The organism is Microbacterium jejuense (assembly GCF_039544225.1).
GTDB lineage: Bacteria > Actinomycetota > Actinomycetes > Actinomycetales > Microbacteriaceae > Microbacterium > Microbacterium jejuense.
The window spans coordinates 171220-284965 of record NZ_BAABLG010000004.1; the positions used below are offsets into that span (position 1 = coordinate 171220).

101 protein-coding genes and 1 tRNA gene (2 of these 102 running past the window's edge) are annotated in these 113746 nt (G+C 70.7%); 45 read left to right on the top strand and 57 right to left on the bottom strand.

Going from position 1 to position 113746, the window contains the following annotated elements:
- The 4 genes from ABEA46_RS08365 to ABEA46_RS08380 all read left to right on the top strand — a co-directional run.
- On the top strand, positions 1-305 hold the 3' end of the coding sequence (locus tag ABEA46_RS08365) for a glycoside hydrolase family 2 protein (RefSeq protein WP_345543970.1). It extends 2209 nt beyond the left edge of the window; 305 of the gene's 2514 nt are visible here — the last part of the coding sequence; the start codon falls outside the window, past its left edge; the stop codon is at positions 303-305.
- Complete coding sequence (locus tag ABEA46_RS08370) at positions 302-1267, top strand: glycoside hydrolase family 113 (protein WP_425563176.1); 966 nt, start codon at positions 302-304, stop codon at positions 1265-1267. The genes ABEA46_RS08365 and ABEA46_RS08370 overlap by 4 nt, the downstream gene beginning before the upstream one ends.
- A 99-nt stretch (positions 1268-1366) precedes the next feature.
- Positions 1367-4273: a glycosyl hydrolase gene (locus tag ABEA46_RS08375; protein ID WP_345543971.1), complete on the top strand. Its 2907-nt coding sequence runs from the start codon at positions 1367-1369 to the stop codon at positions 4271-4273.
- 45 nt (positions 4274-4318) lie between these two features.
- Positions 4319-5227 carry an N-acetylglucosamine kinase gene (locus ABEA46_RS08380; protein ID WP_345543973.1) on the top strand — a complete coding sequence of 303 codons (909 nt, stop codon included), beginning with the start codon at positions 4319-4321 and terminating at the stop codon, positions 5225-5227.
- A gap of 138 nt (positions 5228-5365) precedes the next feature.
- Here the strand turns inward: ABEA46_RS08380 and ABEA46_RS08385 are convergent, their stop codons facing one another.
- From ABEA46_RS08385 to ABEA46_RS08415, 7 genes are all read right to left on the bottom strand, one after another.
- Positions 5366-7177, bottom strand: coding sequence for an ABC transporter ATP-binding protein (locus tag ABEA46_RS08385; RefSeq protein WP_345543974.1), 1812 nt, complete (start codon positions 7175-7177; stop codon positions 5366-5368).
- Positions 7174-9057, bottom strand: coding sequence for an ABC transporter ATP-binding protein (locus ABEA46_RS08390; RefSeq protein WP_345543975.1), 1884 nt, complete (start codon positions 9055-9057; stop codon positions 7174-7176). The genes ABEA46_RS08385 and ABEA46_RS08390 overlap by 4 nt, the downstream gene beginning before the upstream one ends.
- Before the next feature lie 397 nt (positions 9058-9454).
- Entirely contained in the window at positions 9455-9964 is a 510-nt protein-coding gene (locus ABEA46_RS08395; protein WP_345543976.1) for a methylated-DNA--[protein]-cysteine S-methyltransferase, read from the bottom strand.
- Positions 9961-11514: a DNA-3-methyladenine glycosylase 2 family protein gene (locus ABEA46_RS08400; RefSeq protein WP_345543977.1), complete on the bottom strand. Its 1554-nt coding sequence runs from the start codon at positions 11512-11514 to the stop codon at positions 9961-9963. Before ABEA46_RS08400 ends, ABEA46_RS08395 begins: the two co-directional genes overlap by 4 nt.
- A 132-nt stretch (positions 11515-11646) precedes the next feature.
- Complete coding sequence (gene purH, locus ABEA46_RS08405) at positions 11647-13251, bottom strand: bifunctional phosphoribosylaminoimidazolecarboxamide formyltransferase/IMP cyclohydrolase (protein ID WP_345543978.1); 1605 nt, start codon at positions 13249-13251, stop codon at positions 11647-11649.
- 24 nt (positions 13252-13275) lie between these two features.
- Entirely contained in the window at positions 13276-13878 is a 603-nt protein-coding gene (gene purN / locus ABEA46_RS08410) for a phosphoribosylglycinamide formyltransferase (protein WP_345543979.1), read from the bottom strand.
- Between the two features lie 148 nt (positions 13879-14026).
- Positions 14027-15670, bottom strand: coding sequence for a cell division protein PerM (locus ABEA46_RS08415; RefSeq protein WP_345543980.1), 1644 nt, complete (start codon positions 15668-15670; stop codon positions 14027-14029).
- 128 nt (positions 15671-15798) lie between these two features.
- On the opposite strand from ABEA46_RS08415, the gene ABEA46_RS08420 reads away from it, so the two are divergent.
- Entirely contained in the window at positions 15799-17283 is a 1485-nt protein-coding gene (locus ABEA46_RS08420) for an NCS2 family permease (protein WP_345543981.1), read from the top strand.
- Positions 17284-17369: 86 nt separating this feature from the next.
- Here the strand turns inward: ABEA46_RS08420 and ABEA46_RS08425 are convergent, their stop codons facing one another.
- Genes ABEA46_RS08425 through ABEA46_RS08440 form a run of 4 tightly spaced genes read right to left on the bottom strand, consistent with a single transcriptional unit; the run spans position 17370 to position 19214 of the window.
- Positions 17370-18113 carry a formylglycine-generating enzyme family protein gene (locus ABEA46_RS08425; protein ID WP_345543982.1) on the bottom strand — a complete coding sequence of 248 codons (744 nt, stop codon included), beginning with the start codon at positions 18111-18113 and terminating at the stop codon, positions 17370-17372.
- On the bottom strand, positions 18110-18550 hold the full coding sequence (locus ABEA46_RS08430) for a nitroreductase family deazaflavin-dependent oxidoreductase (RefSeq protein WP_345543983.1): 441 nt from the start codon (positions 18548-18550) through the stop codon (positions 18110-18112). The genes ABEA46_RS08425 and ABEA46_RS08430 overlap by 4 nt, the downstream gene beginning before the upstream one ends.
- Positions 18541-18711 (bottom strand): hypothetical protein, encoded by a 171-nt coding sequence (locus ABEA46_RS08435; protein WP_345543984.1) that lies wholly within the window; start codon positions 18709-18711, stop codon positions 18541-18543. The genes ABEA46_RS08430 and ABEA46_RS08435 overlap by 10 nt, the downstream gene beginning before the upstream one ends.
- A gap of 5 nt (positions 18712-18716) precedes the next feature.
- Positions 18717-19214 (bottom strand): hypothetical protein, encoded by a 498-nt coding sequence (locus ABEA46_RS08440; RefSeq protein WP_345543985.1) that lies wholly within the window; start codon positions 19212-19214, stop codon positions 18717-18719.
- A gap of 268 nt (positions 19215-19482) precedes the next feature.
- On the opposite strand from ABEA46_RS08440, the gene ABEA46_RS08445 reads away from it, so the two are divergent.
- Positions 19483-19704 carry a tautomerase family protein gene (locus tag ABEA46_RS08445; RefSeq protein ID WP_345543986.1) on the top strand — a complete coding sequence of 74 codons (222 nt, stop codon included), beginning with the start codon at positions 19483-19485 and terminating at the stop codon, positions 19702-19704.
- A gap of 61 nt (positions 19705-19765) precedes the next feature.
- On the opposite strand, the gene sucD is transcribed toward ABEA46_RS08445, so the two are convergent.
- The 3 genes from sucD to ABEA46_RS08460 form a co-directional block, all read right to left on the bottom strand.
- On the bottom strand, positions 19766-20668 hold the full coding sequence (gene sucD / locus ABEA46_RS08450) for a succinate--CoA ligase subunit alpha (RefSeq protein WP_345543987.1): 903 nt from the start codon (positions 20666-20668) through the stop codon (positions 19766-19768).
- Between the two features lie 33 nt (positions 20669-20701).
- Entirely contained in the window at positions 20702-21865 is a 1164-nt protein-coding gene (gene sucC, locus ABEA46_RS08455) for an ADP-forming succinate--CoA ligase subunit beta (protein ID WP_345543988.1), read from the bottom strand.
- A gap of 87 nt (positions 21866-21952) precedes the next feature.
- On the bottom strand, positions 21953-22783 hold the full coding sequence (locus tag ABEA46_RS08460; RefSeq protein ID WP_345543989.1) for a helix-turn-helix domain-containing protein: 831 nt from the start codon (positions 22781-22783) through the stop codon (positions 21953-21955).
- Between the two features lie 87 nt (positions 22784-22870).
- Between ABEA46_RS08460 and ABEA46_RS08465 the strand changes: the two genes are divergently transcribed.
- Together ABEA46_RS08465 and ABEA46_RS08470 are read left to right on the top strand one after the other, a co-directional pair.
- A complete protein-coding gene (locus ABEA46_RS08465; RefSeq protein WP_345543990.1) occupies positions 22871-23560 on the top strand; it encodes an alpha/beta fold hydrolase in 690 nt (229 codons plus the stop codon).
- A gap of 72 nt (positions 23561-23632) precedes the next feature.
- Positions 23633-24331 carry a TetR family transcriptional regulator gene (locus tag ABEA46_RS08470; RefSeq protein ID WP_345543992.1) on the top strand — a complete coding sequence of 233 codons (699 nt, stop codon included), beginning with the start codon at positions 23633-23635 and terminating at the stop codon, positions 24329-24331.
- Positions 24332-24338: 7 nt separating this feature from the next.
- Here ABEA46_RS08470 and ABEA46_RS08475 read toward each other — a convergent pair whose 3' ends face one another.
- Positions 24339-25496 (bottom strand): serine hydrolase domain-containing protein, encoded by a 1158-nt coding sequence (locus tag ABEA46_RS08475; protein WP_345543993.1) that lies wholly within the window; start codon positions 25494-25496, stop codon positions 24339-24341.
- 182 nt (positions 25497-25678) lie between these two features.
- On the opposite strand from ABEA46_RS08475, the gene ABEA46_RS08480 reads away from it, so the two are divergent.
- Genes ABEA46_RS08480 through ABEA46_RS08490 form a run of 3 tightly spaced genes read left to right on the top strand, consistent with a single transcriptional unit; the run spans position 25679 to position 28033 of the window.
- Positions 25679-26800 (top strand): alcohol dehydrogenase catalytic domain-containing protein, encoded by a 1122-nt coding sequence (locus ABEA46_RS08480; protein WP_345543994.1) that lies wholly within the window; start codon positions 25679-25681, stop codon positions 26798-26800.
- A 28-nt stretch (positions 26801-26828) separates the two neighbouring features.
- On the top strand, positions 26829-27578 hold the full coding sequence (locus ABEA46_RS08485; RefSeq protein ID WP_345543995.1) for an SDR family oxidoreductase: 750 nt from the start codon (positions 26829-26831) through the stop codon (positions 27576-27578).
- Positions 27575-28033 carry a MaoC family dehydratase gene (locus tag ABEA46_RS08490; RefSeq protein ID WP_345543996.1) on the top strand — a complete coding sequence of 153 codons (459 nt, stop codon included), beginning with the start codon at positions 27575-27577 and terminating at the stop codon, positions 28031-28033. Before ABEA46_RS08485 ends, ABEA46_RS08490 begins: the two co-directional genes overlap by 4 nt.
- A 49-nt stretch (positions 28034-28082) precedes the next feature.
- Here ABEA46_RS08490 and ABEA46_RS08495 read toward each other — a convergent pair whose 3' ends face one another.
- Together ABEA46_RS08495 and ABEA46_RS08500 are read right to left on the bottom strand one after the other, a co-directional pair.
- Positions 28083-29297 carry an acetyl-CoA C-acetyltransferase gene (locus ABEA46_RS08495; protein ID WP_345543997.1) on the bottom strand — a complete coding sequence of 405 codons (1215 nt, stop codon included), beginning with the start codon at positions 29295-29297 and terminating at the stop codon, positions 28083-28085.
- A 185-nt stretch (positions 29298-29482) separates the two neighbouring features.
- Positions 29483-30769, bottom strand: a complete 1287-nt coding sequence (locus tag ABEA46_RS08500; RefSeq protein WP_345543998.1) for an acyl-CoA dehydrogenase family protein — start codon at positions 30767-30769, stop codon at positions 29483-29485.
- A gap of 100 nt (positions 30770-30869) precedes the next feature.
- Between ABEA46_RS08500 and ABEA46_RS08505 the strand changes: the two genes are divergently transcribed.
- The 5 genes from ABEA46_RS08505 (at position 30870) to ABEA46_RS08525 (ending at position 35935) form a co-directional block, all read left to right on the top strand.
- Positions 30870-31523 carry a QsdR family transcriptional regulator gene (locus ABEA46_RS08505; protein ID WP_345544000.1) on the top strand — a complete coding sequence of 218 codons (654 nt, stop codon included), beginning with the start codon at positions 30870-30872 and terminating at the stop codon, positions 31521-31523.
- On the top strand, positions 31523-31939 hold the full coding sequence (locus tag ABEA46_RS08510; protein WP_345544001.1) for an acyl-CoA thioesterase: 417 nt from the start codon (positions 31523-31525) through the stop codon (positions 31937-31939). Before ABEA46_RS08505 ends, ABEA46_RS08510 begins: the two co-directional genes overlap by 1 nt.
- 88 nt (positions 31940-32027) lie before the next feature.
- Complete coding sequence (locus ABEA46_RS08515; RefSeq protein WP_345544003.1) at positions 32028-33083, top strand: phosphotransferase family protein; 1056 nt, start codon at positions 32028-32030, stop codon at positions 33081-33083.
- Positions 33083-34288, top strand: a complete 1206-nt coding sequence (locus ABEA46_RS08520) for an acyl-CoA dehydrogenase family protein (protein WP_345544004.1) — start codon at positions 33083-33085, stop codon at positions 34286-34288. Before ABEA46_RS08515 ends, ABEA46_RS08520 begins: the two co-directional genes overlap by 1 nt.
- Before the next feature lie 60 nt (positions 34289-34348).
- Positions 34349-35935, top strand: a complete 1587-nt coding sequence (locus ABEA46_RS08525; protein WP_345544005.1) for an AMP-binding protein — start codon at positions 34349-34351, stop codon at positions 35933-35935.
- A gap of 118 nt (positions 35936-36053) precedes the next feature.
- Here ABEA46_RS08525 and ABEA46_RS08530 read toward each other — a convergent pair whose 3' ends face one another.
- From ABEA46_RS08530 to ABEA46_RS08570, 9 genes are all read right to left on the bottom strand, one after another.
- Positions 36054-37340 carry an ABC transporter substrate-binding protein gene (locus ABEA46_RS08530; RefSeq protein WP_345544006.1) on the bottom strand — a complete coding sequence of 429 codons (1287 nt, stop codon included), beginning with the start codon at positions 37338-37340 and terminating at the stop codon, positions 36054-36056.
- A 2-nt stretch (positions 37341-37342) separates the two neighbouring features.
- Positions 37343-38473, bottom strand: coding sequence for a branched-chain amino acid ABC transporter permease (locus ABEA46_RS08535; RefSeq protein ID WP_345544007.1), 1131 nt, complete (start codon positions 38471-38473; stop codon positions 37343-37345).
- A complete protein-coding gene (locus ABEA46_RS08540; RefSeq protein ID WP_345544008.1) occupies positions 38470-39348 on the bottom strand; it encodes a branched-chain amino acid ABC transporter permease in 879 nt (292 codons plus the stop codon). The genes ABEA46_RS08535 and ABEA46_RS08540 overlap by 4 nt, the downstream gene beginning before the upstream one ends.
- A complete protein-coding gene (locus ABEA46_RS08545) occupies positions 39348-40091 on the bottom strand; it encodes an ABC transporter ATP-binding protein (RefSeq protein ID WP_345544009.1) in 744 nt (247 codons plus the stop codon). Before ABEA46_RS08545 ends, ABEA46_RS08540 begins: the two co-directional genes overlap by 1 nt.
- On the bottom strand, positions 40088-40825 hold the full coding sequence (locus ABEA46_RS08550) for an ABC transporter ATP-binding protein (protein WP_345544010.1): 738 nt from the start codon (positions 40823-40825) through the stop codon (positions 40088-40090). The genes ABEA46_RS08545 and ABEA46_RS08550 overlap by 4 nt, the downstream gene beginning before the upstream one ends.
- Before the next feature lie 175 nt (positions 40826-41000).
- Complete coding sequence (locus ABEA46_RS08555; protein ID WP_345544011.1) at positions 41001-41741, bottom strand: glucose 1-dehydrogenase; 741 nt, start codon at positions 41739-41741, stop codon at positions 41001-41003.
- Entirely contained in the window at positions 41738-42802 is a 1065-nt protein-coding gene (locus ABEA46_RS08560; protein WP_345544012.1) for an NADPH:quinone oxidoreductase family protein, read from the bottom strand. Before ABEA46_RS08560 ends, ABEA46_RS08555 begins: the two co-directional genes overlap by 4 nt.
- Positions 42789-43379, bottom strand: a complete 591-nt coding sequence (locus ABEA46_RS08565) for a TetR/AcrR family transcriptional regulator (protein ID WP_345544013.1) — start codon at positions 43377-43379, stop codon at positions 42789-42791. Before ABEA46_RS08565 ends, ABEA46_RS08560 begins: the two co-directional genes overlap by 14 nt.
- A 41-nt stretch (positions 43380-43420) precedes the next feature.
- The gene (locus ABEA46_RS08570; protein WP_345544014.1) at positions 43421-44173 is read right to left on the bottom strand and encodes an SDR family oxidoreductase; all 753 of its coding nucleotides are present in this window, start codon (positions 44171-44173) and stop codon (positions 43421-43423) included.
- Between the two features lie 203 nt (positions 44174-44376).
- Here ABEA46_RS08570 and ABEA46_RS08575 point away from each other — a divergent pair, with 203 nt between their 5' ends.
- The 4 genes from ABEA46_RS08575 (at position 44377) to ABEA46_RS08590 (ending at position 49025) form a co-directional block, all read left to right on the top strand.
- Positions 44377-44574: a hypothetical protein gene (locus ABEA46_RS08575; RefSeq protein ID WP_345544015.1), complete on the top strand. Its 198-nt coding sequence runs from the start codon at positions 44377-44379 to the stop codon at positions 44572-44574.
- 67 nt (positions 44575-44641) lie between these two features.
- The gene (locus ABEA46_RS08580; RefSeq protein ID WP_345544016.1) at positions 44642-47566 is read left to right on the top strand and encodes a helix-turn-helix transcriptional regulator; all 2925 of its coding nucleotides are present in this window, start codon (positions 44642-44644) and stop codon (positions 47564-47566) included.
- Between the two features lie 64 nt (positions 47567-47630).
- Positions 47631-48677: an ATP-dependent DNA ligase gene (locus ABEA46_RS08585; protein ID WP_345544017.1), complete on the top strand. Its 1047-nt coding sequence runs from the start codon at positions 47631-47633 to the stop codon at positions 48675-48677.
- Positions 48678-48797: 120 nt separating this feature from the next.
- Positions 48798-49025, top strand: coding sequence for a hypothetical protein (locus tag ABEA46_RS08590; protein ID WP_345544018.1), 228 nt, complete (start codon positions 48798-48800; stop codon positions 49023-49025).
- Between the two features lie 20 nt (positions 49026-49045).
- Here the strand turns inward: ABEA46_RS08590 and ABEA46_RS08595 are convergent, their stop codons facing one another.
- The 4 genes from ABEA46_RS08595 to ABEA46_RS08610 form a co-directional block, all read right to left on the bottom strand.
- Complete coding sequence (locus ABEA46_RS08595) at positions 49046-49555, bottom strand: nitroreductase family deazaflavin-dependent oxidoreductase (protein WP_345544019.1); 510 nt, start codon at positions 49553-49555, stop codon at positions 49046-49048.
- Positions 49556-49562: 7 nt separating this feature from the next.
- A complete protein-coding gene (ligD, locus tag ABEA46_RS08600) occupies positions 49563-50606 on the bottom strand; it encodes a non-homologous end-joining DNA ligase (RefSeq protein ID WP_345544020.1) in 1044 nt (347 codons plus the stop codon).
- A 56-nt stretch (positions 50607-50662) separates the two neighbouring features.
- Positions 50663-51739, bottom strand: coding sequence for an SseB family protein (locus tag ABEA46_RS08605; protein WP_345544022.1), 1077 nt, complete (start codon positions 51737-51739; stop codon positions 50663-50665).
- Positions 51740-51864: 125 nt separating this feature from the next.
- Positions 51865-52278, bottom strand: a complete 414-nt coding sequence (locus tag ABEA46_RS08610) for a hypothetical protein (protein WP_345544023.1) — start codon at positions 52276-52278, stop codon at positions 51865-51867.
- A gap of 89 nt (positions 52279-52367) precedes the next feature.
- On the opposite strand from ABEA46_RS08610, the gene ABEA46_RS08615 reads away from it, so the two are divergent.
- The 4 genes from ABEA46_RS08615 to ABEA46_RS08630 all read left to right on the top strand — a co-directional run bounded on the left by ABEA46_RS08615 (position 52368) and on the right by ABEA46_RS08630 (position 55227).
- The gene (locus tag ABEA46_RS08615; RefSeq protein ID WP_345544024.1) at positions 52368-52973 is read left to right on the top strand and encodes a MerR family transcriptional regulator; all 606 of its coding nucleotides are present in this window, start codon (positions 52368-52370) and stop codon (positions 52971-52973) included.
- Between the two features lie 162 nt (positions 52974-53135).
- Complete coding sequence (locus tag ABEA46_RS08620) at positions 53136-53759, top strand: RNA polymerase sigma factor (RefSeq protein WP_345544025.1); 624 nt, start codon at positions 53136-53138, stop codon at positions 53757-53759.
- Positions 53756-54727, top strand: a complete 972-nt coding sequence (locus ABEA46_RS08625; protein ID WP_345544026.1) for a hypothetical protein — start codon at positions 53756-53758, stop codon at positions 54725-54727. The genes ABEA46_RS08620 and ABEA46_RS08625 overlap by 4 nt, the downstream gene beginning before the upstream one ends.
- Positions 54724-55227 (top strand): peptidase inhibitor family I36 protein, encoded by a 504-nt coding sequence (locus tag ABEA46_RS08630; RefSeq protein ID WP_345544027.1) that lies wholly within the window; start codon positions 54724-54726, stop codon positions 55225-55227. Before ABEA46_RS08625 ends, ABEA46_RS08630 begins: the two co-directional genes overlap by 4 nt.
- Before the next feature lie 100 nt (positions 55228-55327).
- On the opposite strand, the gene ABEA46_RS08635 is transcribed toward ABEA46_RS08630, so the two are convergent.
- The 3 genes from ABEA46_RS08635 to ABEA46_RS08645 all read right to left on the bottom strand — a co-directional run bounded on the left by ABEA46_RS08635 (position 55328) and on the right by ABEA46_RS08645 (position 59976).
- Positions 55328-57802, bottom strand: coding sequence for an ATP-dependent helicase (locus ABEA46_RS08635; RefSeq protein ID WP_345544028.1), 2475 nt, complete (start codon positions 57800-57802; stop codon positions 55328-55330).
- A gap of 157 nt (positions 57803-57959) precedes the next feature.
- The gene (locus ABEA46_RS08640) at positions 57960-58652 is read right to left on the bottom strand and encodes a LuxR C-terminal-related transcriptional regulator (RefSeq protein WP_345544029.1); all 693 of its coding nucleotides are present in this window, start codon (positions 58650-58652) and stop codon (positions 57960-57962) included.
- Positions 58645-59976, bottom strand: coding sequence for an ATP-binding protein (locus ABEA46_RS08645; RefSeq protein ID WP_345544030.1), 1332 nt, complete (start codon positions 59974-59976; stop codon positions 58645-58647). Before ABEA46_RS08645 ends, ABEA46_RS08640 begins: the two co-directional genes overlap by 8 nt.
- A 115-nt stretch (positions 59977-60091) precedes the next feature.
- Here ABEA46_RS08645 and ABEA46_RS08650 point away from each other — a divergent pair, with 115 nt between their 5' ends.
- From ABEA46_RS08650 to ABEA46_RS08660, 3 genes are read left to right on the top strand one after another with little or no spacing between them, the layout of a single operon-like run.
- A complete protein-coding gene (locus ABEA46_RS08650) occupies positions 60092-61699 on the top strand; it encodes a PspC domain-containing protein (RefSeq protein ID WP_345544031.1) in 1608 nt (535 codons plus the stop codon).
- Positions 61700-61707: 8 nt separating this feature from the next.
- Positions 61708-62310 carry a hypothetical protein gene (locus tag ABEA46_RS08655; RefSeq protein WP_345544032.1) on the top strand — a complete coding sequence of 201 codons (603 nt, stop codon included), beginning with the start codon at positions 61708-61710 and terminating at the stop codon, positions 62308-62310.
- Between the two features lie 57 nt (positions 62311-62367).
- The gene (locus ABEA46_RS08660) at positions 62368-62760 is read left to right on the top strand and encodes a YccF domain-containing protein (protein WP_345544033.1); all 393 of its coding nucleotides are present in this window, start codon (positions 62368-62370) and stop codon (positions 62758-62760) included.
- Positions 62761-62829: 69 nt separating this feature from the next.
- Here ABEA46_RS08660 and ABEA46_RS08665 read toward each other — a convergent pair whose 3' ends face one another.
- The 12 genes from ABEA46_RS08665 to ABEA46_RS08720 all read right to left on the bottom strand — a co-directional run bounded on the left by ABEA46_RS08665 (position 62830) and on the right by ABEA46_RS08720 (position 77145).
- Positions 62830-63348, bottom strand: a complete 519-nt coding sequence (locus ABEA46_RS08665; protein ID WP_345544034.1) for a hypothetical protein — start codon at positions 63346-63348, stop codon at positions 62830-62832.
- A 166-nt stretch (positions 63349-63514) separates the two neighbouring features.
- Positions 63515-64396, bottom strand: a complete 882-nt coding sequence (locus ABEA46_RS08670; protein ID WP_345544035.1) for a MurR/RpiR family transcriptional regulator — start codon at positions 64394-64396, stop codon at positions 63515-63517.
- A complete protein-coding gene (murQ, locus tag ABEA46_RS08675) occupies positions 64396-65328 on the bottom strand; it encodes an N-acetylmuramic acid 6-phosphate etherase (protein WP_345544036.1) in 933 nt (310 codons plus the stop codon). The genes ABEA46_RS08670 and murQ overlap by 1 nt, the downstream gene beginning before the upstream one ends.
- Positions 65321-66211 (bottom strand): N-acetylglucosamine kinase, encoded by an 891-nt coding sequence (locus ABEA46_RS08680; RefSeq protein WP_345544037.1) that lies wholly within the window; start codon positions 66209-66211, stop codon positions 65321-65323. The genes murQ and ABEA46_RS08680 overlap by 8 nt, the downstream gene beginning before the upstream one ends.
- The gene (locus tag ABEA46_RS08685) at positions 66208-67428 is read right to left on the bottom strand and encodes an anhydro-N-acetylmuramic acid kinase (RefSeq protein ID WP_345544038.1); all 1221 of its coding nucleotides are present in this window, start codon (positions 67426-67428) and stop codon (positions 66208-66210) included. Before ABEA46_RS08685 ends, ABEA46_RS08680 begins: the two co-directional genes overlap by 4 nt.
- Complete coding sequence (locus ABEA46_RS08690; RefSeq protein ID WP_345544039.1) at positions 67425-68846, bottom strand: glycoside hydrolase family 3 N-terminal domain-containing protein; 1422 nt, start codon at positions 68844-68846, stop codon at positions 67425-67427. Before ABEA46_RS08690 ends, ABEA46_RS08685 begins: the two co-directional genes overlap by 4 nt.
- A 1-nt stretch (position 68847) precedes the next feature.
- Complete coding sequence (locus tag ABEA46_RS08695) at positions 68848-69675, bottom strand: carbohydrate ABC transporter permease (protein WP_345544040.1); 828 nt, start codon at positions 69673-69675, stop codon at positions 68848-68850.
- Entirely contained in the window at positions 69672-70646 is a 975-nt protein-coding gene (locus ABEA46_RS08700; RefSeq protein WP_345544041.1) for a carbohydrate ABC transporter permease, read from the bottom strand. Before ABEA46_RS08700 ends, ABEA46_RS08695 begins: the two co-directional genes overlap by 4 nt.
- Positions 70647-70657: 11 nt before the next feature.
- A complete protein-coding gene (locus ABEA46_RS08705) occupies positions 70658-71950 on the bottom strand; it encodes a sugar ABC transporter substrate-binding protein (RefSeq protein ID WP_345544042.1) in 1293 nt (430 codons plus the stop codon).
- 147 nt (positions 71951-72097) lie between these two features.
- Positions 72098-75136, bottom strand: coding sequence for a hypothetical protein (locus ABEA46_RS08710; RefSeq protein WP_345544043.1), 3039 nt, complete (start codon positions 75134-75136; stop codon positions 72098-72100).
- 165 nt (positions 75137-75301) lie between these two features.
- Positions 75302-76096 carry an ABC transporter permease gene (locus ABEA46_RS08715; protein WP_345544044.1) on the bottom strand — a complete coding sequence of 265 codons (795 nt, stop codon included), beginning with the start codon at positions 76094-76096 and terminating at the stop codon, positions 75302-75304.
- Positions 76093-77145 carry an ABC transporter ATP-binding protein gene (locus ABEA46_RS08720; RefSeq protein ID WP_345544045.1) on the bottom strand — a complete coding sequence of 351 codons (1053 nt, stop codon included), beginning with the start codon at positions 77143-77145 and terminating at the stop codon, positions 76093-76095. The genes ABEA46_RS08715 and ABEA46_RS08720 overlap by 4 nt, the downstream gene beginning before the upstream one ends.
- A 61-nt stretch (positions 77146-77206) precedes the next feature.
- On the opposite strand from ABEA46_RS08720, the gene ABEA46_RS08725 reads away from it, so the two are divergent.
- The 5 genes from ABEA46_RS08725 to ABEA46_RS08745 all read left to right on the top strand — a co-directional run bounded on the left by ABEA46_RS08725 (position 77207) and on the right by ABEA46_RS08745 (position 81506).
- The gene (locus ABEA46_RS08725) at positions 77207-78169 is read left to right on the top strand and encodes a helix-turn-helix transcriptional regulator (RefSeq protein WP_345544046.1); all 963 of its coding nucleotides are present in this window, start codon (positions 77207-77209) and stop codon (positions 78167-78169) included.
- A gap of 97 nt (positions 78170-78266) precedes the next feature.
- A complete protein-coding gene (locus ABEA46_RS08730) occupies positions 78267-78674 on the top strand; it encodes a DUF4383 domain-containing protein (RefSeq protein WP_345544047.1) in 408 nt (135 codons plus the stop codon).
- A complete protein-coding gene (locus tag ABEA46_RS08735) occupies positions 78671-79207 on the top strand; it encodes a hypothetical protein (protein WP_345544048.1) in 537 nt (178 codons plus the stop codon). The genes ABEA46_RS08730 and ABEA46_RS08735 overlap by 4 nt, the downstream gene beginning before the upstream one ends.
- A gap of 123 nt (positions 79208-79330) precedes the next feature.
- Positions 79331-81055 (top strand): MDR family MFS transporter, encoded by a 1725-nt coding sequence (locus tag ABEA46_RS08740; RefSeq protein ID WP_345544049.1) that lies wholly within the window; start codon positions 79331-79333, stop codon positions 81053-81055.
- A 10-nt stretch (positions 81056-81065) separates the two neighbouring features.
- On the top strand, positions 81066-81506 hold the full coding sequence (locus tag ABEA46_RS08745; RefSeq protein WP_345544050.1) for a MarR family winged helix-turn-helix transcriptional regulator: 441 nt from the start codon (positions 81066-81068) through the stop codon (positions 81504-81506).
- Positions 81507-81591: 85 nt separating this feature from the next.
- Here ABEA46_RS08745 and ABEA46_RS08750 read toward each other — a convergent pair whose 3' ends face one another.
- The 3 genes from ABEA46_RS08750 to ABEA46_RS08760 all read right to left on the bottom strand — a co-directional run bounded on the left by ABEA46_RS08750 (position 81592) and on the right by ABEA46_RS08760 (position 84402).
- Positions 81592-82533 carry a DUF6807 domain-containing protein gene (locus ABEA46_RS08750; RefSeq protein ID WP_345544051.1) on the bottom strand — a complete coding sequence of 314 codons (942 nt, stop codon included), beginning with the start codon at positions 82531-82533 and terminating at the stop codon, positions 81592-81594.
- The gene (locus tag ABEA46_RS08755; protein ID WP_345544240.1) at positions 82533-83303 is read right to left on the bottom strand and encodes a carbohydrate ABC transporter permease; all 771 of its coding nucleotides are present in this window, start codon (positions 83301-83303) and stop codon (positions 82533-82535) included. The genes ABEA46_RS08750 and ABEA46_RS08755 overlap by 1 nt, the downstream gene beginning before the upstream one ends.
- A 157-nt stretch (positions 83304-83460) precedes the next feature.
- Positions 83461-84402, bottom strand: coding sequence for a carbohydrate ABC transporter permease (locus ABEA46_RS08760; RefSeq protein WP_345544052.1), 942 nt, complete (start codon positions 84400-84402; stop codon positions 83461-83463).
- A 250-nt stretch (positions 84403-84652) separates the two neighbouring features.
- On the opposite strand from ABEA46_RS08760, the gene ABEA46_RS08765 reads away from it, so the two are divergent.
- From ABEA46_RS08765 to ABEA46_RS08775, 3 genes are read left to right on the top strand one after another with little or no spacing between them, the layout of a single operon-like run.
- On the top strand, positions 84653-85936 hold the full coding sequence (locus tag ABEA46_RS08765) for an ABC transporter substrate-binding protein (RefSeq protein ID WP_345544054.1): 1284 nt from the start codon (positions 84653-84655) through the stop codon (positions 85934-85936).
- Entirely contained in the window at positions 85933-87069 is a 1137-nt protein-coding gene (locus ABEA46_RS08770) for a Gfo/Idh/MocA family protein (protein ID WP_345544055.1), read from the top strand. Before ABEA46_RS08765 ends, ABEA46_RS08770 begins: the two co-directional genes overlap by 4 nt.
- A gap of 26 nt (positions 87070-87095) precedes the next feature.
- Complete coding sequence (locus ABEA46_RS08775) at positions 87096-89192, top strand: hypothetical protein (protein WP_345544056.1); 2097 nt, start codon at positions 87096-87098, stop codon at positions 89190-89192.
- Positions 89193-89297: 105 nt separating this feature from the next.
- Here ABEA46_RS08775 and ABEA46_RS08780 read toward each other — a convergent pair whose 3' ends face one another.
- Positions 89298-92633, bottom strand: coding sequence for a carbohydrate-binding protein (locus ABEA46_RS08780; RefSeq protein ID WP_345544057.1), 3336 nt, complete (start codon positions 92631-92633; stop codon positions 89298-89300).
- Between the two features lie 121 nt (positions 92634-92754).
- Entirely contained in the window at positions 92755-93723 is a 969-nt protein-coding gene (locus ABEA46_RS08785) for a LacI family DNA-binding transcriptional regulator (RefSeq protein ID WP_345544058.1), read from the bottom strand.
- A gap of 209 nt (positions 93724-93932) precedes the next feature.
- On the opposite strand from ABEA46_RS08785, the gene ABEA46_RS08790 reads away from it, so the two are divergent.
- Positions 93933-94679: a patatin-like phospholipase family protein gene (locus ABEA46_RS08790; protein ID WP_345544059.1), complete on the top strand. Its 747-nt coding sequence runs from the start codon at positions 93933-93935 to the stop codon at positions 94677-94679.
- 40 nt (positions 94680-94719) lie between these two features.
- Here ABEA46_RS08790 and ABEA46_RS08795 read toward each other — a convergent pair whose 3' ends face one another.
- Positions 94720-95130: a hypothetical protein gene (locus ABEA46_RS08795; protein WP_345544060.1), complete on the bottom strand. Its 411-nt coding sequence runs from the start codon at positions 95128-95130 to the stop codon at positions 94720-94722.
- 313 nt (positions 95131-95443) lie between these two features.
- Here ABEA46_RS08795 and ABEA46_RS08800 point away from each other — a divergent pair.
- From ABEA46_RS08800 to ABEA46_RS08820, 5 genes are all read left to right on the top strand, one after another.
- Positions 95444-95519, top strand: a tRNA-Met gene (locus ABEA46_RS08800).
- Between the two features lie 114 nt (positions 95520-95633).
- Complete coding sequence (locus ABEA46_RS08805; protein WP_345544061.1) at positions 95634-95993, top strand: hypothetical protein; 360 nt, start codon at positions 95634-95636, stop codon at positions 95991-95993.
- 431 nt (positions 95994-96424) lie between these two features.
- Positions 96425-96925, top strand: coding sequence for a GNAT family N-acetyltransferase (locus ABEA46_RS08810; RefSeq protein WP_345544241.1), 501 nt, complete (start codon positions 96425-96427; stop codon positions 96923-96925).
- A gap of 266 nt (positions 96926-97191) precedes the next feature.
- A complete protein-coding gene (locus tag ABEA46_RS08815) occupies positions 97192-97626 on the top strand; it encodes an SRPBCC family protein (RefSeq protein ID WP_345544062.1) in 435 nt (144 codons plus the stop codon).
- 215 nt (positions 97627-97841) lie between these two features.
- The gene (locus ABEA46_RS08820; protein ID WP_345544063.1) at positions 97842-98486 is read left to right on the top strand and encodes an alpha/beta hydrolase; all 645 of its coding nucleotides are present in this window, start codon (positions 97842-97844) and stop codon (positions 98484-98486) included.
- Here ABEA46_RS08820 and ABEA46_RS08825 read toward each other — a convergent pair.
- The 6 genes from ABEA46_RS08825 to ABEA46_RS08850 all read right to left on the bottom strand — a co-directional run bounded on the left by ABEA46_RS08825 (position 98463) and on the right by ABEA46_RS08850 (position 108773).
- Positions 98463-99422: a glycoside hydrolase family protein gene (locus ABEA46_RS08825; protein WP_345544064.1), complete on the bottom strand. Its 960-nt coding sequence runs from the start codon at positions 99420-99422 to the stop codon at positions 98463-98465. The genes ABEA46_RS08820 and ABEA46_RS08825 overlap by 24 nt on opposite strands.
- A gap of 20 nt (positions 99423-99442) precedes the next feature.
- Positions 99443-102031 carry an alpha-L-rhamnosidase gene (locus ABEA46_RS08830; protein ID WP_486346776.1) on the bottom strand — a complete coding sequence of 863 codons (2589 nt, stop codon included), beginning with the start codon at positions 102029-102031 and terminating at the stop codon, positions 99443-99445.
- Between the two features lie 44 nt (positions 102032-102075).
- Positions 102076-105324, bottom strand: coding sequence for a sugar-binding protein (locus ABEA46_RS08835; protein WP_345544066.1), 3249 nt, complete (start codon positions 105322-105324; stop codon positions 102076-102078).
- Positions 105325-105432: 108 nt separating this feature from the next.
- Positions 105433-106368, bottom strand: coding sequence for a carbohydrate ABC transporter permease (locus ABEA46_RS08840; protein WP_345544067.1), 936 nt, complete (start codon positions 106366-106368; stop codon positions 105433-105435).
- Entirely contained in the window at positions 106365-107261 is an 897-nt protein-coding gene (locus tag ABEA46_RS08845; RefSeq protein ID WP_345544068.1) for a carbohydrate ABC transporter permease, read from the bottom strand. The genes ABEA46_RS08840 and ABEA46_RS08845 overlap by 4 nt, the downstream gene beginning before the upstream one ends.
- Positions 107262-107375: 114 nt before the next feature.
- Entirely contained in the window at positions 107376-108773 is a 1398-nt protein-coding gene (locus ABEA46_RS08850; RefSeq protein ID WP_345544069.1) for an extracellular solute-binding protein, read from the bottom strand.
- Positions 108774-109023: 250 nt separating this feature from the next.
- Here ABEA46_RS08850 and ABEA46_RS08855 point away from each other — a divergent pair, with 250 nt between their 5' ends.
- The 4 genes in view from ABEA46_RS08855 to ABEA46_RS08870 are tightly spaced (at most 33 nt apart) and all read left to right on the top strand, a layout consistent with a single transcriptional unit that may run on beyond the window.
- Entirely contained in the window at positions 109024-110088 is a 1065-nt protein-coding gene (locus tag ABEA46_RS08855; RefSeq protein ID WP_345544071.1) for a LacI family DNA-binding transcriptional regulator, read from the top strand.
- Positions 110089-110113: 25 nt separating this feature from the next.
- Entirely contained in the window at positions 110114-111469 is a 1356-nt protein-coding gene (locus tag ABEA46_RS08860; protein ID WP_425563177.1) for a Gfo/Idh/MocA family protein, read from the top strand.
- A complete protein-coding gene (locus ABEA46_RS08865) occupies positions 111466-113520 on the top strand; it encodes a glycoside hydrolase family 36 protein (protein WP_345544073.1) in 2055 nt (684 codons plus the stop codon). The genes ABEA46_RS08860 and ABEA46_RS08865 overlap by 4 nt, the downstream gene beginning before the upstream one ends.
- A gap of 33 nt (positions 113521-113553) precedes the next feature.
- Positions 113554-113746: the start of an acetylxylan esterase gene (locus ABEA46_RS08870; RefSeq protein ID WP_345544074.1), read on the top strand. 791 nt of this gene lie beyond the right edge of the window; only the first 193 of its 984 coding nucleotides appear in the window; it begins with the start codon at positions 113554-113556; its stop codon lies beyond the right edge, outside the window.

A 113746-nucleotide genomic window follows, 5' to 3' on the forward strand; every position in this document is an offset into this window, starting at 1 on the left:
TGCGCGGGTTCTGGTTCTTCGCCGAGCCCCGGGACTCCTCGCTCGGCGCCGCACAGGTCGAGGTGACCACGACCGCTGCCGAGGGCGGCACCCTCGTCACGGTCGCTGCCCGGAGCCTGGTGCGCGAGCTGACGCTGCTCGTCGACAAGGTCGACCCCGACGCCGTCGCCGCGGACGCCCTGCTGACGCTGCTGCCCGGCGAGAGCACGACAGTGCTGGTGCGGCACGACGGACCTGTGCTGGCGGCATCCGCTCTGTCGGATCCGCGTGTGCTGCGGACGGCGAACGAACTGGTCGCCTCGTGACCGCCCCGCTCCCCCAGGCACTCGACCCGTACGTGGCCGGAATGACCTGGGGGTGGACCGGCGTGCGCGGAACGTGGGCCACCGACGGCGCGGCCGAGTCGATGCGCCTCATGGCCGGGCACGGCGTGAACTGGACCGCTCTGGCGTACTCGGCGCTGCAGGACAGCGCCCAGTCGACCGACGTGCGGTTCCGCGACGCGCCGACCGTCACCGACGACGAGATCGTCTGGGCGATCCGCGAGGCGAAGTCGCTCGGGCTCAAGGTGTGCCTCAAGCCCGTCGTCAACGTCGCGGACGGCACGTGGCGCGCCCACATCGGCTTCTTCGACCAGGACGTGCCCGGCGAGCCGACGTGGGGCGAATGGTTCGCGTCGTATCGCGAGTTCCTCCTCCACGCGGCGCGCATCGCCGAGGCCGAGGGATGCGAGATGCTCTGCATCGGGTGCGAGATGGTGCGCGCCGACGCGCGCGAGGCGCAGTGGCGCGCGCTGATCGCCGACATCCGCGCCGTGTACACGGGCATCGTCACGTACAACTGCGACAAGTACCAGGAGGACCGGCTCACGTGGTGGGACGCGGTCGATGTCATCGCCTCGAGCGGGTACTACCCGATCGACTCGTGGACCGAGCAGCTCGACCGCATCGAACGGGTCGTGGTCGGGTCGGGTAAGCCGTTCTTCTTCATGGAGGCGGGATGCCCGTCCCGCGAGGGGTCCCCCGCCCGGCCCAACGACTGGGCGCTGCCCGGCGGCCCCTCCGGCGCTGAGCAGCTGCGGTACTACGAGGCCATGTTCGCCGCGTGCGACGAACGACAGTGGATGCGCGGCTTCATGCTGTGGGACTGGCCGGCCGGGCTGTACTCCTCCTCCGACGCCGCGACCAACGACGACTACTGCCCCTACGGCAAGCCCGCCGGTGCGTTCCTCCGGAACGCGTACCGGCGCCGGGCGGGCGGCGCCTGAGCCTCCCGCCTGCCCGGGGCCCGGCATCCACCGGCGCCCTTCCCTGTCCACCTCCCCGACCTCCCCACCCATGCACTGCCGACCGAGAGGGATTCGACGATGAACCGCCCCCTGTTGTCTGTACGCACTGCCATCACCACCGCCGCCGCAGCCACCGCCGCCACGGCGCTCGTGCTCGGCGGGCTCGCTCCTGCCGCGAGCGCCGCCGCGCCCGCGCCGGCGAGCCCCGCCGCCACGGCCTCGGTAGACCTCGTCGACGACGCCGCGACCCCCGAGACCCGCAGCCTGTTCGCCTACCTGCGCGATGTGCGCGGCACGAGCATGCTGTTCGGCCACCAGCACACCACCGACTACGGCGAGAGCTTCGCGGTGCGCGACGGCGTCTCCAGCGACGTCAAGGCCGCGACCGGCGACTACCCCGCCGTGTTCGGGTTCGACGGGCTCATCATCGAGGGCCGGGAACGCCCCGGCATCGCCGACGCTCCGCGCGAGCAGAACGCCCTCACCCTCGCGCAGTCCATCCGCGAGGCGCACGACCTCGGCGGCATCTCGACGCTGAGCGCCCACATCGAGAACTTCGTCACCGGGGGCGACTTCTACGACACGTCCGGCGACACCCTGCGCGCGGTGCTGCCGGGCGGCGCGAAGAACGCCGACCTCACCGCCTACCTCGACCTCGTCGCACTGGCGGCGACGAACGCGGTCGACGCCGACGGCACCCCGATCCCGATCGTCTTCCGGCCCTGGCACGAGAACGCCGGCTCCTGGTTCTGGTGGGGCGCCGCATTCGGCACCCCCGGCGAGTACGCCGAGCTGTACCGCTACACCGTCGAGTACCTGCGCGACGTCAAGGGCGTGCACAACCTGCTCTACGCGTTCTCGCCCGGCGGCGGGTTCGGCGGCGACGCCGAGCTCTACCTGCGGACCTACCCCGGCGACGACTTCGTCGACCTGCTCGGCTACGACACCTACGACGCCGCCGCGTCGCCCGCGTTCCTCACCGGGCTCGTCACCGACCTCGGCATGATCGCCGAGCTCGCCGACGAGCGCGGCAAGATCAGCGCGTTCACCGAGTTCGGCATCTCGGGCGGCGTGCAGCCCGACGGCCAGAACCAGAACACGTCGTGGTACACCGATGTGCTGAACGCGATCATGGCCGACCCCGAGGCATCCCGCTCCGCCTACATGCTGACGTGGGCCAACTTCGGCGAGTCGACGACCCCGTACACGCCGACCAGCGGCGAGATGCTGCCCGACTTCCTGCAGTACTACGACGATGCCCGCACGCTGTTCGCGTCGGATCTGCCCGATGTGTACGACGTATCGACGGATGCCGCCGCGGCGGCCCCGACCGCCCACCTGGCGAGCCCCGCCGACGGCGCCCGCGTCGCGACCAGCCCGACCACGCTGCGCGCCTCGGTGCGCGGCTACGACGCCGACCGCGTGTACGTCACGGTCGACGACGCCGTGGCAGAGGTCGAGCTGACCGCGCCCGCGGCGGGCGGCCTGTGGTGGACGGGAACCTGGTCGGTGCCCGCCGAGCTGCTCGACAACTCGACGCACACGCTGACCCTGCACGTCGTCGCAGGCGGAACCGAGGTCGCCACCCGCACCTCGACGGTCGTGACCGGCGAGCGCCCGCAGCTGGCGCCCGGCACCGTCGACGACTTCGAGGGCTACGGCGACGACACGGCGCTGCGCACCGAGTACACGCAGATCGGCGCCAATGCGATCGGCCTCGCCCGCGCCGCGGACGGCGCGGCGGTCGGCGGCGGCACCCAGGCGCTGCGGTTCGACTACTCGTTCGCGACGCAGAGCTACACCGGCGTGGGCAAGCAGGTCGCGGCGGACTGGTCGGACTTCTGGGACTTCCAGCTGTGGGTCGACCCCGACGCGTCGAACAACAAGCTCGTGCTGCAGCTCGTGGCCGACGGCGTCTCGTTCGAGGCCTATCCGTCGCTCGCGGGCGACGACCCGTACCTCGCGACGATCCCGTTCGCGGACTGGCGTCCGGCCCCGTGGGACACCGCGCACGCCGATCGGCGCCTGACACCGGAGACGCTGGCCGAGGTCACCGCGTTCAACATCTACGTCAACGCCGTCGACGGGGGTGCGGCATCCGGTTCCGTCTCGCTCGACGAGCTGCGCGCCGTCCCCGGCACCCCGCCGCCGACGACGTACGCCGACGTGCCGCGTGAGGCCGCCGACTACGCCGCGATCGAGTGGCTGCACGGCGTGTACGACCTGGGCGACAAGAACGGGCGGTTCCACCCCACCCGCGCGGTGTCGGCCGACGAGCTGCGTGCGGTGTTCGCCGCGTACGACGCCGCGGCCGCCGCGCCCGCCGGCACGTCGCGGCTCGACCTGGCCGTCGCCCTGTGGCAGCTGGCGGGTTCGCCGGAGCCCGGTGCGGCCCACGCGTTCCGGGATGTTCCGGATGCCGCCACCGCCGCCGTCTCGTGGGCCGTCGACGCGGGCGTCATGGCCGCCGCATCCGCCACACGCTTCGGTGCGGCGCCGCGGGTCGACCGTGCGGAGCTCGCCCGGTCGCTCTTCGCGACGGACGCCGTGCGCGTCGACACGGCGCCCGTCGTGATCTCGGACTTCACGTCGGGCGCCGACGGGTGGAACATCGCCTCATGGGAGACCAATGGGGGCACGGCCTCCGCGACCGGCGGCAGACTGGTGGTGGACCCGGGAGCCGGGGGCGACTGGGTCAGCCGCTCGGGTGGGCTCGACCTGTCGGGGCGCACCCAGCTGCTGCTGGATGTGTCGTCGACCACCGGCTTCGACACGAAGGCCGCGCTGCAGCTCGGGCCGGACTGGACCTGGTGCGAGACCGCGCAGGCCGGCTGGGTCTCGGGGGCGCACACGGGCGCCGATGCGGTGGTGATCGACCTCACGACGCTGAGTGCCGACTGCCAGGCGCTGCTCGGCGACGTGCGCGGGATCAACGTCTATCTCAACGAAGGACACCACGAGCTCGACGCCGTCTCGGTGCGCTAGCACCGGCACGGCACGAGGCTCCGGGGAAGAAAGGGCGACAGCCGAATGAGCACAGTTCTGGCGATCGATGCCGGGCAGACCGGGATCAAGGTGCGCGCGGGCGGGCAGGACCTCGTGTTCCCCGGCATCGACACGCACGAGGAGCTGCTGCCGCAGTTGGCCGCCGTCACTCGCGCCGCGATCGAACGCTCCGGCGCCGAGACGTCGGTGGTGACCGCCGGCGTCTCGGGCCTCACGACGAGAGAAGCGGATGCCGCCGGCCTCCTCTCCCGGATCGACGAGCCGCGCGTGCGCGAGGTCATCCTCGCGCACGATTCGACGACTTCGTTCCTCGGGGCTCTCGGTGACGTGCACGGCGCGGTGGTCGCAGCCGGGACGGGAGTGGTCACCCTGGCCGTCGGTGCGACGCAGGTCGCGCGCATCGACGGCTGGGGGTACCTCATGGGCGACGCGGGCAGCGGCTACTGGATCGGCCGGGAGGCCCTCGACGCCGTCATGCGCGAGTTCGACGGACGCGGCCCGGCCACCGCGCTGCGCCAGGTCGCCGAGGAGCGCTGGCCCGACCTCACCCAGGCGTACATCGACCTGCAGGCCGACCACGACCGCGTGCGTGTCGTGGCGTCGTTCGCCGAGCACGTCGCGCGGCTGGCCGCGGAGGGCGACGCCGTGTCGCAGCACATCACGGTGCTGGCCGGTGGCGAACTCGCCCACAGCGTCGAGACGGCGCTGCGGCGCGTGCGCTCCGACGCGTCGGAGCACTTCTCGGTGTGCGCGATCGGCGGTGTCTTCCGCTCCCCGCAGCTGCACGAGGCCTTCGCGTCGCACATCGCCGCGAGCGACTTCGACGTCGCGCTCGTCGAGCCCCGCGGCCACGGCATCGACGGCGCCGTCGCCCTCGCCGACCTCGGCCCCCGGCATCCTCTCGCCCCTGCCGTCTGGCGCGCCAGCGCCTGACCCGCGCGACTGGGCCCCCGGCCGAAGGCTCGACCGACCCGGTCCCCTCCTCGCCCGGGCGCCCATCCTGCGCGATCCGAAGAGGATGCCCCGGCCCTGTGTGGACAGGTGGGCCGGGGCATCCGCGGTCGGAGTGGGTTACACGAGCGACTCGCGCCATGCGGCGTGCAGCTGCGCGAACTTGCCCGTGCCGCCGATCAGGGCGGCAGGAGCGTCGTCCTCGATGATGCGGCCGTGCTCCATCACCAGCACGCGGTCGGCGATCGCCACCGTCGACAGGCGGTGGGCGATGATGATCGCGGTGCGGTCGGCGAGCAGCGTCTGCAGGGCGTCCTGGATCTGCCGCTCGGACGGCATGTCGAGCGAAGCGGTGGCCTCGTCGAGGATCAGCACCGCCGGGTTCGCCAGGAACGCGCGTGCGAACGAGATCAGCTGGCGCTGACCCGCCGACACGCGGCCGCCGCGCTTGTTCACGTCGGTGTCGTAGCCGTCCGGGAGCTCCTCGATGAAGGCGTCCGCCCCCACCGCGCGCGCCGCGGCCTGGATCTCTTCCATCGTCGCGTCGGGCTTGCCCAGCGCGATGTTGTCGGCGACCGTGCCGCTGAACAGGTAGGCCTCCTGCGTGACCATGACGATCGCGCGGCGCAGGTCCTTCGGATGCAGCGAACGCAGGTCGACGCCGTCGAGGGTCACCCCGCCCTTGGTGGGGTCGTAGAACCGCGACACCAGCTTGGCGAGGGTCGACTTGCCGGCACCCGTCGTGCCGACCAGCGCGATCGTCTGCCCTGCCGGGATGTCGAGCGAGAAGTCCGGCAGGATCACCTTGCCGTTGCCGTACCCGAACTCGACGCCGTCGAAGTTCAGGTGCCCCTTCGCCTCCCACAGGTCGACCGGCTGCTGCGGATCGGGAACCGTGGGCTCCTCTTCCAGCACGCCCGACACCTTCTCGAGCGCGGCCGTGGCCGACTGGTACGAGTTGAGGAACATCGCGACCTCCTCCAGCGGGCTGAAGAAGTTGCGCACGTACAGCACCGCCGACAGCAGCGTCCCGACCAGCAGCGTGCCGTCGACCACCCGGAACGCGCCCCACAGCAGCACGATCGACATCGTGATGTTGGCGAGGAGGATCAGGCCCGGGTCGAAGATGCCGTACAGCTTGACCAGCCGCAGGTTGACCCGGCGGTAGTCCGCCGACACCTCGCCGAACTCGACGTCGTTGCGCTTCTCTTTGCGGAACGCCTTGACCGCGCGGATGCCCGTCATGGTCTCGACGAACTGGACGATCAGGCGCGCGCTGACCACGCGCGACTCGCGGAAGCCCTTCTGCGACTGGATGTAGAACCAGCGCATCAGGAACGACAGCGGGATGACCATCAGCAGGATGACCAGCGCGCTCTGCGGGTCGGTGAGCAGCAGCATCACCAGCGTGAAGACGCCGAACAGCGCACCCTGCACGAGCTGGTTGAGGCCGCCGTCCATCAGTTCGCGGATCGACTCCAGGTCACTCGTCTGGCGCGAGATGATGCGGCCCGAGGTGTACGTCTCGTGGAACTCGAGGCTGAGGCGCTGCGTGTGGCGGAAGATCCGCAGCCGCAGGTCCATCAGCACCGCCTGGGTGAGCTTCGCCGACAGCACGACGAACCAGCCGATGAGGGCCGCGCCCAGGACGCCCGACACGATGTAGACGGCGGTGACGCCGATCGCCGGCATCCAATCCGCCTCGTTCACCGCGTACGGCAGTGCGACGTTGATGCCGTACCCGATCAGGGCAGGGCCGAGGACCCGCAGGGCCGTCGACGCGATGATCACCACGGCGGTGAGCACCACGAGCGGGCGCTTCGGCTTCAGCAGCGAGAGCAGCAGGCGCAGCGAGCGCTGGCGGATCGCCCGGCTCTCGGCCTTGGTGTAGTCGTGGCGATCCTCGCCCTGGGTTCCGGTGACCGTGCTCACAGGTTCACCTCCACTTCTTCGGTCGTGATGCGTTCTCGCGCATCGGTCTGCTTGTCGTACTCTGCCTCGGCCTCGGCGCGCTCGGCGTCCTCCTCGGCGGCGGCCGCCTCGAGGCTCGAGATCACGTGACGGTAGTGCTCGCTCTCGCGCAGCAGGTCGGAGTGCGTGCCCACCGCGGTGATGCGACCGGACTCCAGCACCGCCACGCGGTCGGCCAGAGCCACCGTCGACGGGCGGTGCGCGACGATGAGCGCGGTCGTGGTGGCCAGCACCCGGCGCAGCGCCGCCTCGACGAGCGCCTCGGTGTCGACGTCGAGCGCCGACAGCGGGTCGTCGAGCACGAGCACGGCGGGCTTGGCAGCCACCGCCCGGGCGAGCGCCAGACGCTGACGCTGACCGCCCGAGAGCGACAGCCCCTCTTCGCCGACCGTGGTGTCGACGCCGTCGGGCAGCTCGTACGCGAACTGCGCCTGGGCGATCTGCAGCGCCTCGTCGAGCACGGCCTGCGCCGCGGGGCTCTTCGGATCGAGGTCGTCACGGCCGAGCAGCACGTTCTCGCGCACCGAGGCAGAGAACAGCGTCGCGTCCTCGAACGCCATGGAGATGTGGGTCCGCAGCTCTTCGAGCCCGAGGTCGCGCACGTCGACGCCGTCGAGCTCGACCGCACCGCCGGTGACGTCGTACAGACGCCCCGGCAGGGTGGTGAGCGTCGTCTTGCCCGAGCCGGTCAGGCCAACGAGGGCCATCGTCTCGCCGGGGCGCAGCACGAGGTCCACGCCGTCGAGCAGGTCGCGCTCGGTGGCGGCGGCATCCTGGTACCGGAAGTGCACGCCCCGGAACGCGAGCTCGCCCGCGGGGTCCGCGATCGTCTTCGGCTCGGCCGGGTCGACGATCGTGTTCTCCTCGTCGAGCACCTCGAACACGCGGTCGGTCGCGGTGCGGGCGTCGACGAGGAACGAGAACAGGAACCCGAGCGACTCCAGCGGCCAGCGCATCGCCGTGGCCATCGCGAAGAACGCGAACAGCTCGCCGACGGTCAGCTGGTTGTCGCTGGTGAGCCAGATGCCCAGCAGCAGGCACAGCGCGAAGGCGATCATCGGGATCACTTCGAGCCAGAACCACAGCACGCCGACCTCGCGGGCCTTGCGCAGCTCGGTGCCGCGCAGCGTCTCGACCTGTCGCTGGAACTTCTGCAGCGCGTGCTTGCCGCGGCCGAAGGCCTTGAGCACGCGGATGCCGTGCACGCTCTCTTCGACCGAGGTCGCGAGGTCGCCGGCCTGGTCCTGGCTCTGCCGCGCGAGCACGCCGTAGTTGCGCTCGAACCGGTAGCCGAAGAACCACAGCGGGATCGACACGACGAGGAACGTGGTGCCCAGCGCCCAGTGCCAGCGGAACAGCAGGGCCGAGCCGACGATGATCGTCAGCACGTTGACGACGAGCAGGATCAGGCCGAAGATCAGCCAGCGGCGGATCAGGTTGATGTCCTGCATCATGCGGCTGAGCAGCTGCCCCGACTGCCACTTGTCGTGGAAAGCGACGGGCAGTCGCTGCAGGCGCCGGTAGAACTGCTGGCGGATCTCGTACTCGACAGCGGTGCCGGGGGTGAGCACGAACGCGCGGCGCAGGAAGATGAACAGCGCTTCGAGCACGCCCAGCACGAGCACGCCGAGCGAGGCCCACACGATCAGCGTGAGGTCGCCGGACTGGATCGGGCCGTCGACGACGGCCTGCAGCACGAGCGGGATGATGAGGGTCATCACCGCGGCGCCGAGCGCGGTGAAGAACCCGCCGACCATCCGCGGCAGTGCGGGTTTGACGAACGGGTAGAGGCGGGCGAGCGCCCGCGGGGTGGACAGTCTCTCAGCGGAAGACGGGGTCATGATCCTTGTGGGGTGGGTGGAGCGGAGTTGCGAACGGATGCCGCGGGATGGGCGCGCCGAGAACACGTCGGTGGGGGCGCTGATGCGTCGTCCTGGAGGGCCAGAACGCGAGGACGGGCGATCCTATGCCGCGGAGGCGGCGGATCTGCGGAGGTCGGCTCGGGGTTCTACCCGGCGTAGTCGACGCGCGTCGTCCCGGCGATGGCAGGGAGGAAGACAATCGGCTTCGTGGTGACGATGGCCTGAGACATGGCTTCCTCCTCGGATCGTGGGATAAGGGCTGGGTGCCGCCGAAACGACACGCCAGCCCTCCAGGGTATACCTGAGAAAAGGCTGAGCGCAACAAGCGCTTTCCGCACCCCCGGAAAGTCTCTGCGCCCCAGCCTCTCTCGTCGCTTCACACGAGCGCCGGCACCCCCGCCTCGCGGTCGAGCAGCCGCTGCTTGACGGGCAGTCCCCACGCGAAGCCGCCGAGCGAGCCGTCGGTGCGCAGCACGCGGTGGCACGGGACGAACAGCGCGGGCGCATTGCGGGCGCAGATGGATGCCGCGGCCCGGACGGCGCTGGGCGACCCGAGCAGAGTCGCGAACTCGCTGTAGGTCAGCGGGCGACCGGGCTCGATCGTGCGCAGCGCCGCCCAGCCGGCCAGCTGCATGACCGTGCCGTGCTGCGCGACAGGCACTGCGTCGATGGCGGCGAGGTCGCCTTCGTAGTACGCGGCGACGGCGGATGCGGCATCCGTCTCTCCCTCGCGCACCTCGGTCGGACGCGCGCCGGCCGCGAGGCGCACCAGGATCGCGTCGCGGTCGGCGGTCCAGCCCGACGCGAGCACGTGCCCGCGCTCGTCGGACAGGATCGTGAAGGCCCCGTCGGGCGTGTCGATGGTCTGAATGGTCGCGGTGCTCATGAGAGGCCTCCGGTGGTGTCGAGAAGGGGGATCCGGGATGCCGCCGCCCGGCGCACCGGCGCCGGCTTCGGCGGGACCGCACGCCACAGGTGTGCGGTCAGGTAGCTGCGCCAGGGGGCGGTGCGCGCGGCCCAGTCGGTGAGCGCGCGCGGCTCGGGCGGGAGTCCGGCCGCGGCAGCGCCCGCCCGGACGGCGACGTCGCCGGGAAGGAACACGTCGGGGTCGGCGAGCACGCGCATGCGCACGTAGTCCGCCGTCCACGGGCCGATGCCGGGCATGGCCAGCAGCGCCGCCCGCTGGTCGGCCGCGTCGTCGCCCGCGGTGAGGGTCAGTGCGCCGTCGGCGAGCGCGGCGGCCGCGCCGGTGATCGCCCGGATGCGAGCGGCGGGACCGCGCAGCACCTCGTGACCGTGCTCGGCGATGGCCGCCATGCTCGGGAACAGCAGCGGGGCCTCGCCGCCGTCGAGGGCCATGCCCGCGAACGCCGGCACCTTCTCGCCGAGCGCGGCCGTCAGCGCCGTCAGCGCGGTGCGCGCGGCGACGACGGTGATCTGCTGTCCCACCATCGCGCGGATGAGCATCTCGTGCGGATCGGCCGCCCCCGGCACGCGGATGCCGGGCAGCGCCGCGACGAGCGGTGCGAGCTCGGCGTGCCGCGAGAGCGACTCGTCCACGGCGACAGGGTCGGCGTCGAGGTCGAACAGCCGCCGCGCGCGCGTGACGAGGCTCGACAGGTCGGCGAGGTTGGACAGCGCGGCGCGCAGCCGCACACGCCCGAGCTCGTCGACCCGCAACTCGAACCACACCGGGCCGTGGGCCAGGCGCAGCGTGCGGGCGAACGTCGCCGCCGTGGCGACCTCGGCCCCGGCGACCGCGCGGGCGGCCATCCAGGCGAACAGCCCGTCGGCGTCGAGCGGACCGCGGTGCGGCAACGCGAGATCGATCGTCACGCCCGGGGCCAGGGCGTCGAGGTGGCGCGAGACCGGGCGCCGCGCACGCAGCTCGGTGGGCGGCATCCCGAACACTTCACGGATCGTGTCGTTGAACTGGCGGACGCTCGCGAAGCCGGACGAGAAGGCGACATCGGCGGCGGAGAGATCGGTGCCGACGAGCAGCATGCGGGCGGTCTGCGCGCGGTGTGCACGGCTGAGGGCCAGCGGCCCGGCGCCGAGCTCGGCGGTGAGCAGGCGCGTCAGATGACGCGGCGAGTAGCCGAGGCGGCCGGCGAGGCCGGGTACGCCCTCGCGCTCGACGACGCCGTCGGCGATGAGCCGCATCGCGCGGCCGGCGGTGTCGCCGCGGAGGTTCCACTGCGGCGATCCGGGCGCGGCTTCGGGCAGGCACCTCTTGCAGGCGCGGTAGCCGGCCTCGTGGGCCGCCGCGCTCGTCGGATAGAACGTCACGTTCGACGGCTTGGGCGTGCGGGCGGGGCAGCTCGGGCGGCAGTAGATGCCCGTCGAACGCACCGCCGTGACGAACTGCCCGTCGAAGCGGGCGTCGCGCGAATCGATCGCGCGGTACCTCTCGTCGAACGTCATGGCCAGGCTCATGCCCCTAGCCTGACACGCTCCACCGACATCGGCTCGCGGAAATCGGACACGACTGTGGATGCCGGCGGCCGGAGCACATAGAGCGCACGACGGCCCCGGGCGGGGATCCGCGCCGGGGCCGTCGAGACACGCTCAGTGGAAGAAGTGACGCTCGCCCGTGAAGAACATCGTGACGTTCGCAGCCTTCGCGGCGGCGATGACTTCGTCGTCGCGGACGGATCCGCCGGGCTGGATGATCGCCGTGATGCCGGCGTCGATGAGCACCTGCGGGCCGTCGGCGAACGGGAAGAACGCATCGGATGCCGCGACCGATCCCGCGGCGCGGTCACCGGCCCGCTCGACCGCGAGGCGGCACGAGTCGACGCGGTTGACCTGACCCATGCCGATGCCGACGGTCGCCGAGCCCTTGGCCAGCACGATCGCGTTGGACTTCACGGCGCGGCACGACTTCCACGCGAAGATGAAGTTCTCCATCTGCTCGGGCGCCGGCTGTTCGCCTGAGACCAGCTGCCAGTCCTTCGCGACGGACTCGATGTCGTCGGGGAAGCGGTCGGCGTCCTGCAGCAGCAGGCCGCCCGACACCAGGCGCACGTCCATGCGCTCCTGCTGCCAGTCCTCGGGCAGCTGCAGCAGACGCAGGTTCTTCTTGGCCTTGAAGACCTCCAGCGCGGCCGGTTCGAACGACGGCGCGACGATGACCTCGGTGAAGATGTCCTTCAGGTTCTCGGCCATCTTGAGGGTGACCGTGCCGTTCGCGGCGATGACGCCGCCGTACGCCGACACCGGGTCGCATTCGTGGGCGCGCAGGTGCGCACTGGCGATCGGGTCGAGCGCGTTGGGGGCGGTCACCGCGATGCCGCACGGGTTCGCGTGCTTGATGATCGCGACGGCCGGCTTGACCATGTCGAACGCGGCCCGCAGCGCGGCGTCGGCGTCGACGTAGTTGTTGTACGACATCTCCTTGCCCTGCAGCTGCGTGGCCTGGGCGATGCCGTGGCCGCCGTTGCGGGTGTAGATCGCGGCGCGCTGGTGCGAGTTCTCGCCGTAGCGGAGCGTGGCCAGGCGCTCGGCGCGGATCGTGAGGTGCGCGGGCAGAGCCTCCTCGGTGAGGGTGCCCTCCGAGAACCAGGTCGCCACGGCGCGGTCGTAGTCGGCCGTGTGCGCGAAGGCCCGTGCCGCGAGCTCGCGACGCTGCACGAGGCTCGTGCCGCCGTTCTTGACCGCCTCGATGACCGCGGGGTACGACGACGGCGAGACGACGATCGCGACGTTGGCGAAGTTCTTGGCCGACGCGCGCACCATGGCGGGGCCGCCGATGTCGATCTGCTCGACGACGTCGTCGCCCTGCGCGCCCGAGGCGACGGTCTCGACGAAGGGGTACAGGTTCACCACGACCAGCTCGAACGGCGAGATGCCGAGCTCGGCGAGCTGACGCTCGTGGTCTTCGAGACGCAGGTCTGCCAGCAGACCCGCGTGCACGCCGGGGTGCAGCGTCTTGACGCGCCCGTCGAGCGACTCGGGGAACCCGGTGACCGCCGACACGTCCGTGACCTCGTAGCCCGCGTCGCGCAGGAGCGAGGCCGACCCGCCCGTCGACACGATCTCGACGCCGGCGCCGGCGAGCGCCTCGCCGAGCGCGAGCAGGTCGGTCTTGTCGCTCACCGACACGAGCGCCCGGCGGACCGGGACGACATCACGGGGACGATACAGGGCGGGGTCGTGGCTCGGTCCGGCCATGTCGGTTCTCCTCCGGGGTGGGGTTCAGAGCTGGGCGTTCGCGGACGTCGCCGCGAGGTCGAGGTCGCCCGTCGCGACGCGGCGGACCACGTCGATCAGCAGGCGGCGTTCGACGGGCTTGATGCGCTCGTGCAGGGCGTGCTCGTCGTCGCCCGGGAGCACGGGCACGCGCTCCTGGGCGAGGATCGGCCCCGAGTCGACCCCGTTGTCGACGATGATGACGCTGGCGCCGGTCTGCACGACTCCGGCGGCGAGCGCGTCGCGCACGCCGTGGGCGCCGGGGAACTCGGGCAGATACGCCGGGTGGGTGTTGACGATGCGCGGCGACCACGCGTCGACGAGGTCTGCCGGCAGCAGGCGCATGAGGCCGCTCAGCACGACGAGGTCGGGCTGCCACACCGCGAGCTGCGCACCGAGTTCGGCGCCCCACTCGTCGCGGGTGTCGAAGCGCGCGAACGGGACCATGAAGGTCGGGATGCCGTACTCCTCGGCGTGTGCGAAGCCTTCGGCCTCGCGGTCGGCGCCGACGACGACGATGCGGGCGGGGAACTCGGGGTCGGCCGCCGCGTCGAGCAGAGCGCGCAGATTCGACCCTGTGCCCGAGATGAGGACGGCGACCGTGAGCACCTGGTCAGTCTACTGGGAACCGCCCGGTGCGCCTGCGGAGTGTGTCGGCCCGACCCCGCCCGCCGTCCGCCCGTTCCTTCACACCCCGGTGTTCGTTCGTCGTACATGTACGCGATCCCCGCCGATCCGCGTACATATACGGGTCGCGTCAGGGGGCAGGCGGCAGATCGATCGGCTCGGTCGTGGCCTCGCCCGGCGGCTCGCGCCGTGCCGCGTCGCCGCCACGGGTCGGCGCCGGGGGGCCGGGAACGGCGCGCAGGCTGCTCCACGCCGCGGCGATCGCCGCGAGGTCGGCCGTGTCGTCGAGGTCGGGGATCCGCTGCGGCTCGTCGGCGCCGGCGTCGGCCTCGATGTCCGCGTCGTCGCGCTCCGCCGGCTGCGGAGAGGTGGATGCCGCCAGCCCGCCACTCCCCTGCGCCCCGGTGCGACCGACCGGTGCGAGCAGCAGGATCGCGGCGCCGATCAGCACCTCGATGCCGACGGCGAGGGCGACGGGTCCGGGCTGGGGGCCGAACTCCGACAGGCGTCCGGGGCCGAGCGAGCCCGACGCGGCGAACGAGAGGAGCGCTGCCGCGGCCGCGCTCACGACGGCGATGCCGAGGGCGATCACGAGTCGGGCGGCGATCGGCTCGTCACCGTCGTGACCGTGACGCCCCGCATCCGGTTCGACGTCCTCCGGACCGGCGTCGGGGTCCTCGTCGCCGGAGGCCGAGAGCAGGCCCGACAGCGCGGCGGTGCGGCCGTCGTCGAACCGCGACGACGCGGGTTGCGGGCGGGGTGCGACCGAGGCCCCCGCACGTGGCGCCGCCGGGCCCACCAGGCGCGAGCGGGCGATCCACCCGGCCAGCGCGCCGATGCCGACCGGGATCAGGGCGAGCAGCAGCAGCCACGTCGTCGTGCTCTCGGGCACGACGCCGAGCGCCGGGATGCCCGGCAGCACGCCCACCTGCGTGCCCGCGGGCGACACGGCCGTGCCGGTGCCGACAGCGAATCCGGGCCCCGCCACGAAGGCGAGCGCCCACACCACGAGCGTGGGGAGGTAGGCCAGCTGACCGAGCGTGATGACCACCGATCCGGCGGGGTCGACGCTGGACGCCTGGAAGAGCGCGACGATCTGCCCGGCCCGGGCGAACAGCGAGACCCCGAGCACGAGTGCGCCGGCGCCGACGAGTCCGGTCACCGTCACGGCCCCGCCGCGGGCGATCAGCGCGGGGGCCTCGCTCCAGCCGTGAGGCTGCGCCTCGACGCGGTCGCGCACGCGGGCGACCGCGCCCGAGCCCGCCTCGCGCCATTCCGTCACGAGCGCCGCGAGGACCGCGGGGAGGGCGAACACGAGCGTGGGGAACAGGATCGCCTGCCAGCGGGCCACGCCGGCGACCTCGTTCGCACCGGTGAACGCGGCGACCGTGGTGAGCGCGCCGAACACGGCGGTCGAGGTCACCACCCCGACGATCCACGCGTCGGCGTGCGATGCGCGGGCGCCCGAGCGCGCGGCGAAGATCGCGGTGAAGGTCGCGAACGCGAGCGGCGCGAGCGAGAGGACGAAGGATGCCGCAGATGCGTCGATGCCCGTCGCGGCCAGATACTCGGGCGGCAGCGTGATGTGCAGCGGCACGAGGTTGCCCAGCTGCCAGACCGACACCCCGGCGTGCCACAGCACGCCCCAATCCGCTCCCCCGCCGAATCCGAACACCCACAGCAGCGTGAGCGGCGCCAGGGTCGCCGCAAGGCCGACGGCCGCCGCGATGGCGGCGTCGACAGCGGAGAGGAGGGCGACGATGAGGCGATGCATGCGCAGTCGACCCTACTTCGAGCGGCCATCGGCCCGGGGTCGCCCGCGCGGAGGGCCGAGGCATCCGTTCAGCGAATCCCCAGGTTGGGCTGTGAGCGACTAACGTTTCTGGTCGGAGGTCCCCACACATGAGCACAGACTCGCCCGCGCCCGACGGCGTCATCGCCACCGATCCCACCCCCGCACCGGATTCCGCGACGCCGGAGCCGAAGAACGGCTTCGACCGCTTCTTCGAGATCACCAAGCGCGGCTCGACCATCGGCACCGAGGTGCGCGGAGGTGTCGTCACCTTCATCACGATGGCCTACATCGTGGTGCTCAACCCGATCATCCTCTCGGCCGGCACCGACGTCGCGGGCAACAACCTCGCGTTCCCCGCCGTCGCCGCCGTCACCGCCCTGACCGCAGGCGTCATGACGATCCTGTTCGGACTCGTCGCGCGCCTGCCCTTCGCGTTCGCTGCGGGCCTGGGCATCAACTCGTTCCTCGCGTTCAGCGTCGTCGGACAGGTCACGTGGCCCGAGGCGATGGGCATGGTGGTCATCAACGGTGTCATCATCGTGCTGCTGGCGGCGACCGGCCTGCGACGGCTGATCTTCGACGCCGTCCCCTATGAGCTGAAGATCGCGATCACGGTCGGCATCGGCCTGTTCATCGCCTTCATCGGATTCGTGGATGCCGGCTTCGTCACCGCGACGGGCCAGAACTCGCCGCCCGTCGGCCTCGGCATCGCCGGGTCCATCGCCACCATCCCCACCCTCGTCTTCGTCGTGACGCTGCTGCTGACGGCGATCCTCGTCGCGCGCAAGGTCAAGGGCGCGCTGCTCATCGGCCTCGTGTCGGGCACGGTCCTCGCGGTCGTCATCGAGGCGATCTGGCACCTGGGCTCGGCCGTCGACAACCCCGGCGGCTGGGGCCTGTCGGTGCCCACGCTGGGCGGCAGCCTGTTCGCACTCCCCGACCTGAGCCTCGTGGGCGACGTCAGCTTCGACTTCAGCAAGGTCGGCTTCCTCACGGTCATCATGCTCGTCTTCACGCTCGTGTTCACGAACTTCTTCGACGCCATGGGCACCATGACGGGCCTCTCCAAGGAGGCCGGCCTCGCCGACGCGAAGGGCAACTTCCCGCGTCTGAAGAGCGCGCTCGTGGTCGAGGGCGTCGGCGCGATCGCCGGTGGCCTCACGTCGGGCTCGTCGAACACCGTGTTCATCGAATCGGGCTCGGGCATCGGCGAGGGCGCGCGCACCGGATTCGCGAACATCGTCACCGGTCTGCTGTTCCTGCTCGCGATGTTCCTCACGCCCCTCGCGCAGATCGTGCCGAGCGAGGTGGCGGCCGCCGCGCTGGTGATCGTCGGCGCCATGATGATGGCGCAGATCCGCGATCTCGACCTGGGCGACTTCTCCATCCTGCTGCCGGTGTTCCTGACGGTCGTCGTGATGCCGCTGACGTACTCGATCGCGAACGGCATCGGCGCAGGCTTCGTGGCCTGGGTCGTCATCCGATCGCTGTCGGGCAAGGCGCGCGGCATCAGCCCGCTGCTGTGGGTCGTGGCCGCAGGCTTCGCGATCTACTTCGCCCGCGGACCGATCGAGCAGCTCCTGGCCGGCTGAGCGGAGCGAGAAGGACCGAGTGGATGCCGGCGGCCGAGGCCGCCGGCATCCACTTCTCTTTCTGCAGGGTCCGGAGCAGGCGGCGGTCAGCGCAGCGGCGTCCAGCCGAGCGGCAGCGGGCCGTCGGGGTCGGCGCGCTCGGCATCGACCCGGGCGGACCAGCCCTGTGCGGCGCCCTCGCCCTCGAAGCCGCCTCGGGCGACCCGGAAGCCGACGTCGTCGTGGTGCATGCGCGGAGCGCCGCCACGGCGCGTCGAGGCGCGGACGCTCCAGGCGTCGTCGGCGAAGCCGCCGCCGCGGAACACGCGGTAGTCGGCGTAGCGGGCGGGGTCCAGCAGGTCCCAGCACCACTCCCACACGTTGCCGAGGGTGTCGAACAGGCCGTTGAGGTTGGGGAGCCTGCCGCCGACCTCGGCGGGTGCGGTGAGGCCGTCGGCGCTCGTCCACGCGACCTCGGCCAGCGGACCGTAGTGCGGGCCGGTCGAGCCGGCGCGGCACGCGTGCTCCCACTCCGCCTCGGTGGGCAGCCGGTAGCCGTCGGCGTCGACGTGCCAGGTGACGTCCTCGCCGTCGAACGTGTAGGCAGGGTCCAGGCCCTCCCACTCGGAGGCCGCATTGCAGAAGCGCACCGCCCGCAGCCAGCTCACGTCGACGGCAGGGCGCCGCGGATGCCGGGCGGTCTCGCCCAGCAGCTCGGCCAGCTGCTCCTGAGTGACGGCGTACACCCCGAGCTGGAACGGCTCGAGGTCGACGTCCCAGCGCACCTTGCGCCGCGCGTCGTGCAGCGTCACCGTCCCGCCCGCGATGCGGGCGAGCTCGAGATCGGTCACGTGTCGCGCGGCTCGAGCACGAACACCGCGATCAGGCGGTCGGTCTTGGTCTGGTAGTTCGCGTAGTCCGGCCACACGGCCGTCGCACGCTCCCACCACGCTGCCCTCTCGTCGCCCGACAACTCGCGGGCGTCGTAGTCGCGCTTGAGGTCGCCGTCCTGAAGTTCGACGTGCGACCGGCGACGCATGTTCTCCGCCCACTTGGGCTCGTCGTGCGAGCCGCCCTTCGAGGCGACGACGGCGTACCGTCCGTCATGCTCGACGCGCATGAGCGCGGTCTTGCGCAGCGCGCCGCTCTTGGCTCCGACGGTGGTGAGCACGATGATCGGCACGCCTCGGAGGGTGTTGGCAGTCGCTCCGCCGGTCGCTTCGAACTCCTCGGCCTGCTTGCGGGCCCATTCGGACGTGGACGGCTTGTATTCTCCGGTCAGCGGCATTGATCCAGCGTAGGGCTGCGCCGACCGGTCGCGGGCCGGCAGGAGCCGAAGTCCGATGCCAGCTGCACGTCGAGTTCGCCGACGATCCGGTTCAGCTCTGCGTGCAGCGCATCGTCGTCGGCGATCCGCCCGGCGACGACCGGGTCCGAGTGCCCGCCCACAGCCGTCAGGCCAGGGCCGGCTCGGACTTCTCGATGACGGCGAGGTCCTGTGCAGACGGTTCCCACACCACGAACACGTAGTAGGCGACGTAGAAGTTGGTCTGGGTGTCCCAGTCCTTGGCCGAGCATTCCTCGACCTGCGTGAACGCCGCGCTGATGACCGCGCCGTGGGACTGACTCGGTCGGATCCTGATCGACTGGCTGTTCCCACCGGTCTGGATCGATGCGGAGCCGATGACATTGCTCAGCAAGGTCTGCACGGTGTCCAGAGCCGCGTCAGCGACATCCGGCGCGCTCGACCCGAAGACCCCGTCGAGGAGGGTCTTCGCGCCTGACATGTAGTCCGCGATGATCGGATCGGTCGAGTAGACCATCGAGTACTCGATCTGTCGCACGTCGGCATCCACGGCGTTCGGCACGGGAACGCCCATAGTCCGCTCAAAGCTGGCCTCGACAGCCGCCTGCAGCTGTGCGGTCAGCGCCTCCATCTTGGCGAGGAGCACAGAACTGTTCTGGATGTGTTTGGTCAGATTCGAATTCGAGTGCGCAGGCATGGTCGTCCCTTTCTTCGTGGTTGCTTTGTGACACTTCCCGCAGGTCTGACGAGCCGGGACTCCGGCTCGCGATCCCCACTCCTTGGAGTGAACCGCGTCTGTCGATGACCCCGCATCGGGCAAATGCCCCATCTCGGCGGCGCGACGTCAGCGCGATCCGCATCGTCCGAATGCCCGGCTCGTCCTCCCGGCTCGATCGCTCCCCTATCGTCGAGGTATGCCGAACATGAGAGTCGAACTCCTGCCCGGGCGGACCGTCGATCAGCGCCGCCGCTTCGCCGAACTTGTCACGGATGCCGCCGTCGAGGCGCTCGGCGCCCGCCGGCAGGACGTCCGGATCATGTTCGAAGAGGTCGCCGCCGACTTCGTCGCGAACGGCGGCGTGCTGGCCAGCGAGGACGCCGACCGCGCCGGTCAGGTCTCGCGCTTCCACGCCTGAATGAGAAGAGGGGCGGATGCCGCGGCTCCGAGCCGCGGCATCCGCCCCTCTTGTTCGGTCCTTACAGGCCCGCGATGATCTCGCGCATGAGCGCAGCGGTCTCGGACGGCGTCTTGCCGACCCTGACGCCGGCGGCCTCGAGGGCCTCCTTCTTCGCCTGCGCGGTGCCCGCGGAGCCCGAGACGATGGCGCCGGCGTGGCCCATGGTCTTGCCCTCGGGAGCGGTGAAGCCCGCGACGTAGCCGACGACCGGCTTGGTCACGTTCGCCTTGATGAAGTCGGCCGCGCGCTCCTCGGCGTCGCCGCCGATCTCGCCGATCATGACGATCGCCTTGGTCTCGGGGTCGGCCTCGAACGCGGCGAGCGCGTCGATGTGCGTGGTGCCGATGATCGGGTCGCCGCCGATGCCGATGGCCGTCGAGAAGCCGATCTCGCGCAGCTCGTACATCATCTGGTAGGTCAGGGTGCCCGACTTCGACACGAGGCCGATCGGGCCCTTGCCGGTGATGTTGGCGGGCGTGATGCCGACCAGCGACTCGCCGGGCGTGATGATGCCGGGGCAGTTCGGGCCGATGATGCGGGTCTTGTTCCCCTTCGACTGCGCGTAGGCCCAGGCCTCGGCAGTGTCGCCGACGGGCACGCCCTCGGTGATCACGACGAGGAGCGGGATCTCGGCGTCGATGGCCTCGACCATGGCGTCCTTCGTGAACGCCGGGGGTACGAACGCGATCGAGACGTCGGCGCCGGTGGCGGCGATGGCCTCTTCGACCGACGCGAAGACGGGCAGCTCGACGGGGTTGCCGTCGGCGTCGTGGTGCAGCACCGTGGTGCCGGCCTTGCGGGCGTTCACGCCGCCGACGACCTGCGTGCCGGCCTTGAGCATGAGCGCGGTGTGCTTGGTGCCCTCGCCGCCGGTGATGCCCTGGACGATGACCTTGGAGTCCTTGTTGAGGAAGATCGACATGTCTGTTCTTTCCTAGTTCCGGATGCTGAGGGGTCAGGCGTTGGCGAGCTCGGCGGCCTTGTCGGCGCCCTCGTCCATCGTCTCGGCCAGGGTCACGAGCGGGTGGTTCGCGTCGCGGAGGATCGCACGGCCCTCTTCGACCTTGTTGCCGTCGAGGCGCACGACGAGCGGCTTGGTGGCCGTCGAGCCGAGCTCGGCCAGCGCGCCGACGATGCCCTTGGCGACCGCGTCGCACGCGGTGATGCCGCCGAACACGTTGACGAACACGCTCTTGACCTGCGGGTCGCCCAGGATGACGTCCAGGCCGGCGGCCATGACCTCGGCCGAGGCGCCGCCGCCGATGTCGAGGAAGTTGGCGGGCTTCACGCCGCCGTGGTTCTCACCCGCGTACGCGACGACGTCGAGCGTCGACATGACCAGGCCCGCACCGTTGCCGATGACACCGACCTCGCCGTCGAGCTTGACGTAGTTGAGGTCGTTCGCCTTGGCCTTGGCCTCGAGCGGGTCGGCAGCGGCCTTGTCTTCGAGCAGCTCGTGGCCCGGGTGGCGGAAGTCGGCGTTCTCGTCGAGCGAGACCTTGCCGTCGAGGGCGATGATGTCGCCTTCCTCGGTCAGCACGAGCGGGTTCACCTCGACGAGCGTGGCGTCCTCGCCCTTGTAGACGTTGAAGAGCTTGACGAAGACGTCGCTCACCTTGTCGACCAGGTCCTCGCCGAAGCCGGCTGCCTGCGCGATCTCGACGGCCTTCTGCTTGTCGATGCCCTGCAGCGGGTCGACGGCGATGCGCGCGAGCGCCTCGGGACGCTCGACGGCGAGCTCCTCGATCTCCATGCCGCCCTCGACCGACGCGAGCGAGAGGTAGGAGCGGTTGGCCCGGTCCAGCAGCACCGAGAAGTAGTACTCCTTGTCGATGCGGGCGCCCTGGGCGACCATCACGCGCTTGACGACGTGACCCTTGATGTCGAGGCCGAGGATCGCCTTCGCGGCCTCGTAGGCCTCATCGGGCGTCTTGGCGACCTTCACGCCGCCGGCCTTGCCGCGGCCGCCGGTCTTGACCTGCGCCTTGACGACGACGACACCGCCGATCTTCTCGGCTGCGGCCCGCACCTCCTCCGGCGTGTCCGCGACGATGCCGGCGAGCACCGGCACCTCGTACTTCTCGAAAAGGTCTCGTGCCTGGTACTCGTACAGATCCACAGTTGTTTCCTTCGCAGGTGGCGAATGGGGTGGGGATGACGCGGAAAAGCGTCTCGACGTCGAGATATCGACCAGTCCCCCAGCCTACTACCGCTTGCTGTCCGGTTCTGACGGCAGCGACGCGCCGCCCAGGGCCCGGTAGCGCCCCGGGGTGCTCCCGATCACGGTCGCGAAGGCCGTGATGAAGCCGCTGGGGTTGGTCCACCCGCACGCGTGGGCGGTCTGGGTGACGTCGTTGCCGTCGGCGAGGAGCAGCAGCGCACGATAGACCCGCAGCTGGGTGCGCCACTCGTAGAAGGACATCCCGAGCTCGCTGCGCAGCAGTCGGCTGAGCGTTCGGGAGCTGGCGCCGATCCTGACTCCGAGCTCTGCCATCGACGCGTTGCTCCCCGGCTCCTCGGCCAGCAGCCGCGCCAGGGCCTGCAGACGATCATCTCGGGGATCGGGCAGATACAGGGGCTGTTCCTGCGCCTCGCTGAGCTCATCCACGAGGATCCGGGCGAGGCGGCGGCGAGCAGCCGGCCGATACCCGTTCGCCGCGCCATCGTGATGCTGCGGATCCGTCAGCGCGAGGACGACCTCGCGGGCAAGACCGGTGGTGAGGAAGACCGCCGGTCGATCGGGCAGGCGGACCGCCACGGACGGCGGAAGGAAGACGATCCGCATGTCGGTGTCGCCGTGCGCGTGGTGCTGGTGCGTGCTGCCCGCGGGCGTCCACGCGACCCGGCTCGCCGGGACGACCGACGTGCCGGCCGCCGTGCGGACAGTCAGGACGCCGGTGGCGGCGTACACGAGGTGTCCGCGGTCGTGAGACTGCACCGAGCTGGAGCCGCCCGACGACCACAGGTGGCGTCCCCCAGAGGGCCACACCGTCGAGGCGACGAGGTGTGAGGAGCGGGCTTGGCGGCGAACAGGCATCGAATGTCATTTTATCGGTGGCACGCCAGCCCGGGCCGGTGGTGATCTGGAGCGGCAGACCATCCCGGATCAAGAAGGAGACCCGCTATGACGACATTCGTCCTCGTGCCCGGAGCGTGGCATGGCTCTTGGGCCTTCGAACACGTCGTCCCGCTGCTCGAAGCGGCGGGTCACACCGCGCACGCCGTGACGCTGACGGGACTGGGGCCCGATGATGACGAGGCGACAGTCGCGCGTGCGAACCTCGACACCCATGCGGACGACGTCCTGCGGCTGCTCGACCGCGCCCAGGCCGGCGACGTGACACTGGTCGGCCACAGCTACGGCGGCATGGTGATCGCCGCCGCAGCCGACCGCGCGGGCGGCCGCATCTCGCGGCTCGTCCATCTGGACGCCTACGTACCGCGTGACGGCGAATCGTGCTGGTCGCTGACCACCGAGGCCTATCGGCAGTCGTTCGTGCACGGTGCCGCCCCGACCGGCTACAGCGTCCGACCGCCGTTCCGCGCGCCGCACGGGGGCGACCCGCGCCGCCGGCCGCACCCTCTCGCCTCGCTCGTGCAGTCGATCAGGCTCACGGGCGCGGTCGACCGGGTCTCGCGCCGCGACTTCGTCTACTGCTCGGGATGGGAGGACGAGACCCCCTTCACCAGCCTCCGCGCGAGGCTCCGGGCAGATCCGGGCTGGAATGTCCACGAGCTCCCGACCGCGCACAACGCGATGCGCGACGACCCGAGGGGCGTCGCGGAGCTCCTGGAGCGGGGCGCCCGCCGGTGACCGGCCGGACCGCCTCCGCGGGGGCGATCGCACACTGCATCGGCGCTACCCCGGCACTAGGCTCTCTTCAAGATGTCCGACACCGCCGCCGCCCAGGGCCTTTCCGCCGCCCAGGCCGCTTCGCGCGCCGCCGTGGTGGCCGCGGCCCTCGAGCTGTTCGCCGAGCAGGGCTTCGATCAGACCTCTGTCGAGCAGATCGCGCAGGCCGCGGGAGTGTCGCGCTCCACGTTCTTCCGGCAGTTCGGCGGCAAGGACGACGTGGTGTTCACCGACCACGAAGAGCTGCTCGACATGCTGCGCGACTTCCTGGCTCAGCAGCACCGCGACCCGTGGGCGGCCGTGTGCGAGGCATCCGTCCTCGTCTACGCGCACTTCGCGGCCGATCCCGAGCTCGCCCGCCGCCGGTACCGGGTGGTGCGCCAGGTGCCGGCGCTGCGCGACCGCGAGATCGTCACGGTGTTCCGGTACGAGCGCCTGTTCGACGAGTACCTGCGGGCGTCCCTTCCCGGGCTCGACCCGCTCGACGCTGTGGGGTTCGCGGCGCTCGTGACCGCCGTCCACAACCACGTGCTGCGCCGCCTCATCCGCAGCGCCAAGAAGGTGCCGGTCTCGGTGCTGCGTGCGGCGCTCGACGACGCCCGCCGCCGGTTCGGCGTACTGCCGGGCGACGACTCCGCACCGAGCGGCGACGACGTCGTGATCGCGGTGTTCCCGCGCTCGACCCCCACCGCCGAGCTCACGCGCCTGCTGCGCGAGCAGCTCGACTCCTGAGACCCGCTCAGAGCGCCTCGTACACGGCCCGCAGGTAGGTGCGCCCTCGCTCCGAGGCCAGGATGCCGTCCGACATGCGGTTCATGACGTAGGCGAACGTGACTCCGCGATCGAGGTCGGCGGTGACCAGCGATCCGCCCCAGCCGCCCCAGAAGGCGATGCGGCCCTCGGGGATGTACGACGTCGAGAGCTCGTGTCGCAGCCCCCACCCCAGGCCCCAGCGCAGCGGCAGCCCGAGCACGAGATCGGTGCCCTCGACCGGCGTGGTGAAGACGCGCTCGACGGTCTCGGGCGACAGCATCCGATGCCCGTCCACGGCGCCACGGCCTGCCAGCAGCGCGTTCAGTCGCGCTACCGAGCGGGCGTTTCCCTGGCCGCCCGCGCCGCCTACGCCGGCGGCGCGCCAGGCGCGCGTCCAGGTGATCTCGGCGCCGAGCACAGGTCCCGTGAACGTGCGCACCGCAGGCGAGTCCGGCGGGAGTGCCGACAGGTCCAGCTGTGCCGGGGGCGGCGGGACGACCGGTGACACGCGCCCGTCTTCGGAGGCCGGAAGCCCCAGCCAGAAGTCGGCGCCGAGCGGGCCGGCGAGCTCGTCGGCGACGAAGGCGCCGAGACTGCGCCCGGTCACCGCGCGGACGATGCCGTGCACCAGATGCCCGTAGTCGAGCAGGTGATAGCCCGAGGCGGCGCCCGCCGGCCACCACGGCGCCTGTGCAGCGAGCCGGTCGGTCGCGGCATCCACCTCGAGGATGTCGTCGGCGGTGACGGGCTGATCCCATCCCGATACGCCGGACGAGTGGGTCATCACGTGCCGCACCAGCACGTCCTGCTTGCCCGCGGCCGCGAACTCGGGCCAGTACGCCGCGACCGGTTCGTCGGGGTCGACCTCGCCCCGCTCGATGAGCAGCAGCAGTGCGAGCGACGACACCGTCTTGGACAGCGACCACACGTTCGTGAGCGTGTCGCGCTGCCACCGCACGCTGCGCTCGGCGTCGCTCCAGCCGCCCCACACGTCTGCCACGGGCCGCCCGTCGACGAGCACGCACAGCGAGCCGCCCAGCTCCTCCCCGCTCGCGAGGTTGGCGCGGAACGCCTCCGTGAGCCCGGCGAAGCGGCCGTCCGCCTCGCCCTGCACCATCGTCGTGTCTGCGACCTCGATCGACATCCCGTCTCCTTCGACGCTCGGGCGAGGCACAGTGCCGCCGTCCGCGGTGATCATGACTCGCTGCGCTGAACATACCGCGTGGTCGGTATGCTTGTCATCATCTCGCGCCATCGACCCGATCGCGGAAGGCGCGAAAGGATGGATCTCCGCCCAGGGCGGGCGCATCACGACGAGGAGGTCGGATGAGGATCACCGGAGCCGTGCTCGAAGTCTCGGGCGCGCAGCCGCCGTTCGCGGCGTCGCACCCCTTCACCGTCGGTGAGCTCGTGCTGGACCCGCCCGGGCGCGATGAGCTGCTCGTGCGCATCGAGGCGGCCGGCGTGTGCCACTCCGACCTCAGCGTCGTGGACGGCAACCGCGTGCGCCCTGTGCCGATGCTGCTCGGCCACGAAGCTGCCGGCATCGTGGAGCAGGCCGGCGACGGCGTCGACGGCCTCGCACCGGGCGACCGCGTCGTCATGACGTTCCTCCCGCGCTGCGGGCACTGCGATGGATGCCGCACCGCAGGCCGGCTGCCCTGCGCACCCGGCTCGGCCGCGAACAACGCGGGCACGCTGCTGGGCGGAGGCATCCGCCTGCATCGGAGCGCGCCGGATGCCGGCGGCATGACGCACGACGTGCACCATCACCTCGGCGTCTCGGCGTTCGCGACGCACGCGGTCGTGAACCAGGCGTCGGTCGTGCGCGTCGATGCGGACGTCCCGCCCGAGATCGCTGCACTGCTCGGTTGCGCCGTGCTGACCGGCGGGGGCGCCGTGATCAACGCCGGTCGCCCGGCGCCGGGCGACCGGGTCGTCGTCGTGGGGCTGGGCGGGGTGGGCATGGCGGCCCTTCTCGTCGCCCTCGCGCTCGGGCACGAGGTCGTCGGCGTCGACCCGGTGCCGGCCAAGCTCGCCTTCGCCCGCACGTGCGGCGCGGCCGAGGCGCTCACCCCCGCCGACGCCGTGGACCGCGGCATCCGCGCACCCCTCGTCGTCGAGGCGGCCGGAACGGTGCGCGCGTTCGAGACCGCACTGGAGCTCACCGCCCCGGGCGGCACGACCGTGACGGTCGGCCTGCCTGCGCCCGACGCGCGCGCCGCCGTGTCGCCTCTCGTGCTGACCGCACAGGCGCGCACGATCGTCGGGAGCTACCTCGGCTCGGCCGTGCCGGACCGCGACATCCCGCGTTACGTCGACCTGTGGCGCGCCGGACGCCTGCCGCTGGAGCGGCTGGTGTCCTCGCACATCGGCCTCGACGACATCGACGTCGCCATGGACCGGCTCGCCGCGGGCGGCGAGCTGCGCCAGCTCATCACGTTCTGACCCACCGCCCACCGAGAGGAATCCCCCCATGACCAGAACCGCCATCGTCACCGGCGCGGCCCGCGGCATCGGCGCCGCCACCGCCCGCCGCCTCGCCGCCGACGGTCACGCCGTCGCCGTGCTCGATCTGGACGACGCCGCCTGCGCAGACACTGTCACCGCGATCGTGGATGCCGGCGGCCAGGCCATCGCCGTCGGCGCTGACGTCGCTGACGCGGCGTCGGTCGAGCGCGCCGTGGCCCGGGTCGCCGACGAGCTCGGCGCGCCGACGATCCTCGTCAACAACGCGGGCATCCTGCGCGACAACCTGCTGTTCAAGATGACCGAGGACGACTGGGACGCCGTGCTGGGCGTCCACCTGCGCGGCGCATTCCTGATGTCGCGCGCCGTGCAGGAGCACCAGGTCGCCGCGGGGTGGGGCAGGATCGTCAATCTGTCCAGCACGTCGGCGCTCGGCAACCGTGGGCAGGCGAACTACGCCGCCGCCAAGGCCGGCATGCAGGGCTTCACCAAGACGCTCGCGATCGAACTCGGCCGGTTCGGCGTCACCGCCAACGCGATCGCGCCGGGGTTCATCGTGACCGACATGACCCGGGCGACGGCCGCGCGCGTCGGCGTCCCGTTCGACGACTTCATCGCGCACGCGGCCGCCGAGATCCCGGTGCAGCGCGCCGGGCAGCCCGAAGACATCGCCGCGGCAGCCTCGTTCTTCTGCTCCGACGAGGCCGGCTTCGTGTCGGGCCAGGTGCTGTACGTCGCGGGCGGGCCGCGCGCATGAGCATCGCGGTCACCTCCCCCGCCGCGCTGCCCGACGCCGTCGGCGCTGTCGCGACCGGCGAGTGGTTCACGATCGACCAGGAGCGCATCGCAGCGTTCGCTGACGCGACCGAGGACTGGCAGTGGATCCACCTCGACGCCGAGCGCGCCGCCGCCGGTCCGTTCGGCGCCACGATCGCCCATGGCTATCTCACGCTCTCGCTGCTGCCGCGGCTGACCGAGGGACTGCTCGCCGTCGACGGCACGGCGATGGTCGTCAACTACGGCCTGGACCGTGTGCGCTTCCTGCAGCCGGTGACCGTGGATTCCCGGGTGCGCGCCGTGACCGAGGTGTCGTCGGCCGAGTCGACGCCGCAGGGCTGGCGTGCGGGTCTGCGCACGACGGTCGAGCTCGAGGGCTCGCCCCGCCCCGCGCTGGTGGCCGACGCGGTGGCGCTCTTCGTCCCCGAAGGCTGAACAGTGGATGCCGGCGGCCTCGGCCGCCGGCATCCACTCGCAGGCTCGGTCAGACGCGCTCGAGCACCATCGCCATGCCCTGCCCGCCGCCGACGCACATCGTCTCCAGCCCGTACCGGCCGCCGGTCACCGCGAGGCCGTTGAGGAGGGTCGACGTGATGCGGGCGCCGGTCATGCCGAACGGGTGCCCCACCGCGATCGCCCCGCCGTGCACGTTGAGTCGCTCGGGGTCGATGCCGAGCTCGCGCGCCGACGGGATCACCTGCGCGGCGAACGCCTCGTTGATCTCGACGAGGTCCATGTCCTCGATCGACAGGCCGGCGCGCGCGAGCGCACGACGCGACGCCTCGACGGGCCCGAGGCCCATGATCTCGGGAGACAGCGCCGAGACGCCGGTCGACACGATGCGCGCCAGCGGCTGCAGGCCGAGCTCGTCCACGACGCGGTCCGACACCACCACCACCGCGGCGGCGCCGTCGTTGAGCGGACAGCAGTTGCCGGCGGTGACCGTGCCGTCGGGCCGGAACACCGGGTCCAGCGCGGCGAGCGCGTCGATGGTCACCCCCGGGCGCGGGCCCTCATCAGCGGCGACCACCGTGCCGTCGCCGAGGGTCACCGGGGTGATGTCGCGCGCCCAGAACCCCGACGCGATCGCCGCCTCGGCCCGCTGCTGCGAGCGCGCGGCGAAGGCGTCCTGCTCGTCGCGCGTGATGCCGCGCAGCTGCGCCACGTTCTCGGCGGTCTGCCCCATCGCGATGTAGGGGTCGGGGAGCGCCCCGGCCATGCGCGGGTCGCTCCACGCCTCCGTGCCGGCGCCGGTCCGTGCCGCGGTGCGCTGAAGAGCACCGGCGAAGGCCGGGTTGACGGCATCCGGCAGATCCGAGACGCCCGCGCCGTACCGCGACACGGACTCGACGCCGGCCGAGACGAACACGTCGCCCTCGCCTGCCTTGATGGCATGGAACGCCATGCGGGTCGTCTGCAGCGACGACGAGCAGTACCGGTTGACTGTCGCGCCGGGCACGGTGTCGAGTCCCGACAGCACCGCGACGATGCGCGCCAGGTTGAAGCCCTGCTCGCCGGCGGGCTGGCCGCAGCCGACGAGCAGGTCGTCGATCCGCGCGGGGTCGAGTCCCGGCAGCGCGTCGAGCGCCGCACGCACCATGCGCGCGGCGAGGTCTTCCGGTCGCACGCCGGCGAGCGATCCCTTGCGCGCGCGCCCGATCGGCGAGCGCGCGGTGGCCACGATGTAGGCCTCGGTCATGGGTTCGTCCTTCTCTCTGGTGCTCTTCTGGTGTCGAGTAACCGCGTCGTCGTCGAACGACCCCGTTCTCGACGCGGAGAACGTGGCTGCTCGGCGAGTGACCGCGTTCTCGACGAGGTGGGTGGGTGGGGTGGGTGGGGTGGGTGGCGTGGGTGGGGTGGTGGGGTGGGGGTGGATGCCACGGGTCACACGAATGCGGCGATGCCGGTGATGGCGCGACCGACGATGAGCGAGGTCATGTCGTACGTGCCCTCGAAGGTGTAGACCGCCTCGGCGTCTGCGAAGTAGCGGGCGACGCCGTAGCCGGCGGGGATCCCCAGCTGCTCCTGTCCGCCCAGCTGCACGCCGTTGCCGCCGCTGATCTCGCGGCACAGCGCCACGGTCTCGCGCACCCGGGCGCTCACGAACGCCTTGGCCATGGCGGAGTGGTGGTCGTGCTGCTCGCCGGCGTCCTGCAGCTGCGACACGCGCACGCACATGCCGATGCACGCCGTGATGTTCGCGAGGGCGTCGGCGAGCTTCTGCTGCACGAGCTGGAACGACGCGATCGGCTTTCCGAACTGCACGCGCGCCTTTGCGTAGGCGAGAGCGCACTCGTACGCGCCGACGGCCACGCCGAGCGCCTGCCAGGCCACCTGGGCGCGAGTGAGGCGCAGCACGACCGCGAGGTCGCGGAACCCGTCGATGCGCTGCAGCCGGTCGGCCTCGGCCACGACCACGTCGCGCAGCACGATGTCGGCGTTCTCGACGGTGCGCAGCGACTGCTTGCGCTCGATCTTGGTCGCGGTGAATCCCGGCGTCGGCGTGCGGACGAGGAACCCCTTGACCTGCTGGTCGGACACGTCGCGCGCCCAGATGACGACGAGGTCGGCGAACGCGCCGTTGCCGATCCAGCGCTTGGCGCCGTTGAGCACCCACTCGTCGGTGCCGTCGGCGCGCGCACGGCGCTCGGCGGTGGTCTCGAGCCCCTTGGCGGTGTCGGAGCCGTGGCTGGGCTCGGTGAGGCCGAAGCACGCGATCTGCTCGCCACGGGCGAGCACCGGCAGCCACTCGGCGCGCTGCTCGTCGGAGCCGCCGACGGCGATCGAGGTCATGGCGAGCCCGCTGTGCACGCCGATGAAGGTCGCCGTGGACGGATCGGCGCGCGCGATCTCCATCGCCACCCAGCCGCGGAACACGTTGCTGTTCTCGAACGAGCGCGTCTCGGGGAACGCATTGCCGTAGAGCCCGAGCTGCGCGAAGCGAGGGACGAGATGCCGCGGGCTCTCGGCGCGGTCCCAGTGGTCGTCGGCGAAGGGCCGCACCTCGGTGTCGAGGAAGTCGCGGATCTCGCGCAGCGCCCGCTGCTCGTCCTGCGTCAGCAGGGTCTGGAAGCCGTAGAAGTCGGCATCGAGCACATCGGCGGGCGCCGCGTCGGTCTCGGGGGCCTCGGTGGCCGGGGCGCCGGCGCTCGGGGTCAAGGTGAACGTCATCGTGTCTCCTCGGTGGGTCGGACTCTGGGTCGTGCGAACGAGTATGCAACACTTTCGAATCTGTTGCATCGCGCCGGGCGATCGCCGGTAGAGTTCCGGCATGACCCGGACGGCGACCGACACCGCCCGCGCGACGATCGCCACAGTGGGGACGGATGCCGCCCCCTCGTGGCTCTCGGAGCGCCTGGCCGACGGCATCCACTCCGACGCGCAGCGCGCGTTCGACACGGCACGCGAGGCGTTCATCGCCGGGCGGCGGATCGACATGACCGCGCTCGCGGCGACGCTCGGCGTGGACCGCACGTCGCTGTTCCGCTGGGTCGGCAATCGCGATGCACTGCTGGGCGAGGTGCTGTGGTCGCTCGCGATCCCGACGCTCGTGCAGGCAGAGCGCGCTGCCTCCGACTCGGCCGGCGCCGAGCGGATCGCCGCGATCCTCACGCACTTCGTGGACGACCTCATCACGGCCGAGTACTTCCGGTCGTTCCTGCGCAGGGAGCCCGCTCGCGCCCTTCGGCTGCTCACCACGAAAGAGAGCCCGATCCAGCGACGCTACGTCGCGACCGCGGAATGGCTGGTGCGCCGGGACCTCGGCACCGCGCCGCTGGGCGGCGCCATCACGCCGGCCGATCTCGCGTACATCCTGGTGCGCCTGTCGGAGTCGTTCACGTATGCCGACCTGATCTCGGGCGACGCGCCCAGCGCAGACCGCGCGCGCGTCGCGTTCCGCCTCCTGCTGCGGGCGGACGCCTGATGCCGGTCTTCGCCGTACGCGAGCCCTTCGCCACCCGCTGGAACGACAACGACCAGTACGGCCACCTCAACAACACCGTCTACTACGCCGCGATGGACACGGCCGTGAACGCGTTCATGATCCGCGAGGGCGCTCTGGCGCCCGTCGGCGGCGATGCGATCGCACTGTGCGCGGCTTCGTCGTGCGAGTTCCGGGCATCGGCCGGCTTTCCGGAGCCGCTCGAGGTCGGCATCGGCGTCGAGCGGCTGGGCACCACGAGCGTCACGTGGGCGCTCGCGATCCTGCGCGCGGGGACGGATGACGAGATCGCGACGGGACGCTTCGTGCACGTGTTCGTGGATGCCGTGACCCGGCGTCCGACGCCGGTGCCGGCATCCATCCGCGCCGCGCTGGACGCGCACGGCCTCGCCGACTGACACCGCCGCCTGCGACCGAGACGAACAAACCGACCATCCGGTATGCTCGTGTCCACGGCCCGCCGACGGGACGTGGAGAGAGTCGACGATGACCGCAGTTCCGGGACTGGATGCCGGTGCCCTGACCGACTGGCTGGCCGAGGCCCACCCCGACCTCGCCCAGGGCGAGCTGACCGCCACCGTCATCGCGGGCGGACGCAGCAACCTCACCTACGCGGTGGACGGCGCAACGATCCCGCTCATCGTGCGACGCCCGCCACTGGGCCACGTGCTCTCGAGCGCGCACGACATGCGGCGCGAGCACCGGGTCGTCTCCGCCCTCGCCGGGACCGCGGTCCCTGTCCCCCGCGCGATCGACATCGTCGACGACACCTCCAGCGCCCGCGTCACCGGCACCGTGTTCTTCGTGATGGAGCGGGCGCCCGGGCGCGTGCTGGCCCACCGCTCGCAGAACGCCGCCTACGCGCCCGATGCCCTGCGGCGGCTGAGTCTCGACCTGGCACGCCATCTCGCCGACCTGCACGCGGTGGACCCTGCCGGGGTGGGCCTCGGGGACTTCGGCCGTCCCGACGGATATCTGGACCGCCAGCTGTCCACGTGGCGCCGGCAGCTCGATGCCTCCCGCTCGCGCGAGACGCCGGCGCTGGATGCTCTGCAGGGCAGCCTGGCGAGCGGCATCCCCCGCTCTGCGCGGACCGGGATCGTGCACGGCGACTACCGCCTCGACAACGCGCTCGTCGTCGACCGCCCCGAGGGTCCGCGCATCTCGGCGATCCTCGACTGGGAGATGGCGACGCTCGGCGACCCGCTCGTGGACCTCGGCATCCTCGCGCTGTACTGGGACATCGCCGACCTGCCGGGCGGAGCCGGCGCCGTGCCGAGCGCCGTCGACCCCGAGGCGGGCTATGCGACCTTCGACGAACTCGTCGACGCCTACGCAGAGCACGCCGGGATCGCGGTGCCCGATCTGCGGTGGTACCGCGCCTTCGCCGCGTACAAGCTCGCCGTCATCCTCGAGGGCATCCACTTCCGCTACCAGGCCGGCGCGACCGTCGGCGAGGGGTTCGAGCGCATGGGCGCGCTCGTCGAACCGCTCGCCGGACTCGGCCGGCGCACACTCGATCCCCGCACGGAGGTGCATTGATGGACTTCGCTCCCGACGCCACGGCACAGGACGTCACCGACCGCGCCCGCGCATTCGTCGACGAGTTCGCGCTGCCGGCGGAGCCGCTGCTCGATGAGCAGCTGGCCGCGACCCCCGGCGAGTGGGGCGTGCGCCCGATCGTGCGGGACCTGCAGCGCGAGGCACGTGCGCGCGGGCTGTGGAACCTCTTCCTCCCCGGCCGGCGCGGTGCGGGGCTGGGCAACCTGCAGTACGCACCGGTCGCCGAGGTCACCGGATGGAGCCCGCGCCTCGCGCCGGCCGCGTTCAATTGCGCCGCGCCCGACACCGGCAACATGGAGGTGCTGAACGAGTTCGGCAGCCCCGCACAGCAGGAGCAGTGGCTCGAGCCGCTGCTGGATGCCCGCATCCGCTCCGCGTTCTGCATGACCGAGCCCGATGTCGCCTCGTCGGACGCCACGAACATCGGCACCCGCATCCGGCGCGACGGCGACCACTACGTGATCACGGGTCGCAAGTGGTGGTCGACAGGCGCGATGAACCCTGACGCCGCGATCTTCATCGTGATGGGCAAGACCGACCCGGAGGCGGCCCGCCATCGTCAGCAGTCGATGATCCTGGTTCCTCGGGACACCCCCGGCGTGCGGATCGTCCGCCCGCTCACGGTGTTCGGCTACGACGATCGCGACCACGGCGGGCACGCCGAGGTCGCGTTCGAGGACGTCCGCGTGCCGGCCGGCAACCTCATCGCGGGCGAGGGCGAGGGCTTCGCGATCGCGCAGGCCCGCCTCGGGCCCGGCCGCATCCACCACTGCATGCGGGCGCTCGGCATGGGCGAGCGTGCCCTCGCCCTCATGACCTCACGTGCGGCGGGGCGGCACGCGTTCGGTCGCACCCTCGCCGAGCAGGGTGTCGTGCGCGAGTGGATCGCCGAAGCGCGCATCCAGCTCGAGGCGCTGCGCCTGCTCGTCCTCAAGACCGCCTGGCTCATGGACACCGTCGGCAACCGGCACGCGATGACCGAGATCCAGGCGATCAAGATCGCCGTGCCGCGGGCGGTGCAGCAGATCATCGACCGGGCGATCCAGCTGCACGGCGGCGCGGGCGTGTCATCCGACACGCCGCTCGCCGAGCTCTACGCCGGCATCCGGTCGCTGCGCATCGCCGACGGTCCCGACGAGGTGCACCTGGCGAGCCTCGGTCGCGCGCAGCTGCGCGACCGCTGAGCAGGTGCCGCCGGCATCCACTCATCCGAGGATCCACAATCCGACGTCGAAGGAGACGACATGACCCACCCCCACGACCCCGCCGTCGACGGGCCGGGATTCGCGACGATGTCGGTCGCGAGCATCCTCGCCGAGTCCGCGGCGCGGCACGCCGACCGCGTCGCGTTCCACTTCGCAGGCGGCACGACGAGCTACCGCGAGCTGTGGGACCAGACCCGTGCCTATGCCGGAGCACTGCGCGAGCGCGGCATCGGCCGGGGCGATCGCGTCGCGATGCTCATGCCGAACGTGCCGGACTTCGCCCGCGTCTACTACGCGGCGCTGTCGCTGGGCGCGATCGTGGTGCCGGTGCACCTGCTCTTCAAGGCCGACGAGATCGCCTACGTGCTGCGCGACGCCGACGCCGACCTGCTGGTCGTCGCGGCACCGCTGCTCGGCGAGGCCGTGCCCGCCGCGACGGCGGCCGGAGTGCCGCTGGTCACGGTGCTGCTGCCTCCGCAAGCCCCGACCGGTGGCGACCTGCCGCGCCTGGAGGCCGAGGCGGCCGCCGCGACGCCGATCGCCCGGCACGAGCCCGTGCGCCCGCTGGATGCGGCCACGATCCTGTACACCAGCGGCACCACCGGAACGCCCAAGGGCGCCGTCGGCTCGCACCTGTCGATCATCGAGCAGGTGCACACGACACTCATCGACGCGTTCGATCTGCGCGCCGACGACGTCGTGTTCGGCGGGCTGCCGCTGTTCCACACCTTCGGCCAGACGGCGGTGATGAACATCGCGCTGCGGGTCGGGGCATCCGTCGTGCTGCTCCCCCGCTTCGACGCCGACGAGGCGCTCGCGCTCATGACCGGCCTCGGGGCGACGGTGTTCACCGCCGTGCCGACGATGTACGTCGGCATGCTCGAGGCGGCCCGCCGCACCGCCGGGCGTCCGCCGCTGCGCTACGCCGTCTCGGGCGGCGCCGCCCTGCCCGTCGCCGTGCTCGAGGCGTTCCGCGAGGCCTTCGGCGCCGACGTGCACGAGGGCTACGGACTCACCGAGACCGCGCCCACGGTGTCGTCGAATCCGCTGCGGCAGCCGATCCGGCCGGGAACGGTCGGGCGCCCGCTGTGGGGCGTCGACGTCGCGATCGCCGATCCCGACGTCGAGGGCACGGTGGCGCTGATCGACGCGCCGGGCGCGCTCGGCGAGATCGTGGTGCGCGGCCACAACCTGTTCAAGGGGTACCTCGGCCGACAGGACGCCTCCGCCGACGCCGTCGTCGACGGCTGGTTCCGCACCGGAGACCTGGGAACCTACGTCGACGGCGTGCTCACGATCGTCGACCGCAAGAAGGACATGATCGTCCGCTCCGGCTACAACGTGTACCCCACCGAGGTCGAGGCGGTCCTCGCCCGCCACCCCGGCGTCGCCGTCGCCGCGGTGTTCGGCGTGTCCGATGACGTGCGCGGACAGGAGGTGCACGCCGCCGTCGTCCCGCACGACGGCGTGACGCTCGACGCCGACGACGTGGTGGCGTTCACGCGCGAGCGCATCGCCGCCTACAAGTACCCGCGCGTCGTCCACGTCGTGCCCTCACTGCCCCTCGGCGCCAGCGGCAAGGTGCTCAAGCGCGACCTCGTGGCGCAGTTCACCCCGGTCGCCTGACGCGCCCGTCCCGGCCGACGCCGGGCGGCCGGGATGCCGGGCACCCGGCATCCCTTCGCGCAACCCCGCACGACACGGCCCGGACCCCGCGGGGGCCCGGGCCGTGTCGCCGGGGGGATCAGCTGCCGGGCACACCCTCGCCCGACAGGTCGACCGGCGCCGGCTCGACAGCCTTCACACTGCCGCCGTCGACGGCGTAGGTCGCGCCGACGTAGTCCTGCACCCCCTGGTCGACAGCGGTGATGCCGACGCCGAGGTACGCGGCGTGGCTGTCGTCGCCGAACGAGAGGGGAAGGATGCCGTTGCCCACGAGGTCGCCCGAGGTCACCGCCGCGATCAGCGACTCGCGGGTGGGGTTCTCACCGGCGGCCTCGAGCGCCTCGGCGAACAGGTACGCGACGCTCATGCCGTAGATCGTGTTGCCGTCGAAGGCGGCACCGTCGTTGTAGTCGTCGTTGATCTGGCGGAACAGCGACACCCAGTCCGAGTCGCCGCCCAGCGACGGCAGGTAGTTGGTGCCGACGAGCCCCTGCAGCAGCTTGGGCCCCACGTCCTCGCCGAGGTACCCGACGAGGGTGGGATAGTCCGCGCCCGACGACGATGAGAACCACAGCGGGAACCAGCCCAGCTGCGCCGCGGTGCCCAGTGCGAGCGCCGTGAAGCCGTTGATGGTGCCGAGGATGTTGATCTCGCATCCCGCCGCCTTGAGCGCACCGATCTGCGCCGACACGTCCTGGTTCGACACCGAGTACCGCTCGACGTGACTCAGGCCGTCCTCGCCCAGCGCGAGCTGCGCGCCCTCGATCATCTCGTCGCCGAAGTCGTCGTCCTGTCCGAGCAGGCACACGACCTTCTCGGGGTATTCGTCGGCCGCGTACTGCGCGAGCGCGGCCCCCTCGACGACGTAGTCGGCGTTGAACCCGAACGTGTACGGGTAGGTCGAGGGCTGGTTCCAGCTGGTCGAGCCCGACGCCACGAACAGGTCGGGCACCTTGTTCTGGTTGAGGTAGTCGAGCACGGCGGTGTGGGTCGGCGTGCCCAGCCCGTTGACGATCGCGAACACGTCGTCCTCCTGCACGAGCTCGCGCACCACCGTCTGCGTGGTCGCCGGGTTGTAGCCGTCGTCCTTGACGATGTAGTCGATCGAGCGGCCGTGGATGCCGCCCTGGTCGTTGAGGTACGCGAAGTACGCGGTCGCCGCCGCCGAGATCGACGAGTACCCGGCTGCGGCGGGGCCGGTCAGCGGGGTGTGCGTGCCGATCGTCACGGTGTCGTCGCTGACGCCTGGGACGGCCTCGTCTTCCGTGCTCGTGGCCGCGGGGGTGCTGCATCCGGCGAGCGCGACGACGACGGCGGCGGCGCCGAACGTCGCCGCGATGCGGCGGGTGAGGGTGTGCTGTGACATGGTCACCTCTTTCTCTGTGTTGGGGGTGGTGCGGTTTCACGCTCGGGTGCGGGTTCGGGCGACGCCGGTTCGCGCGGGGGTTCGGGATGCCGCACCCCGGCGTCGCTCCGGCGCCACCGCAGCTGCCGGCCGAGGCTCGCCAGACCGCCGGGGCGCAGGAGCGTCACGACGATGAGCAGCAGGCCGAAGACGAGGATCGAGAGGTTGCCCGAAAGGCGCTGCGCCACCTCGGCGGGAAGCGGCAGGGCGTCGGCGGCGACGCCCAGCACCCAGGGCAGCAGGACGATGAGAGCCGAGCCGATCGCGGCCCCGCCGATGCTGCCCAGCCCGCCGAGCACGACGGCCACGACCAGCAGCAGCGAGAAGGCCAGCGTGTACGCCCCCGGACTGACCGACTGCGTCACGAAGCACAGCACGGCGCCGCCGGCGCCGGCGGCGAGCGAGCTCGCGGTGAACCCGCCCACCTTGACCCGCCCGGGGCGCACGCCGTTCAGGCGCGCCGCGGTCTCGTCGTCGCGCACGGCCCGCATTCGCAGCCCGGCAGGACCCGTCGTGAGGACCACCAGTGCGGTCACGACGAACCCTGCCACGAGGATCGCGACCCACGCCTGCCACTGCTCGAGCGCGATGAGCCGTTCGAGCATCGGCGGCACGCCGTCGTAGGCGATCTGCACGCCCTGATCGCCGCGCAGCACGCCCGAGAACACCGAGGCCACTGCCGGCACCGCGATGACGAGTGCGAGCGTGACCCCGGCGAGGTACGGTCCGCGCAGCCGCGCGCCGGCCAGGCCCAGCATCCAGCCGACCACCCCGGCGACCGCGATGGCCGCGAGCAGCGACACCGCGAATCTCGGGATGCCGGCGGCACCGGCCGATGTCATCGCGTTGGCCGTCAGCGCGTAGCCGTAGCCGCCGGCGGCCATGAGCGCTGCGTGGCCCAGCGAGAGCTGGCCGGATCGGCCGATGAGGACGGTCAGCCCCGCCGTCGCGCAGAAGTACGCGGCGATGGTCGCGAGCTGGAAGTTGCGGTACGGATCGAGCAGGAACGTGCCGCCGACGGCGAGCAGGGTCAGCGCCGCTCCCCCGACGAGGACGCGAGGGATGCCGCGCAGCGACGTGACGCGCCCGCTCATGCGCGGCGCGCCTCTCGCAGCGAGAACAGCCCGCCGGGGCGCAGCAGCAGCACCGCCACCAGCAGCACCAGCACTCCGATGGGCGCGACCGTCGCGCCGAGATACCCGGTGACGAGGGTCATCGCGACTCCGACGACCAGGCCGCCCAGCAGCGCACCGACCGGCGAGTCCAGTCCGCCCACCACGGCCACCGCGAACGCGTAGACGAAGAGCATGTCGGTCGCGTGGGGGTTGAGCCCGAGCTCGGTGGGGACCAGCAGCAGCGCGGCCAGGGCGGCGACCGCGGCCGACAGCATCCATCCGATCGTCACCATCCGATCGACCTGCACGCCCAGCAGACGCGACACCTCGGGGGCGAAGGCCGCCCCGCGCAGTTGCAGACCGAGCGACGTGCGCGTGAACAGCAGTGCGAGAGCGGCCATCACGACCAGAGCGACGACGAGCACGAACACGTCGTACGGCGACAGCAGCGGCACGCCGCCGACCATGATCGGGCTGTCGTCGAACGGCGCGCGCATCGGCCGGTACTGCGCGCCGAACAGGATGCCCAGCAGCGACTGCAGCACCATCACGAGGCCGATCGCCACGATCACGCCCGAGAGCGGGCTGCCGTGAGTGGCGAAGCGCATGAGTCCGCGCTCGACGCCGAGACCGATCGCGGCGCCGGCGAGGATTCCGGCAGCCAGGCCCGCCCAGTACGAGCCGGTGACTCCCGTGACCGCGAAGGCGACGTAGGCGGCGACGAGGGCCATCGCGCCCTGCGCGAAGTTGACGATGCGCGCTGCCCGCCAGATGAGCACGAGAGACAGCGCGAACAAGGCGAAGATCGCGCCGCGGGCCAGGCCGGTCGCAAGCAGGAAGAGCAGTCGGTCCATCAGAATCCCAGGTAGGCGTGGCGGAGGGTGTCGTCGGCGGCCAGGTCGGCCGCGGGCGCATCGGCGACGACGCGGCCGAGGTCGAGCACGACCCCGCGGTCGGCGATCGACAGTGCGCTGGTGACGTTCTGCTCGGCGAGCAGCACCGTCAGCCCGCGACGGGCTGACGCATCGCGCAGAGTCGACATGAGGTGTGCGACGACCAACGGCGCGAGCCCGAGTGACGGCTCGTCCAGCGCCAGCAGCACGGGGTCGGCGACGAGCGCACGCCCGAGAGCCAGCATCTGCCGCTCGCCGCCCGACAGCTGGTGACCGGCGCTGGTGCGGCGCCGGGCGAGCGGCTCGAACATCTCGTACATGCCGGCGACGGCACGCTCGCGCGCGGCGCCGCGGTGCCGCCACAGCGCGCCCAGGCGCAGATTCTCGTCCACGGTGAGCTCGGCGACGACGCTCTGCCCCTCCGGCACGAGCGCGACGCCGCGCCGGGCGCGCGCCTCGGTGCGCAGCCCCCTGAGGTCGCGGCCGTCGAGGTCGATGCCTCCGGCCGCGGCGGGCACGAGCCCGGCAAGAGCCCGCAACAGGGTCGTCTTTCCGGCGCCGTTGGCACCGAGCAGCGCCACGACCTCGCCGGGCGCGAGGGCGAAGCAGACGTCGTGGAGCACCGGTGCACCGCCGTAGCCGACGGTGAGCCCGTCGACCGTGAGCGCGCCACCGCGCGTGCGCACGGCCACCCGCGCGCTCATGCCGTCGCCTTCAGGCCGAGGTACGCCTCTTCGACGCGCGGGTCGTCGCGGACGTCGTCGGGAGCTCCGTGAGCGATCATGCGGCCGAAGTCGAGCACGACGACGCGGTCGGACAGATCCATGACGAAGTCGACGTGATGCTCGACGAGCAGCACCGCGCAACCGGCCTGGGCCACGGTGCGCACGACGACGCCGAGCTCGGCGATGTCGTCGGCCCCCAGCCCGCCCGCCGGCTCGTCGAGCAGCAGCAGCCGCGGATCCGTGACGAGCGCGCGAGCCAGGGCGACGCGCTTGCGATCCGGATACGGCAGAGCGGCGACCGGGCGTCCGGCGAGCGGCTCCAGCTCGAGCGCCCGCAGCTGTGCACCGACGCGGTCGTCGGCGTCGTGGCGGGCGGCCACCGGCAGCAGCACGTTCTCGCGCACCGTGAGGCCGGCGAACAGCCCCAGTCCCTGCAGCGTGCGCGAGAGCCCGCGCGCCGTCAGGTCGGCGGTGCGCCGCGGCGCAGGCGCGCCGTCGATGCGCACCTCGCCACGATGACGGACGAGGCCGCACACCGCGTTGAAGACCGTCGTCTTGCCGGCGCCGTTCGGCCCGATGAGCGCGACGATCTCGCCGGGCCTGACGTCGAACGACACGTCGTCGAGCGCGGTCAGGCCGCCGAAGGCGACGCTCACGGCACGCAGGTCGAGCCGGGGGATGGCGCTCTGGGGGGATGGGGACGGGACGTTCATCGGCACCTCTTCGTGTCGGGTGCCCTCACCCTAGCGCAGAAACCGACCGGGCGGTATGTACCTGTTGCAGGATCGTGACCGACCCCGCTCGGCGCGCGGCCAGGCATGCGCACGGGTGCGGGCGCGCCGAACTCCCGGCCCCGCGGGGCGGCCGGGATGAGCGATCGGCGCAGGGTCAGCGGTGCGGGATGCCGGCGATCATGCCGCCGTCCACGACGAACTCGGATCCGCTGGTGAACGACGAGGCATCCGACGCGAGGAAGACGATCGTGCCGGCGAGGTCGGCGGGCTCCCCCGCACGACCGAGCGGGATGTCGAGGTGTGCGGGGTCGATCCGCGTCGTCATCGACGTGCGGATGAATCCGGGGTGCACCGAGTTCACCCGGATGCCCGCGGGGCCGAGCTCGACGGCGAGCGACTGCGACAGGCCGCGCACGCCGAACTTCGCGGCCGTGTAGCCGTGCAGTCCGGGGCTTCCGCGCATGCCCTCGACCGACGAGATGTTGATGATCGAGCCGCGACCCTGCGCCTTCATGACGGGCACCACCGCACGGCAGCCGAAGAAGACGCCGGTGAGGTTCACGGCGATGACCGCGTTCCACTTCTCGGTCGTGAAGTGCTCGATCGGTGCGGCGTTGGCGATTCCGGCGTTGTTCACCAGCACGTCCAGCGCACCGAACGCGTCGAGGGATGCCTGCACCGCCGCCTCCCAGTCGCCCTCGTCCGTCACGTCGAGGTGGGCGAATCGCGCCCGGACGCCCAGGTCCGCCGCCAGCCGCGTACCGTCCTCGTCGAGGATGTCGGCGATCACCACCTGGGCTCCCGCCGCATGCAGCGCCCGGGCGTACGCCTCGCCGATGCCGCGGGCGCCACCGGTGACGAGCGCGACCTTTCCGTCGAGGTCGAACGGGTTCACGAGGCCACCGCGATGACGACGCGACCCACGGTCGCGCCCGCGGCCAGGGCGGTGAGCGCTTCGGGTGCGCGCTCGAACGGCACGACGTGGTCGACGACGGGGTGGATGCCGCCGGCCCCGGCGAGCCGGTGCAGTCCGGCCCGCGCGTCGTCGATGAGGTCGGGCCGGACCCGTGGGTACAGCCCCCAGTGCAGGCCCAGCACCGAGTAGTTCTTGACGAGCACGTGTCCTGCAGGAAGGGCTTGGATCGCGCCGCCCGCGAAGCCGACCACGACGATGCGCCCCTCGAACGCGATGCACTTGGTCGACGCCTCGAAGGCCGCGCCGCCGACCGGGTCGAAGACGACGTCGGCGCCGTGACCGCCGGTGGCCGTCTTCACCCCGGCGACGAGGTCGTCGACGCCGCGGATCAGGACGACCTCCGCCCCGGCTTCGCGTGCCACTGCAGCCTTGGCCTCGGAGCCGACGACGCCGATCACGCGGGCACCGGCGGCGACCCCGAGCTGCACCGCCGCGAGCCCCACGCCGCCCGCCGCGGCGTGCACGAGCAGCCACTCCCCCGTCCGCAGCGACGCCCGGCGGTGCAGACCGAACCAGGCCGTCTGGTACGCGACGGTCAGGCCGGCGGCCTCGGGATCGGTGAGCGCCTCCGGCGCCGTCCAGACGTCGGATGCCGGCAGCACCGCATACTCCGAGAGCACCCCGATCTTGGACCCGACGACGCGATCGCCCATCCGCGGGGCTGTGGCCGGGACGCCGGCGCCCAGCGCCGCGACCGTGCCGGCGAGCTCGATGCCGGGCGAGAACGGCAGCTCCGGCCTGACCTGGTACTCGCCGCGGCACAGCAGCACGTCGGGGAAGTTGGCGGCCACCGCGTGCACGCGCACCAGCACCTCCCCCTCGCCGGGCTCGGGCGTGGGCACCGTGTCGAGCGACAGCGCGTCAGCCGGCTCGCCGAGGGCCGTCACGCGCCAGGCGCGCATCGAGGCCGGGACGAGCTCGGGCTTCGCGACCGCGGGCGCATCGGCCTCGGCGGTCGCGCGGGCGTCAGGATGCGGCATCCACTCTCCTCAGACTGGTCAGGAACAGGTCGGTGAGCTGTTCGGCGACGAGCGTCTTGCCTTCGGGACCCTCGGGCGAGTACCAGTGCGACAGGTAGTGCACGTCGCTGAAGAAGTGCGCGACAAGCATCGCGACCGGGATGTCGGTGCGGAAGCGCCCCTCCGACTGCCCCCGCGAGATGAGCTCGGCGAATTCGTCGTGGTAGGCGCGACGGCGGCGGGTGACCTCCTGCGCGCGCGGCGCCGACAGCATGTTCAGGCTGCGGAAGAAGACAGCGCCCTCTTCCATGTAGTCGATGGACGTCTCGAGCACGTCGACGCAGACGGCGCGAAGAACGTCCTCGGTCGCGCCGCCACGGGCGATGATCTCGTCCAGGTGCGTCTTCTGAAGCGTGAGCAGGCGCTCGTAGATGCCGAAGAGCAGGTCGTCCTTCGACTCGAAGTAGTGGTACATCGCGCCCTTGGTGACACCGGCGGCATCGACGATCTGCTGCACGCTGGTGTTCGCGTAACCCTGTCGGGCGAACAGCTCGACGGCGGCGCGGGTGACGTCGTCTGCGACGTGGGAATCCTTCATACCCTCATCCTGTCGTGACCAGGCATGATCTCGTCACGGGTTCAGACGAGCGGACGGATGCCGGCACCGCCGTCGATCGGCAGCGTCTGACCGGTGATCCACGCGGCGTCGTCCGAGAGCAGGAATGCGACGGGTCCGGCGACGTCGGCCACCTCGCCGAGGCGGCGCAGCGGATACGCCGCGGAGGCCTCGGCCTCATGCCCCTCGTACAGGGCACGAGCGAACGCGGTCTTCACGACGGCGGGGGCGACGGCGTTGACGCGGATGCCGGGCGCGAGTTCGAAGGCGAGCTGTGCGGTGAGGTTGATGAGCGCCGCCTTCGAGATGCCGTAGAACGCGATGCCGGGGCTCGCGCCGAGCCCGGCGACCGACGCGATGTTGACGACGGAGCGCGACAGGCCCGCAGCGACCGCGGCGCGTGTCCAGTCGAGCGTCGCGACGACGTTGACCTCGAGGATCTTGCGGGCCGCCTCGGCCTCGATGTCGACGATCGGACCGTACACGGGGTTGATGCCGGCGTTGTTGACCAGGTGGTCCAGCCGCCCGTGGCGCTCAGCGATGTGCGCGAAGACGGCGGCACGGTGCGCGGCGTCATCGGCGCGTCCGGCGACGGATGTGGCGGCGGGCCCGAGTCCGGCGACAGCCGCGTCGAGCGCGTCCTGCTTGCGGCCGGTGATGACGACCGACCCGCCCTCGTCGACGATGCGCTGCGCGATCGCGAAGCCGATGCCGCGGCTGGCGCCCGTGACCAGGGCGACGGCGCCCTCGAACCGGCGGACGGGGTCGTTGCTCATGGCGCCTCCTTGCGCGATCCGCCAGCAACATACCGGCTGGTCGGTTTTGCCACCGTAGCACGTCTGGAGCGGGCGTCCGGATCTGAGGTGCCGCCGAGTCGGATCTAAGGCATCCGCCCGATGAGGAGCAGCCCCCTTAGAGACGAGAGTCGTCCTTGTAAGACGGACCGGCCGCACGGCGGGTCATCCGACAGGAGACGAACATGAACGACCTCACCTACTTCGCATCGACGCTCCACACCCAGCGCACCGCGCAGCTTCGCCACGAGGCAGAGATCCGCGAACTGCGCGACGCGCGCGACGCCGAGGCCGGCGACCCGGCCTCGGCGAGGGTCTCCGTCGCCCACGGCTTCTCTCCTCGGCGCCGCACCCGTCGCTCGTCCGTCGCCGCGGCGCGATGACGCCGGTGCACGGGCCGGTGCCCCTCCGACCGTGCCGGGCGTCGGCGGGGAGTGCCACGATATGAGCATGCCCGCACCGTCTTCGAGCCCCCGCATGGTCGGGCGGCACTCCGAGCTCGCGGCGCTGCTCGAGGCGTTCGACCAGGGCGCCGGCGGCACGCCGCGGACCGTCGTCGTCCGTGGCGAAGCCGGGGTGGGCAAGACCCGCCTGGTGCAGGAGTTCCTCTCGCTGATCACGTCCGACGCACTCGGCGCATCGGCGGCACCGGCCCGAGGCCCCGTCGTCGCGTTCGGGCAGTGCGTCGACCTCGGACCCATCGGCGCCCCCTTCGGCCCCATCCGCCGCGTGCTGCGCGACCTGCACGCCGCGGTCGGCACCGATGCGCTGCGCGAAGCGGCGGGGTCGGCCGCGGCGATCGCGAGCCTGGCCGCGCTCGTGCCCGGCATCTCGGCCGAGCAGGCCGAGGGCGAAGAGCCGGCAGGCGAGTTCGCCGAGGCGATCGAGGTGCTCCTGGAGCAGCTCTCGCAGCGTCGGCACCTGGTCGTCGTGCTCGAAGATCTGCAGTGGGCGGATGCCGCCAGCATGGCTCTCTTGAAGACCCTGGCGAGCACCCTCCGGGGCCGCCGCCTGACCATCGTCGCCACGTACCGCTCCGACGACATCGACCGCTTCCATCCGCTGCGTCCCGTGCTCGCCGAGCTGGACCGCACCCGCTCCGTCGTGCGAGTGGAGGTCCGGCCGCTGAGCGCCGACGAGGTCGCCGAGCAGGTGTCGCTGCTCGCCGTCGGCCTGGACCCGCGGATCGTCGAGTCGCTCATCGAGCGCAGTGGCGGCATCCCGTTCCTCGTCGAAGAGCTCGTCGATCTCGGCGACCGCGCGCTCCCCGACACGCTGCGCGACCTGGTGCTGGCCCGCTACGCCCGTCTGGGCGACGACGCCCAGCACACCGTGCGCACCATGGCGGCAGGCGGCATGCATGTCGAGCACGACACGCTGGCCGCGGTGACGGCACTCGGCGACGACGCCCTCGACGGTGCGGTGCGCGAGGCGATCGACTCCCGCATCATCCTTGCCGACGGCGCCGGGTACACCTTCCGCCACGCGCTCACGCGCGAGGCCGTCGAGGTCGAGATGCTGCCGAGCGAGCGGGTGCGGGTGCACCGCCGCTACGCCGAGCATCTGCGCGACGACCGCGGCGACTCCCCCGACGCCGCGTCGACGGTCGCCGAGCACTGGCTCGCCGCCCGCGACCTGCCCGCCGCCTTCGACGCGACAGTGGTCGCGCTGCGCCAGCTGCACACGCGGTTCTCTCCCGCGACCTCCGCGAAACTCGCCGAGCGGCTCACCGAGCTGTGGGATCAGGTTCCGGATGCTGCCGATCGGGCCGGGACGACGCTCCCCGCCGTGCACCTCGATGCCGCGCAGGCGTGGCATGATCTCGGCGACGCCGAGCGATCGCTGCGCGCGGCGAACGAGGGTCTCGCCGTGTGCCCTGATGACGCCCTCACCCGGGCGGCGTTGCTGCGGCAGCGATTCGTGCAGACCTTCAACCTCGAGCACCGGCAACGCGACGAGGATCTCGCCGAATCGGTGGCGCTCCTGGAGCAGCTGGATGACCCGCGCGCGCGGATCCTGCTGTCGCGTGCGTTGACGAACATGGCGCTCAACGAGCACGGCGACGTCGCCAGAGAGCACACGTTGCGGGCCATCGAACTGGCCGAAGACGGCGGCGACGACGCTGCCCTGGCAGTCGCACTGACGGTCGAGGCGTGGCGGATAGCCTCGGACGAGGACGACGAGCCGCGGGCGCTCGAACCGTTGCAGCGCGCCGTCACGCTGCGGCTGGATCCCGGGATGCGCGCCTATGCGGGTTCGGCCCTGACGGACATGCTGGTGCGGGTCGGCAGATTCGCCGAAGCCGCGGTCGTCGGCACGCAGCACTACGCCGACGTGGTGCGGGCGGGCATCGAGCGCGGCTCGGGCCCCGGTCTCGCGTACACGCTGGCCCTCGCGCTGTTCTCGGCCGGTCACCCGGAGGAAGGCCTCCGGTACGCGCAACGCGCGCGCAGGCTGACGGATGCGCACTATGCCGCCACCATGGTCAGGCTGATGGTCGGGCACCTGACGTGGGACGACCGCACCGACGCCCGCGACGAGCTGCTGGTGGCTGAGCGCGCGACGATCGAGGCAGCGGCGCGCGACCGCGCCGAGAAGACCCGATCGTGGAGGATCCAGCGGGCCGAGGAGCACCTCGCTCTGCGCGCACCCGGCGCCGATCCCCCGCCGGAGGTGTTCGAGGACGTGCTCGCGCTCGCGTCCGGCCAGGCCGGCAGCTCCTCGCTCCGGCGCTATGCCCTTGTGACCGCCGCCCTGCTCGCGCTGCCGGCCGGCCGACCCGTCGCACCGGCGGTACGTGACCGGCTCGTCACCGGGATGGCGGGGTGGCCGGACCACGCCTCCGCACTCGTGCACGCGGACCTCATGCGCGCGCTGCTCGGCGACGACAGCGCCGTCGCCGAGCAGCGCGTGGACGCGTGGCGGGCGCTCGTCGATGCGACGGCCGACGGTCTGCTGCCGGTCTGGCACCGGCAGATCGCGCGCTGCCGACTGGCGCTCGCGCTCCTGGATGCGGGCGAACGGGACGAGGCCGCGGCGGTGCTCGCCGATGTCGTCGAGCGAGCCCAGGTCGAAGGGGTGGCGCGCGTCGGGCGCTGGGCTGCGGAGGTCGCCGCGGATGCCGGCCTCGCCGGGGCGGCCGGGGCTGGAGGCGCTGACGGCCGCAGGCTCATGGCGACCCTGACACCGCGCGAGCTGCAGGTGCTCGAGCTCATCGCGGAAGGGCTCACCAACCCGCAGATCGGGCAACGGCTGTTCATCAGCCCCAAGACCGCGTCGGTGCACGTATCGGCCATCCTCGCGAAGATCGGCGCGGCCAACCGCGCCGAGGCGGCTGCCTGGTATGCGGCCGCGGTCTCGGCGCCGCAGCGCTGACGTCCGACGCAGCGGAGGCGCCACGACCCTCGCGGGTGTCGGCGCCGCACGGCAGGATGGGCGCATGCCGTACGAGATCCCCGCACCGATGCTGGCCAAATCCGTCCCCGACGTGCCCGATCCCGCCAAGGTGCCCGGCGGGCTCAGCTTCGAGCCCAAGTGGGACGGCTTCCGCGCCCTGGTGTCGTGGGACGGCACCGAGGTGGTCATCGGTTCGCGCGGCGCGAAGCCGCTGACCCGGTACTTTCCCGAGCTCGTCGATGCGTTCGCCCGGCTCCTGCCCGAGCCGTGCCTGCTCGACGGCGAGATCGTCGTGCCGATCGAGCGCGACGGTCGTCGCCGGCTCGACTGGGAGTCGCTGTCGCAGCGCATCCACCCCGCGGCCTCCCGCGTGAACATGCTGTCGGAGCAGACCCCCGCGATGTTCATCGCCTTCGATGTGCTGGCGATCGGCGACCGCGATCTGCAGGGCGAGCCGTTCGCGACCCGTCGCGCGGCGCTCGTCGACCTGCTGCACGACGTGCCCGACCCGGTGCACGTCACCCGTGCGACCGACGATCCCGAGCTGGGGCGCCGGTGGCTGGCCGAGTTCGAGGGCGCCGGGCTCGACGGCGTCGTCGCCAAGCCGCTCGCACAGCCGTACGCGCCGGGCAAGCGCACCATGTTCAAGATCAAGCACGCCCGCACCGCCGACGTCGTGGCCATGGGCTACCGCATCCACAAGTCCGGCGAAGGGGTCGGCTCGCTTCTCGTCGGCCTGTACGGCGACGACGGCACGCTGTACCCCGTGGGCGGCGTCGCGGCATGGAGCAACGAGCGCCGCCTCCAGCTCATCGACGAGCTCGCGCCGCTCGTGGTGCGAGACGCCGACGGCGAGGCCGTCCGCGGCGAGGGCGAGAAGTCGCGGTTCCAGTCCGGCCGTGCCGACTCCTCGTTCGTGAAGCTCCGCCCCGAGCGCGTGCTCGAGGTGCGGTACGACCAGCTCGAAGGATGGCGCTTCCGCCACACTGTGCAGTTCGAGCGGTGGCGCCCCGACCGCGACCCCGCCTCGTGCACGTACGAGCAGCTCGAGGTCGTCGTCGCTTACGACCTCGCCGACGTCCTGGTCTGAAGACGACACCGCCCGCCTGCGATGTCGGAGGCCCGGACTAGCGTGTCGTACCCGCCCCAGAAACGGTCCCGTCAGAGCCAGCGGAGCTCCGGGTGGACGCATCTTCCGACAGGAGTGATCATGTCCTTCTACACAGCTCAGGTCATCGCCGATGAGCGTGCCGCCACGGTCGCCCGCGAGAACGCACTGATCCTCGCCCAACGCGAACGGCGCGCGGCCGACGCGCCGCGAGTGCGCGGGCGCTTCTCGTTCGCACGACTGTTCCGTGGCCTGCCCGCGCCCCGCGCGGTCCCCTCGGCACCTGTGCCCTGCCCGAGCTCCCCGGCCGTCGCGCCGTCGGGCTGCTGACCGACCGCCGGCCGGGCTCGTCAGCGCGGCGGCGGAGTGAACTCGACGATCGGGATGTACGCGTCGCCACCGGCGGCATCGTCCATCGCTGCCTTGAGGTGCCGCCACGCCTTCGGGTGTTTCGCGGCGTACACCGCCAGGCGCGCCTCCGATTCGGCGCGATCGAGCAGCCGCACCGCGGCGCGCACGTGCCGTGCTCCACCGGTGCTGAGATAGGCGACGCCGTTCGCCTTCAGGTTGCGGTACCACTGGGCGCTCGTGCCGAAGCCCGAGGCGACCCGGATGACATCGGGCTGCCGGTCGACGACCTCGACGACCACGAACCGCCGGTCGTGCGAGACCCGGCCCAGATGCTCGATCATCACGAGGCGATCACCGAGAATCCACCCGAGTCCGGCCCGGTACAGCGCGATCGGCGCCCGGACGATCCACCGGGTGCGCAGCGTCGCTTCGATCAGGCGGTCGACGAGTGCGCCGCGCCGGGCACCGGGCACGACGCGATGCGGATCGGTCGCCGCCTCCGTCATCATCGCCGCGTCACTCCTCGTCCTTGGGCCAGTTCTCGGGATTGATGCGGCTGGGCTGCACGCGCGGCGGCTCCCCGGGCATCTTGGGGAAGTCGGGCGGGAAGTTCAGCTCACCCAGCCCCGCGTCGAGGTCGCGCTGCCACCACTCCAGCAGCGTGTCGATGCGTCCCGGCTTGTCGAGCAGCGTCGCCCACGGGTCGCCCACGTCGGCGAGGCGCCCGGGCACCGTGCGCACCGTGAACACCGTGGGGTCGACACCCGCGGCGAGCTCGTCCCAGGCGAGCGGCGTCGACACCGTCGCGGTGGGCAGCGCACGCGGGCTGTACGCGCCCGCCATCGTGCGGTCGCGGTTGGCCTGGTTGAAGTCGATGAAGATGCGCTCGCCCCGCTCCTCCTTCCACCAGTTCATGGTGACCTTGTCGGGCAGGCGGCGCTCGAGCTCGCGCCCCGCGGCAATGACCGCGTGGCGCACGTCGAGGAACTCCCACTCCGGCTCGATCGGGCAGAACACATGGATGCCGCGGTTGCCGCTCGTCTTGAGGAACGCGGTCAGCCCCGCCTCGGCCAGCACCTCGCGCAGTGCGGGCGCGACGGCTGCCGCATCCCCGAAATCAGTGCCCGGCTGCGGATCGAGGTCGATGCGCAGCTCGACGGGATTGTCGGTGTTCGCGGTCAGCGACGCCCACGGGTGGAACACGATCGTGTTCATCTGCACGGCCCAGACCGCTGCCGCGATCTCGGTGAGGACGAGCTGTGGATGCCGCCGCCCGCTGTTGTAGGTCACGGTGCGCGACTCGACGAAGCCCGGGGCGCCCTTGGGCGGGTTCTTCGAGTAGAACCGCTCGCCGTCGACGCCCTCGGGGAAGCGCTCGAGCGACACCGGCCGGTCGCCGTTGGCGGCGAGGAACGGCTCATGCACCGCGATGAGGTACTCGGCGAGCTCGTGCTTTGTGATGCCGAGCTCCGGCCAGATCACGCGGTTGGGGCTCGACAGACCGACCTCGCGGTCGCCGTCCGGACCGGGAACGGTGAGGGTGATGCGCTCCGACGCCATGGTCCGACGCTAGCGGGGAGCCGCGACATCCGTCACCCCGCCGACGCGCGCGGGGCTCACTCCGGAAGGGTCAGCACCGGCGCGAGCTCATCGCGCGTCAGGCGGATCCACGGCCCGGCGGGGTCGATGACCACACCGGTGATGCCGTCGTCCGACCGCAGCGCCTTCGCGAGCTGCGCGGCAGTGATCGGCACCGCGTTGTCGCCGCGGCCCATGACCGCGACCTCGAGCGGGTGCGAGTACACCTCGAGGAACCGTTCGCCGTCCGGCGTGCGGCCCTCGGCGAGCCCCGGCCCGCCCCCTTCGGCGACACCCGCCGCCACCCACAGCGGCACCCGCGTGAGCGCGTCGGCGACCTGCGTCGAGACCTCGGGCGTGCGCTCGGCGGCGAGGAGCGTCTTGACGGTCAGCTCGGGATCGGCCTGCTCGACGGCCCGCTTGAGCAGCTCGGTCGGAAGCACCGCGCGCGAGGGCGTCGATGCGGGGTCGAGCACGATGCCGTCGTAGTTGCTCGCGAACACGTGCTGCAGCACGGTGAGCACCGGCTGGCCCATCGCCGACGTGTCGGCGTCGCCGTCGGCCTTCAGGCTCGCCTGCAGTGCGGCGCCGCTGGAGTACGCGAGGGCGAAGACGCGGTCGCCGAGGTTGGCGACGCCGAGCGGCAGAGGCTTGCCCTCCGCGAGGAGCGTGCGAGCGTCGCCCTTCACCCGCAGGAAGACGTGACCCTGCATGAGCTGACGGGCGACGTCCAGCAGCGCCTGCGACGCGGGCGCATCGCCCACGCGGCCGAGCGCGTCGCGCAGCAGCACGTTGTCGCGCAGGCCCGGGATCGTCTCGGCCTGCTCGGGCGCCGTGCGCATCCACTCGCGGCCGCCCATGCGCGGCAGCTGGGCCGGTGGCTCCGCCTCGGCGGCCTGCGCGGTCTCGGCCTCCGGACGCGAGGGAGCGGGTGTCGCGCCGAGGCCGCCGTACGACGACACCGAGATCGAGACGGCAGGGGCGGCAGCGGCATCCGCATCTTCGGCGACGGGCTCCGCGACCGGATTGTCGACCGCGGCGTCGTCGACCGGGGCGTCTGCGGTCTCACCCGCAGACTCTGCGGGCTTCTTCGGACGGCGCGAGAACAATGCCATTGCTCGAGCCTAACCCCGTTCAGAACTCAGTCCGCGTACAGCATGCGCGCACGCGAGCCACGGCAAGACCGGCATCGCCCCGGTCCCGCACGCGAACAGACTGAATTCTGAACGGGTCGAGTGCGTCACAGCGCGGCGACGCCCGCGAGGATCACGCCCACTCCGACGGCGAGGAGGGATGCCGCCAGCACGACGGCTCCGGCCCACAGCAGGGCGATCGCCCGCCCCGGGCGCTGGGGGTCCTGACCGAGCACCGACAGGAAGAAGCCGCCGGGGATCAGCAGTGCACTGGCCAGCACACCGACCGCCGCCCACTGCCACGGCGTCGGCACGCCGACGGCCGACACGAGCAGCAGGCTCACGAGTCCGAGCAGCACCAGCACGCCGGCGTGCGCGTGACCGGCGCGGAAGAACGTCTTCTGCAGTCCGTTGAACGGCAGTCCGCGCGAGGCGATCCGCAGCAGGAACGTGCCGCCCGACATGATGCCGATGACGGTGAGGATCGTCGCGCCCGCGACGATCGTGAGGATCGGGTCCATCGTTGCCTCCCGGCTGCCGAGCATTGGATAGTTACGCTCTCCAACATTAGATAGCTATACTATCCAACGCAAGGGCGAGGAGGGCCGCGATGAAGATCTCGGAACTGTCGGAGCGCAGCGGCGTTCCCGTGGCGACCGTGAAGTTCTACATCCGCGAGGGCATGCTCCCCCGCGGCGAGGCGGTGTCGGCCACCCGCGCCGAGTACGACGACGACCACCTCGCCCGCCTGCGCGTGATCGCGGCACTGACCGATGTGCGCGGCCTGCCGCTCGCGCGGGTGCGCGACATCCTCGCGCTCATCGATGCGCCCGCGGGCGACCCCGTCGAGATCCTCGGGCGCGCCGTCGGCGCCCTGCCGCCGTACGTCGGCGGCACGCGCGACAACTACCCCCTCGCGCGTGCCGCGATCGCCCACCTCGGCCTCACCTACGACCCCGGCTTCACCGCGGTGGCGCAGCTCGACGAGGCGCTGCGCGCCCTCGAGGCGGCCGGATTGGATGCCTCACCCGCCGTGCTCCGTCGCTACGGGGAGGCGATGCGCCAGGTCGCGGCCGAGGAGCTCGCACCGATGGCCGGCATGCGCCTCGACGAGGCGGTGACGTATGCCGTGCTGGGCACGGCCCTGTACGAGCCCGTCATGCTCGCACTGCGGCGCCTCGCGCACCACCACCTGCTGGTCGACCCGGCCGTCTGAGGCGCGGCATCCACGGGTCTGTCCCCAAGAAAAACGCCCGGACCTGTCCCAAAACCGCAGGTGCCGGACATATCTCTGTATGAGCATGACTCTGCGCGCTCCCGGCCGTCGCCCCGCAGGCGCCGTTCGGGCACCGCGCGCCGAGGTGCTTATGATTCCTTGGTGCCCGCCCCACCGGACGGCGACACCCCCATCGCCGAGACATCTGCGTCGAACGTCTCTGACGAGACGCTCCTTCGGCGCGCTCGCGGGGGCGACGAATCCGCGATGCGCACGCTCCTGCGCCGACACGAGAAGAAGATGTACGCGCTCGCGCTGTCGATGACGCGCAACGCCGCAGATGCCGAGGACGCGGTCGGCATCGCCCAGCTGGCGCTGTGGCGCAGACGCGATGCCGTGCAGGCTGTCGAAGGATCGCTGCTGCCCTGGCTGCTGCAGACGATCACGCTCGCAGCCAAGAACCAGCTGCGGGGGCAGCGCCGGTACGAGCGGCTCATCGCGAGCGTCCCGGCGGCCGACGACGTCCCCGATCACGCCGACGAGGTAGCCCGCCACATCGATCGCACATCGCTCTCGCATGACGTCGAAGCGGCGCTGCGTGCGGCGAGCGCGGCCGACGCCCAGGTCATCGTGCTGTGCCTTCTCGAAGGGATGCCGCCCCGCGATGCCGCGCAGGTGATCGGCGCGACCGAGTCCACCGTCCGCAAGCGCCTCACGCGGGCGAAGGAGAGACTGCGCAAGACACTCGCCCATCGCGCCCCTCACACCGCGGAGGAGCAGCTATGAGCGATCAGCGTCCGATGCCCCGCGGCGACGCGATGGAGAACCTGGTCATCGCCCAGATGCGGGACGACCTCCGCGCCGAGCGCAAGCGCCGTCGGTTCGGCGTGCCGACGTGGTCGATCCTCGCGACTGCGACGGCGGCGGTCGTCGCCGTCATCGCGATCATGGTGTCGATGGTCGCCGCGCCCGCGCCGTCGTACGCGGCGACGCCGCCCATGCTGCAGATCGCCTCCGCCGACCAGAGCGAGCTCGGCGATGCCGCGCAGCTGCTGACCGATCTCGCCCGACAGCTGCGCACATCCGACGAACCCGACCCGGCGCCGCCGGGCACGACGCAGCAGATCGACGTGCAGACCTGGGGCCTGGTCACGACGGTGGGCGCGGAGGGCGAGTCGGTGCCGTCGCCCTACGTCGCCCCCGAGAACATGACGATCACGCGGGCGCCGGACGGTGCGTTCTCTCAAGTAGCCGTCGCCGGCACGCCGTACGACACCCAGGGCGAGCCCGTCGACGACCCGGCCGGGACGCCACCGGGCACCGAGCTCTGGCGCATCGATGAGCCTGCGGGCGAGCACGCCTACATGTTCCCCGATCCCCTTCCCGAGGACCCGGACGAACTGCGCGAGCTGATGCTCGACATCGGCTTCGCCGACGAATCGTCGCCGAACGAGTGGCTGTCGCTGGTGAACGCCCTGCTGCTGGAGCGCGTGCTCCGGCCGGGTGAAGAGGCGGCGGTGCTCGAGGTGCTGTCGGATCTGGATCTCGAGCTCGCGGGGACGACGACCGATCGGCTCGGGCGCGAGGCGTACGTCTTCGAGACGCCGCCGGGCGACGCCGACCTCGTCGACCGCATCCTGGTGAGCCCGAGCGGTCACATCGTCGCGATGGAGACCGTGTGGGTCGGCCACGACCGCACCGACATCCCCTCGCCATCGGTGGTGTCGTACTACGCGTGGGAAGGTAGAGCATGATCTCCCGAAAGTTCATGCCCTTCGCCGCGCTCTCGCTGCTCATCGGCACCGTCGCCTTCAGCGCCTCTCCGGCCGCGGCCGTCACCGACACGACGCAGGATCAGGTGGATGCCGTCATCTCCGAGTACGGCGGCGTCCAGACCGCCCCGAACGAGGTCTCGTGGGACGACGGGGCCGTCGTCCTGACCGTCGCTCCCGAGGACTCCGCCCGGTTCGGCGACGCCCGGTCGAGCGGCGTCACCGCGTTCTCGGTCGGAAGCTGCCCGAGCGGGTACTTCTGCGCCTATTCGGGCGTCTCGTACACCGGCAGCAGGCTGACGTTCTCGGCCTGCACGACGGGCAACTCTGTGGCCGCGCTCGGCACCGTGCGCTCGCTCGCGAACTCTCGCGGCACCGGGACCGTCCGCGCGTACGACGGCTGGGCGACCGTCGCGACCCTCGGGCCGAACACGGGGATCACCTCCGTGGCCGCCGGCATCGACAAGATCAACTGCTCGTAGGACCGGCTCGGAGGCGGCGGGCCGGCGACAGCCGCGGGCCCGCCCTCCGATCTGAGAGTTGCGCGATCAGAAAACGGGTGAGGCGACGTCCCCCACCGCGTCAGAGCTTCTCGATCGGGGCGATCTTGATCAGGAGCTTCTTCGGGCCGGCAGAGTCGAAGCGCACGTGCGCCACGCGCTTCGCGCCCTCGCCGGTGACGGCATCCACTCGTCCTTCGCCGAAGTCGTCGTGACGGATGCGGTCGCCCGGCGCCAGTTCGAGGTCGCCGTTGTCGCGCACCTTCGCCGGGATCTTGTTCGCGAAGCGCTCGAGGTTGCCCGACGGCTCGCGGCGGGCCAGCGGCACGAGGTCGTCGCCGTAGCGCTTGCTCTGGCCGCCGAATCCAGAGCCCGAGCCGCGACGCGCGTTGAGCGCACGCGACTGCGTGCCCCCGCGCGAGTTGACGTCGCCCGGCGACTGACGCCAGTGCAGCAGCTCGACGGGGATCTCCTGCAGGAAGCGGCTGGGCATAGCGACCGTCACCTCGCCGAACTGGGCGCGGGTCATCGCGAGCGAGAGGTACAGGCGCTGGCGGGCACGTGTGATACCGACGTAGAACAGGCGCCGTTCCTCTTGCGGACCGCCGGGTTCCCCCGCCGAGATGCGGTGCGGGATGAGGTCCTCCTCGACACCGGTGAGGAACACCGCGTCGTACTCCAGGCCCTTCGCGGTGTGGAGCGTCATGAGCGACACCGAGCCTGACGCGTCTTCGAGGTCGTCGGCGTCGGAGACCAGCGCGACCTCGGTGAGGAAGTCGAGGATCGTGCCCTCGGGGTTGTTGCGCGCGAACTCGCGGGCCACCGCGACCATCTCGTCGAGGTTCTCGATGCGGGCCTCGTCCTGCGCGTCCTTGCTGGCGCGCAGCGCGTCGTAGTAGCCGGACTTGTTCAGCAGCAGCTGCAGGCCGTCGGCGACAGCGGTGGGAGGAGCGAGCTCGCCCGACGCGGGCAGCATGAGCTCGGATGCCTCGGCGAGCACCGCGTCGAGGTGCGCGATGGCCGCCTGGATCTTCGGCCCGACGCCGAGCGCCGACGAATTGGCCAGTGCGTCGCGGAATGTGATCTGCTGGTCGGCCGCGTAACGCGAGATCGTCTCGATCGTGACGTCGCCGATGCCGCGGCGCGGCCGGTTGATGATGCGGCGCATCGCCATCTCGTCGGCCGGGTTCGCGACCGCCACGAGGTACGCGAGGGCATCCTTGATCTCGGCGCGCTCGTAGAACTTGGTGCCGCCCATGATCTTGTACGGCAGCGCGGCGCGGATGAAGATCTCTTCCAGCGCACGGGACTGCGAGTTCGTGCGGTAGAACACCGCCATCTGCGAGTACGCGATGCCGCCGCGGCGCAGCGCCTCGATCTCATCCGCGACGAACTGGGCCTCGTCGTGCTGCGAGTACCCCGTGAAGCCGATGATCTTCTCGCCGTCGCCGACGTCGGTCCACAGCTTCTTGTCTTTGCGGTCGAAGTTGTGGCCGATGACGGCGTTGGCCGCCGACAGGATGTTCTGCGTGGAGCGGTAGTTCTGTTCGAGCAGCACGACCTTCGCGCCCGGGAAGTCCTTCTCGAACTCGCTGATGTTGCGGATGTCGGCCCCGCGGAACGCGTAGATCGACTGGTCGGAGTCACCGACCACCGTGAGCGACGCCCCCTCTTCGGCGGCCGGCTCAGGCTCGAAGATCATCATGCCGCCGGAGCCCGCGAGGGGTGCGGCATCCGATCCCGGCGGACGGGTCAGCTCATGGATCAGCGCGTACTGCGCGTGGTTGGTGTCCTGGTACTCGTCGACGAGGATGTGCCGGAACCGTCTGCGGTACACGTCGGCGACCTGCGGGAACGCGCGGAACAGGAACACGGTCTGCGCGATCAGGTCGTCGAAGTCGAACGCGTTCGCCTTCTGCAGCTCGCGCTGGTAGGCGCCGAACACCTCGACGAACACGCGCTCGGCCGGGTCGCTCATATTGGCCGAGCGTGCGTAGGACTCGGCATCGGCCAGCTCGTTCTTGAGCTTGGAGATCTTCGACTGCGTGGCCGCCGGGGTGAGCCCGAACGCGTCGGCCTCGTGCTCTTTGACCAGCCGCTTGATGAGCGCCCGCGAGTCGCCCGAGTCGTAGATCGTGAACGACTTCGTGAACCCGAACTGCTCGGCCTCGCGCCGCAGGATCCGCACGCACGCCGAGTGGAAGGTCGAGATCCACATACCGCGCGCGGTGTCGCCGACCAGCTGCTCGACGCGCTCGCGCATCTCGCCGGCCGCCTTGTTGGTGAACGTGATCGCGAGGATCTGGCTCGGCCACGCCTCGCGTCCGCGCAGCAGCGACGCGATGCGACGCGTCAGCACGCTGGTCTTGCCCGAGCCGGCGCCTGCGACGATCAGCAGCGCCTGCCCGCGGTAGACGACGGCCTCACGCTGCTGCGGGTTGAGCCCCTGCAGCAGGTCCTCGTCGGGCCGCGGTGCGCCACTGGGCGCAGAGAAGCCGTCGAGCACGACAGGACGAAGGGATGCCGCGCCCGGCGCGGCCGCATGGGCATCGGTCATAACCCACCCAGTTTAGGTCGCCCCGCCGACACCCGCCGGGCCCGCCGCCCGCGAGGCTCGGAGATCTCGCGAAACTCGGACGGATGCGGCGCAGACGTCCGGATCTGGCGAGATCTCCGAGGCGAGCGCGCACCGGCCACGCGCGCACGACTGGGGCTCAGAGCAGGCGACGCTCCGTCGCCCACGCTGTCAGCTCGTACCGCGACGACAGCTGCAGCTTGCGGAGCACGGCTGACACGTGGGACTCGACGGTCTTCATCGAGATGAACAGCTCGGCGGCGACCTCTTTGTACGCGTAGCCGCGGGCGATGAGCCGCATCACCTCCTGCTCGCGGGCCGACAGCCGGTCGAGTTCGTCGCTGGTCGCGGCGGTCTCGCCGACGGCCGCGCCGAAGGCGTCCAGGACGAATCCGGCCAGGCGGGGCGAGAACACCGCGTCGCCCCCGGCGACCGCGTGCACGGCCCGGCTGACCTCGGCGCCCGACGAGCCCTTCGTGATGTAGCCGCGGGCGCCGGCACGGATGACCCGCACGACGTCCTCGGCGGCATCCGACACGCTCAGCGCCAGGAACCGCGTCGTCGGCACCGCGGGCGAGGCGCCGCGGATCACGGCCTCTCCCCCGCCCGCGTCGGGAGCGGTCCCCACGGCCCCAGCCGCGCCGCGACCCGCAGGCAGGTGCACATCCAGCAGCACGACGTCAGGGCGCGTGGCCTCGATGACCTCGATCGCCGCGGCCGCGTCGGCCGCCTCGCCCACCACCTCGATCGAGGCGTCGAGGTCGGCGCGCAGGCCGGAGCGGAAGATGGAGTGGTCGTCGACGATCACGACGCGCACGGGGGTGTCAGCCACGGCGGACCTCCGTCGACGGGGATGCCGGGCCGCCGGCATCCACGAATCTCAGATGGACCTCGGTGCCGCCGCCGGCACCGCGACGCACGGTCGCGGACCCACCGGCGCGGCGCATGCGGCCGAGGATGGACTGGCGGATGCCGAGACGGTCGTCCGGCACGTCGGCGAGGTCGAAGCCGGGACCGCGGTCGCGCACGTACACGTCGACGGCGTTCGCGTTGCCTTCGATGTACACCGAGACGTCGCCGCCGGCGTGGCGTGCGGCGTTCAGCATCGCCTCGCGCGAGGCCGCGGCGACCTCGCCGCTGGCCCGCTCGGCCGGAAGCCCCGCCGAGACGACGTCGATGCGCACCGGGTAGTCGAGCTCGAGTGCGGCGGCATAGTCCCGCAGGTCGGTGGGCAGGTCGCTGTCGGCGGGCGCGTCGCCGTCGTACAGCCACGCCCGCAGCTCGCGCTCCTGTGCACGGGCGAGGCGGGCGACCTCGCTCGAGGCGCCGGCGCGGTTCTGGATCAGCGCGAGCGTCTGCAGCACGGAGTCGTGCAGATGCGCGGCCATCTCGGCGCGCTGCTCCTCGCGGATGCGGCGCACCCGCTCCCCCGTCAGCTCGCGCCACCTGCCCACGAGGATCGACGAGTACACGAGTGCGACGCCGACGAGCGGCACGAGCGCGAACACGAACCCCGCGACGCCGGTCTGGCGCAGCATCGACAGCTGCGCCAGCAGCAGCACGACGAGCGTCACCGTCACGACGATGCGCACGATGTTCTCGTGGCGCGGACCGCGCGCCGGATCGCTGCGATCGACGAGCGTCGCCCACATCCCGGCCGACACCGCGAGCATCGTCGCGAGGAGCACGCCGCCGCCCCACCCTGCGGCGCTGGAGCCGATCTGGCCGTCGCCCGCATCGAGCGCGATCGCCGTGACCGTCATGAGCACCACGACGATGGCCGTCCCGGTGAGGATCCACGCAACCGGCACGCGCCGCGTCGGCACGTCGCGCACCCGTGCGGCCTCGACGGCATCCACCGTGTCGGCGTCCACGGCCTCGGCAAGCACCGCGCCTGCAGGCCGCGGATCCTCCCACGGCACGAACACCCACAGCCACCCGTACAGCAGCGCACCCGCGCCCCACAGCGGCGTCAGCACGATGAACAGCGCCCGCACGAGCCAGAGCGGCCAGCCGAGGTGGCGGGCGAGTCCCGCCGACACCCCCGACACGGCGCAGTCGCGCGGTCGCCGCAGCGGCGGCCGCGCCTGGCGAGCGGATGCCGCGACCGACGCCGCGGCAGGGCCGCCGGCATCCCGGATCGCGGTTCGAGGCATACCGGCATCCAATCACTCCCGTCGTCCCCCGACCCACCCCTGGCGCCGAGGATCAGGGACGGCTCAGGGGTTCACCCCATAGCGGGGGTCTCGCCGCGGACGCCAGGGTGGAACCATGACCGACACGACCTCCGCTCCCCCCACCGATCCGGGACCGCCGCCGACCGCTCCTCCGGGGCTGCCGACGGGGTCCGACCGGTTCTTCTCGTGGGTGCAGGGTCTCGGCATCGTCCGCGGCGACGGCTGGCTGGGCGGCGTCTGCGGCGGCATCGCCGCACGGTTGCGGATCGACCCGCTCATCGTGCGCGGCATCTTCGTCGTGGTGGCGCTGCTGGGCTTCCCGGCGGTGCTCGTCTACGCGATCGCGTGGGCGCTGCTGCCCGACACCGACGGGCGCATCCACCTGCGCGAGCTGTTCCAGGGGCGGTACGACCCCGCCATGACGGGCGTGTTCATCCTGGCGATCGTCGGGATCGTGCCGGTCGTCCCGTGGCTGCGCAATGTGCTGCTGTGGCCGCTGTGGGCCCTCACCGGCTTCGCCCCGTGGGCCTGGGACGACGGCGACGGCGTCTCGGTGCTCGGCGTGCTCGGCTTCCTCCTCGCCCTCGCCGTCATCGGCGGGCTGGTGTACCTCATCGTCCGGTCGGCACGTTCCGACCGGCCCTCGCGGGCGGATGCGCAGACGGCTTCCGCGCAGCCCGCCCCCACGGTCGCGTCCGAGTCGGGTGACGACGCGACCTCCCCCCTCGCCGCAGAAGCTGCGAGCATCGCGGATCCGGCCGGTCGGGCTCCGGCCGGATCCGCGACAGGACCCGGATACGGGGATGCCGTCCCCCTCGCCGCCGCGGCGGCCGGGGGCGCCCCCTACGGCGACGACGCCTCCGTCGCCGACTGGCGTGCGCGCCAGGAGGCATGGCGGGCGGAGAACGACGCGTGGCGCCGCAGCCGGCAGGATGCCGATCGCGCTGCGCGCGATCAGGCCCGGCGCGAACGCCACGCGCACGGCGCCGCCTTCGCCCTCGAGGCCGAGGACCGTCGTCGCATCCGCCGCGCCACCCGCCCCCGCACGAGCTTCGTGTTCGTGCTCACCGCGCTGGGAGCCGCGATCGTCGTCGGTGCCGTCGCCGTGCTGATCTCGCTGGGGGATGCCGGGACCGCCCCGTTCGCGGGCGCCATCGGCATCTTCACCGCCGCTCTCGTGACGGCGCTCGCCATGGTCGTCGCGGGTGCGATCCGGCGGCGCAGCGGTTTCCTCACCGCGGTCACGATCGTGTTGCTGGTGATCGGCGGCTCTGCCGTTGCGGCATCCGGGAGGGACCAGTTCGTCGTCGGAGGGATCAGCCTCGGCACCGCCTCCTACGAGCAGCGCGTCACGCAGCCGGCCGGCGACATGCTCATCACCGTCGGGTCGCTGTCGGACACCGAGGACTTCGAGGCCGGCGGGGTCGTCGTGCGCAAGGGCTTCGGCGCGACCACCGTCGAGCTCTACCCGGGAACTGCTCTCGAGCTCGAGGCGCAGCTCGGCGACGGTGGCGTGCGCTACGACCGCATCGACGGCAGCACCGGCCAGCTGCTGAAGTCCGGCACCCTCAAGCCCGGCGACGACGGCGTCTGGCGTGTGCAGGCCAGCAGCAAGAACGCCGACACCGGAGTGACCACGACGCAGCACGTCGTCCTCGACCAGAGCGCCGGCTCGGTCCAGATCACGATCTACGAGAAATGAGCGCCGACATGAGCACGTTCGAGAATCCGGATGCCGCGCCCGGCGCCGACGCCACGCCCGACGAGCCCGCAGTGACCGACACGCAGGCTACCGCGACCCCGCCCCTTCCCGAGACCCCGACCGCCGAAGGGGCCTGGGCCGCGGAGACGGCGCGGCTGGACGATCTCACCCCGCCCGACGCGGCGACAGTCGGCGAGACCGCGGTTCTCGCCGCCCCTGAGCCGCCGGCACCAGCCGCGCTCCCGCCCGCGTTCACGGGCTTCGGTCCGGCGATCGACGCCCCCTTGGCCCCGAGCGCACCGAAAACGACCGCCGGGGCGCCTGCGGAGGCGGCATCCACGGTTCTCTCCGGCCCGCGCACCCGCTGGGCCGGGGTCGTGTGGGGCGTCGTGCTCGCGGCGATCGCAGCGCTCGCGCTGTGGCTCCTCGCCGATGCCGGTCGCCAGGCCGCCGTGACGGACTGGATGCTGACGCTCAGCCCGGCCGCCGCCATCGCGTACTCCGTGCTCGTGGTGGGCGCGTTCGCGCTGATCGCCGGCATCGTCGGCCTCGTGCGCCGGGCGCAGCGCGCCGGGGAGCGCCGCCGCGCGGCATCCGTCTCCGCGGTCTGACGTCCTGTGGTTCGCGGTCACAGCGCTCTCGCGGCATCCCGTTGAAAGAATCGAGACATGCGCACCATCCTCAACATCATCTGGCTCGTGCTGTCGGGCTTCTGGATGTTCCTCGGGTATCTCCTCGCGGGCGTGCTGCTGTGCATCCCGATCATCACGATCCCCTGGGCGATCGCGTCGTTCCGCGTCGGCGGCTACGCGCTGTGGCCGTTCGGCCGCACCATCGTCGACAAGCCGACGTCGGGCGTCGGCTCGTTCCTGGGCAACGTCATCTGGGTGGTGCTCGCCGGCTGGTGGCTCGCCATCGGCCACATCGTCACCGGTGTCGCGATGTGCGTGACGATCATCGGCATCCCGCTCGGAATCGCGAGCTTCAAGCTCGTGCCGATCTCGCTCATGCCGCTCGGCAAAGACATCGTCCCGATCGACCAGGTCCGCGTCGCGGCCTGATCATCGCTCCCTCAACAGGATCGCGCCGTGCACCTCGGGTGCACGGCGCGATCGATGTGAAGACGGGTCCTACTTGGTGAGGACGCTGCAGCCCTCGTCGCCGGCGCCGACGCACAGCACGAGCGAACCGGCATCCACGAGCGCCTCGGGGACGGCGTAGCTCCAGACGTAGGTGTACGACGTGTCGGGCTTCATCGCGACGTCGACGGACTGCTGGGGCACGGCGACGCCCTCGAAGGTGTCGTCGGCGGTCGAGCGCAGCACGGGGGCGACGTCGGCGCCGGTGAGGCCCTCGTCGGAGACCCACTGCGCGACGTTCGCGGTGACCCACTGGGTGCCGGCCTCGGGGTCGCCGAGCGCTCCGGCCGCAGCCTCGTCGGGGACGATCCCGCTCCACACCTCGAGCGAGTTGCCGTCGGCGCTCACGCGCTCGCCCACGGCCGCGGGATCGGTCAGCGACGACTCGACGGCGATGGTCTTGGGCGCCGCCTCGGGCGACGTGCCCGATGCGTCGGAAGTGGCGCAGCCGGCCAGGAGAAGACCGGAGACAGCGAGGAGGGACAGGACTGCGGTACTGCGGGCACGCATGACGAACACCTTTTCGAATCGATTCGGGGGATCCTTCTACGTTACGCCTTCGATCTTGATCATCTGACCAATTCCGGCGGTGGATCCCCCTCTTCCGGAGGGAGTGCGCCGGACCGGGCCGCCCGCACGCTCGGTCGAGGATCGAGGACCGCGTGGATGCGGGGGCTCAGCCGGTCTCGACGGCGCCGGTATCGGGGCGCCGGGACTGCACGGCGTCGTAGGTGCGCCGCAGGCTGTCGGTCATCTGCGGGAAGTCCTGACGCAGCGTGAGCACGAAGAGCATGTCGATCAGCGCGAGCTGCGCGATGCGGCTGGCCATGGCACCGCTGCGGAAGCGGCTCTCGCGCACACTCGTGCGCAGCACGATGTCGCACACGTCGTCGAGCGAGGACTCCGCGGCGTTCGTGATGCCGATGGTGGTCGCCCCGGCGCGACCGGCGACAGTGAGGAAGTCGAGGGTCTCGCGGGTCTCACCGCGGAACGAGACGCCGATCGCGACCGACGCGTCATCGAGCAGCGCCGCCTGCACGAGAGCCAGGTGGATGTCGACCGAGACGCCGGCCGGTCGTCCGATGCGGCTGAGCTTCTGGAAGAGGTCCTGCGCGCTCAGCGAGGACGCCCCCGCGCCGTACAGCTCGAGTCGGCGCGCGGCCCGGATCGCGGTGACGGCCCGCGCGACAGCTTCGGTGTCGAGCGACTGCGCCGTGTCCTGGATCGCCTGCATCTCCTGGAAGGCGATCTTGGCGACGGTGTCGGCGATCGAGTCGTCGGGGCCGATCTCGCCCTCGCCGATGTCGAAGCTGATGCGCTGGGCCTGGTCGCGGCTGAGGGCCGCGATGACGTCGAGGCGGAACTCGCGATACCCGGGGTACCCGAGGCTCTGGCAGAACCGGGCGACCGTGGACTGCGAGGCCCCGCTGACCTCGGCGAGGCGCATGATCGTCGAGGTGCGGACGAGCTCCGGATCCGCGATCACGGTGTCGGCGACCCGGCGCTCGGAGGCGCTCAGGCGCTCGAGCGACTGGCGCGCACGGATCAGGACATCCATCACACCGCCTCGCGGGTGCGGTCCAGTGCTTCACGCAGCCGCCCCCCGGCGTCGGCGAGCGCGCGAGCCGCGGCATCCGCGGTCAGTCCCCTCATGCACATCAGTATCGCGGGCTTCACCTCCCAACCGGTGTCGGCGAGCGCGCGACGCGCCACGGCGGGGTCGACGTCAGCGATCCCCATGACCATGCGGACCCCACGCGCCCGCAGCTTCTCGTTCGTGGCGCGCACGTCGACCATGCGGTTGCCGTAGGTCTTGCCGATGCGCACCATCGACAGCGTCGAGATGGTGTTGAGCACGATCTTCTGCGCCGTTCCCGCCTTCAGTCGCGTCGAGCCGGCGACGAGCTCGGGTCCGACGATGACCTCGACACCCACGTCGGCGGCGGCGGTGAGCTCGGAGCGCGGGTTGCAGCTGACGCCGATCGTGGCCGCTCCCCGTTCGCGCGCCTCGGCGATCGCGCCCAGCACGTACGGCGTTCGGCCGGAGGCGGTGAGGCCCACGACGCAGTCGTCGGGGCCGACGCCGGCCCGCGCGATGTCGGCGCGACCGGCGGCCACGTCGTCCTCGGCGTTCTCGACGGCCGAACGGATCGCCGTCTCGCCGCCCGCGATGATGCCGACGACCCGCTCGGGCGGCTCGCCGAACGTCGGCGGGATCTCGCTGGCGTCGAGGATGCCGAGGCGCCCGGGCGTCCCGGCGCCGACGTAGAGCAGGCGTCCGCCCCGCTGCATGCGCTCGGCGGCGGCGTCGACGGCGCGGGCGAGATGCGCGGATGCCGCCACCAGCGCGTCGGTCACCTGACGGTTGCTGTCGATCATGGCCGCGACGAGCCCGGGCGTCGTCATCAGGTCGAGCTCGCCGAACTCGGGATCGACGGCCTCGGTGGTGAGCTCCGCCAGCTGGCGTCGCAGATCGTCGAGGTCAACCACGGCGGACCACGCTCCCCTCGTATCGGCTCGCGGGTGTGCGGGCGATGTACTCCGCCCCGTCGAGCGCGTCCCCCCGAGGCTCGACGACCGCGAGCCCCCGTTCCTGCAGCCGCGCACGCAGCGCATCGCCGAACACCTCCGAGCCGGCGATGCCGCCGAGCAGGCAGTACGGTCCGGCCGTCGCGACGCACGCCTGCACGACGGCATCGACCGCGCGGGCGATGATGTCGCGCGCGACGGCATCGCCCGCGGCGGCGGCCTCGAGCACCCGCGGCGCGAATCGCGCGAGCTGGCGTGCGGGCGCCGCAGTGTCGGCGACCCAGCGCGGCAGCGTCGCCAGCGGGGTGTGCAGCTCGAGCGCGGCCGCGGTGAGCGTCGTCGCGCGCCCCCGGCCGTCGTGGGCGGCGAGCACCGCGCGCAGCCCCTCCTGGCCGATCGCGCGGCCGCTGCCCTCGTCACCGAGCCACGGCCCCCAGCCATCGACCTGGCTCAGGGTGCCCGCGTCGTCGAGCGTCAGCAGGACCGTGCCGGTGCCCACGATGACGATGGTGCCGGGCATCCCGGCGAAGGCGCCCGCATGGGCGGTGACAGCGTCGGTCGTCACTGCGGTCGGCGCGTCGAGATGGGTGGCGACCCGCTCGGCGAGGGCCTGTGCGGCGGCCGGCGCCGCTTCCGCTCCCGCCGCCCCGACGCCGATCGACGCCACCGGCGAGGGCAGGTCGAGCTCGCCGAGCGTCGCGATGATCGCCTCGAACGCCCGCGCGTCGCCGGCACTGTCGGCGAGCCCCGGCACCCCGGCACCGTGCGCCGAGACGGTCATGGCGCCGGAGGTGGCGCGGATGCGGCATCCGGTCTTTCCCAGATCGACGGCGACGATGCTCACGGCCGCTCCTCTCGTGTGCGAACGCGGAGGCGCTGCAGGGCGACCCCGGTGACGGTGCTGTCGGGCAGGGCGGGCAGTGGCGCCACCGAGAGGTCCCACTGCCCGGCGACGGCGGCCCGACCGGGCGGCGTGCCCGGCAACTCCAGCGGCACTCGCAGCGCCGACAGGTACGCCAGCGCCGCGAACATGACGGCCTCGCGCGCGTCGGCGGGGATGCCCCACGCGTCGCTCGGCTCGACCGGCACCCCGGCCAGCACCGCGATCCGGTCGAGCAGCACGGGGTTGCGCACTCCCCCGCCCGACACGACGATGCGGGCGGCGTCCGGGGCGGTGCGGTGCAGCGCCTCCGCCACGGACGCCGCGGTCAGTTCGGCGAGCGTCGCACACACGTCGTCGAGCGAGAGGGATGCCGGCGGCCGGAGTTGCTCGTGCGCCTCCGCCAGAGCCTCATCCACCGTCGCAAGAGTGAACGTCTCGCGGCCCGTGGTCTTGGGCGCGTCGAGAGCGAAGTAGCGGTGCGCGAGCAGGCGCCCCAGCAGCACCGGGTCCACGCGGCCGGCGGCGGCGTGGCGGCCATCGCAGTCGAAGGCCTCGGCACCGTCCGTCTCGCGTGTCAGGTACGCGTCGAGCAGGGCGTTGGCAGGCCCCGTGTCGAAGCCCGTGACGGCGCCGTCAGGCGCGACCACCTGCAGGTTCGCGATGCCACCGAGGTTGAGCGAGGCGATCGGTGCCCCCGCCTGCTCGGCCGCCGCGCGCAGCCAGCGGGCGTCGAAGGCCGAGATGAGCGGCGCGCCCTGGCCGCCCGCGGCGACATCGGCGACCCGCACGTTGAAGAGCACGGGGCTTGCGGTGGCGCGGGCGATCCATGCCGGCTCGCCGACCTGCAGTGTGCCCCACACGGTGCCGCCGTCGACGCCGTGGAACACTGTCTGCCCGTGCGAGCACACCAGGTCGGGCCGGAGTCCCCTCGCGATGAACGACGCCGCGGCCCGCGCGAACGCCTGGCCGACCACTGTCTCGAGCCGGCACCACTCCCCGGGGTTCAGGGGCGAGCCGTCGACCGCCCGCATCACGAGCGCGCGCTCGTCGGGCAGCCAGGGCTCGGCACCCCACCGCTCGACCACGAGCTCGAGCGCGTCGGGGCCGGCCTCCACCGAGACGAGCGCGACGTCGATGGCGTCCGCGCTCGTGCCCGACTGCAGTGCCAGGATCCTCATCGGCCGCCCTTCGCCACCCACGCCCGCACGATGCCGGCCGAGAACACCGAGTCGGCGCCCAGCTGCACGACGGCCGCGTCGAATCCGCCCGGGATCGCCCCGACGTTCACGACGACGCACTCGCCCGACGCCTGCGCGTCGGCGAGCACGCCGAGCTGCACGGCGCTGGGCCGGTCGGCCACGACCGCCGTGAGGCCATGGGCCCCGGCATCCCCTTCGCCAGGAGCCAGGGCGCGCAGCGCATCGGCCACCGGCACGGCCCGGGTCGCGGCGGCCTGGGTCGCGCCGCCGCGGGCGTCGACCACGCGCGCGACGCGGGCGAGTCCGGCAAGAGCGGAGGGATCGGATGCCGCAGCCAGCGCCGCCTCGAGGGCCTGGGCGTCCGCCGCCGCGACCTCGACGGGCGCATCCTCGGCCGAGGAGGCGCGTGCGGCCGCGGTCTCGGCGGCCAGGCGTGCGACGCGACCGTGCGCCTCGCGCAGGCGCTCCGGCGCGAGGCGACCGTCGTGCAGTGCGGCGACGACGGCGTCGACGACCTCGCGGTACTGCGCCGCGGCGTCGAGGCCGCTGAGCTCGGGGTTGCCGAGGCACACCAGGTCGGCGCCCGCGGCGAGCGCTCGGGCGGCGCCGCCGCCGATGCCGTAGGTCGCGGCGATGGCGGCCATGTCGACGGCGTCCGTCACCACCACGCCGTCGAAGCCCGCGGCACGCAGCCGCGCGATCGCGTCAGGATTGACGGTCACCGGTTCGGCGCCCCATTCGGACACGACGATGTGCGCCGTCATGACGGCGGGCACGCCGGCTGCGATCGCAGCCTCGAAGGGCTCGGCGTGGCGCGCGGCGGTCGTCGCGGGGATCGTCGGCAGTCCGCGGTGCGAATCGACGTCGGTGTCGCCGTGCCCGGGCCAGTGCTTGACGCACGCCGCGACGCCGCGACGGGAGCGGATGCCGCGCACGGTGGCAGCGACGCGCGTCGCGACCTCGTGAGGGTCCCCGCCGAACGAGCGCGCGCCGATCACGGGGTTGCCGGGGTTGTCGTTCACGTCGGCGCTCGGGGCGAGCACGAGGTCGATCCCGGCCCGGCGGACCCGCTCTGCCAGGATCGCTCCGACGCGCTCGGCGACGTCGGGGGCGACGAGGCCGAGCTGCGCGGGCGACGGCAGCGTCGAACCCCCGCGGCCCTCGAGTCGCGTCACGACGCCGCCCTCCTCGTCGGCCGCGACCAGTGTGTCGGGGCGCACGGCCCGGATCGCCTCGGCCAGCACCGCCGTACCGCTCGGGTCGGCGGCATCCACGTTCCCCATGAACAGGCACACGCCGCCGAGGCCGCGCTGCAGCTCGGTGCGCAGCCACTCCGGCACGACAGTGCCCGCGAACCCGGGCAGCAGCACGCCGGGAACGAGTTCTTCGAGGTCCATGTCAGCCCTTCACGGCTCCCGCGACGATGCCGCTCGACAGGCGTCGCTGCACGATGATGAAGAAGATCATGACCGGGATCGTGATGATGGTCGACGCCGCCATCACCGAGCCCCAGTCGTTCGAGTGCACGCCGAAGAACTGGCGCAGGCCGATCGACACCGTGTAGTTCTCGGTCGCGCCACCGAGGAGCGTCATCGCGAAGATGAACTCGTTCCACGCGGTGATGAACGCGAACACGCTCGTCGCGACGAGCCCGGGCGCCACCAGCGGCAGCAGCACCGAGCGGAACATGCGCCACCACGAGGCGCCGTCGATGTACGCGGCCTCTTCGAGCTCGACGGGGACGGCCGCGACGAAGCCGCGCAGCATCCAGATCCCGAACGGCAGCGCGAGCGCCGTGTAGACGATCATGAGGCCGAGCAGGGTCCCCAGCAGCTGCAGATCGCGCACCTGCACGAACAGCGGGATGACGAGGGCCTCCAGCGGCACCATCTGCACCACGAGGATCATCATGACGATCTGGGTGCGCAGCGCGAAGCGGAACCGGGCCACCGCGACCGAGGCCAGCAGGCCCAGCAGCCCCGAGACGAGCACCACCACCAGCGCCACGACGAGCGAGTTGCGCAGGTAGGTCGCAAAGCCGCCGTCGGTCAGCACGAACACGAAGTGGTCGAACGTGAACTGCCGGGGCACGAGCTCGGCGCCGCCGGACGGGTTCTCGTCGAACGCGCTCACGAGCATCCAGTACGTGGGGAAGAGCGTGAAGACGAGCAGCAGGAAGACGAGGATGCCCTTGAGGATCCGTCGTCCGATCGAGGGCCGGGTCACAGCTGGTCCTCCTTGAGAAGCCGGCGCACATAGACGACGGTGATGATGAGCAGCAGCACGGTCAGCAGCACGGCGATCGCTGAGCCGAAGCCGTACCGGTTCTGCCCGAACGACTCGACGTACGACCAGACCCCGAGGTTCAGCACCTCGCGGTTGGAGCCCGCGCCGCCGGGCATGAGGTAGACCTGCGCGAAGACCTTGAAGTCCCAGATGGTCGACAGGATGATGACCACCGCGAACACCTGGTTCAGCTGCGGGAACGTGATGCTCCAGAACCGCCGCCACGCTCCTGCGCCGTCGAGGGCGGCCGCTTCGAGCGTCTCTTTCGGAACGCCGAGCAGGCCCGCCAGGATCGTGACAGCGACGAACGGGAAGCCGTGGTGGATCACGTTCAGCAGCACGATCGCGTAGAACGACCAGCGGTTGGTGAACCAGTTGTAGGGCTGGTCCATGAGCCCGAACTGCATCAGCAGCTGGTTGAAGATGCCGCGGTCGGCGTCGAAGATCCACACCCACACATACGTGCCGGTGACGGCGGGCATCGCCCAGGCCGCCATGATGGCGCTGGCCACGACGGTGCGCCAGAAGGTGCCGAGCGACTGCAGCAGCAGCGCGACGAGCGTGCCGAACGCGACGGTGCCGACAACCGACAGGATCGCGAAGCCGACCGTGTTGGGCAGCACGACAGCCCACAGCGTCGGGCTCGTCAGGATCTCGACGAAGTTGTCGAGGCCGATGAAGTTCGGCTCGCCGGACACGATCTCGCGCAGGCCGTAGTCCTGGAACGAGAACAGCACCACCCGGATCAGCGGCCACAGCAGGAGTCCTGCCAGGACGACGAGCGCGGGTGTGATGAGCATCCACGGCCGCAGCCGGTCCATCGGGCGGCGGCGGGATCCCGGGGCGACCGCCGCGCCGGCGGTGGAGGAGGCGTGGTCCTCCACCGTCGGCGCCTGGGGCATGAATGCCATACGAATACTGCTTACTTGTCGTTGAGGGTCGCGGTCATCTCGGCCGCCGCATCCTTCGCAGCCGTCTCGACGTCCTTCTGGCCCGAAAGGATCGCCTGCATCATGGCGCTCGTCGTCTTCTTGGCCTGGACGGCGCCGAAGGTCGGCGTCACCGGCACGGACGCGCCGCCGTCGACCATCTGCGTCGCGAACGGCTGCACCATCGGGTCGGCGTTCTCGATCGACTTCTCCAGCAGCGACTTCTGGCCCGGGAAGTACCCGCTCTGCTCGCCCCACTTCTCGGCGAACTCGCCCGTGGTCATCATCTTGATGAACGCGAACGCGAGGTCCTTGTCCTTGGCCGTCTCGAACATGCTCAGGTGCGAGCCGCCGAGCACCGACGGCGAGATGCCGTCCTCTTCGCCGGGGATCGGCACGGCGGCGAACTTGCCCTCCATGTCGGGTCCCTTCTCGACGATCGCCGACGGGGTCCACGAGCCCATGACGGCCATGCCGACAGTGCCCGCGGCGAACGCGTCGAGCACGTCCGTCTCCTTCCAGGTGGTCGCGCCGGCCGACGACAGGTTGTCCTGCGTGGCCAGGCCCGTCCAGAACTCCAGACCCTTCACCGACTCGGGCGAGTCGAGCTCGCTCGTCCAGGTGCCGTCCTTCTCGGTGGCGACCTCGCCGCCGGCGCCCCACACCCACGGGTAGACCGTGAACTCGGCGTCACCGGGGACGGCGACCGCCGTCATGTCGGGGTGAGCGGCCTTGATCGCCAGCGCGGCGTCGCGCAGCTCCTCCCAGTTGGTGGGGGCGTCCAGGCCCAGCTCCTCGAAGATGTCGGAGCGGTAGACGAGCGAGCGTACGCCGGCGTACCAGGGCATGCCGTACTGCTCGCCGTCGTAGGTGCCCGACTTCACGAGGCCCTCGACCAGGTCGTCTTCGAGCCCGTCCTTCTTGATGTAGTCCGTGATGGGCGCGAGCGCGCCGGCGTCGGCGAACTCGGGCGTCCAGGTGGTGCCCGTCTCGGCGACGTCGGGGGTCGTGCCGCCGGCGATCGACGTGACGAACCGGTCGTGGGCGTCGGCCCACTGCACGAACTCGACGTTCAGCGTGGCGCCGGTCTCGTCCTTGAACGCGTCGGCGACCTCGTCGAAGAACGGCTCGGCGTCGGGGTTCGTGCCCTGCATGATCCAGACGTCGAGGGTCTTGCCCTCGCCCGATGCCGAATCGTCTCCGTTGTCGCCACCGCCGCCACTGCAGGCGGTGATGCCGAGTACTGCCACACCCAACACGGGGATGGGCAGGATGCGCTTCCTCATGTGAACTCCTCTTCTGCGACCACACTCTGGTGTCGGCCTTCCGGCCGCGACTCACACTATGGAAGAAACCACCAGATGTCACCACTGTCTTGGAATTTTCTCCCAACCGTTATCGACCGGAAACACGCGTCCCGCCGTCTGCAGGGCTCAGGAGCGGGGGGATGCCTCGGCCCGCCGCCATCCCCAGGGCAGGGCCAGCAGCACGCCGGCCACCAGCAGCACGAGCGCGAACGCGGCGGCGGCCCAAGGGGTGGCATCCGGGATGTCGAGGTAGGTCGTGATGCCCAGGATGCGGGCGAGGCCCCAGGGCAGCAGCCCCATCTCGTCGTTCCAGACGGTGAGCGCGGCCTCCAGACCGATGACGCCGATCATGACCGACGGCACGAGCAGCCCCGCCCCGACGGCGGCCAGCACGTAGCCGGTTCCGCGGCGTGCGCCGACCTGCGCCGACAGGGCCCACCCTGCGGCGACGAACACCCACAGGAACAGGGCGAAGGCGACGGCGATGTACGCGGTGCGCAGCACCGGCTCCGTCCAGAAGGCGTACCAGTAGCCGCCCGGCCCGGTGAACGACAGGGCGAAGAGCGTGACGATGCAGCGCAGCATCACGACCCCGCCGACGGCGGCGATCACGGGCCACGGCGAGCGCCGGCGCACGAACAGCCGCATCACGACGGCGAACACGACCCAGGCGCCGATGACGATCGCGACGTGCGTCCACGACAGGAACGAGGTCTGCACGGCGCGCGTCGCGACCAGCAGCGCCGCGGGGATGATGAGCAGCAGCCACCGGTCGAGCTCGAGCATGCCGAGGGTGGACTCGCGCGCCCGCCACGGCCGGGTCGACGCGATCCAGGTCGCGCGAGCGGCGGCCGCGCCCGGGCGCCGCACCAGGCTCGTGCGCGCGGCGATCATGCCGATCACGACCCACGCGACAGCCAGCAGCAGCAGGCCACGGGCGAGCCACGCCATCGTGTCGTCGCGCTCCGAGCGCTCGATGCCGAGCCGTGCCGCCGTGAGGTTGAGGGCGGGGTGGTCGATGTCGCCGTCGTAGGCCTCGAGGTGTGCGGCCGCGAGCTTCTCGAAGGTCGCACGGTCGGCCTCCCACGCGGCGCGGGCGTCGGGCGACAGGGTGTCGTGCCACTCCCCCTGGTGCAGGATCAGCGACCGGTACGACGACAGCAGGCGCAGCGTGTCGGCCTCGTAGTCCAGGGCGCCCACGAACGCGTCGCGGATGTCGGGCGAACGCCAGGTGGCGGCATCCGTCGCTGCCACCTCATCGCGCATCTGCTCGACGGTCTCGACGGCCTGCTGACCGTCGGCGATCGCGGCGTCGATGCCGCCGTCGGCGTCGCGCACGATCGAGTACATGACGTCGAGCACGGCGGAGTCGCCGGTCAGGATGTCCCACTCGAAGATCCACATCATCGGCGGCGGTTCGAGCCCGATCGCGAACACGCGCTGCTGCGCGAACGGCGCGATGTACAGGCCGTGCGCGATGGCGTCACGCGACTGCCCCATCGCCGACACGATCGCGTCGACGGTCGCGGGGTCGTCCGAGAACCACTCGCGCGCCCAGTCCTCCGTCACCTGCGTCACGTCGGCGGAAGGGTCGCGGGCGAGGGATGCCGCCACCTGCGTGTTCAGCTCGTACAGCTGCCAGAACCCGGCCTTGAGGTAGAGCGTCATGGGTCCGGCGCGCCACGGCCCGCCGTCCTGCGTCCACACCCACACGCCTTCGATGCCGTCGTTCGCCGCGAGCAGCTGCTGCAGCGCCCACTGGTACTCGGCGCCGAGGTCGTTGGCGAAGGCTCCGAAGTTCTCGAACTCGCGGCGACTCTGGAACTCCACGATGCGCCGCTGCGAGCCCTGCTCGAGCGTGTCGTTGAGCGGCAGCCACGTGTAGAAGTCGCCGAGCGTGTACTTCGTCGACACGATGAGCGCGGGCGAGTCGATGCCGCCGAGCACCGCCTCGTACGAGTCGCTGTCGGTGTGCATGTCGCCGACGGCGCCCACCCCCACCGACCAGGTGCGGAAGATGACTTCGCGATCGGATGCCTCGGTCTGCCCTGTGAAGGCCTCGAGCATCGCGCGCACGGCGTCGACGGTCGTGACCTTGAGGGCGGAGTAGTAGTCCCAGCCGCCCACGTCGTAGACCGGCCCGGCCTCGCCGATGCGGATGAGCACGCCGTCGAGCGCGGGCACGGCCTTGTAGAGCTCGTCGAGGCCCGCGGTGTAGACGTCCCACAGCTCGGGGTTCTCGGTGTCGAGCGACCCGAACCGGTCAGTGAGGTACTGCTCGAGCGGGCCGGTCAGGGCGAGCATGTCGGTGCGCAGGAAGACCTTGACGCCGAGCTCGTCGGCGCGCTCCCAGAACGGCGCGAACGCCTCGCGCAGCGCGAGCGCCTTGGCGCGGTGCTCGTCGCCCTCGGCGTAGACCGGACCGCCCGGGGCGTCGTCGAACGTCACGAACTCCACGAACCCGGGGAACGCCACCGCGTTGAACCCGTTCGCGAGCGAGTGCCGCAAGAAGACGTCGAAGTCGTCGTAGGCCGCGGCGAGCGCGGTCTGGTCGATGTACGGGGCGTCGGACTCGAACACGTCCGCGAAAGCCTTGGACGCGTGCGAGTAGTCGTCGCCCGACTCCCATTCGGAGGGATCGGGCGTGACCCCGACGGCGCCGAGGTCGGTCATCCGCAGCGGAAGACGGGATGCCTCGTGCGCGCCGATCAGGTCGACCAGCGGCTTCGCAGCCCGCACCTGTGCGGCCAGGTCGTAGATCGCCCGCGTGGTTCCGGCTTCGGCGGTGGCAGTGACGGTGAGGGCGCCCGCGTCACCCGCGAGGGCGTACGAGTCATCGTCAGGCGCAGCACGCGCGTCGTACCACTTCGGGACGGTGAGGGATGCCGCTCCCTCGGTCTGCGGAGCATCCGCGATCGCGTCCCGCAGTTCGTCCATGGCGACGCCGATGCGCTCGCTGTCGGGCACGTCGACGGCGGTGAGTTCGGGCGGAGCCACGGCCTCGGTGGCTGCGGCGGCGGCAGCAGCTGCGGGCTGCATCTGCTCTGCCGGTTCGGTGCGGATGCCCAGCGCATCGCCGACGGCCAGCGCGACTCCGGCGCCGAGGGCGACCAGCACGATGGCGGTGATGACGGCGAGGATGCCTCGCCGTCGCGCCGTCGTCATCCTCTGATCCTAGGTCCGGCGTTCCCGCGCTTCCGCCAGTTCGCCGAACCCGTTGCACACCTGTTGTGTCCGGTTGTCGGGCCGGCGCCGAAGCCGGTCATTCCCGGTCGTTGAGCGCGCGAGGGACCAGAGCGCGCTCCGCTCAACGACCGGGAGGACCGGCCCTCAGCCGCTCTTGCGCATCGCGCGGATCCCGACGGCCAGCCCGAGCACCGCCAGCACCACCGCGGCGATCCAGCCCCACAGCACCGTGATGTCGCCGAGGTCGCCGGCGAACAGCGCGCGCTCGGCCTGAACCACCCAGTTGACAGGGTTCACTGTCGACACCGCACGCATCCAGGCGGGACCTTCGTCCAGCGGCAGCAGCATGCCCGACAGGATCAGCAGCGGAAAGATCAGCGTCTGCTGCACGCCCCAGAACAGCCATTCGCGGTCCTTGGTCTTGAGCGCGAGGGTGTACGAGAGCGCCCCGAGCCCGATGCCGAACACGGCCAGCAGCGCCAGCCCGACGACGAGCCCCGGCACGTTGATCGTGAACCCGAACGGCCACGCGATCAACACGATGACGAGCGCCTGCACCACGATCGGCGCGATCTCCTTCAGCGCTCGTCCGACGAGCAGCGACGAGCGCCCGAGCGGCGCGACGAGCGTGCGCTCGTGCGAGCCCGTCATCATCTCGTACTGCAGGTTCGAGCCGGTCGCCCCGGTGCCGAACAGCACGATCATCACGAGCACGCCGGGCACGAACCACTGCAGGGTCTCGCCCACGGGCGCCCCCGACGAACCCACCAGCAGCGGCGCGAACAGCCCCAGGAAGACGAGCGGCTGCACCAGGCTGAAGATCAGCGTGAACGGGTCGCGCACCACGGGCTTGAGCTCACGCGTGAGCACGTTCCAGGTGTCGCGCGCCGCGTTTGGCCGGACGGCGGTATCGGGTCGGGTCTCGGTCTGCGCGCTCATCGCTCGGCTCCTGTCGTCACAACTGCTGTCTCTTCTTCGGCGGATGCCGCATCCCCGGCGCCCTCGTCTCCCTCGGCCTGCCCCTCGCCGGCCTCGCGCAGCGTGCGCCCGGTGAGTGCGAGGAACACGTCGTCGAGCGTCGGCGGCACGCCGGTCGCGGTGCGCACGGTGAGCCCGGCGGCGTCGAGCGCGCGCACCGCAGCGGGGAGCAGCGTCTCCCCTTCGGACGCGGTGACCGTGAGGGATGCCGCCTCCCGGCCCACCTCGCGGGCCGCGAGCCGCTGCACCACCGGAACGGCGGCGGCGGCATCCGCTTCGCTCTCGAAGCCGAAGGTGAGGACGTCGCCGGCGAGGTCGGCCTTGAGCCGCGCGGCGGTGTCGTCGGCGATCACGCGGCCGCGGTCCATGACCATGACGCGTTCGGCGTAGCGGTCGGCCTCCTCGAGGTAGTGCGTGGTGAGGAACACCGTGGTGCCGTGGCTGCGCCGCAGCTCCAGGATGTGCTGCCACAGGTTGGCGCGGCTCTGGGGGTCCAGGCCCGTCGACGGCTCGTCGAGGAACAGCAGCGGCGGCGCGTGCATCAGGCCGAGCGCGATGTCGAGACGGCGCTTCTGCCCGCCCGACAGCTGCTGCACGGTGCGGGTCGCGAAGCCCGAGAGGTCGAGCGAGTCGATGAGCTCGTCGGCCCGCTGCTTCGCGGCGGACTTCGACATGCCGTAGAACGCCCCTTGGCTCAGCAGCTCGTCGTGCGCGCGCTGCGAGAAGCTGCCGCTCGTGAGCTGCCCGACGTACCCGATGCGGGCGCGCACGTCGGCGGGACGGTTCAGGATGTCGAAGCCGACGACCTTCGCGGTGCCCGAGGTCGGTGGGATGAGCGTGGTGAGCATGCGCAGGCTGGTGGACTTGCCCGCGCCATTGGGTCCCAGGAACGCGACGAGCTCGCCGCGCGCCACCTGGAACGAGAGGTCGGTGACCGCCTCGACGGTCTTGCCCTTGACGGTGAAGCGCTTGGCGAGGCCCTGCGCTTCGATGATCGGTTCGTTCGCCATGCCGCCAAGCTACGAACCAATGCGGACGGATCCTGTCCTGGATGCATGAGATTCTTTTCGCATGTCCGACACGACCACCCGCGCCCTCTCGCTGCTGAATCTGCTGCAGACCCATCGGCATTGGCCGGGCACCGAGCTCGCCGGGCGCCTCGGCGTCACCGAGCGCACGGTGCGACGCGACGTCGAGCGCCTGCGCGAGCTCGGCTACCGCATCGAGTCCACCCCTGGTGCAGCCGGCGGGTATCGGCTCGAAGCCGGCAGCGCCGTGCCTCCCCTGCTGCTCACCGACGACGAGGCCGTCGCGATGGCGATCGGACTGCGGGTGGCGGCATCCAATCGCCTGTTGAGCGGTGCCGAGACGACAGTGACCGCGCTCGCGAAGCTCGAGCAGGTGCTGCCCGCGCCGCTGCGGCGCCGGGTCAACGCGCTGGCCGAGACCGTGCAGCCGACCGGCATCCGCTCGGGCGCCGCGGTGTCGAGCGAGATGCTCGGCGAGCTGGCCCTGGCCACCCGCGACCACGAGCGCGTGCGCTTCACCTATACGACGGCGTCGGGCGAGATCATGAAGCGCCGCGTCGAGCCGCACGCCCTCGCCCCCGCCGAACGACACTGGTACCTGCTGTGCTGGGACCTCGAGCGCGACGACTGGCGCACCTTCCGGGTCGACCGCCTGTCGGACGTCGAGCACACGCGCGTGCTGTTCATGCCCCGCGAGGTCACGCCCGAGCAGGTGGACGAGTTCATCGCCGTGGCACGGTCGTGGAGTCCGCAGGCGATCGCCGGGGCCGCCGTCATGGACCTGGGCCTCGACGACATGCGCGCCTACTTCGGCCAGTGGGGCCAAGGCGCGACGGACGCGGGCGACGGCCGCACGAACTGGCCGGTCGGCGGCAGCGACTTCCGCGAGGTCATGTACGCCCTCGCCTGGATCCCCGAGGGCGTGCCGTACACGGTGGAGCTGCCGGATGCCGCTCGGACGACGATGCGCGAGGCGTTGGAGAGGATGCTCGCGGCCCTGGACTAGCGGTCGGCAGCCGCCCGACGGATCCCATCCGATCCGGCGAGGGCGCCGAACCACTCTCACAGCCGCAGATCGCGGGCTGTCGAAAGAGAGGTCCCTCATGCGCACGTCACCGAACCGCCTCGTCGCCACGATCTTCGGCGCGGTGTATCTGCTCGTCGGCCTGCTCGGCTTCGCCGTGACCGGCGGCGTCGGCTTCCTGGCCACCGAAGGCGGTCTGCTGCTCGGGGTGTTCGCGGTGAACCCGCTCCACAACATCGCGCATCTGCTCATCGGCGGGGCTCTGCTGGCGGCAGGACTGGTCAGCTCGCGTGCTGCGAAGACGGTGAACATCGTCGTCGGGGCGGCATACCTGCTGCTCGGCATCGCCGGTTTCTTCCTGGTGGGCACGGCCGCCAACATCCTCGCCCTGAACGTTCCGGACCACTTCCTGCACCTGGCCAGCGCGATCGTGCTGCTCGGTGTCGGACTGGCCGCCGAGCGGTCGCCGCAGCCGGCGACCGCGTGACGACGGCCATGGGGGCATCCGAGCCGGGGCGCGCGGTTCACCGCGCCCCGGTCTGGGTGGCGGTCGGCGCATGGGGAGCCGGCCTCGTGGGCGCGGCGGTCGGCGCCGCGGCGATCGTGGGGGTGCAGGCCGACCCGGTCTCGCGTCCGCTCGGCGCCGCCGCCGTGGCCCACGCCCTGCTCGCCCTCGCGTGGGGCGCCGTGTGCCTCGCGCGGGGGCGCACCGTCGCTCCGCGCTCCGCGCTCGTGGGGGTGTTCGCAGGGACCACCCTGATCGTGGCGCTGCTCGCGACCGGGCCCGGCGCCACGAGCATCGTCGCGGTCGGGGTGTTCGTGGCCCTGAGCGTGACAGTCGGGGCCGGCATCGGGTGGGGCGTACGGCATCCCTCACGCGGCGGCGGAGTGGCCGGCCTGATCGCGGCCGCGGCCGTCGTCTCAGTGCTGGTGACGCCGGCACTCGGATCTGCTCAGGATGCCGCCACCGCCGAGCCCGATGGCACGTTCGCGCCTGTCGTCGAGCACCACGGCCACTGACACGCGGCGCGTGCGCGGCATCCACTCCCCCTCGATTTGGTTGATCACGGTCCACAGTTGACGCAAGTCAACTACCTGTTATATAGTTGACCGTTATCAACTTTCACAATCGGAGGAACCCTCTTGTCGACACTCTCCGACACGCAATCGCCGGCGACCGCCGAGCGCACTCCGCGCGAGGTGTTCATCGCGCTCTCGGGACTCATCGTCACGATGTTCGTCGCCGTGCTCTCGGGCACCGTGATCTCGACCTCGATGCCGCTCATCGTCGCCGACCTCGGCGGCGACCAGTCGGCCTACACGTGGGTCATCACGTCGAGCCTGCTGGCCACGGCCGTCACCACCCCCATCTGGGGCAAGCTGGCCGACCTCGTCAACCGCAAGGTGCTGCTGCAGATCTCGATCGTGCTGTTCGTCGTGGGCAGCGCCATCTCGGGCTTCGCTCAGGATGCGGGCACGCTGATCGCCGTCCGGGTGATCCAGGGCATCGGCACGGGCGGTCTGATGTCGCTCGTCATGATCATCGTCGCCCTCATCATCTCGCCGCGTGAGCGCGGCAAGTACATGGGCGTCGTCGGCGGCATCATGGCCGTCGCCACGATCGGCGGGCCGCTGCTCGGCGGTGTCATCACCGACGCGTGGGGCTGGCGCGCCAACTTCTTCCTGCCGGTGCCGCTCGCGGTCATCGCGCTCGTGCTGCTGCAGTTCACGCTGCACCTGCCGAAGACCCCCAAGCGTCCGGTCAAGATCGACTACATCGGCGCCGTGCTCATGGCGGTGGGCGTCGCACTCACGCTGGTGTGGATCACGCTCGGCGGCAAGCCCGATGCGGGCGGCTTCGAGTGGGATTCGCTCACCAGCTACCTCATGATCGGCGTGGCTGCAGCCGCGATCGTCGCGTTCATCATCGTCGAGTTCTTCGTGCCCGAGCCCATCGTGCCGATGACGCTCTTCAAGAACCGCACGTTCACCCTGTCGGTGATCGCGTCGCTCGCGATCGGCGTCTCGATGTTCGCGACCAGTGTGTTCCTGGCGCAGTACTTCCAGCTCGCGCGTGGTGCCACACCGACCGAGTCGGGCCTCATGACGATCCCGATGATCATCGGCCAGATGGGCGCCTCGATCACCGTCGGCGCGCTGATCTCCAAGTTCGGCCGCTGGAAGGGCTTCATGCTCGTCGGCTCGGTGCTCACCATCGCGGGCACGTACCTGCTCACGACGCTGCACTACGACACCCCGTTCGTGTGGGTCGCGGTGTTCATCTTCGTGCTCGGCGCGGGCCTCGGCATGGTCATGCAGAATCTGACCCTCATCGTGCAGAACGACACCCCCGCCTCGCAGCTGGGCGCCGCGTCGTCGAACGTGAACTTCTTCCGTTCGATCGCCGGCACCATCGGCGTGACGATCATGGGGTCGCTGCTGGCCACGCAGGTCACGAACAACATCACCGACGGCTTCAAGAGCTTCGTGCCCACGTCGCCCGACGAGGTCACGGCGCTGCAGACCCTCGCCACCGGCACGGTGCCGAAGGTCGACGAGCTGCCCGAGACGATCCGCGTGATCATCGAGGCCGCCTACGCCGACGGCATCGCCCACGTCTTCTGGATCGCCGTGCCGCTCGCGGTCATGGCCCTCATCGCGATCGCGTTCCTGCCGAACAAGCGCCTCTCGACCAAGTCGGCGTCGGAGGAGCTGCAGGAAGAGGCCGAGAACGTCGCCATCGAGCTCGCCGAGGCCGAGGTGGGCGCCGCCCTGCCGATGGTCTCGGAGCAGCTCGAAGAGGCCGATCGGGTGCTGACGGGCTCCGTGCCGGTCACGCGCGCCGAGGCCCGCCGGGATCGCTCGTAGCATGGCCATCATGAGCCCGGACTCCGCCGTAGACGACGCGATCCTCGACGTGGAACAACAGCTGTCGGTCCTCTTCAACCGGTCGCGTGCCGTGTGGAAGGAAGCCGCCGAGCAGGTGCACCCCGAGCTGCAGCCCGCGGGCTACAAGCTCTTCGGCACGATCGTCCGCCTCGGCGAGACCAATGCCCACGCCCTGGCTCAGCTGTTCGACATGGACAAGAGCGCCGTGAGCCGCCAGGTGCGCGTGCTCGAGGAGTTCGGGCTCGTGGAGAGCCTCCCCGACGCCACCGACGGACGCGCCCGCGTGCTCGTGCCGACGGCTGTCGGTCTGAAGAAGGCCCTGGAGGTCCGCGAGAGCAACAAGTCCCGGCTGCGCGGCGCGCTGTCGACACGGTCGGCGGATGATCTGCGGCTGTTCGCCGAGATCCTGTCCGAGATCTCGGCCGCGTAGCGGAATGGATGCCGGAAGGGCCGCCCGAGGGGCGGCCCTTCTTGCTTCTCTCCCGCCAGGCAGGCGCCCGTTCCTCCAGCGCGGCTCAGGACCCGACGCGAACCTCGGCGCGCGGCGCCGCCATCACGTCAGCCGCCAGCCCCGCATACTCACCGGCGGCGGCGGCTCCGGCATCCGCGATCACCACGCCGTACCGCAGCCGCAGCGTCTCGTCCGGGAGGAGCGGGTACTCCTCGCTGAAGAACGGGGCGGGGTTGAGGCAGGCGAACTCCTCCGACCGCACGAACCACTGCGGCGGGTGACGCGGGTTGTCGGGGTGATCCGCGATGACGACGGCCGACTCGGCATCGATCTCGTCGTGGCTGCCCACGAACGCCATCCACGGATGCCGCTGCCCGCGCAGCTCGCTCCCGCGTCCGACACCCTCCGGGGTGACGATCGCCCCGCCGGTGAACGAGCGAGGCCCGCGCCAGAACAGGCCGCCGTAGCCTGCGTTCTCCCGGCCACGGGTCGTCGGCGATCCGAGCGGGATGACGGCATCCGTCACATTCGCCATGGCCGTCTCGAACGTCAGCAGCCAGGCGCGCTCGTCGAGCAGGCGGGCCGTCAGCGTCCGCTCCTCGGTGAACAGCAGGCCGCCCGCCTGCGTGATCCAGTCCAGGGTGTGGACGATCCGCACCACGTCGTCCTCGACCGTCGCCGACTCGAGCGAACGGTGCCGCTGCGCGCCGTTGTTGTCGCAGCGGACGTAGCCCCGCCCCCGGATGTACGTCGAGCCGCCCCAGAAGTTCTCGGTGCCGACGACCGGCAGCGACCAGGCGATGCCCTTGTGCCACACGTGGTCGTGCGGCCGGTTGAGGCTGACCACGTGACCCGAACGCGTGCGGATCGGATGCAGGAAGGGCCTCGGCGCCTCGCGCTGCGGAAGGTCTGGAGCGAGCGCATAGCGGAAGAGGGTGACGCCGCCGTCGTCGACGAGGACCTCGTCGGGCGCCGGGCGGCGCAGGTGCAGACCGTCCGCCGCCATCACTTGATCCCCGTCGTCGCGATGCCCTTGACCAGGAACCGCTGGCCGAAGAGGAACACCAGGAACACCGGGATCAGCGACACGATCGACATCGCGAACATCGATCCCCAGTTGCTCTCGCCCTGCGAGTCGACGAAGAGTCTCAGGGCGACCGGGACCGTCATCATGTCGGTGTCGGTCAGGTAGATGAGCGCGCTGAAGAACTGGTTCCAGCTGGCGATGAACGTGAAGATCGCGGTGGTCGCCAGCGCCGGCGTCATCAGCGGCAGGATCACCTGGAAGAAGATGCGGCCATGCCCGGCCCCGTCGATGCGGGCGGCCTCGTCGAGCTCCTTCGGGATGCCGCGGATGAACTGCACCATCAAGAAGATGAAGAACGAGTCGACGGCGAGCATGTTCGGGCCGACCAGCGGCCAGAACGTGTTCACCATTCCGAGCTGCGCGAACAGCACGTACTGCGGCACGAGCGTCACGTGGCCCGGCAGCATGATCGTCATCAGCATGATCGCGAACAGCAGCGTGCGGAACGAGAACCGCATGCGCGCGAAGGCATACGCCGCCATCGAGCACGACACCAGGTTGCCCAGCACCGACCCCAGCACGACGATCGTCGAGTTCATGAGGTAGACGCTGAACGGCTGGCTGAGGGCATTCCACCCGGTCGGGTAGTGCGACAGGTCCACTTCACTCAGCCACAGCCCCGGCTCCGAGAAGATCTGGTCGTTGGGTCGGAGCGAGGACACGACCATCCACAGCAGCGGATAGATCATGATCAGGCCGGTCGCGATGAGTGCGGCGTGCTTGAGGATGCTGCGCACCGACGAGCCCGCACCACGGCGTCGTGGACCGACGCGCTTCGGCCGGCGCTGAGCGTCGGGCACGACGACGGCATAGGTCTCGGGGAGTTCGGTCGTCTTGGGGGCGGTGTCAGTCGTCATAGTGGACCCAGTACTTCGAAGCGATGAAATTGGCGGCGGTGAGCGCACCCACGATGACGACCAGGAGCCACGCCATCGCCGAGGCGTACCCCATGTCGAACTCCTTGAAGCCCTTGTTGTAGAGGTACATCGTGTAGAAGAGCGTCGAGTCCGACGGACCGCCGGTGCCGCCCGACACGATGAACGCCTGCGTGAACGACTGGAAGGCGCCGATCGTCTGCAGCACGACGTTGAAGAAGATGATTGGCGTGAGCATCGGGAGCGTGATGCGCCAGAACTGCTGGAAGCGAGTCGCCCCGTCGACGGCGGCGGCCTCGTAGTACATCGTCGGAATCTGCCGGAGGCCCGCGAGGAAGATGATCATCGGCGACCCGAAGGTCCACACGTGCAGCAGGATGATCGTTCCCAGGGCGGTGTCGGGGTTGGAGATCCAGCCGATCCCCTCGATCCCCACCAGGGCGAGGAGCTGATTGACGAGGCCGTCCATGCCGAAGATCTGTCGCCACAGGATCGCCACGGCCACCGAACCGCCGAGCAACGACGGCAGGTAGAACACGGAGCGGTAGAACGCGAGTCCGCGCATGCCGCGGTTGAGGACGACCGCGATGAGCAGCGCCACCGCCAGCTGCAGCGGCACACCCACAATGACGTAGGTGAAGGTGACCCGCAGCGATTGGTGCAGCCGCGAGTCGCTGAGCATGCGGATGTAGTTCTCGAGCCCGACCCAGTTGGGGTTCTGCAGCAGGTTGTAGTCCGTGAACGACAGGTAGAACGACGCGAACATCGGGCCGATCGTGATGATCAGCAGGCCCAGCAGCCACGGCGCGAGGAAGATGATCGCGCCCTTGTTGTCGCGCCGCGCAGCCCGCTTGGCTCGCAGATCGGTGGGACGGCTGACCTTCAGCTTCGACAGCTCGCTGAGCGCGCTCACGATGAACCGCGGCTGTCCGGGAGCGTCAGCTCCCCTTGCGGGCGGATGTGCACGTGTGACCTCCTTTGGTCCCGGGGCGGCCCCGTTGAGAAAAGTATAGGGTAACAGTTGACTATTTTGTAGTCGTGTTCGTAGTCTGTTCAGGCGACCTGGCGCCGGCGACGGCGGATCCCCCGAGGTCGCCGGCTTACTGGACGGGCCAGTTCGTACATGGAGGTACGAGGAGATGCACAGCAAGACCCTATGTCGGGTGACTGCAGCGACCGCCGCCGCAGCCACCGTCGCACTGCTCGGCGGTTGCGCAGTGAGCAACGGCGCCACCGCGGGCGAGAATGTCGGTTCGTTCGACCCCGACGAGAAGGTCACCATCACGTTCGCGTGGTGGGGCAGCGAAGCGCGAACCCAGATCACGCAGGCCGCGATCGACGCGTTCGAAGAGGAGTATCCCAACATCACGGTCGAGACGCAGACCAGCGACTTCGGCAGCTACTGGGACATGCTGGCCACCCAGGTCGCCGCAGGCGACGCCCCCGATCTGATCACGATGGGCGGGTCGTACCCGAGCGAGTACGCCAGCCGCGGAGCGCTGCTCGACCTGGACACCGTCTCGGACTACATCGACACGTCGAAGCTCGCCGACGGGTCGCTCGACCTGGGCAACCACGACGGCGTGCAGTACACGCTCCCGGCGGGCATCAACGCCCTCGCGACGTTCCTCAACCCCGCCGTCTTCCAGGCCGCCGGAGTGGATCTCCCCGACACCGACGAGTGGACGTGGGACGACTACGCCGCGGTCGCCACCGAGATCTCGCAGAAGACCGCGGACGGGACCTACGGCACCGTCCCGTTCGCCAACACCTCCGGGCTCGACGCGTGGATCCGCCAGCACGGAGAAGAGACCTACAGCGAAGACGGCGAGTCGGTGGCCGCGAGCGCGGACACCATCGAGGGCTGGTTCCAGCTGTGGCTGGACGCACAGAAGTCCGGCGCGACGCCGGGCGCCTCGATCTTCGTCGAGGACTCGACCGCGGTGCAGGAGCAGTCGCTGTTCGGCACGCAGCGGGCGGCGATGATGTTCGGCTGGAGCAACTACAAGACGGACACCGTCAGCGACGACATCGTCGTAGCCAACCTCCCGGGCGAATCCGAGGAGCCGGGAAACCGCATCGGCGCCTCGATGGAGTATGCGATCTCGTCGTCTTCCGAGCACCCGGAGGCGACGGCTCTGCTGATCGACTTCCTCATCAACAACACCGCGACCGTCGACGCGATCGGCAACGACCGCGGCATGCCTGCCAACGAGGAGCTGCGTGCTCACCTGCGCGACAGCCTCACCCCGGCGCAGCAGAAGGAGGTCGACCTGCTCGACATCGTGACCGCGTCGGGCTCGGGCGCCAAGACCCCGCCTCCGCAGGGTGCGAGTGCGGCATCCGACATTCTCACGCGTCTCATGCAGGACGTGCTCTTCGAGCGCACCACGCCCGCAGACGCAGCAACCGCCTACATCTCGGAAGTCGAGGCAGCGCTCAAATGACGGCGCTCGGAGTCGCCGTCGTCGGCGGGCGCGGATATGGGTCGCTTCATCTCAGACGCCTGCAAGAACTCGAATCCGCAGGGCAGGTTCGACTGCTGGGTGTCGCAGACCCGATCCGCCCCGCCGGTGACGGCGACCCCGGCGACGCACGGTGGTTCCGCTCACTCGGCGACCTGCTGCAGGAGGGCATCCGACCCGACATCGTCGTGATCGCCACGCCGCCCCACACTCACGCCGATCTCGCGCAGCAAGCGATCGCCGCCGGCGCCGACGTCTACCTCGAGAAGCCTCCCGCGGCATCGTTCGCCCAGTTCACCGGGCTGCAGCACGCGGCGGCTGCCGCGGGCCGGGCGGTGCAGGTCGGCTTCCAGAGCCTCGGGTCCGAGGCACTCGGCATCATCGCGGATCTGGTGGACGGCGGCGAGATCGGCGACATCGAGTCCGTCGCCGCCATCGGCACGTGGGCGCGCACGTCGGCATACTTCCGCCGCTCGGCCTGGTCGGGCAGACGTGAGCTCGACGGCGAGCCGGTCGTCGACGGTGCGGCGACCAACCCTCTCGCCCATGCGGTGGTCACCGCGCTGCACCTGGCCGGCGCCGTCCACGCGGACGACGTCCTCGGCGTCGACACCGACCTCTACCGAGCGAACGACATCGACAGCGACGACACCTCGGTGGTGCGCGTGCACACGGCGGGCGGGCTCCGCGTCACCTCGGCGCTGACCTTGTGCGCCCGCACCCAGACGGCTCCGACGATCGTGTTGCAGGGCACGCGCGGCGCCATCGAACTCCACTACACGCTGGACGAGGTCATCGTCGACGGCCCCGCCGGCCACCGTGGTTTCGTGACGACGCGCACCGGCCTGCTCAGGAACCTCATCGCGCATCGCCTGAGGGGCGAGCCGCTCCTGAGCGGCCTGGCCGACAGCGGATCGTTCATGCGGGTGCTCGAGGCGGTGCGCGTGGCCGACGAGCCGACCCGAATCCCGGACTCGTGGATCACGTGGGTGGGCGAGGGCGATGACCGCCGCGCCGTCGTGCACGGTATCGAACGCCTCGCCGCGCGCGCTGCGCACGAGCAGGCTACGTTTGCGGAGCTGGGCCTGGCCTGGACGCCCGCCGCGATCTCGTGACGAGATCGCACCACCTGGAGTTCCCCATGATCTCGGATCGCATCGATCGACGCGCGCTCGTGCGACGCCACAACGTGACGCAGACCGAGTTCGACCCGCGCACGCCGGTCTCGGTGGGCAACGGCGAGTTCGCGTTCACCGCCGACCTGACCGGGCTCCAGACGTTCCCCGACTTCTATCCGGTCGCGCGGCGCGGCCACGAGCCCGACCGCGACGAGCCCGGCACGATGCTGGGCACCCAGGCGCAGTGGGCGTGGCACTCGATCCCCGGCGAGCGCGAGTACAGCCTCGACGAGACGACCCGCCGTTACGACATCGACGGGCGCAGCGTTCCGTACCTCGAGGAGTTCAAGCCCCCGCATCCCGGGTCGGCGGCGACGACGTGGTTCCGAGCCAACCCCCACCGCATCGACCTCGCCCGCATCGGCTTCGTCGACGACTCCGGCGCGGGGCTCGACATGACCGGGATCACTGCTCCGATGCAGACGCTCGACCTCTTCACCGGCGTCCTCCACAGCGAGTTCACGCGACGCGACGCGGCCGTGGCGGTCGAGACCGCGGTCCATCCCGACCGCGACCTGCTCGCTGTGCGCGTCGGCCGCGCGCGCGACGCGGGCCTCGCGGTCGCGATCGCGTTCCCCTACGGATCGAGCGACTGGCACAATGCCGCGGACTGGTCATCCCCCGGCGCGCATCGCACCGTCGTCTCGTCCGTCGACGGCGGATGGGTCATCGAGCGCGAACTCGACGGGTCCCGCTACCGGCTCGACATCCGCGCCGCCGACGTCACCCTCACACTCGACCGGCCGCACCGCCTCGTCCTTCGGCCCACCGGTCCTGACATCGACTTGACGATCGAGTTCACCACCGACGGGTCGGGTGACATGGTGCTGCTGTCCAACCGCGCCACCCGTGCCGACGGTCCTCCGGTGAGCGCCGCCGAGACGGTGCGGATCGCTGAGCAGCATTGGCGGCGCTTCTGGGAGTCGGGATCCGCCGTCGCGCTCGACGGGCCGGACGAACGCGCCCGCGAACTGGAACGCCGCGTCGTGCTGTCACAGTTCCTCACCGCCGTGCACAGCTCGGGTTCGCTGCCGCCGCAAGAGACCGGTCTCATGTGCAACTCATGGCGCGGCAAATTCCACCTCGAGATGCACTGGTGGCACGCGGCGCACTTCCCGATGTGGGGGCGGCCGGAGCTGCTGCGCCGCAGTCTCGACTGGTACCGGCAGGCGCTGCCGCTGGCTCGTTCGACCGCTGCCGCCCAGGGATACCGCGGCGCCCGCTGGCCCAAGCAGCTCGGCTCTGCGTTCCGTGAGACTCCCAGCACCATCGGCGTGCAGCTCATCTGGCAGCAGCCGCACCCGATCGCCCTCGCCGACCTCGTGTGGCGGGCCACCGGCGACGCCGGCGTGCTCGCCGACTTCGCCGAGATCGTCGAGGCCACCGCCGACTTCATGGCCGACTACGCTCGGCCCGGCGAACCGGGATTCACCCTCGGGCCGCCACTCGTCCCCGCCCAGGAGCGCTACGCCCCCGACCGCGCACGCATATCGAACCCCACGTTCGAGCTCGCGTACTGGCGCTGGGCGCTGCGGACCGCGACCGCCTGGCGGGAACGGCTCGGCCTTGCCCCCGAAGAGCGCTGGGCCGCGGTGGCCGATGGCATCGCCGCACCGCATGTGCGCGACGGCGTCTACACGGCGGTCGACGTCGAGCCGTTCACGATCCGCGAAGACCATCCGTCGATGCTCGGCGCGTGGGGCATCCTCCCCGACGTCGGGCTCATCGACCCCGCGACCATGCGTGAGACATATCGTGACGTGCTCGGCGACTGGGACTGGCAGTCGACGTGGGGCTGGGACTACCCGATGATGGCGATGACCGCCGCGCGACTGGGCGAACCGGACTGGGCGGTCGACGCGCTCCTCGACCCGACGGCCAAGAACACCATGCTGCGCAACGGCCACTACTACCAGGTCGACTCGCTCCCGCTGTATCTGCCGGGCAACGGCGGCATCCTCGCGGCGGTCGCGCTGATGGCGCGCCGTCAGCAGGAATCGGGTGATGGATTCCCGGATGCCTGGACCGTCGAGCTCGAAGGCTTCCCCATCGCACTGTAAGCCGGGCTTCCCGCTCGCGGGCCGACGGCATCCCGTCTCCCATGCAGCAGCCCACGCATGAAGGGCTCGGCGCAAGGCGCCGAGCCCTTCACACGTGGGTCGTGGTCAGTACGCGCCGCCGTCGCGCCATGGCGACGATGCCGTGGTGCCCGGGGCATCCCCGCGCGTCCACCACTTCGCCGTCCAGACGTGCCCCCGAGAGGCGACGGTGTCACCCGCCGTGTAGACCCACGTCGGGGTCCACGCCGCCACGGGCCCGGCTTCGGTCTGGATGATCCGGCCCTCCTCTGCCCAGGCGCCGTCGGCCGCGCCCGGCGTCTGGTCCTTCGTCCACCACAGGGCGGTGAAGGCACGGTCGCCGTAAGAGACGCGATCGCCCTTGCCGTAGGCGGTGTCCGCCTTCCACCCGGCAGGCAGCGTGCGGACCGTGATCGACGCCGACGGCTGCGATTCACCTGCGACGTTCGTCGCGACCACCACATAGGTGTACTCGGTGTCGGGTTCGGCGGTGCGGTCATAGGCCGTGTCGACCTTCGCGGTGGCGACCTCGACGGGCGCCCCGCCGTTCTCGGAGCGGAGGACACGGTAGACAGACGCCCCGCCCTGCGGTGTCCAGATGAGTCCGGTGAAGCCGGCTCCCTGGCGCCCGACCTGCAGATCCACCGGAGCGTTCGGCACGGGAGTGGCGATGCGCACCGACGCACTGCGCTCCGACTCGCCCAGTTCGTTGGCCGCGGTCACCGCGTAGGTGTAGCCGGCGACCGTCGCGCTGTGGTCGGGGTCTTCGTACCCGGTCTCGGTCGTGGTCGCGACGAGCGTGAACCCGCTGTCGCCGTCGGCCTGTCGATAGACGCGGTACTCCTGTGCGGTGTCCACGGCGTGCCACGTGAGCCCGAACGCGACGTCGTCGCGGCTCGCGAGGCCGGCGGGCATCGATGCGGGATCCAGCGGCGCACCCGTGGCGGCGTTCGCAGCCGCCGAGGCCGCCGATTCGCCCCCCGGCGACAGCGAGTTCACGGTGTATTCGTACGCGGTACCCGGCGCTACGGTGGTGTCGGTGAACGCCGGTGCGGTCGTGTACGCGACGCGTTCGGGATCGCCGCCCGCGGTGCGATAGACGGCGTAGCCGGTCGCTCCTTCGACGGAAGTCCACGAGAGGTCGACGGAGTAGCTGTGGGCGGTGGCGACGAGGTGCGTCGGCGTTCCTGCGGGCTGCTGTGCGGCATCCTTCACGAACACCGTCGCTGCGGCTGAAGCATCCGACGCGCCGCCCGCGTTGACGGCGGTGACGGTGTACGTGTACACCGCGCCGGCCTCTACCCCGGAATCGGCGAATGTCGTATCGGCGGTCGCACCCACGATCTTCGCGTCGGCGTCGAGGGACGACGACCGTGAGATGAGATAGCGGGATGCCTCGGCCACGCCCTGCCACGACACCGTGGCCGTGGCCGTGCCGTCGGCCTGCGCCGTGATCTCCGTCGGCGCTGCCGACGGAGCGGCGGTGTCGGTCGCTGTCGGCGCGGCGATCACGAAGTAGTTCATGTACGAGGTGGCGCCGTTCGCGCCCGTGACGACGTTCGCGCCCGCGGGGAACGAGCCCCTGTAGAGCGTCCACTCGTTGCCGGAGTCGTCGGCGACGGTCTCTCCGGTGGCCGCGAAATCGTCGGACACCCATGCCGGCGGCGTGGTGATGCGATGGTCGAGTGCGACGTACACATCTGCGTCGGCGGCGAGGTGGAACGAGAGCAGGTCGCCACTGGTCGAACTGCGCGATGCCACCGCGGTGCGGATCCACTCCTGTCCCCGCAATTCCGCGGGCAGCTCGGTGAAGCGGTACACCTTGCTGCCCGACATCCGATCGCCGGCCACGTAGTCACCGACCTGCAGGTTCTGCTGGAGCGACCACAGCGCGGTGTTCGCGACCCCTGCGCTGCTGTTGTCGTGGACGACGGTGCCGCGGATCACCTCGCCGTTCAGTGCGGCCGGGATGCTCGCCGAGCCGTCCCCGTCGCCGGAGTCGACGGGCGGGTCGAATGCGGTGCCCGACCACTCGATCGGGGCCAGCGGGTAGTCCTCGGGAAAGCTCGGGGCGGCCAGCTCGTTGAGGTACTCCTCGAGATTCGTATAGCCGTCTCCGTCGGCGTCGCCGTTGCGGTCGTCTGGGTCGGCGGCGTCGAGCTTGTTCGCGCGCTCCCACGCGTCGGGCATCCCGTCGCGGTCGGTGTCTGTCGGTGTGGTGCCCGGTTCGAGCACCGGGTAGCCGCCGACGTCCGTCTCGTCCCCGATGATCGCTCCCGTCTGAGTGCGGATCTCGTCGACGACCCGTGCATCGACGGCGTCGCGGAAGACGGAGGCACCCGCATTGTCGAGGGTGAGCTCGTACGCGTCTGCGGCGCTCTGCGTATGCACCGGCGGGTACTCGAAGCGTTCGGCGACCTGCTGCGCCGGCCGTGCGGCCTCGATCAGGCCCGCACCGACATCGATGCCGTCGCGCACCGCGTCCTTGTCGCTGTCGATGAGGTTGCCGTCGAGGTACACCTGGTAGTTCTCGTTTCCGCGCACCACGGCATGCTCGGGGTCTTCGGAGTTCGCTCCCGCGATGAAGTAGTTGCCGACGACGTTGCCGTACCCCTTCGTCGCGGACTCGCCGCCGGCGACGAACGGATACTGGCCCCAGTTGTAAACGACGTTGTTCACGAAGTCCATGACGCCCTTGGCCTTGGGGTTGCGGTCGTTGTTATGGGCGTAGATGTTGTGGTGCATCGTGATGGTGTTCATCTCGACGAGTCCGCCCATCGAGTGGGTGAGCAGCCCCTCCGACATGATCGACCACTGCACCGTGATGTTCTTCGAACGGGGGTGCTCGTAGTCCTTGCTCTTGATCGACAGCACTTCGTCGGTCGCCCAGGAGAACGACGAGTGGTCGATGATCACGTTCTGGCAGTCCTCGAGGTACATCGCGTCGTCGGCGAAGTCCTCCTGTGCGCCCATGCGGAAGCGCATGTCGCGGATCACGATGTCGTGGCTGTCGATGAAGCGGATCGTGTTCCCGGTGATCGTCACGCCGTCGCCCGGGGCGGTCTGACCGGCGATCGTGATGTCGGCCGCGTTCTTGACGATGATCTGCGGGATCACCAGGTCGCCCGAGATGTCGAACACGATCGTGCGGGGAGTGTCGCCGACCGTCGTCAACGCGTCGTGAAAGGTGCCCTCACCCTCGAGTTCGCGGCTGGTGACGTGGTAGACCTCCCCTCCCCGGCCACCCTTGGCCGCGTATCCGAATCCTTCGGCGCCCGGGAATGCCGGCAGCTGGTCGTATGCCGCCGTCGCCGCCGGTGCGGGGGCCGTGAGCGCCGCGACGCCGAGGCCGATGACCGTGAGCACCGACAGCGCGGTGCGCCGTCGACGGGTGGGCGGGGGTGTCCTTCGGTAACTCTGCATGACTCGTACTCCTCTGTACGTCTGCGCGGTCGTTCGCTGGGAAATATTTTGCGAACCGAATAACCAGAACGTATCGCGCGCGAATCGCGAGCGTCAAGGATCGACGCCTGCGCGCACGGAGTCAGAGACCGGACGTCGTCGACGCGCGCGCGACGAGCTCGCACGGCAGCGCCGTCACGCCCGGTTCGAGCGGCTCGCCCTCCATCGCGTCGTGCAGCACCCGTGCCGCCTTGCGGCCGAGCAGCTCGAGGTTCATGTCGACGCTCGTGATCTGCGGGTCGGAGTTCGTGGCGATCGCCTCGTAGTTTCCGAACCCGACCACGGCGATGTCGTCGGGGATCCGCCGCGACTGCGCCTTCAGCTGATCGATGACACCGAGTGCGATCTCGTCGGAGTCGCAGGCGATCGCGTCGAGGTCCGGGTGCTCTTCGAGCAGACGTGCGGTGGCCGACCGCCCCCACGCCGATCGCCACAACCCTGATCCTGCGGCCGCCGTCAGGTCGAGGCCGCGGGCGCTCAGCGCCTCCGCTTCACCGACACGCCGCTCGCCGACGATCAGTTCAGCAGCCGGCCCGCCGATGCGCCCGATGCGCGTGCGGCCGGAGTCGACCAGGTGCTCGATCTGCAGGCGGGCGCCCTGCGCGTTGTCGACGACCAGCGACGTGTCACGCGGGTCGCGCGAGCGTGTGTGCACGTACACCACCGGCACCGGCAGATCCTGCCCGACGGGGTCACGCTCTTCGGGGCGCCCGATCACGACGATGCCACTCACGCGACGGTCGAGCAGCGCCTCCAGCTGGTGCCGCTCACGCAGGTCGTCGCCGCGGGCGTTGCACAGGAACACCGCGGACTGCTCCGAACCCAGTGTGTCTTCGAGGCCGTTGAGGATCGGCAGAGCGAACCGGCCGTTGAGGTCGGTGGCGAGCACACCGACCGTCGTGAAGGCGCGTCGGCCGGGGCCGCTGGTGGCGATGAACCCCAGCTCCCGAGCGCTCTCGAGCACCTTCTCGCGCGTGGCGGCGCTGATGCGACCACGGCCGTTGATCGCCTTCGAAGCGGTAGCCGTCGAAACGCCGGCCGCTTCGGCCACATCTGCGAGACGAGCACGGTGTCTCCGCACAGGCCCACTCCCTCGTTCCTGCTGTGCCGCGCCCCCAGCGGACGCACGCGAACTGTCACTCACAATAATGGGCGCCGCTCAGGCATCCGGGCGCAGTGCGGGCCCGCGCGCGACGAAACGTCCTGGCCGCCGGTCAGCAGGGCCACCGGCATCCACTCCCCCGGTGGTACGTTCGCGGCATGCCACGTGAGAACGCGCTGCCGGGCGACGACCTGCGCCTCGGGCTGACACTGAGCGGCGGCGGAGCGTTCGGCGCCGCTCACGTGGGCGTGCTGCAGGTGCTCGAACAGCGCGGCGTCCGCCCCGGCATCGTCACGGGCACGAGCTCGGGGGCACTCGTCGGGTCCGCCTATGCGGCCGGCCTGGACGGTGAGGCGATCGAGAAGATCGCGCTCCGGTTCCGGTGGGCACGCATCGCGCGGTGGAGCTTTCAGCCGCGGTGGGGGCTGCTGGATACGCGGGTCGTGACGGACTCGATCCACGGCCTGCTGGGTGAAGACCCGCGCATCGAAGACCTTCCGCGTCACTTCGGCGCGGTCGCGACCGACCTGCGCACGCGTCGCGCCGTCACGATCGACAGGGGCCCGCTGAGCGCCGCGCTGCGCGCATCGGTGGCCGTGCCCGGCATCCTCCCTCCCGTCCGTCTCGACGGCAGAGTGCTCGCCGACGGCGGGATGGTCGACAACGTGCCGCACGCCGCGGCGCGCGAACTGGGCGCCGAGCGCGTCATCGTCGTGCACCTGCACGCCAAGTGGGAGAACGCCCGCATGATGCGCTCGACCACGAAGATCAGCGCGCTCGTCGCCGACCCCACAGTGGTGCTGATCCAGCCCGAGATGGAGCGCATGGCGCAGTGGACGATGCGGGACGTGCCGCGGCTCATCGCGGAGGGACGGCGGGCGGCGGAGGAGGCGCTGGGCGGCTGATCCCCCGGCCGAAGCCGGCGAAGCGAGACGAAACGCGGTCTCAGTCGGCGCCGTGGTCACCGTCGACCAGATCGCGCAGCTGCTGCGGCGTCGCGCGCTGGGTCGCGAGCGCCGTCCCCTTCGAGGTGAGCAGCATCCCGTCCTCTTTCGCCCAGCGCTTCCACTCCTCGCCCCAGTGCGCGTTCACGTCTTCCGAGACGGTGGTGACGTTGTTCGCCATCGTGCCGTCCTGCATCCGTACGTGGGCGTTGAATCGGTCGGACGGCGGGAACGGCATGAGCAGGCTGGCAACCCCGCGCGCGCCGGAGGCCGATCCGTAGACCGCGGTCGCGAGGTCACCGTAAGTGGTCCACAACGGTGTGCCTTCGAGCGCTCGCACGATGGCGATGACCTTCTGCTGCTCGGCGGTGTAGCGCGCGGCCTGATTGCTGTGATCGGTGACGTCGGTCATGGATTCGCTCCCCTCAGCGATTCGGACACAGTCGCGTCCAGGTCACATTCTGGCCGAACCGACCAATCGCGAGGGACCCATCCTTCCCCTGCAGCTGAGCAAGTGAGGAACGAGCGAGACGAAACGCCTCGACCGTCGGTCGATGTGGGCCCGCGATCACAGTCCCCAGGACTCGCGCCAGCCCACCGGGGTGTCGAACCCGGTCACGCTCGTCACGCTACGCGCGTCGCGTCCCCGTCACATCGGGACGCATAGTGAAACCATCGTTCACGCTCATGGCGCGGAAGGGCGGCGCGGGTTAGCGTGGGTCCATCGCGGCGATCCGGGCGGTCCCGGGCACCGGTTCATACCCGGGAGCGTTGCGGGTTCGACTCCCGCCGTCGCGTCCACTCTCTCGACGCCCGGATCGCTGCGTGCACTCGTCGCCGGCGCGGCTGCGTGTCCGACTCCGGCTGGCAGCACGGATCAGGGCAACGAAGACTTCGCTGTGGAACACTCAGCGCATGACGAGTGAGGGCACGGGTTCCGACCGGGTCTCCGCCATCTACGGGATCGTGAGCGTGATCGCGGCGGCGGCGTCTCTGCTCGTGCCCGCGGCGCTAGTGCCTATCTGGCTCTCCATCGCGACCACGGGGGCCGACGACCCTCGCTGGAGCGCAACGGTGACGGTGAGCAACTACGTCGGGCTCGGTCTTGCGTGGACCATTGCCGCAGCTGCCATCGTCTTCGGAGTGATATCCATTCGCCGAGCTGGCCCTCGCGCTCGCCGTCCTGGCCGATCAAGGGCCATCGCGCTCGGATGGGTCGGCATTGGAGTCGCCAGCGTCCTCAGCTACGTCTACTTCCTCGGACTGGGGACCTGATCAGTTGAAACGCCGCCCTCCGCTGCAGAACTGAGCAGCCGGGCCTCAGAGCAATCCCAACTCATGTCGACGCCTCATGATGTGAGCCGCATGCCGGAAGTCGTGGAACCGGTGGACGCAGGCGCCGATCAGGAAATGGTTTGGCCGCGGTCCGTGAGGCCGCACGGGATGCTGCGTTCAGCGTCTTAGCTGTGATCGACTCGTCAGTTCCGGACGCGCCCGCTCGCCTGATTGATGGCCCGACAGGTCCGCACCAGTGCCCGCCAACGACGCTCCGGCTGATCCCGTCGAGGGTGGTGACGCCTCCGTGGGGGACGATCCGCTGCGGTCCTGCTCCATGCCACTGCACGATAAGCGCCGCACGTTTCCGCATCGTTTCGGTGAACGACCGTCAGGCGATCGAGCTCGTGCGCGTCCGCTATGTTGCTGAGGTGCTTCCCCCTGACACCGCAAGACTTCGCTTTCGCGAGATGCTGCCGGCCGACATCGACGCGATGGCGGGCCTGCTGGGCGATCCCGAACTGATGCAGTTCTACCCCGCGCCGAAGACGCGCGATCAGGCCGCCGCTTGGATCGAGTGGAACCAGCGCAACTACGCAGAGCACGGCTACGGACTCTGGATCATCGAGACGCACGACGGCGAGTTCGTCGGAGACTGCGGACTCACCTGGCAGCCGGTCAACGCAGTCAAGAAGCTCGAGGTGGGGTACCACGTCGGCACACAGCGGCAGGGGCAGGGCTTCGCGTCCGAGGCCGCGGCGGCGTGCCGCGACTTCGCGCGCGAACACGTCGGGGCGCGGGAACTGGTCGCGATCATCCATCCGGACAACCGCGCCTCCGAGCGAGTGGCAGAGAAGATCGGGATGCACCGTGTCGAAGATCATCAGCCCGCGAACGGTTCGCGGCGGATCGTGTTGAGCATGGCCCTCTAGTCCGGGTCCAGCGAGCAGTCGGCTGATCGGCGGCGGCGACAGACGTGAAGCCACGACAGTCCTCTCGCCGAGCTCAGATCAGTTCCCGCACCGGTCCTTCGTGGACGGCTCGTCCTCTTCTTCTGCCACGACCACCGAGATGTCGCGCAGGGACGCGGGGAGCAGCGAGACGTGCTGCAAGGTTGTCGCGAAACTGCAAGCGCTGGATCAGTGCCCGCACTAGCTTCGTTGATGAGGTCAGGGATGCGCACAGGGATGGAGTTGCAATGACGGATCACGTGGCAGTGGCAGAGGCCGACGTTCACGCGTCCCCGGCGCGAGTCTGGGCCGTACTGACCGAGCCGGAGCACTTGCAGGAGGTTTGGTTCGGCGCTCACGTCAGCACCGACTGGATCCCGGGTAGCCAGGCGACCTGGAGCGGCGTGTGGGAGGGCAAGCCCTATCAGGACAGGGGCGAAGTGCTGGAAGTCGTTCCCGAGCAATTGCTGAAGTTCACGCACTACAGCCCTCTCTCCGGAAAGCCCGACACCCCGGAGAATCGCCACACGCTCACGTTCACCCTCACAAGGGCAGCAACAGCGACGCATCTCACGCTCACCCAGGACAACAACGACACCCCCGAGGCGGCCCGGCACTCCGAGGCGATGTGGCAAGCACTCGTCGTCAAGGTCAAAGAACTCTCCGAGTCCGACGACAGCTAGAGGCTCGACGACGGAGGCGCGAGCGCCCGTGGATTCTTACGCTGCCGCGCGCTCCTGCCGCGGTCGACGGCGACCGGGATGAACTCCTCGACCGCGTCGATGCGGCGCTCGTCCCGCAGGGCAGCGAACAGGCGGGTGCGCTTGATCAGGACGCTACCGCCGGGTCACCTCCAGTAGGATCGAGGAAACGTTTCCCCACACCCAAGAGGCAGGCCGTGAACGCAACGCTCGGAACCGTGCTCGTCCTTCCGGGGGGCGCCTACCAGTGGCACGCCCCGCACGAGGCCGAGCCGGTCGCCGAGTGGCTCGAGAGCCTGGGATGGGATGCCCGTGTCGTCCGCTATCCGGTGAAGACGCAGCATCCCGAACCCCTCGATGCCGTGCGACGCGAGGTGCAGGCAGCTCGTGCGGCGGGCGCTCGGCGCGTGGGCGTACTCGGTTTCTCGGCGGGCGGACATCTTGCCGGCCACGCCGCCCTCGCGCCCGACTCCGCGCCCGCCCAGCGACCGGACTTCGCGCTGCTCTGCTACCCGGTGGTGAGCATGGTGACCCGTCCGCACGTCAGCTCGCGCACCACCCTGCTGGGCGAGGTGGACGACGACGTCGCCGCGCTGGTGTCACTCGAGAATCTCGTGCGGCCCGACTCCCCGCCCGTCTTCACCTGGCACACCGACGCCGACCCCGTCGTGCCCGCCGAGCACGCCTACCGGCTCGGCTCGGCGTTCGCGGCGGCGGGCGTGCCGCACGAGGTCCACGTGTTCCCGGGCGATGTGCACGGTATCGGTCTCGCCGCGGGCACCGCTGCCGCGGCATGGCCCGAGCTCGCGGCGGCCTGGCTAGCTCGGCTGCCCGCCGACTGAGTCGCTCGCCGCGATTGCGTCGCGCACGACGGCGGCATCGTCGGCCTCGAGCGCGACGATCGTGCCATGGCGCAGCTCCTGGCCGCCGGCATCCACGAGTCCCCACTCCCCGCGCGGACCGAGCCAGCGCGTCGCCGCCAGATCGCGGCCGGTCGAGTCGGCGAAGCGGTAGTTCTCGGGGGTGTTATCGGGCCAGTCGAAGAACAACCGCCAGCGCCGGTCCGCGAGCCGCAGCAGCACCGGCCCCTCTTGCAGACCCCAGTGATCCCAGGCCGCCGTCACCGCGTAGGGCCCGTGCAGTGCCGGGGCGTGCGCGAGCTCGAGGGTGTGCGTGACGCGGTTCTTGTACACGCACGCATAGCGGCCGTCATCCTCGCGCACCAGGTACGCATCGAGCCGGTCTACCGGCAGACGACCCGTGAGCGGGCGGGGCGGCGACCAGGCTCCCGCAGGGTCGTCGGTCAGCGGATGCATCTCGAAGAAGCCGAAGGGCGTGGGGGCGTGATCAGGCCCGGTCGCCGCCGAGAAGATGACATGGATGCCGTCATCCCGGTCGACGAACCACTTCGGCGCCCAGCAGTGGGTGAACCGCACCGCGCCGACCGCCAGCATCCCCGTCCCTACGGGCTCCCAGTCGACCAGATTGCGCGAACGGAGGAACCCGAGTACGGGACCGGTCGCCGAGTTGTACGACACGCCTTCCCCGCTCAACCGCGTGTGCAGCACGTACCAGTACCCGTCGCCGAGGCGATGGGGCGACAGCGCGGGGTCGCGGATCGTCCCGGCAGACGGCGCATAGACGGGCTCGCCGCGCCGGACCGCGCGAAACGTCGGTGCGCGCCCCGGGTCGAGCGCATCGTCCGACAGTGCGAGGAACAGCTGCTCCCGCCCGGTACGGAAGAACACCATCGCCGCGGTCGCCGCTCGGGCGACCACATCCGCCCGCCCCGCCTCACTCACAGGGGCAGTACTGCAGCGACGGCCCGCACGACCGTCTGCCCAGACACGAGCGTCTGCACCACATCGCCGAGTCGGGCCGTACCCGAAACACCGGGCGGCAGCGAGACCGTCAGCACGATCTCGTCTCCTTCACGCTCCCAGCGCGTGCGGATCTCGCCGCGGACGGTCTGCAGCCGCCCCTGCACCCATTCCAGGCGCGGGTCGATCCGCGGGGCGACGATGACATCGGAGAAGGCGATGGATGCCGCAGACTGTGCGATACCTGCGACATCGGAGTAGATCCACTCCCCCACGGAGCCCAACGAGTAGTGGTTGAAGGAGTTCATCTCGGGCGTCTGAAACCCGCCCTCAGGGGTCCAGCCGTCCCAGCGCTCCCAGATCGTCGTGGCCCCGTTGTCGATCGAGAAGCCCCACGACGGGAAGTCGCGCTGGAACAGCAGGTCATAGGCGAGATCCGGCCGCCCGAATCTGCTGAGCGTCGGGCACAGCAGCGCGACGCCGTGGAACCCGGTCGTGAGGCGCGCTCCTCGAGCCTCGATCTTCGCGACGAGCCGCTCGAACAGGGCCGGCCGCACCGACTCGGGAGCGAGATCCCATGCCAAGGTCATGAGGTATCCGGTCTGCGAGTCGCCTTCGACGCGATCATCCGGGATGAAGGCGTCGACGAACGCCGCTCTGATGCGAGTCGCGCGATCCGACAGCTCGGTAGCGGCATCCATCTCACCGATGACGGCCGCGATCCGCGCCCCGACCTCGGTGGCGTACGCGTGGTAGGCCGTCGCGACGACCTCTTTCGGCGTGTGCTCGTCGACCGACAGCCAGTCGCCGTAGTCGTTGCCGCGGCCGCTGCGCCAGATGCCGTCGGGATTGCGATCGGCGACGTAGTCCAGCCATCGACGGATCGGCTCGAACATCGTTCGGAGTACGTCGACGTCGCCGTAGGTGCGGTACATCGTCCACGGCACGAGCACGATCGCATCGCCCCACCCGGGAGCGCCGTAGTCGAACAGCGTCGTCCCGGGCGATCGCGGGATCACATCCGGCACCGAGCCGTTGGGCAGCTGCGCCGCCACGAGGTCGGCGAGCCAGCGTCGCAGCAGCGCTTGGAGGTCGGCGTTGAGCGTCGCCGTGGGGGCGAACACCTGCATGTCGGCGGTCCACCCCAGCCGCTCGTCGCGTTGCGGGCAGTCGGTGGGCACCGAAACGAAGTTGCCTCGCTGCCCCCAGCGGATGTTGTCGATGAGCCTGTTGAGGAAGGCAGACGACGTCGTGACCTCGCCTGTCCACTCGACATCGGAGGACAGCACCACCGCGCGGGCCTCAGCGGCGTCGACGTCCGCGCCGGTGAGTTCGGCGTACCGGAACCCGTGGAAGGTGAACAGCGGTTCGGTGGGGGTCGTGGTTCGGAGGATGTCGGTCGCCTCGGCCGACCGCAGGTTGTCGGTGTACACCTCGCCGTCGGCATCCAGGACCTCGGCGTGTCGCACCCGAACCGGGTGATCGGGAGTCGCCGGCAGGCGCAGCCGGCCGACGAGGTTCTGACCGAAGTCGATCACGGTGCGGGTCGGCGAGCGGTCGATCGAGACCGGCGCCAGTTCGTCCACCGCGCGGACGGGTTCGTCGATCTGCCCAACCAGTGGCCCTGGCTCACGGTCCAGCACCTTCGCCGCACGCCAGTGCACATCGTCGAATCCGCCGCCCGTCCACCCCGGCGTCTCGTGCCGGCGGTCGATGTACTCCCCCATCAGCAGGTCGGCCCAGCGGCGGAGGCCGGCGTGCTCGCGCCACGAGTCGTCGGTGCCGACGATCGTGCGGCTGCCGTCCGTCCCGTCGATGACGAGCCGGGCGAGCAGCTGCGGCGCCGTGCCGTAGTGGTGCGCGTGATGGCGGTGGTCGAAGCCGACGAAGCCCGACCACCACCCCTCGCCGACCTCGGCCGCGAGCACGTTGGCACCTGCCCGCAGCAGCGCGGTCACGTCGAACGTGCGGTACTGGATCCGGGTGTCGTAGTCCGTCCACCCCGGCAGCAGCTCGTCGCCGCTCACCCGTGCACCGTTCACGTACGGGACGACGAGTCCACGGGCCGTGATCGACAGCCGTGCCCGGACGGGCTCCGACGCGATGTCGAACCCTCGTCGCAGCTGCAGCGGCGGCTCGAGGTTCATCGTCCGCAGCGACGGCCGCACCGGGTCGTCGCTGTCACGATCGGTCGCATCCACCGCCCCGTTCGGCTCGGGGTCGCGCCCGATCCAGACCGATGGGCCCCAGTCGGCGACCCCGGTCTCGAACGTCGACTCCGCCGCCCCGAGGCTGCCGTCGTCGTCGCGCACCTCGACACGCCAGGCGAACGTGGTGTCGGGCGTGAGGCGGGGACCGTCGTAGACGACGAGGGTCCCCGTCCCCGCCTCTGCCTGTACTCCCGAGTCCCACACTTCGCCGCCGGCGGAACGCACGACCACACGTCGGCTCACGGGCCGCTGGCCCGCGCGGTCGCCACGCAGCGCCCACGAGAATTCGGGATGCCGGTGGTCGACCTCGCGCGGCTCAGCACGCGCGTTCACTCGCAGTCGGTAGGGCTCGATCATTCAGGAATCACATCTCTCATATCTGCCAGGCGTTGTTGGATCGGTCAGTTGCCCGGGGCGAAGATCACCGGTTCGAACAGCTCGCTGTCCTTCGCCGTCGTGATGCCGCCGCCCCATTGCACCCAGCCGCGGGTTCCGTCGCCGTCAGTGTCGTTCGCGACGATCGACAGTGCGGCCGCCGAGGACGGTCCGACACCGATCGGAGCGAGCGTCTGCCACGGCACGGCAGCCTCGTAGGTCGTCACGCCGGAGTCCTCGTCGCGGACTGCGGCGATGTCGAGATCCGTGAGGAACCCACCCACAGACCCGGAGGCGTACCGGTACAGCTGGGGACCCTCCGGCGTGAGGGCGAACCCGAATTCGATCCGTGGTTGGATCTCGGGTCGCAGCGTGGTCTCGCCCGGCCACACCGGTGCGACGGCGAACTGCAGCCCATCGGCCTGCCAGGTCGCATTCCCCGTGAACGACTGCAGGTGCTTGTCGTCGCGCACCTGGGCGCTCAGGTAGAGGTTGTCGTCGTCCCAGGTGAACCACGCCTCGGCATCGAGGCTGCTCGCATCGACACCGGGGGCCGCGAGGTGCTCACCGGTGACACCGGACAGGTCGTCGAGGACGCCGTCGATCACGATCGATCGCCGGTCGACCGCCGGAACGTCGTCGTGCGCGAGCAGCGACGCGACCCCGCGCGCCGACACCGTTCCGACGCCGTCGACCACGAGGGCCACGTCGTAGTCCGTCTCACCCTTGGCGCGCGGTGCCGGAGCGCTGTCGACGGCCACCGCGGCGCCCGGGGCGACGTCGATGGATGCCTCTCGCGAACCGCTCTCGCCGGCGAACTGCCACTGGACGCCGGTGATGCGCTGCGTCGCGTCGGTCGCGTTCGTGTACGTCATGCGGATGACATCGTCGGTGCCCGCGATCGCGTGGGTCGCACTGAGCACGGCCGATCGCGGTCGCAGTTCGGCGACCGACGGCGATGAGGACTCGCCGTCGACGTCGGCCACCAGAACCAGGTCAGAGGTGGTCTGACGAAGGTCCGATCCGGCACCGACGGTCAGCTCGACATCCACACGCCCTCCGGCCGGGACCGTCACGCTCTGGCCGCCGCCGTCGACGACCCAGCCACCGTCCACCGTGGCCGAGACCGTGGCGGTGACCTCGTGGTCGTTGAAGTTGTACACCTCGGCGGTGAGCGCCGTCGGCGCCGTGGTCGACAGCCCGTAGCCATAGAGCTGTGCGTTCTTCGATGTGTCGGCGTCGAAGACCTGCTGAACGACGACCCGCTCGGCCGTTGAGAAGTCGTCGGCCGTCACCTGGTCGGCGCTCGGCGCCGGCACCGCGACCTGCTCGACGTTGCGGAAGCCCTTCGGCGCCGCGATGTAGATCGGATCAGGGCCGACGGTGAGGGTGACGACGCTGCCCTTGACCGAGGCATCCACCGCTCGTCCCATGAGATCCGTCACGGCAGCCTTGTTGCCCTTGACCGGAACCGAAACCGTGGTCGGGGTGGCCGCCCACAGCACGGCCGTCGGCTCGGCGCCCGTGTCGAACACGTGAGCGGCGACGCCCTCAGGAAGTCCGGTCACCCTGCCGGCATAGTCGCCCGCGCCGAGTTCGTCGGTCATCACGGACTGGGCAGCCAGTGCCGCCATCGGCTCGTCAGGGCTGCGGTACATGCTCCAGTACGACACGCCCTCGCGGTAGGGGGCGGCGATGAAGAAGAACTGCTTGGTGCTGCCGCCGGCCAGCGACTCGACGGCCGATGTCACGATGTACCGCGCCTGCAGCTTCTCTTGCGTCTGGGTCGGCAGCTGATTCGCGTCCGCCGTGTTCAGCGCGATTCCCGCTTCGGTGACCCAGCGTCCCTTCGCGTCGCCGCCGAAGGGCGACGCCGCCTCGATCTGGCTGCGGAAGTCCGGGTGCTCGTTGAGCGCCGCCGACGAGTTGACCGTCGTGTGCGTGTGGTACGCGTAGGCGTCGAGGTAGTCGAGGATGCCGTTGCGGAACTGCCACTGCGCGTAGTGCGGGTCGGCACCGGCCAGGCCGCCGCTGACGAGCTGCGCGTCGGTGCCCGAGTCGAGGAGGCCCAGCGCAGCCGCCTTCATCACCGAGGCGTAGCGGTCCGCGCCTTCGGACTCGAGCGTGAACTTGCGGTTCTGCTCGTTCCAGAGCTCCCACGCATCGACGAGCCCGTCGTAGTTCTTGCCCGCGGCGAGCGCGAACGCATACATGTCGCGCAGGTCCTGAGGCAGCTCGCGCGTGCCTGTGCGCGTCCACGACGGCCCGTCGTGGAATGACGACAGCGTCTTCAACCCGGCGGCGTCGGCAGCTTTGAGCCACGCGAGGGGCTGCTGCTCGTTCGAGAAGTCGACGGTCCCCGGAGCGGGGTTGATGACGTCGTTCCACCGCTGCCGGTCCCGGATCCAGTCGACGCCGGTCAGCTGCAGCACGTGCGCGAACGCCTCGGCGTCCTCGGGTGCGATGAGCTTCGAGCCGTACACGTCGACGGCGAAAGGGCTGTCTTCGACATCCGCGCGGGATGCCGCATCCGGGAGTACGGCGAAGGCACCGGTGACGGCATCCGCTCCGCCCTCGATGCGCGCCTCGATGCGGTACGCGCCGGTCGCCAGCTGCGCGCCCAGCTCGATGTCCGCGGTCTTGGACCCGGCGGCCACCTCGGCGACTCCGCTCGCGACGGTCGCTCCGTCGTAGTCGGTCGCGGTCCACTCCACCGGAACGGCCGCGGGTGCCGCCGCGTTCAGCCCCGCCTCGACGACCACGGTCTCGCCGGCTTCGAACACGCCGAATCGGTCGGGCGCGACCACCGAGTCCAGTTCTACGGCGACCGGCGTGAGGGTGAACGCGTCGAGGAACATCGCGTAGTTGGTGTTCGGTGAGGTGCGCCGCTCGGTGACCTGGAACTCGACGGTATTGGATCCTGGCGAGAGGGTGATCGTGCCCAGCTCGTACTGGCGCAGCTCGGAGGTGACGACGGCGAGCTGGCGTGCCCCCGTCGTGTCGTGCCAGGCACCGCCGTTGACGCGGAACCGGTAGGGCGACGCCCATGCGACGCCCACCGGGATCGTCGTGGCGTCCAGCCGGTAGAGGGATGCCTCGGCGACGGTGATCTCGTACGACGCGACGTAGCCGCCGGCCGGCGCCGCGGTCGCGGAGTACAGCTGCAGCGACTTCCCGCCGCTGGCACCGGTCTGTGCCGTCGCACCCGGCGTGAAGTTGGACGAGGTCGGGTGCTCTCCCTCGATCGTGAGTGGTTCGGTCGCACTCGCGGGCATCGCGAGAAGTGTCCCCGCGAGGAGTGCGATCGTGACCACGGATACGGCACCGACGCGGCGAAGGCGCGTAGGAATCATGCTGATCTCCCTTGATCTGACGGCTGTCGGTCAGCCTTTGATGGCACCGGCCGAGCCGGCGCCCTTCAGGAACTGCTTCTGGAACGTGATGAAGACGGTGATCGGGATGATGACCGCGATGAACATGCCGGCCATGAGGACGGCGAGGTCGGCCTGCGGTGCGACCGTGCTGAGACCGACCGAGAGCGGCTGCTTCGAGGGTGTCGGCAGGGCGAGCAGCGGCCAGAGATAGTCCTTCCACGAGGCGACGAAGGCCAGCAGTGCGACCACCCCGATGATGGGGCGGGCCATCGGGAGCACGATCGACCACAGGATGCGGATCGGGCCGGCGCCGTCCACCCGCGCCGCTTCGAAGAGCTCGCGCGGGATGGACTCGAAGTACTGCTTCATGATGAGCACGTTGAAAGCGCTGACACCGTTCGGCAGCCAGACTGCCCAGAAGGAGTCGAGCAGGCCGAGGTCGATCACCGTCAGGTAGAGCGGGATGAGCGAGATGACGCCCGGGATGAACAGCGTGGCCATGATCGCGGCGTTGAGCACGGGACCGTACTTCGGGCGCAGGACGGCGAGCACATAGCCGATGGTCACGGCGGCGAACACGGCCACCACGACTTCGCCCGTCGTCAGGATGATCGAGTTGACCGTGAACCGCCCGATCTGGATCTGATTCCACGCGTCGGCGAGGTTGTGCCACTGGATGCCCGAGGGCCACAGCGCGAAGGGCGTCGCCAGGATGTCTTGGGTCGTCGACACCGCTGACTTCGCCAGCCACAGCAGCGGTCCCGCCGAGATGACGACGAGGAACGCGATCGCCACGCCGATCAGCAGGCGGAATCCGATGCGGGTTCCGGCGCGAGACAGATCGGCGTCCGAGACGTTCGAGCGTTCCAGAGAGCGCGCGGCGCGACGCCGCGCGGGGCGGGGCGCGCCGGCGTCCAGGGTGCGGGTCGATCCGGTGAGGGTCATCGCTTGCTCCATTTCCGCGAGAGCCACAGGTACACCGCGGCGAAGATGCTGAGGCCGACGGCGAGCATGAGGCTGAGGGCCGCGGCCTCGCCGAAGTTGCCGTAGATGAACGCGTATCGGTAGATCAGCATCAGCAGGGTGACTGTGCTGTTGTTCGGTCCGCCGCCGGTGAGAAGGAACGGCTCGGTGAACACCTGGAAGGTGCCGATGAGCTGGAGCAGCAGGAGCAGCAGGATCGTGCCCCGCATCTGCGGCAGGGTGATGTGCCAGATGCGGCGGAAGATGCCGGCCCCGTCGATCTCGGCCGCCTCGTAGAGCTGCGTGTCGATCGACAGCAGGGTCGCGAGGTAGATGATCGCGGTGGATCCGAAGGCACCCCACGTGGCGACGAGGACGATCGACAGCATCGCCGTCGACGGCGACTGGAGCCACGGCAGCGGATCGATGCCGAACACCCCGAGGACGGTGTTGAAGAGTCCGCGTTCGCTCGGATCGAAGAAGACCTTCCACAGCAGGATCGAGACCACCGGCGGGATCACCGTCGGCAGGAACACGAGAACGCTTGAGATCTGCCGAGAACGGCGCATCTCCGCCAGGACGACGGCGAAGAAGATCGGGACCGGGAATCCGATCAGCAGCGCCAGCACGGCGTAGAGCGCCGTGTTGGCGAGTGCCGTGCCCAGCAGCGGATCTGCGAGCACTCGCTGGAAGTTCTCGATCCCCACCCACGAGGTCTCGATCAGGTTCGTCTTCTGGAATGAGATGACGAGCCCCCGCAGGATCGGCCACCACGAGAAGATCGCGAACAGCGCGATCGCGGGAACGGCGATCAGGAGCCCGGTGAGACTCGATCCGAAGAGCCGGACGCGGCGCCTCTTTCGAGGCGGTTCCACGATCTCCTCCATTGCCGACACTGGGGGGACCACCGGCGGCGAGGTGACAGACGTCATCGTTGCTCCTTGAGGGATGCGGGGGCGACGGTCGCGCCGTCGCCCCCGCGGTGGTTGTCAGTCGGCCTGCGCGTCCGCGACGATCTTCTCGGCCTGTGACTGCGCGGTCTTCAGCAGCGCGTCGATGTCGGCGTTCTGGTCGGTGAGCACCGCCTGGATCACTGTGTCGAGCAGTCCGTACACCTGCTGGGCTTCGACCGGCGGCTCGGTGACCACGGCGAAGTCGGGCGCCTCGGCCGCCGAGTAGTACGTCGCGAGGTTCTCCAGCGGCACGTTGATGCTGTCCGAGATCGCGTCGAGGTACGCCGCGTAGGTCTCGGGTGCGACCAGGGGCAGACCGACGCGAGGCACGGCGCCGCCGGCTTCGGCCGTCGCCGCCGCCTCGGTGGCGGCGAAGTCGAGATCGGTGAAGCGGTTCAGGTAGAAGAAGTTGGTCCACTTGACGGCGGCGTCGGTCTCGGCGTCGGTCGCGTCGGCACGCACGATCGCGACCGAGCCGCCGCCCAGCGAGCCGAGCCCGTCGGAGGTCTGCGGGAGCGGGAACATGCCGTACTCCTCGGGCGCCATGCCGAAGTTGCGGACGATCGGGTTGTACCACTCCGACGCGCCGACGAGCATTCCGTACTGACCCGACGCGAACGCCTGGCCGGCCGCATCGAAGTCGAGCAGGAAGTTCGCGCCCAGCGCGTCATCGTTCCAGCGCAGATCCGACAGGAATTCGAGAGCCGCCGTGGTGCCGTCGTTGTCGATGGTCGACGTGGTGACGCCATCGTCGGTCTCTTGGATGAGTCCGCCGAATGCCGCGCTCATCGCCGTGAGCACCCAGCCGCCCTGGTTGCTGGTCGACAGCTGGGCCAGGCCCGCGGCATCCGTCTTCTCGGTGATCGTCGCAGCAGCCTCGGCGACGTCATCCCACGACTCGAGGGTGGTGTCGGGGTCGAGCCCGGCCTGCTCGAAGACGGCGCGGTTGACGAGGACCGCCAGAGTGAACGACGAGATCGGGATGCCGTAATAGTCGCCGTCCGGGTTCTGCACGTTGGCGGTGACCGAGGGGTTGAGCGACTGGAGCACCTCGTCGGACGCGTAGTACTCCGAGATGTCTTTGATCTGCTCGCGGTTGATGAGCGACTGTATCTCGGTGACAGGAACGCCCATCACCACGGGGAGGGTGCCGCCGGCGAGCTGCGCAGCGAACGTCGTCGGGTCGTAGGTGGTCTCGCTGCCCTCGATCGTGATGCCGGGGTTGGCCTCTTCGAAGTCGGCGACCTTGTCGTTGAAGACCTTGAGCCCCGCCTCGTCGGTCGCGGCGGGCATGCCGCCGACCGTGAGGACGATCTCGTCAGACTCGGACGAGGTGCTGTCCGCGGGTGCGCTGCACGCGCTGAGCACGACCGCTGCGGCGGCGAGGGAGGCGAAGGCTCCCACCCGGGCTGAGCGTCGCAGAAGACGATTCATGGACTTACTCCTTTGTAATGTGCGGCGGCATCTGCGCCGACCGCGCTGGGTTCGAGTGGCAGTGACGCCTCGTGGTGCCGAGGCGCTGTCGACCGTACAGGAATTGGACCGATTCAACAAGCGAACCGCGGAATCGTTTTCTCGCTTACTTCTGCGCGGATTGTCAAAAATGAATCACTCCAACTAGGCTTCCGAGCCAGGACCTCGTGCTCTAGGTTCTATTCATCGAATGACTTCACGGAGGAGCGCCATGAAGCGGGTTGCGATCACCGATGTCGCCGCGGCGGCGGGTGTGTCGCGGTCGACGGTGTCGAACTACCTGAACCGCCCCGAGATCCTGTCACCGGGAGCTCGGGACCGCATTGCGCGCGCCATCGACGAGCTCGGCTTCGTTCCCAGCGACGCGGCGCGCAAGATCAGCTCGGGCGACACGAGCACGATCGGCTACGTCGCCCTCGAGTTCACGAACCCGTTCTCGGGTGTGATCGCTGATGCGATCGAGCGGCGCGCCATCGAGACCGGCCGCACGGTGATCATCGGCAACTCCGCGGGGTCGACGGCACGCCAGCTCGAGTACCTGGCATTGTTCGAACGCAAGCGGGTGTCGGGCATCATCATCGCCACGCTCGACGAGATCGAGCCGCAACTCGCGGCCATGCTCCAGCGGGGTACGCCCAGCGTCATCACCGGTCGCCGCTCCACCAACTCGGGCCAGGCGTCGGTGTCGGCCGGCGATGCCGACGGCGGATACCTCGCCGCGCAGCACCTGCTCGCGATCGGGCGACGCCGGATCGCATTCGTCGGCGGCCCCTTCGGTCTCAAGCAGGTCAGCGAACGCTTCGACGGCGCCAGCCGCGCCGTCAGCGAGGTCGCCGATGCCACACTCACGGTGGTGCGCGCCGACGACCGGACGATGAACGCGGGCTACGCCGCCGGCATCGAGATCGCGACGCGGGGCGACCAGCGCCCCGACGCCGTCTTCGCAGTCAACGACCTGGTCGGTCTCGGTGTCGTGCGCGGGCTCACCGAGTACGGCATCGACGTGCCCCGCGACATCGCAGTGATCGGCTTCGACGGCGACGACCTCGCAGCCGTCTCGGCCATTCCGCTGTCGACCATCAGCACCTCGGGCGAGGCCATCGGCGAGACCGCCTTCGACCTCCTGCTCCACGAGATCGGCGAGCGCGGGCGCACCTTCGACACTCGTCAGCAGATCGTGCCTCCCGAACTCGTCGTGCGCGCCTCCACCGCAGGCGAGGGCGCCACGGTATCCGGGATCCAGCGTGCGAGTCCCGCGCTCCCCCGATCCCTCTGACCGTTCCAGCGAAAGACCGTCATCCATGGATGCTGTGACCAGACCGCTTCGCTATGCCGTCCTCGGCGCCGGCGCGCGCAGCGAAACCTACATCCGGGGGCTGCTCGGTCCGCACCGCGCGGATGCCGAGCTGCTCGCGATCGGCGACATCAACCCGGGCCGCGCGGTGCACTTCTGCGCGCTCGCGGCAACACTCGGGGCGGGGGAGGTAGTGGCGTTCGCGCCCCATGAGCTCGAGACCGTGATCGCCGCGCAGCAGATCGATCGTGTGATCGTCACCACCCCCGACGCCACCCACGCCGAGTTCGTCGTGCGCGCGCTCCACGCCGGCGCCGATGTGATCGTCGAGAAGCCCCTGACGACCGACATCGACGGTGCCCGCACGATCTCCCGTGCCGCCACCGAGACCGGAGGTTCGGTCACCGCGACCTTCAACTACCGGTACTCCCCGCGCAACAGCGCGCTCAAGGAGCTCATCCAGTCGGGAGAGATCGGCGAGGTCACCTCTGTCCACTTCGAGTGGGTGCTCGACACCGTGCACGGCGCGGACTACTTCCGCCGCTGGCATCGACTCAAGCAGAACTCCGGGGGGCTGCTCGTGCACAAGTCCTCGCATCACTTCGATCTGGTGAACTGGTGGCTGGGCGACAGCCCCAGCCGTGTCTACGCCAGCGGGGGGCTTCGGTTCTACGGCGCCGACAACGCCGCGAACCGCGGCGTCGGCGAGCGCCCCGCACGCGGAAGCGTGGGGGCACCGAGCAGCGATCCGTTCGTCCTTGACATGCGGACGGTGTCCGGGCTGGAAGAGCTGTACCTGCGTCACGAGAACCATGACGGCTACGTCCGCGACCTCGACGTGTTCTCCGCCGACATGACGATCGAAGACAACATCGCTGTCATCGTCGATTTCTCTCGCGGTGCGACCCTGACCTACTCGCTGAACGCCCACTCACCGTGGGAGGGGTACTCGGTCTCGGTGAACGGGACGCGCGGTCGCGCCGAGCTGACGGTCGTCGAACGCGCCGAGGTGTCGGGCCCGGCGGTCGTCGATCCGAGCTACAGCGACGTTCTCAGCGGCTCGGACGTGCGCACCGAGGGTGAGCGCCTGGTCGTTCAGCAGCATTGGCAGGGTGCGCGCGAGATCCCGATCGTCGACGGCGACGGCGACCACGGCGGCGGAGACCGTCGCATGCTCGAAGATCTGCTGGCCCGCACCGCCCCCGCAGACCCGTTGCACCGCCGCGCCGACCTGCACGACGGCGTGAAGGCCGTCGCTGTCGGGATCGCCGGCAACCTCTCGCTCCACAGCGGGTCCGCGGTCGTCCTGGCCGACACGGGGCTGCCGGGCTGGGAACCTGCTACCGAAGGAGTCCACGCGTGACCGCCGCCACCACCGCGACCACACCGCTCGATCTCACCCGCGATGCCGTGCGGGTAACCGTGTCGACCGGCGAGGATGCCCCGGCGGCGCTGACCGCGATCTCGATCGATGGGCAGCCGAGCGCGGTGCTGCGGCATCCCCTGGTCGAGGTCTTCACCTCCCGCGAGCGTCACGATCGGATGACGCTCGGCTACGTCGGGTCGACGATCGGCACCCGCCTGCGTGTCGTCGAGGTCGCCGTCGACGACACCGGATCCGGTGCGGTCGTCGCCCAGCTCGACCCTGACACCGGGCTGCGGATCGAGACCGTGCTCGAGGTCGTGGACGACGGCATCCGACTCTCGCACCGCGCCATCAACACCGGGGACCGCGAGATCGTGCTGTTCGCGCTCCCGACGCTGTCGGTGCGCACCAGCGCGGATCCGGCAGCACTCACGCTGGTGTCGGGACGCGGCGAGTGGCTCGGCGAAGGGCGCTGGGTGGAGCAGTCCGTAGCGGAGCTTCTTCCCGAGCTCGGTTTCGCTGCCGTCGCTCAGCCCGACCGCACCGGATACGGACAGAGCAGCTCCGGAGGATGGTCGACGGGCAGCGGCATGCCCACCGCGCTGCTCGTCGCCGCCGACGGAACCGCCCTCGCCTGGCAGATCGAGAGCTCGGCGGGTTGGCAGTGGTCGCTCTCGCGCGGCGACGGCGGTGTGGTCGTCAGCGCTGGCGGGCCGACCGAACGCGAACACCAGGCCGAGGTGCGCCTTGCACCCGGAACGAGCGCCGAGACCGTGCCGGCGGCGCTGGTCGTGAGCGGCGACGGCCGCGACGGTGCATTCGGCGGACTCACCCGGCTGCGCCGCCGCCTGCGCGCGCCGCACCTACGCCCCGTCGAGCACGCCCTTCCGGTCGTTTACAACGACTACATGAACACCCTCATGGGGCAGCCATCGACCGAGGCGCTGCTGCCGCTCATCGCTGCGGCATCCCGAGCCGGCGCCGAGTACTTCTGCATCGACGCCGGCTGGTTCACCGATCGCACCGATTACTGGTCGTGGGTCGGCGAGTGGCAGGATGCTCCGAACCGCTTCACGGGCGGCCTGGGTGCCGTCATCGACGCGATCCGCTCGGCCGGCATGGTCCCCGGCATCTGGCTGGAGCCCGAGTCGGTCGGCCTCGACTCCGCCGTCGCTGACGCGCTGCCGGCCGACGCGTTCTTCCAGCGGTACGGCGAGCCGGTCATCGAGCAGCGCCGCAAACACCTCGATCTGCGGCACCCCGCCGCGCGCGCGCATCTCGATCGCGTGGTCGACCGTCTCGTCGCCGAATACGGCATCGGCTACCTCAAGCTCGACTACAACATCGAGCCTGGGTCGGGCACCGACGTCGGCGCGCTCGCTCCGGGGCAGGGTCTGCTCGGACATACGCGGGCGCTGCGCGACTGGCTGGTGTCGGTGCAGCAGAGGCATCCGCACCTGCTGCTGGAGAACTGCGCGTCGGGTGCGATGCGCAGCGACTACCACCTGCTGGCGGTGACCCACCTCCAGTCCACGAGCGATCAGCAGGACGCGTTGCGATACGCCGCGATCGCCGCTTCGGCGCCGGCATCCGTCCTCCCAGAGCAGTCCGGAAACTGGGCGTACCCGGCCGCCGGCATGTCGGACGGCGAGCGCGCCGTGACGCTGGTGTCGGGCCTGTCGGGTCGCCTGTATCTCGCCGGATTCCTGGATCGATTGGATGCCGCAGCCTTCGCCGATGTGGCACGCGCGGTGTCGCTCGCCCGCTCGCAGCGCTCAGAGCTGGCCGAGGCGCTGCCGTTCTGGCCGCTGGGTCTCCCCCAGTGGGATGCCGCGGTCATCACCCTCGGCCGGCGCCTGCCGTCAGGCGACGAACTGCTGCATGTGTGGTCGCGCGGCGAGGGCCGTGAACTTCGGCTCGCGGGGAGCACAATCACCCAGGAGTTCGGCATCGGTGCTCCGTGGGTGACTGCCGCGGAGGACGAGACCGTCAGGATCCTCGTGCCGACCGGGCCCGACGCGGCGGTCTTCCGCATCACGCGGCACTGAGCGACCCGAGCACGCCCCTACCCGAGGACGACGATGGCACGCATCGACCTGCCCCTGCCCGAACTGAAGACATACCGCCCGTCGGTCAGCGAGCCCGCCGACTTCGACGACTTCTGGCGGGACACGCTGGCGAGCACGCGCGCGGCCGGCGGCGAACCGCGCTTCACGCGGGTCGAGGCCCCCTTCACCCACATCGACGTGTTCGATGTCGAGTTCCCCGGATATG

What these genes read in the sequence shown, in the direction of transcription:
- ABEA46_RS08375 (WP_345543971.1), top strand. Translation starts at nt 1,367, where the DNA reads ATGAACCGCCCCCTGTTGTCTGTACGCACTGCCATCACCACCGCCGCC.
- ABEA46_RS08380 (WP_345543973.1), top strand. Translation starts at nt 4,319, where the DNA reads ATGAGCACAGTTCTGGCGATCGATGCCGGGCAGACCGGGATCAAGGTG.
- ABEA46_RS08390 (WP_345543975.1), bottom strand. Translation starts at nt 9,057, where the DNA reads ATGACCCCGTCTTCCGCTGAGAGACTGTCCACCCCGCGGGCGCTCGCC.
- ABEA46_RS08395 (WP_345543976.1), bottom strand. Translation starts at nt 9,964, where the DNA reads ATGAGCACCGCGACCATTCAGACCATCGACACGCCCGACGGGGCCTTC.
- ABEA46_RS08400 (WP_345543977.1), bottom strand. Translation starts at nt 11,514, where the DNA reads ATGAGCCTGGCCATGACGTTCGACGAGAGGTACCGCGCGATCGATTCG.
- purH (WP_345543978.1), bottom strand. Translation starts at nt 13,251, where the DNA reads ATGGCCGGACCGAGCCACGACCCCGCCCTGTATCGTCCCCGTGATGTC.
- ABEA46_RS08415 (WP_345543980.1), bottom strand. Translation starts at nt 15,670, where the DNA reads ATGCATCGCCTCATCGTCGCCCTCCTCTCCGCTGTCGACGCCGCCATC.
- ABEA46_RS08420 (WP_345543981.1), top strand. Translation starts at nt 15,799, where the DNA reads ATGAGCACAGACTCGCCCGCGCCCGACGGCGTCATCGCCACCGATCCC.
- ABEA46_RS08430 (WP_345543983.1), bottom strand. Translation starts at nt 18,550, where the DNA reads ATGCCGCTGACCGGAGAATACAAGCCGTCCACGTCCGAATGGGCCCGC.
- ABEA46_RS08445 (WP_345543986.1), top strand. Translation starts at nt 19,483, where the DNA reads ATGCCGAACATGAGAGTCGAACTCCTGCCCGGGCGGACCGTCGATCAG.
- sucD (WP_345543987.1), bottom strand. Translation starts at nt 20,668, where the DNA reads ATGTCGATCTTCCTCAACAAGGACTCCAAGGTCATCGTCCAGGGCATC.
- ABEA46_RS08460 (WP_345543989.1), bottom strand. Translation starts at nt 22,783, where the DNA reads ATGCCTGTTCGCCGCCAAGCCCGCTCCTCACACCTCGTCGCCTCGACG.
- ABEA46_RS08465 (WP_345543990.1), top strand. Translation starts at nt 22,871, where the DNA reads ATGACGACATTCGTCCTCGTGCCCGGAGCGTGGCATGGCTCTTGGGCC.
- ABEA46_RS08470 (WP_345543992.1), top strand. Translation starts at nt 23,633, where the DNA reads ATGTCCGACACCGCCGCCGCCCAGGGCCTTTCCGCCGCCCAGGCCGCT.
- ABEA46_RS08475 (WP_345543993.1), bottom strand. Translation starts at nt 25,496, where the DNA reads ATGTCGATCGAGGTCGCAGACACGACGATGGTGCAGGGCGAGGCGGAC.
- ABEA46_RS08480 (WP_345543994.1), top strand. Translation starts at nt 25,679, where the DNA reads ATGAGGATCACCGGAGCCGTGCTCGAAGTCTCGGGCGCGCAGCCGCCG.
- ABEA46_RS08485 (WP_345543995.1), top strand. Translation starts at nt 26,829, where the DNA reads ATGACCAGAACCGCCATCGTCACCGGCGCGGCCCGCGGCATCGGCGCC.
- ABEA46_RS08490 (WP_345543996.1), top strand. Translation starts at nt 27,575, where the DNA reads ATGAGCATCGCGGTCACCTCCCCCGCCGCGCTGCCCGACGCCGTCGGC.
- ABEA46_RS08495 (WP_345543997.1), bottom strand. Translation starts at nt 29,297, where the DNA reads ATGACCGAGGCCTACATCGTGGCCACCGCGCGCTCGCCGATCGGGCGC.
- ABEA46_RS08500 (WP_345543998.1), bottom strand. Translation starts at nt 30,769, where the DNA reads ATGACGTTCACCTTGACCCCGAGCGCCGGCGCCCCGGCCACCGAGGCC.
- ABEA46_RS08505 (WP_345544000.1), top strand. Translation starts at nt 30,870, where the DNA reads ATGACCCGGACGGCGACCGACACCGCCCGCGCGACGATCGCCACAGTG.
- ABEA46_RS08510 (WP_345544001.1), top strand. Translation starts at nt 31,523, where the DNA reads ATGCCGGTCTTCGCCGTACGCGAGCCCTTCGCCACCCGCTGGAACGAC.
- ABEA46_RS08515 (WP_345544003.1), top strand. Translation starts at nt 32,028, where the DNA reads ATGACCGCAGTTCCGGGACTGGATGCCGGTGCCCTGACCGACTGGCTG.
- ABEA46_RS08520 (WP_345544004.1), top strand. Translation starts at nt 33,083, where the DNA reads ATGGACTTCGCTCCCGACGCCACGGCACAGGACGTCACCGACCGCGCC.
- ABEA46_RS08525 (WP_345544005.1), top strand. Translation starts at nt 34,349, where the DNA reads ATGACCCACCCCCACGACCCCGCCGTCGACGGGCCGGGATTCGCGACG.
- ABEA46_RS08530 (WP_345544006.1), bottom strand. Translation starts at nt 37,340, where the DNA reads ATGTCACAGCACACCCTCACCCGCCGCATCGCGGCGACGTTCGGCGCC.
- ABEA46_RS08535 (WP_345544007.1), bottom strand. Translation starts at nt 38,473, where the DNA reads ATGAGCGGGCGCGTCACGTCGCTGCGCGGCATCCCTCGCGTCCTCGTC.
- ABEA46_RS08540 (WP_345544008.1), bottom strand. Translation starts at nt 39,348, where the DNA reads ATGGACCGACTGCTCTTCCTGCTTGCGACCGGCCTGGCCCGCGGCGCG.
- ABEA46_RS08545 (WP_345544009.1), bottom strand. Translation starts at nt 40,091, where the DNA reads ATGAGCGCGCGGGTGGCCGTGCGCACGCGCGGTGGCGCGCTCACGGTC.
- ABEA46_RS08550 (WP_345544010.1), bottom strand. Translation starts at nt 40,825, where the DNA reads ATGAACGTCCCGTCCCCATCCCCCCAGAGCGCCATCCCCCGGCTCGAC.
- ABEA46_RS08560 (WP_345544012.1), bottom strand. Translation starts at nt 42,802, where the DNA reads ATGCCGCATCCTGACGCCCGCGCGACCGCCGAGGCCGATGCGCCCGCG.
- ABEA46_RS08565 (WP_345544013.1), bottom strand. Translation starts at nt 43,379, where the DNA reads ATGAAGGATTCCCACGTCGCAGACGACGTCACCCGCGCCGCCGTCGAG.
- ABEA46_RS08570 (WP_345544014.1), bottom strand. Translation starts at nt 44,173, where the DNA reads ATGAGCAACGACCCCGTCCGCCGGTTCGAGGGCGCCGTCGCCCTGGTC.
- ABEA46_RS08575 (WP_345544015.1), top strand. Translation starts at nt 44,377, where the DNA reads ATGAACGACCTCACCTACTTCGCATCGACGCTCCACACCCAGCGCACC.
- ABEA46_RS08580 (WP_345544016.1), top strand. Translation starts at nt 44,642, where the DNA reads ATGCCCGCACCGTCTTCGAGCCCCCGCATGGTCGGGCGGCACTCCGAG.
- ABEA46_RS08585 (WP_345544017.1), top strand. Translation starts at nt 47,631, where the DNA reads ATGCCGTACGAGATCCCCGCACCGATGCTGGCCAAATCCGTCCCCGAC.
- ABEA46_RS08590 (WP_345544018.1), top strand. Translation starts at nt 48,798, where the DNA reads ATGTCCTTCTACACAGCTCAGGTCATCGCCGATGAGCGTGCCGCCACG.
- ABEA46_RS08595 (WP_345544019.1), bottom strand. Translation starts at nt 49,555, where the DNA reads ATGATGACGGAGGCGGCGACCGATCCGCATCGCGTCGTGCCCGGTGCC.
- ligD (WP_345544020.1), bottom strand. Translation starts at nt 50,606, where the DNA reads ATGGCGTCGGAGCGCATCACCCTCACCGTTCCCGGTCCGGACGGCGAC.
- ABEA46_RS08605 (WP_345544022.1), bottom strand. Translation starts at nt 51,739, where the DNA reads ATGGCATTGTTCTCGCGCCGTCCGAAGAAGCCCGCAGAGTCTGCGGGT.
- ABEA46_RS08610 (WP_345544023.1), bottom strand. Translation starts at nt 52,278, where the DNA reads ATGGACCCGATCCTCACGATCGTCGCGGGCGCGACGATCCTCACCGTC.
- ABEA46_RS08615 (WP_345544024.1), top strand. Translation starts at nt 52,368, where the DNA reads ATGAAGATCTCGGAACTGTCGGAGCGCAGCGGCGTTCCCGTGGCGACC.
- ABEA46_RS08625 (WP_345544026.1), top strand. Translation starts at nt 53,756, where the DNA reads ATGAGCGATCAGCGTCCGATGCCCCGCGGCGACGCGATGGAGAACCTG.
- ABEA46_RS08630 (WP_345544027.1), top strand. Translation starts at nt 54,724, where the DNA reads ATGATCTCCCGAAAGTTCATGCCCTTCGCCGCGCTCTCGCTGCTCATC.
- ABEA46_RS08635 (WP_345544028.1), bottom strand. Translation starts at nt 57,802, where the DNA reads ATGACCGATGCCCATGCGGCCGCGCCGGGCGCGGCATCCCTTCGTCCT.
- ABEA46_RS08645 (WP_345544030.1), bottom strand. Translation starts at nt 59,976, where the DNA reads ATGCCTCGAACCGCGATCCGGGATGCCGGCGGCCCTGCCGCGGCGTCG.
- ABEA46_RS08650 (WP_345544031.1), top strand. Translation starts at nt 60,092, where the DNA reads ATGACCGACACGACCTCCGCTCCCCCCACCGATCCGGGACCGCCGCCG.
- ABEA46_RS08655 (WP_345544032.1), top strand. Translation starts at nt 61,708, where the DNA reads ATGAGCACGTTCGAGAATCCGGATGCCGCGCCCGGCGCCGACGCCACG.
- ABEA46_RS08660 (WP_345544033.1), top strand. Translation starts at nt 62,368, where the DNA reads ATGCGCACCATCCTCAACATCATCTGGCTCGTGCTGTCGGGCTTCTGG.
- ABEA46_RS08665 (WP_345544034.1), bottom strand. Translation starts at nt 63,348, where the DNA reads ATGCGTGCCCGCAGTACCGCAGTCCTGTCCCTCCTCGCTGTCTCCGGT.
- ABEA46_RS08670 (WP_345544035.1), bottom strand. Translation starts at nt 64,396, where the DNA reads ATGGATGTCCTGATCCGTGCGCGCCAGTCGCTCGAGCGCCTGAGCGCC.
- ABEA46_RS08685 (WP_345544038.1), bottom strand. Translation starts at nt 67,428, where the DNA reads ATGAGGATCCTGGCACTGCAGTCGGGCACGAGCGCGGACGCCATCGAC.
- ABEA46_RS08690 (WP_345544039.1), bottom strand. Translation starts at nt 68,846, where the DNA reads ATGGACCTCGAAGAACTCGTTCCCGGCGTGCTGCTGCCCGGGTTCGCG.
- ABEA46_RS08700 (WP_345544041.1), bottom strand. Translation starts at nt 70,646, where the DNA reads ATGGCATTCATGCCCCAGGCGCCGACGGTGGAGGACCACGCCTCCTCC.
- ABEA46_RS08705 (WP_345544042.1), bottom strand. Translation starts at nt 71,950, where the DNA reads ATGAGGAAGCGCATCCTGCCCATCCCCGTGTTGGGTGTGGCAGTACTC.
- ABEA46_RS08710 (WP_345544043.1), bottom strand. Translation starts at nt 75,136, where the DNA reads ATGACGACGGCGCGACGGCGAGGCATCCTCGCCGTCATCACCGCCATC.
- ABEA46_RS08715 (WP_345544044.1), bottom strand. Translation starts at nt 76,096, where the DNA reads ATGAGCGCGCAGACCGAGACCCGACCCGATACCGCCGTCCGGCCAAAC.
- ABEA46_RS08720 (WP_345544045.1), bottom strand. Translation starts at nt 77,145, where the DNA reads ATGGCGAACGAACCGATCATCGAAGCGCAGGGCCTCGCCAAGCGCTTC.
- ABEA46_RS08725 (WP_345544046.1), top strand. Translation starts at nt 77,207, where the DNA reads ATGTCCGACACGACCACCCGCGCCCTCTCGCTGCTGAATCTGCTGCAG.
- ABEA46_RS08730 (WP_345544047.1), top strand. Translation starts at nt 78,267, where the DNA reads ATGCGCACGTCACCGAACCGCCTCGTCGCCACGATCTTCGGCGCGGTG.
- ABEA46_RS08745 (WP_345544050.1), top strand. Translation starts at nt 81,066, where the DNA reads ATGAGCCCGGACTCCGCCGTAGACGACGCGATCCTCGACGTGGAACAA.
- ABEA46_RS08750 (WP_345544051.1), bottom strand. Translation starts at nt 82,533, where the DNA reads ATGGCGGCGGACGGTCTGCACCTGCGCCGCCCGGCGCCCGACGAGGTC.
- ABEA46_RS08755 (WP_345544240.1), bottom strand. Translation starts at nt 83,303, where the DNA reads ATGATCTATCCGCTGCTGTGGATGGTCGTGTCCTCGCTCCGACCCAAC.
- ABEA46_RS08770 (WP_345544055.1), top strand. Translation starts at nt 85,933, where the DNA reads ATGACGGCGCTCGGAGTCGCCGTCGTCGGCGGGCGCGGATATGGGTCG.
- ABEA46_RS08775 (WP_345544056.1), top strand. Translation starts at nt 87,096, where the DNA reads ATGATCTCGGATCGCATCGATCGACGCGCGCTCGTGCGACGCCACAAC.
- ABEA46_RS08780 (WP_345544057.1), bottom strand. Translation starts at nt 92,633, where the DNA reads ATGCAGAGTTACCGAAGGACACCCCCGCCCACCCGTCGACGGCGCACC.
- ABEA46_RS08790 (WP_345544059.1), top strand. Translation starts at nt 93,933, where the DNA reads ATGCCACGTGAGAACGCGCTGCCGGGCGACGACCTGCGCCTCGGGCTG.
- ABEA46_RS08795 (WP_345544060.1), bottom strand. Translation starts at nt 95,130, where the DNA reads ATGACCGACGTCACCGATCACAGCAATCAGGCCGCGCGCTACACCGCC.
- ABEA46_RS08805 (WP_345544061.1), top strand. Translation starts at nt 95,634, where the DNA reads ATGACGAGTGAGGGCACGGGTTCCGACCGGGTCTCCGCCATCTACGGG.
- ABEA46_RS08815 (WP_345544062.1), top strand. Translation starts at nt 97,192, where the DNA reads ATGACGGATCACGTGGCAGTGGCAGAGGCCGACGTTCACGCGTCCCCG.
- ABEA46_RS08830 (WP_486346776.1), bottom strand. Translation starts at nt 102,031, where the DNA reads ATGATCGAGCCCTACCGACTGCGAGTGAACGCGCGTGCTGAGCCGCGC.
- ABEA46_RS08835 (WP_345544066.1), bottom strand. Translation starts at nt 105,324, where the DNA reads ATGCCCGCGAGTGCGACCGAACCACTCACGATCGAGGGAGAGCACCCG.
- ABEA46_RS08840 (WP_345544067.1), bottom strand. Translation starts at nt 106,368, where the DNA reads ATGACCCTCACCGGATCGACCCGCACCCTGGACGCCGGCGCGCCCCGC.
- ABEA46_RS08850 (WP_345544069.1), bottom strand. Translation starts at nt 108,773, where the DNA reads ATGAATCGTCTTCTGCGACGCTCAGCCCGGGTGGGAGCCTTCGCCTCC.
- ABEA46_RS08855 (WP_345544071.1), top strand. Translation starts at nt 109,024, where the DNA reads ATGAAGCGGGTTGCGATCACCGATGTCGCCGCGGCGGCGGGTGTGTCG.
- ABEA46_RS08860 (WP_425563177.1), top strand. Translation starts at nt 110,114, where the DNA reads ATGGATGCTGTGACCAGACCGCTTCGCTATGCCGTCCTCGGCGCCGGC.